The 81,716-nt window shown below is 63.2% G+C and carries 75 protein-coding genes, 1 tRNA gene, 1 pseudogene and 1 other annotated feature; of the genes and pseudogenes, 23 read left to right on the top strand and 54 right to left on the bottom strand.

The features are described from left to right. Position 1: 1 nt before the first annotated feature. The 3 genes from AC3WR3_RS18325 to AC3WR3_RS18315 all read right to left on the bottom strand — a co-directional run bounded on the left by AC3WR3_RS18325 (position 2) and on the right by AC3WR3_RS18315 (position 1,986). Positions 2 to 78 (bottom strand) — tRNA-Val (locus tag AC3WR3_RS18325). Between the two features lie 170 nt (positions 79 to 248). Continuing rightward, positions 249 to 1,628 carry an MATE family efflux transporter gene (locus AC3WR3_RS18320; protein WP_492292749.1) on the bottom strand — a complete coding sequence of 460 codons (1,380 nt, stop codon included), beginning with the start codon at positions 1,626 to 1,628 and terminating at the stop codon, positions 249 to 251. Between the two features lie 151 nt (positions 1,629 to 1,779). After that, entirely contained in the window at positions 1,780 to 1,986 is a 207-nt protein-coding gene (locus tag AC3WR3_RS18315) for a YaeP family protein (protein WP_005324956.1), read from the bottom strand. Between the two features lie 136 nt (positions 1,987 to 2,122). On the opposite strand from AC3WR3_RS18315, the gene AC3WR3_RS18310 reads away from it, so the two are divergent. Continuing rightward, positions 2,123 to 2,743: a riboflavin synthase subunit alpha gene (locus tag AC3WR3_RS18310; RefSeq protein ID WP_492292746.1), complete on the top strand. Its 621-nt coding sequence runs from the start codon at positions 2,123 to 2,125 to the stop codon at positions 2,741 to 2,743. Positions 2,744 to 3,237: 494 nt separating this feature from the next. Here AC3WR3_RS18310 and AC3WR3_RS18305 read toward each other — a convergent pair whose 3' ends face one another. From AC3WR3_RS18305 to AC3WR3_RS18285, 5 genes are all read right to left on the bottom strand, one after another. After that, the gene (locus AC3WR3_RS18305) at positions 3,238 to 3,441 is read right to left on the bottom strand and encodes a CPXCG motif-containing cysteine-rich protein (RefSeq protein ID WP_342058437.1); all 204 of its coding nucleotides are present in this window, start codon (positions 3,439 to 3,441) and stop codon (positions 3,238 to 3,240) included. Positions 3,442 to 3,724: 283 nt separating this feature from the next. Next, entirely contained in the window at positions 3,725 to 4,384 is a 660-nt protein-coding gene (gene hxpB / locus AC3WR3_RS18300) for a hexitol phosphatase HxpB (protein WP_404838418.1), read from the bottom strand. A 222-nt stretch (positions 4,385 to 4,606) separates the two neighbouring features. Next, on the bottom strand, positions 4,607 to 4,921 hold the full coding sequence (locus tag AC3WR3_RS18295; RefSeq protein WP_492292744.1) for a hypothetical protein: 315 nt from the start codon (positions 4,919 to 4,921) through the stop codon (positions 4,607 to 4,609). An 18-nt stretch (positions 4,922 to 4,939) separates the two neighbouring features. Continuing rightward, complete coding sequence (gene purT / locus AC3WR3_RS18290; protein WP_492292742.1) at positions 4,940 to 6,118, bottom strand: formate-dependent phosphoribosylglycinamide formyltransferase; 1,179 nt, start codon at positions 6,116 to 6,118, stop codon at positions 4,940 to 4,942. Positions 6,119 to 6,191: 73 nt separating this feature from the next. After that, complete coding sequence (locus AC3WR3_RS18285) at positions 6,192 to 7,082, bottom strand: DMT family transporter (protein WP_139438374.1); 891 nt, start codon at positions 7,080 to 7,082, stop codon at positions 6,192 to 6,194. A gap of 226 nt (positions 7,083 to 7,308) precedes the next feature. Here AC3WR3_RS18285 and AC3WR3_RS18280 point away from each other — a divergent pair, with 226 nt between their 5' ends. Beyond that, a complete protein-coding gene (locus tag AC3WR3_RS18280; protein ID WP_025326879.1) occupies positions 7,309 to 7,896 on the top strand; it encodes an FMN-dependent NADH-azoreductase in 588 nt (195 codons plus the stop codon). A gap of 85 nt (positions 7,897 to 7,981) precedes the next feature. On the opposite strand, the gene AC3WR3_RS18275 is transcribed toward AC3WR3_RS18280, so the two are convergent. The 4 genes from AC3WR3_RS18275 to AC3WR3_RS18260 form a co-directional block, all read right to left on the bottom strand. Then, entirely contained in the window at positions 7,982 to 8,158 is a 177-nt protein-coding gene (locus AC3WR3_RS18275) for a hypothetical protein (protein WP_492292739.1), read from the bottom strand. Between the two features lie 161 nt (positions 8,159 to 8,319). After that, a complete protein-coding gene (locus AC3WR3_RS18270) occupies positions 8,320 to 8,508 on the bottom strand; it encodes a DUF4250 domain-containing protein (RefSeq protein ID WP_492292737.1) in 189 nt (62 codons plus the stop codon). Next, positions 8,505 to 8,975 carry a MarR family winged helix-turn-helix transcriptional regulator gene (locus AC3WR3_RS18265; RefSeq protein ID WP_005331665.1) on the bottom strand — a complete coding sequence of 157 codons (471 nt, stop codon included), beginning with the start codon at positions 8,973 to 8,975 and terminating at the stop codon, positions 8,505 to 8,507. The genes AC3WR3_RS18270 and AC3WR3_RS18265 overlap by 4 nt, the downstream gene beginning before the upstream one ends. Before the next feature lie 150 nt (positions 8,976 to 9,125). Continuing rightward, complete coding sequence (locus AC3WR3_RS18260; protein WP_492292735.1) at positions 9,126 to 10,358, bottom strand: UPF0149 family protein; 1,233 nt, start codon at positions 10,356 to 10,358, stop codon at positions 9,126 to 9,128. 270 nt (positions 10,359 to 10,628) lie between these two features. On the opposite strand from AC3WR3_RS18260, the gene AC3WR3_RS18255 reads away from it, so the two are divergent. Both AC3WR3_RS18255 and AC3WR3_RS18250 read left to right on the top strand, forming a co-directional pair. Beyond that, positions 10,629 to 11,504, top strand: a complete 876-nt coding sequence (locus tag AC3WR3_RS18255; RefSeq protein ID WP_492292733.1) for a CvfB family protein — start codon at positions 10,629 to 10,631, stop codon at positions 11,502 to 11,504. A 1-nt stretch (position 11,505) separates the two neighbouring features. After that, entirely contained in the window at positions 11,506 to 11,817 is a 312-nt protein-coding gene (locus AC3WR3_RS18250) for a DUF1289 domain-containing protein (RefSeq protein WP_492292731.1), read from the top strand. A gap of 45 nt (positions 11,818 to 11,862) precedes the next feature. On the opposite strand, the gene AC3WR3_RS18245 is transcribed toward AC3WR3_RS18250, so the two are convergent. The 6 genes from AC3WR3_RS18245 to minC form a co-directional block, all read right to left on the bottom strand. Then, positions 11,863 to 12,186 carry an HI1450 family dsDNA-mimic protein gene (locus tag AC3WR3_RS18245; protein WP_005331685.1) on the bottom strand — a complete coding sequence of 108 codons (324 nt, stop codon included), beginning with the start codon at positions 12,184 to 12,186 and terminating at the stop codon, positions 11,863 to 11,865. A gap of 287 nt (positions 12,187 to 12,473) precedes the next feature. After that, a complete protein-coding gene (mtgA, locus tag AC3WR3_RS18240; protein WP_492292770.1) occupies positions 12,474 to 13,181 on the bottom strand; it encodes a monofunctional biosynthetic peptidoglycan transglycosylase in 708 nt (235 codons plus the stop codon). Between the two features lie 53 nt (positions 13,182 to 13,234). Continuing rightward, entirely contained in the window at positions 13,235 to 13,561 is a 327-nt protein-coding gene (locus AC3WR3_RS18235; protein WP_202045519.1) for an HI1450 family dsDNA-mimic protein, read from the bottom strand. Between the two features lie 177 nt (positions 13,562 to 13,738). Then, a complete protein-coding gene (gene minE, locus AC3WR3_RS18230) occupies positions 13,739 to 14,008 on the bottom strand; it encodes a cell division topological specificity factor MinE (protein WP_010674646.1) in 270 nt (89 codons plus the stop codon). A gap of 2 nt (positions 14,009 to 14,010) precedes the next feature. Next, positions 14,011 to 14,823 (bottom strand): septum site-determining protein MinD, encoded by an 813-nt coding sequence (gene minD / locus AC3WR3_RS18225; protein WP_005331693.1) that lies wholly within the window; start codon positions 14,821 to 14,823, stop codon positions 14,011 to 14,013. A gap of 18 nt (positions 14,824 to 14,841) precedes the next feature. After that, positions 14,842 to 15,561, bottom strand: coding sequence for a septum site-determining protein MinC (gene minC, locus AC3WR3_RS18220; RefSeq protein ID WP_492292728.1), 720 nt, complete (start codon positions 15,559 to 15,561; stop codon positions 14,842 to 14,844). A gap of 106 nt (positions 15,562 to 15,667) precedes the next feature. Between minC and AC3WR3_RS18215 the strand changes: the two genes are divergently transcribed. Next, positions 15,668 to 15,946 carry a YcgL domain-containing protein gene (locus AC3WR3_RS18215; RefSeq protein WP_139438357.1) on the top strand — a complete coding sequence of 93 codons (279 nt, stop codon included), beginning with the start codon at positions 15,668 to 15,670 and terminating at the stop codon, positions 15,944 to 15,946. After that, complete coding sequence (locus AC3WR3_RS18210; RefSeq protein ID WP_492292725.1) at positions 15,946 to 16,905, top strand: lytic murein transglycosylase; 960 nt, start codon at positions 15,946 to 15,948, stop codon at positions 16,903 to 16,905. Before AC3WR3_RS18215 ends, AC3WR3_RS18210 begins: the two co-directional genes overlap by 1 nt. Positions 16,906 to 17,172: 267 nt before the next feature. Here the strand turns inward: AC3WR3_RS18210 and AC3WR3_RS18205 are convergent, their stop codons facing one another. From AC3WR3_RS18205 to ppnP, 3 genes are all read right to left on the bottom strand, one after another. Next, positions 17,173 to 18,543, bottom strand: coding sequence for an L-serine ammonia-lyase (locus tag AC3WR3_RS18205; protein ID WP_025326890.1), 1,371 nt, complete (start codon positions 18,541 to 18,543; stop codon positions 17,173 to 17,175). Between the two features lie 286 nt (positions 18,544 to 18,829). Then, a complete protein-coding gene (locus tag AC3WR3_RS18200; RefSeq protein ID WP_319917539.1) occupies positions 18,830 to 20,212 on the bottom strand; it encodes an L-serine ammonia-lyase in 1,383 nt (460 codons plus the stop codon). A gap of 166 nt (positions 20,213 to 20,378) precedes the next feature. Further along, positions 20,379 to 20,663, bottom strand: a complete 285-nt coding sequence (gene ppnP / locus AC3WR3_RS18195) for a pyrimidine/purine nucleoside phosphorylase (protein WP_162519273.1) — start codon at positions 20,661 to 20,663, stop codon at positions 20,379 to 20,381. A gap of 269 nt (positions 20,664 to 20,932) precedes the next feature. Between ppnP and AC3WR3_RS18190 the strand changes: the two genes are divergently transcribed. Next, positions 20,933 to 22,177, top strand: a complete 1,245-nt coding sequence (locus tag AC3WR3_RS18190) for a dicarboxylate/amino acid:cation symporter (protein WP_202045526.1) — start codon at positions 20,933 to 20,935, stop codon at positions 22,175 to 22,177. 94 nt (positions 22,178 to 22,271) lie between these two features. Here AC3WR3_RS18190 and AC3WR3_RS18185 read toward each other — a convergent pair whose 3' ends face one another. Next, complete coding sequence (locus tag AC3WR3_RS18185) at positions 22,272 to 22,670, bottom strand: MerR family transcriptional regulator (RefSeq protein WP_005325128.1); 399 nt, start codon at positions 22,668 to 22,670, stop codon at positions 22,272 to 22,274. A 132-nt stretch (positions 22,671 to 22,802) separates the two neighbouring features. Here AC3WR3_RS18185 and AC3WR3_RS18180 point away from each other — a divergent pair, with 132 nt between their 5' ends. Then, entirely contained in the window at positions 22,803 to 23,966 is a 1,164-nt protein-coding gene (locus AC3WR3_RS18180; RefSeq protein ID WP_492292721.1) for a thiolase family protein, read from the top strand. Between the two features lie 100 nt (positions 23,967 to 24,066). Here AC3WR3_RS18180 and AC3WR3_RS18175 read toward each other — a convergent pair whose 3' ends face one another. From AC3WR3_RS18175 to AC3WR3_RS18120, 12 genes and pseudogenes are all read right to left on the bottom strand, one after another. After that, a complete protein-coding gene (locus tag AC3WR3_RS18175; RefSeq protein ID WP_492292719.1) occupies positions 24,067 to 25,290 on the bottom strand; it encodes an EAL and HDOD domain-containing protein in 1,224 nt (407 codons plus the stop codon). Positions 25,291 to 25,404: 114 nt separating this feature from the next. After that, positions 25,405 to 26,661, bottom strand: a complete 1,257-nt coding sequence (locus AC3WR3_RS18170; protein WP_492292717.1) for an OmpP1/FadL family transporter — start codon at positions 26,659 to 26,661, stop codon at positions 25,405 to 25,407. Between the two features lie 251 nt (positions 26,662 to 26,912). Continuing rightward, positions 26,913 to 28,199: an outer membrane protein transport protein gene (locus tag AC3WR3_RS18165; RefSeq protein WP_492292715.1), complete on the bottom strand. Its 1,287-nt coding sequence runs from the start codon at positions 28,197 to 28,199 to the stop codon at positions 26,913 to 26,915. Positions 28,200 to 28,608: 409 nt separating this feature from the next. Further along, positions 28,609 to 29,349, bottom strand: coding sequence for a DUF3379 domain-containing protein (locus tag AC3WR3_RS18160; protein WP_492292713.1), 741 nt, complete (start codon positions 29,347 to 29,349; stop codon positions 28,609 to 28,611). Then, positions 29,342 to 29,932: a sigma-70 family RNA polymerase sigma factor gene (locus tag AC3WR3_RS18155; RefSeq protein ID WP_139438325.1), complete on the bottom strand. Its 591-nt coding sequence runs from the start codon at positions 29,930 to 29,932 to the stop codon at positions 29,342 to 29,344. Before AC3WR3_RS18155 ends, AC3WR3_RS18160 begins: the two co-directional genes overlap by 8 nt. 39 nt (positions 29,933 to 29,971) lie before the next feature. Next, the gene (locus AC3WR3_RS18150; RefSeq protein WP_492292768.1) at positions 29,972 to 31,474 is read right to left on the bottom strand and encodes a BatD family protein; all 1,503 of its coding nucleotides are present in this window, start codon (positions 31,472 to 31,474) and stop codon (positions 29,972 to 29,974) included. A gap of 62 nt (positions 31,475 to 31,536) precedes the next feature. Then, on the bottom strand, positions 31,537 to 33,012 hold the full coding sequence (locus tag AC3WR3_RS18145) for a VWA domain-containing protein (protein WP_492292711.1): 1,476 nt from the start codon (positions 33,010 to 33,012) through the stop codon (positions 31,537 to 31,539). Between the two features lie 21 nt (positions 33,013 to 33,033). Then, entirely contained in the window at positions 33,034 to 34,011 is a 978-nt protein-coding gene (locus AC3WR3_RS18140) for a VWA domain-containing protein (RefSeq protein WP_492292709.1), read from the bottom strand. Further along, a complete protein-coding gene (locus AC3WR3_RS18135; protein WP_492292707.1) occupies positions 34,008 to 34,571 on the bottom strand; it encodes a DUF4381 family protein in 564 nt (187 codons plus the stop codon). Before AC3WR3_RS18135 ends, AC3WR3_RS18140 begins: the two co-directional genes overlap by 4 nt. After that, positions 34,556 to 35,446, bottom strand: coding sequence for a DUF58 domain-containing protein (locus AC3WR3_RS18130; protein ID WP_307765469.1), 891 nt, complete (start codon positions 35,444 to 35,446; stop codon positions 34,556 to 34,558). Before AC3WR3_RS18130 ends, AC3WR3_RS18135 begins: the two co-directional genes overlap by 16 nt. Before the next feature lie 153 nt (positions 35,447 to 35,599). Then, positions 35,600 to 35,695: pseudogene (locus AC3WR3_RS18125) on the bottom strand (AAA family ATPase); the annotation flags it as partial. Between the two features lie 15 nt (positions 35,696 to 35,710). Further along, entirely contained in the window at positions 35,711 to 36,661 is a 951-nt protein-coding gene (locus tag AC3WR3_RS18120) for an AAA family ATPase (protein ID WP_307765468.1), read from the bottom strand. 194 nt (positions 36,662 to 36,855) lie between these two features. On the opposite strand from AC3WR3_RS18120, the gene fadI reads away from it, so the two are divergent. From fadI to AC3WR3_RS18095, 5 genes are all read left to right on the top strand, one after another. Next, a complete protein-coding gene (fadI, locus tag AC3WR3_RS18115) occupies positions 36,856 to 38,166 on the top strand; it encodes an acetyl-CoA C-acyltransferase FadI (RefSeq protein ID WP_005325159.1) in 1,311 nt (436 codons plus the stop codon). Beyond that, positions 38,166 to 40,313, top strand: coding sequence for a fatty acid oxidation complex subunit alpha FadJ (gene fadJ / locus AC3WR3_RS18110; protein ID WP_492292704.1), 2,148 nt, complete (start codon positions 38,166 to 38,168; stop codon positions 40,311 to 40,313). Before fadI ends, fadJ begins: the two co-directional genes overlap by 1 nt. Before the next feature lie 273 nt (positions 40,314 to 40,586). After that, positions 40,587 to 40,727: a TIGR02808 family protein gene (locus AC3WR3_RS18105; RefSeq protein WP_081934454.1), complete on the top strand. Its 141-nt coding sequence runs from the start codon at positions 40,587 to 40,589 to the stop codon at positions 40,725 to 40,727. 188 nt (positions 40,728 to 40,915) lie between these two features. Beyond that, a complete protein-coding gene (locus AC3WR3_RS18100) occupies positions 40,916 to 41,473 on the top strand; it encodes a YaeQ family protein (protein WP_043129908.1) in 558 nt (185 codons plus the stop codon). 12 nt (positions 41,474 to 41,485) lie between these two features. Beyond that, a complete protein-coding gene (locus tag AC3WR3_RS18095; protein WP_492292701.1) occupies positions 41,486 to 42,370 on the top strand; it encodes an AEC family transporter in 885 nt (294 codons plus the stop codon). Between the two features lie 143 nt (positions 42,371 to 42,513). Here the strand turns inward: AC3WR3_RS18095 and AC3WR3_RS18090 are convergent, their stop codons facing one another. Further along, positions 42,514 to 43,308: a hypothetical protein gene (locus AC3WR3_RS18090; RefSeq protein WP_492292699.1), complete on the bottom strand. Its 795-nt coding sequence runs from the start codon at positions 43,306 to 43,308 to the stop codon at positions 42,514 to 42,516. Between the two features lie 337 nt (positions 43,309 to 43,645). Here AC3WR3_RS18090 and AC3WR3_RS18085 point away from each other — a divergent pair, with 337 nt between their 5' ends. Further along, entirely contained in the window at positions 43,646 to 43,819 is a 174-nt protein-coding gene (locus AC3WR3_RS18085; RefSeq protein WP_492292697.1) for a hypothetical protein, read from the top strand. A 152-nt stretch (positions 43,820 to 43,971) separates the two neighbouring features. On the opposite strand, the gene AC3WR3_RS18080 is transcribed toward AC3WR3_RS18085, so the two are convergent. The 4 genes from AC3WR3_RS18080 to AC3WR3_RS18065 form a co-directional block, all read right to left on the bottom strand. Next, complete coding sequence (locus AC3WR3_RS18080) at positions 43,972 to 45,201, bottom strand: MFS transporter (RefSeq protein WP_492292695.1); 1,230 nt, start codon at positions 45,199 to 45,201, stop codon at positions 43,972 to 43,974. Between the two features lie 64 nt (positions 45,202 to 45,265). After that, positions 45,266 to 46,033, bottom strand: coding sequence for an ABC transporter ATP-binding protein (locus AC3WR3_RS18075; RefSeq protein ID WP_492292693.1), 768 nt, complete (start codon positions 46,031 to 46,033; stop codon positions 45,266 to 45,268). After that, positions 46,026 to 47,078, bottom strand: a complete 1,053-nt coding sequence (locus tag AC3WR3_RS18070) for a FecCD family ABC transporter permease (protein ID WP_139746157.1) — start codon at positions 47,076 to 47,078, stop codon at positions 46,026 to 46,028. The genes AC3WR3_RS18075 and AC3WR3_RS18070 overlap by 8 nt, the downstream gene beginning before the upstream one ends. 119 nt (positions 47,079 to 47,197) lie before the next feature. Next, positions 47,198 to 48,304, bottom strand: coding sequence for an ABC transporter substrate-binding protein (locus AC3WR3_RS18065; protein WP_492292690.1), 1,107 nt, complete (start codon positions 48,302 to 48,304; stop codon positions 47,198 to 47,200). A gap of 650 nt (positions 48,305 to 48,954) precedes the next feature. On the opposite strand from AC3WR3_RS18065, the gene AC3WR3_RS18060 reads away from it, so the two are divergent. After that, a complete protein-coding gene (locus AC3WR3_RS18060; RefSeq protein WP_492292688.1) occupies positions 48,955 to 52,173 on the top strand; it encodes an ExeM/NucH family extracellular endonuclease in 3,219 nt (1,072 codons plus the stop codon). Positions 52,174 to 52,283: 110 nt separating this feature from the next. Here the strand turns inward: AC3WR3_RS18060 and AC3WR3_RS18055 are convergent, their stop codons facing one another. Next, a complete protein-coding gene (locus tag AC3WR3_RS18055) occupies positions 52,284 to 52,823 on the bottom strand; it encodes a glycine zipper 2TM domain-containing protein (RefSeq protein WP_139434607.1) in 540 nt (179 codons plus the stop codon). Between the two features lie 347 nt (positions 52,824 to 53,170). Between AC3WR3_RS18055 and AC3WR3_RS18050 the strand changes: the two genes are divergently transcribed. Beyond that, positions 53,171 to 54,793: an acyl-CoA synthetase gene (locus AC3WR3_RS18050; protein ID WP_492292686.1), complete on the top strand. Its 1,623-nt coding sequence runs from the start codon at positions 53,171 to 53,173 to the stop codon at positions 54,791 to 54,793. A gap of 147 nt (positions 54,794 to 54,940) precedes the next feature. Here AC3WR3_RS18050 and AC3WR3_RS18045 read toward each other — a convergent pair whose 3' ends face one another. From AC3WR3_RS18045 to hisG, 13 genes are all read right to left on the bottom strand, one after another. Next, on the bottom strand, positions 54,941 to 55,240 hold the full coding sequence (locus tag AC3WR3_RS18045; protein ID WP_492292684.1) for a hypothetical protein: 300 nt from the start codon (positions 55,238 to 55,240) through the stop codon (positions 54,941 to 54,943). A 107-nt stretch (positions 55,241 to 55,347) separates the two neighbouring features. Further along, positions 55,348 to 55,638, bottom strand: coding sequence for a hypothetical protein (locus tag AC3WR3_RS18040; RefSeq protein ID WP_492292682.1), 291 nt, complete (start codon positions 55,636 to 55,638; stop codon positions 55,348 to 55,350). A gap of 215 nt (positions 55,639 to 55,853) precedes the next feature. Further along, complete coding sequence (gene hisIE / locus AC3WR3_RS18035) at positions 55,854 to 56,489, bottom strand: bifunctional phosphoribosyl-AMP cyclohydrolase/phosphoribosyl-ATP diphosphatase HisIE (protein WP_319917559.1); 636 nt, start codon at positions 56,487 to 56,489, stop codon at positions 55,854 to 55,856. Continuing rightward, on the bottom strand, positions 56,482 to 57,255 hold the full coding sequence (gene hisF / locus AC3WR3_RS18030; RefSeq protein WP_139434599.1) for an imidazole glycerol phosphate synthase subunit HisF: 774 nt from the start codon (positions 57,253 to 57,255) through the stop codon (positions 56,482 to 56,484). Before hisF ends, hisIE begins: the two co-directional genes overlap by 8 nt. 176 nt (positions 57,256 to 57,431) lie before the next feature. After that, the gene (locus tag AC3WR3_RS18025; protein WP_492292679.1) at positions 57,432 to 61,400 is read right to left on the bottom strand and encodes a PAS domain S-box protein; all 3,969 of its coding nucleotides are present in this window, start codon (positions 61,398 to 61,400) and stop codon (positions 57,432 to 57,434) included. After that, entirely contained in the window at positions 61,397 to 63,553 is a 2,157-nt protein-coding gene (locus AC3WR3_RS18020; RefSeq protein WP_492292677.1) for a PAS domain-containing protein, read from the bottom strand. The genes AC3WR3_RS18025 and AC3WR3_RS18020 overlap by 4 nt, the downstream gene beginning before the upstream one ends. Next, positions 63,546 to 64,655, bottom strand: a complete 1,110-nt coding sequence (locus AC3WR3_RS18015) for a response regulator (protein WP_492292675.1) — start codon at positions 64,653 to 64,655, stop codon at positions 63,546 to 63,548. Before AC3WR3_RS18015 ends, AC3WR3_RS18020 begins: the two co-directional genes overlap by 8 nt. Positions 64,656 to 64,809: 154 nt before the next feature. After that, a complete protein-coding gene (hisA, locus tag AC3WR3_RS18010) occupies positions 64,810 to 65,544 on the bottom strand; it encodes a 1-(5-phosphoribosyl)-5-[(5-phosphoribosylamino)methylideneamino]imidazole-4-carboxamide isomerase (RefSeq protein ID WP_404838448.1) in 735 nt (244 codons plus the stop codon). Between the two features lie 5 nt (positions 65,545 to 65,549). Further along, positions 65,550 to 66,179 (bottom strand): imidazole glycerol phosphate synthase subunit HisH, encoded by a 630-nt coding sequence (gene hisH, locus AC3WR3_RS18005; RefSeq protein WP_492292673.1) that lies wholly within the window; start codon positions 66,177 to 66,179, stop codon positions 65,550 to 65,552. Further along, a complete protein-coding gene (hisB, locus tag AC3WR3_RS18000) occupies positions 66,179 to 67,330 on the bottom strand; it encodes a bifunctional histidinol-phosphatase/imidazoleglycerol-phosphate dehydratase HisB (RefSeq protein ID WP_202045575.1) in 1,152 nt (383 codons plus the stop codon). The genes hisH and hisB overlap by 1 nt, the downstream gene beginning before the upstream one ends. Before the next feature lie 12 nt (positions 67,331 to 67,342). Beyond that, positions 67,343 to 68,443: a histidinol-phosphate transaminase gene (gene hisC, locus AC3WR3_RS17995; protein ID WP_492292671.1), complete on the bottom strand. Its 1,101-nt coding sequence runs from the start codon at positions 68,441 to 68,443 to the stop codon at positions 67,343 to 67,345. Positions 68,444 to 68,537: 94 nt separating this feature from the next. Beyond that, positions 68,538 to 69,836, bottom strand: coding sequence for a histidinol dehydrogenase (gene hisD / locus AC3WR3_RS17990; RefSeq protein WP_492292669.1), 1,299 nt, complete (start codon positions 69,834 to 69,836; stop codon positions 68,538 to 68,540). A 12-nt stretch (positions 69,837 to 69,848) separates the two neighbouring features. Continuing rightward, positions 69,849 to 70,745 carry an ATP phosphoribosyltransferase gene (gene hisG, locus AC3WR3_RS17985; RefSeq protein ID WP_202045578.1) on the bottom strand — a complete coding sequence of 299 codons (897 nt, stop codon included), beginning with the start codon at positions 70,743 to 70,745 and terminating at the stop codon, positions 69,849 to 69,851. Between the two features lie 24 nt (positions 70,746 to 70,769). After that, positions 70,770 to 70,898 (bottom strand) — a sequence feature (His leader region). A 185-nt stretch (positions 70,899 to 71,083) separates the two neighbouring features. Here hisG and AC3WR3_RS17980 point away from each other — a divergent pair. From AC3WR3_RS17980 to rnd, 7 genes are all read left to right on the top strand, one after another. Then, positions 71,084 to 71,329: a hypothetical protein gene (locus AC3WR3_RS17980; RefSeq protein ID WP_265436712.1), complete on the top strand. Its 246-nt coding sequence runs from the start codon at positions 71,084 to 71,086 to the stop codon at positions 71,327 to 71,329. Between the two features lie 66 nt (positions 71,330 to 71,395). Further along, a complete protein-coding gene (gene yoaA, locus AC3WR3_RS17975; protein ID WP_492292666.1) occupies positions 71,396 to 73,306 on the top strand; it encodes a DNA repair helicase YoaA in 1,911 nt (636 codons plus the stop codon). 213 nt (positions 73,307 to 73,519) lie between these two features. Beyond that, positions 73,520 to 74,221, top strand: a complete 702-nt coding sequence (gene tsaB, locus AC3WR3_RS17970) for a tRNA (adenosine(37)-N6)-threonylcarbamoyltransferase complex dimerization subunit type 1 TsaB (RefSeq protein WP_162519130.1) — start codon at positions 73,520 to 73,522, stop codon at positions 74,219 to 74,221. A 67-nt stretch (positions 74,222 to 74,288) separates the two neighbouring features. Beyond that, positions 74,289 to 74,807, top strand: coding sequence for a Slp family lipoprotein (locus AC3WR3_RS17965; RefSeq protein WP_202045584.1), 519 nt, complete (start codon positions 74,289 to 74,291; stop codon positions 74,805 to 74,807). A gap of 2 nt (positions 74,808 to 74,809) precedes the next feature. Next, positions 74,810 to 75,649 carry an alpha/beta fold hydrolase gene (locus AC3WR3_RS17960; RefSeq protein ID WP_265436715.1) on the top strand — a complete coding sequence of 280 codons (840 nt, stop codon included), beginning with the start codon at positions 74,810 to 74,812 and terminating at the stop codon, positions 75,647 to 75,649. Between the two features lie 196 nt (positions 75,650 to 75,845). Next, on the top strand, positions 75,846 to 77,522 hold the full coding sequence (fadD, locus tag AC3WR3_RS17955) for a long-chain-fatty-acid--CoA ligase FadD (RefSeq protein WP_348773025.1): 1,677 nt from the start codon (positions 75,846 to 75,848) through the stop codon (positions 77,520 to 77,522). 100 nt (positions 77,523 to 77,622) lie between these two features. Continuing rightward, positions 77,623 to 78,735, top strand: a complete 1,113-nt coding sequence (rnd, locus tag AC3WR3_RS17950) for a ribonuclease D (protein ID WP_247626075.1) — start codon at positions 77,623 to 77,625, stop codon at positions 78,733 to 78,735. A gap of 83 nt (positions 78,736 to 78,818) precedes the next feature. Here rnd and AC3WR3_RS17945 read toward each other — a convergent pair. Continuing rightward, positions 78,819 to 81,716: beta strand repeat-containing protein (locus AC3WR3_RS17945; protein ID WP_492292662.1), on the bottom strand; the 2,898-nt coding region annotated here is incomplete at its 5' end.

The raw sequence follows: 81,716 nt of genomic DNA, 5'->3' as shown, positions 1-81,716 counted from the left end.
GTGGTGGGTTTAATTGGATTCGAACCAACGACCCCTACCATGTCAAGGTAGTGCTCTAACCAACTGAGCTATAAACCCGCTTTTCATCACGCAAGCGAACACGACGTCGCTTGCGTGGTCGGCATACTACCCATGCCCCCAAAGGCTGTCAACAAGGGACATGCACAAAGGAGACTGTTTGCCCAGTTCTTGCGCAGCCTGTTGATTTTGCAGGCGAGCCGCGCCATTGAGCGGCGTCGTGGCGCCCTTTATTGGGCCCGGGAAAGCGCGGTGCAGGCCTCCGGGCTCGCGAAGCGGCCATAGATGAGACGCAGCCGCGTCCCCAGCATGAGGGCGGCGCCGGTCAACCCGACGATGAAGCCGACCCAGAAGCCCTGGGGCCCCATGCGCGGCACCACCCAGTCGGTCAGTCCCAGGATCATGCCAGTGGGCAGCCCCATGCCCCAGTAGGCGACTATGGTGATGTAGAAGATCGCCTGGGTGTCCTTGTAGCCACGCAGGGCGGCGGCGGCCACCACCTGCACCGAGTCGGAGATCTGGTAAATGGCTGCGAAGAACAACAAGGTAGCAGCTAGGGTGATCACCTGGAGATCATCGGTGTAGATCCCCGCGATGGGCTCGCGCAGCAGCACGGTGAGGGCGGCGGTGGCGGCGGCCACCGCCATACCCAGCATCAGACCGGTGCGGGCGGCGACCCGGGCCTGATCCGGCTGGCCTTCCCCTATGCTGTGGCCGACCCTGATGGTCACGCCGACGCCAATGGAGAGGGGCAGCATAAACACCAGGCTGGAGAAGTTGAGCGCTATCTGGTGGCTCGCCACCGTCTCGGCGCCGAAGGGTGCCAGCATCAGGGCCACCACGGTAAACAGGGTCACCTCGCAGAAGATGGCCATGGCGATGGGGAAGCCCAGGCGAAACAGGCGCCAGATCCGGCTGCCGTTGGGGTGCGCCAGCTGGGCGAACAGGTTGATCTTCTTGAAGTGGGGGGAGAGCTTCACGTAGGCGATCATCGCCAGCAGCATGGCCCAGAGCACGATGGCGGTGGCCACGCCGCAGCCGACCCCGCCGAGTTTGGGCATGCCGAAGTGGCCGTGAATGAAGATGTAGTTCGCGGGGATGTTGACCGCCAGTCCCACGAAGCCAATCACCATGGTAGGCATGGTGTGGGAGAGCCCCTCGCTGAAGTTGCGCAGCACCTGGAACAGCACGAAGGCGGGCAGGCCCCACAGGATGGCGTGCAGGTAACCGGCGGTCTTCTCCGCCATCACGGGATCCACATCCATGAACTGCAGCGCCAGCGGGCTGAAGTAGAGTGCCAGCATGGCGATGGGGGTCACCATCAGCGCCAGCCAGAAGCCCTGGTGCACGGCCGGGCGGATCTCGTCCCGTTTGCGGGCCCCGTTGAGTTGGGAAACGATGGGGGTGAGCGCCATGATGATGCCCTGCACCAGCAAGATGATCGGCAGCCAGAAGCTGGAGGCCACCGACACGGCGGCGAGATCCACGGCGCTGACCTGACCCGCCATCACGGTATCGACGAAGTTCATGGCGATCTGGGCCACCTGGGCCACCAGTATGGGGCTGGCTAGACGAACGAGCTGCTTCGCCTCGGTCCAATAACGTTGCACTGACACCTCCGAGTGGATCAGATAAAAGAGAAAAGAACGGGTAAATGAGAGGGGCTTTTATCTCCTGCCGGGAGGAGACAAAACGCGGGGGTGTCATTCTAGCCTGAAAATCCGCCAACGGGGAAGGTTGGCGGTGCATTTCTACCCGGGATCAGGCGTCCTCGTGATCGCTGATCAGCAGGTTGGCGGCGGCGTAGGCGGCCTGCTCGCGCAGATCCGCAGGCACCCTGTCGTCGCTCGCCACGGCGTTGAGCGCCCGTATGCTGGCGGCGATGGCCTGGGGCACATAGCCCTGCTCGCCGGAGCCTATCTGGTTGTAGGCGATGCGAATGGCTTCACAGCATTGATATACCTGCATTTTTGTTTCCTCTTTAAGCCTGGATTGAATGGGGTCACTATAACGATCGGGGCCCACCTTGTCAGCCGGCACCCTTGTCTTGCATTGTGGCCGGGGGTAACCTGCCGACAATTTTATTACAGCGTGGAGACGAGACATGTTCACCGGCATAGTACAGGGAACCGCCGAACTGGTGGCCATCGAAGAGCTGCCCAACTTTCGCACCCATGTGATCCGCATGCCGAGCCCGGCCTGGGGCGAGGAGGGGCTGGCGCTCGGCGCCTCCGTGGCCCACAACGGTTGCTGCCTGACGGTCACCCGCATCGAGGGGGAGCTGGTCAGCTTCGATCTGATGCAGGAGACCCTGCGCCTGACCAACCTCGGTGCCCTTGCGGTCGGGGACAAGGTCAACGTGGAGCGGGCCGCCCGCTTTGGCGACGAGATCGGCGGTCACGCCATGTCCGGCCACATCATGGGCACGGCCGAGGTGATCTCTGTCATCGACACCCCCAACAATCGCCAGGTGTGGTACCGCCTCGCCCCCGGGCTGATGAAATACGTGCTGACCAAGGGCTACATCGGCATCGACGGCATCAGCCTGACCATAGGCGAGGTGCGCGGCAGCGAGTTTTGCGTCAACCTCATTCCCGAGACCCTGGCCCGCACCAACCTGGGCTGGGTTAAAGCCGGCTGGCACACCAACATCGAGATCGATCCCCAGACCCAGGCCATCGTCGACACCGTGGAGCGGGTGCTGGCGGCGCGCCAGCCGGCCTGAGCCATCCAGGCTCGCCATCTCAAGCCAGGCCAGCAGCAGTGGGCCCTGTTTTCTCCCGTGAATACAAGGCGGGGCTTAGGGCAAGAGTCCATGCCGTCATGGGCCAGTGCCCCGCATCTTCCTGCGGCTGAGCCAAAAAGACGCCCGTCGAGATGACGGGCTCAACGGCATGCGAGGATAAACGCCTTCCCCAGTGTGGTAGCCAACTCCTTGGCCTGCCGTGGCTGACGGAGCCCGAGCGTCAGAGGTTCGCCGAAGGATGAAACCGGGCCTACACTTCCTGTGTCTGGCACATCCATGAGCCGACAACCATCACATAAGCGACAAGGCCCCTTGGCGAACTTCAGGATGATTTGAGGTTCTCCGAGGGGCTTTTCTTTATGGGGGAATGTGGCGCGCAGTTAAGGGACTCAGGCATCTGGGAAGAGGCAAGCAGGGAGGGGCGGCATGGCGTCGCTCCAGTCCCCCTCGCTTGCCTGGTCAGCGAAAGGCAATCAAAACATCTGCTCGTCGTCCGCATCCACAAACAGCTGCAGACAGTCGCGTGCTTCGTCCTTATGCAGCCTCAGGTGAATGGGGTTGCAACAGGCCATGCAGTCCTCGTAGAACTCCTGATCCCCCTGGCTGGCATCCAGCTCGACCCGGGTGTGGTGGCCGCAGTGGGGGCAGACGATGCGCTTGCTGGTGTACTCGATCATGGTGACCTCCTCGGGCCCTTGGGCCGCCTCTGTTCCCTGATTCTAGTCGGCAAGAGGCGGCGCAACCGCGAGCGGGCGCACGTTTATGACAGGGATCAGGGTTTGCGCCGAGCCCTGAAGGTCTGACCCGGCGTACCCCTGGTCCCTGTGGAATCAAGCCACCCAGCGGGCCAGCATGTCGGCATCCAGCTCGACCAAGGAGGCGAGCTGGTGATCGGCGATGGCCAGACGGGGGTCGCCGGCCAGGGCAGGGCGCATGGAACGATAAGCGCCCCTTGGTAGACTACTTGACCCAGCGGGCCAGCATGTCGGCATCCAGCTCGGCGAGTGAACGCAGCTGGTGATCGGCGATGGCCAGACGAGGGTCGCCGACCAGGGCCGGGTCCGGCACTATCAGCGCCTGCATGGACGCCGCCTTGGCTGCCAGCAGACCGGTGAAGCTGTCCTCGATGGCCAGACAGTGCACAGGTTCGACCCCTAGCTTCTCGGCGGCGTGGATATAGACATCCGGGTGGGGCTTGCCAAAGCGCTCTACCTCGGCGGAGTGGACCGCCATGAAGCGATCCTGGATGCCGAGCTTGCCGAGCACCGCCTCCACCATGGTGAAGGGGGAGGAGGTAGCGAGCCCGATCTTGAGCCCTTGTGCCTCGATGAGGTCGAGGGCTTCCAGCACGCCAGCCTTGGGCTGACCCTCCTGCAGGATGAGCGCTATCACCTGATCCAGGATGCGCTGCACCACCTCTTCCTGGGTCGGGCCGCTCCAGGGACGCAGGCGATACCAGTGGGCCACCAGCTGATCGATGCGCACTCCTATGGTGGAGTTGCAGTCTTCCTCGGTGTGGAAGTGGCCCAGCTCGGAGAAGACGGCCATCTGGGCCCGTTGCCAAAAGGGTTCCGAGTCGATCAGAACACCATCCATATCGAAGATCACGGCAGTTAACATCTTGTACTCCTGACATAGGTGAAGGGGGATTATAAGCCCGGCGCTTCAATGGAAAAGGGGCAGTCGCCTGCCCCTTGCGCCGGATCACGCAGATAAACTTTTGTTTTTGCGTGATAAAGCGAACTAGCTTAGAACGCACCACTAACTAAAGGACGAACGAAACGAGCCATAGTGAGTCACGCATTTTGTGGCCGTAACGAATTTGAGTGGCTTGTTATGTGTCTAGCAGTCCGTGAGGTTTATTGAATCGCGGTGTCCCCACAATCCCTCATTCTTACCAGTTGAAAGTTTAATTTCTTGGCTTTTACTGCACAAATATTGAACCCTCTCTTCGGTAAGGTTGGTCCAACTGGCAATTGTCCTAGTGCTACGCCATTTACCGCCTGTTGAATTTTCTTTAAGCCAAGTATTAACTCTACGCATTTCACAGGCTTCACGAACCTTTTCATGGAGATATTGAACCCCGTAGACAGTGAGACCTGCAATCGCACCACCAGACCCACCAACTACAATACCTTCCCAGATACTATTTCCCATGTTTAATACCTATTTGGTTCATAACAGCACATTGACCTTGGCGGCCACGGCCTTGGCTTTTTCCACCGCATCCAGGCAATCCTGCCCACGGGCCAGCGCCACCCCGAGACGGCGGCGACCGGCGATCTCGGGCTTGCCAAAGAGACGCAGCTGGGCGCCCGGCACCAGGGCCAGCGCCTCGCCAATCCCCTGATAGCGGATGTTCTGGCTGTGGCCTTCCCGCAGCACCACGGCGGAGGCGCTCGGCCCGTACTGGGTGATGGTGCCGACCGGCAGCCCCAGGATGGCGCGCACGTGCAGGGCGAACTCGGAGAGATCCTGAGAGATCAGGGTCACCATGCCGGTGTCATGGGGGCGGGGAGAGACCTCGCTGAACCACACCTCGTCACCCCTGATGAAGAGCTCCACCCCGAACAGGCCATGGCCACCCAGGGCCTCGACCACCTTGGCCGCCACCTCTCTGGCGCGGGCCAGGGCCAGCTCGCTCATGGCCTGGGGCTGCCAGGATTCGCGGTAGTCACCCTCTTCCTGACGATGGCCTATGGGATCGCAGAAGTGGATGCCGTCCACGGCGCGCACCGTGAGCAGCGTTATCTCGTACTCGAAGGGGACGAAGCCTTCGACTATCACCTTGCCACGGCCGGCGCGGCCCCCCTCCTGGGCATAGGTCCAGCTCTCGTCCAGCCTGGCAAGGTCGCGCAACAGGCTCTGGCCCTTGCCGGAGGAGCTCATCACCGGTTTCACCACGCAGGGCAGGCCGATGGCCTCGACGGCGGCGACAAACTCCTCCTTGCTCTGGGCGAAGCGGTAGGAGGAGGTGGGAAGGCCCAGCTCTTCGGCGGCGAGGCGGCGGATCCCCTCCCGGTTCATGGTGAGCTGGGTGGCGCGGGCGTTGGGCACGACCCTGACCCCTTCCTGCTCAAGCTCTGCCAGGGTATCGGTGGCGATGGCTTCGATCTCGGGGATGATGAGGTCGGGCTTGACCTCGACCACCAGGGCGCGCAGGGCGGCCCCATCGAGCATGTCCAGCACGTGGGCTTTGTGGGCGACCTGCATGGCAGGGGCATTGGCGTAGCGGTCGGCGGCGATCACTTCTATGCCAAGGCGTTGCAGCTCGATGGCGACTTCCTTGCCGAGTTCGCCTGAGCCGAGCAGCAGGGCACGGGTGGCAGCGGGGCGGGTGGCGGTTCCAAACATCTGATCTCTCCTGATGTCCATGGTCAGGGTTGCTGACCCGAGTGAGTAAAAAAAGAGGCACGCATGGCGTACCTCAGGAAACGGATTTGTGGGCGCGCTGCTCCAGATGGGTCAGCAGCGTGATGGCGCCTATGATGATGGCGGCGCCGAGCCACAATCGGCCGGGAGGCGCCCAGCCAAACACCAGCCAGCCCGCGAGCACGTTCATGGGCAGCTTGGCAAAATCGAAAGGTTGCACGAAGGAGGCCTCGGCCACGCTGTAGGCGCGGGCGATGGACATCTGGGCCAGGGCCGACAGCACCCCGGAGGCCGCCACCAGCAGCCACTGGGTCTCGCTTGGCCACTGCCATTCCGGCAGGGCCAGCATGGCGTTGAAGGGGGTGCTGAAGATGAGCAGGTAGACCACTATGGTGTGGGACGATTCGCTCGCCGCCTGATAGCGCACCAGCAGGGAGTAACCGGCCCAGAACAGGGCGGCCGCCACCGGCAGCAGGGAGGCCCAGCTGAAGTCATCGGTCCAGGGGGCCAGGATCAGCATGGCCCCGACAAAGCCCGCCAGGGTGGCCAGGATGCGCGCCCGGCTCACCTGCTCCTTGAGCAGCAAGGCGGAGCCGAGGGTGGCGAACAGGGGGGAGGTCATCAGCAGCGCTATGCCCTGCCAGATGGGCACGGGCACCGCCAGCGCCCAGAGCCAGAACTGGATGCCGATGACCGCCAGGGCGACCCGCAGCAGGTGCAGCCGCAGCTGGTTGGTCATCAGGGATTGGCGCAGGCCGTGGCGGATGAGCCAGGGCAGCAGGCAGATCAGGGCGACCAGGTACTGGTGAAAGGCGACCTGGGTCGAGGGGAGGCCGAGCTTGAAGCTGACAAACTGGCTCAGGCTGTTGACGGCGGCAAAGCAGAGGCCTGCCACCATCATCCAGACTGCACCGGCAAAGGGGGAGTGCCTGCGGGAGGGTGCCATGGGATCCGGGTCACTTAAAAAAAGTGCGGCGGATCATAACGGCAATCGTTTGTTCTGCCAAGGCCGGGGTGCTTGGTGAGTACCTCGCTGGCGACTAAGTGCGCAAGCATCAAAATATTTGAATAACTTGAGCATCTATTTTCGCTATCCGCCTTGAACCTCAATCTTTATAGTGACCTCCATCGACAGCACAGCTGTTCAACCGACAACCAAATGGAGTTTCACCATGGCCAATATCCTCGTTCTCAAGTCCAGCATCCTGGGCCAGTATTCCCAATCCAACGCCCTGATCGACGGCTACCTGGCAGAGCGCCAGGGTGACAGCGTCACTGTGCGTGATCTGGCCACCCTGAACCTGCCGGTGCTCGACGGCGAGCTGGCCATGGGCCTGCGCGGCGGTGAAAACCTCAACGAGCGTCAGCTGGCCGTGCTGGCCCAGTCCGACGAGCTGGTGGCCGAGCTCAAGGCGAGCGATCTGGTGATCATCGCGGCTCCCATGTACAACTTCAACATCCCGACCCAGCTGAAGAACTGGATCGATCTGGTGGCCCGTGCCGGCGTCACCTTCCGCTACACCGAGACCGGCCCGGTCGGCCTGGTGGAGAACACCCGTGCCCTGGTGGTCAGCCCCCGCGGCGGCCTGCACCTGGGTAACCCCACCGATCTGGTGACCCCCTACATGCGCACCGTGCTGGGCTTCATCGGCATCAACGAGGTGGACTTCATCTACGCCGAGGGCATGGGCATGGGTCCCGAGGCGCAGGCCAAGGGCATAGAGCAGGCCAAGGAGCAGCTGGAAACCCTGGCATACTGATGCCGCCTGCCTGCTCAGGCAGCGCCAGAAACAACAACGCAGCCATCGGGCTGCGTTGTTGTTTTCAGATGGTGGGCACCACTCTTCAATCCCAGATGAAGCGGCGACAGCCGCTGCCGACCAGCAGACAGACCACCACCAGGGCTCCCAGCAGCAGGCTGCTGAGCCACTGCTCGGTACTCTGGGGCAGATGGGGGGAGAAGAGGCTGATCGTGAAGAGGGCGCTGATGATGATCAGGCTGGTCTGTCGGGTCAGGATCATGGTGTCGTCCTTGGCTGAGGGTGAGCAAATTAAGGCTAACCGCCGTCTGTGACAGCCTGATGTATCCATACCTCAGGCTCATGGTCCAGCGCGGTTGCCTCTCACCTTAGCAGTTTTTGCCGCCACGGCCAGCGCCACGAGACAGCTTGTGATCCGGATCCCTATCTGAACTGCTTTTGATCAGGCTGGTAGTGGAAATCGCCGCCAGCCAGCCGCGCGATCAGGGCCTCCTTGTCGAGATCCTGCGCCCGGCAGAGATCGTCCAGATCAGCGTAATGATCACGCAGCTGCATGTTGACCATGCTCAGCAGCATGTTGACGTCCATGGTGGCAAAGCGGGTGAGTGTCATGATTGTTGCTCGCTGTCCAGCAGGTGGAGTTGTTCGATGGCGTCACTCACGCTTTGCAGGTGCAGCCGTATGCTTTGGCGCGCCTCGGCGGGCAGATAGTCGGTGAGGGTGTGCTGCCAGCTGCCCGCTTCGGTCTTGAGCTGCTGGAACAGGGTGAGCCCCGCCGGGGTGAAGGAGACCAGGCTGATGCGCTTGTCCTGGGCGCTGCTCTCGGTGAACAGGATGCCCTTCTCCACCAGACGGTGGATCTCGCGGGAGATCCGCACCTTGTCCATCCCGCTTGCCTCCACCAGCTCTTTCTGGCTGATGGGGTAGTGGGGGCCAAGCACCATCATCAGGCGCCATTGAGGCACCGTCAGCTGGTACCGCTGCTGGTAAAACTGTTCAAAGGTATCGCGCACCATTTCAGCGGCATGGACCAGCTGATAGGGGGGATAGTGCGCGAGCAGCTCTATGATCTTCGACATATGACATCCTGCTGTGGCGGCTGCATCGGGTGCAGTTTCTCTTGATACTTTGACCTTGATGATACGTAACACAAGGGCATTTGTCTGAACGGGCACCAGAAAAATGTGCGTTTGCGCACGTGTTGCGTCACGGATCCGGCAGCCTGGGTCTCAACTGGCCTTGTTGTTTACACTTTTACGCAGCCAGATCAAGGCATTATGAGCAAGCCAGGCCTCGCGACTCTGGAGCGCATAGAGCGCGGCCTCGTCGCGACTTCCCCCCTGCCAGTGACGGGGCTCCTGCTTGGGCAGCCTGCGCTGACCCAGCAGGGTGGCGGGCACATGGGGGTTGGCGTCAAGGGCGGCGGCCAGATGGGGCTGCGCCGCCTGCTCGCCTTGGGTGGCAAACACCATCAGCGCCTTGTTGTAGCGCAGCCAGCAGGAGGCTTCATTGAAGCGCACCAGCAGGCCCTGCAGGGCGGCCCAATCCCCTTGCCAGGCATAGAGGCTGGAGAGGGGATGACGACAACCGGGCTCGTCGGCCTGACAAAGCTCGAGCAGGGCCAGGTATGCGTGGCGCGCCTGCTCCTGCTGCCCCAGTCGCAGCAGGCAATCGGCCCGGCCCGCCTGGGCCGCGATCAGCGGACGGGCCTCGGGCGCGTGCCAGCCGCGGCCTGCGTGCTGCTGCCAGAAGGCCTCGTCGAACAGGGCGCTGGCATCGGCAATGATGCGGTCAAACCAGGAGAGGCGGGCGAGGGGATCGCGGCACTGGGCCGCCTGCTCGAACCACTGTTGCCACTGGCGGGTCTGTTCGTTGTCGAGAAGCGGTTCTTCTTCATGCTGCGCCCCATCCTGATCCAGGGTCAGCAGGAGGTTGAGGGCCGTCTTCATCTGCTGGCGCTGCCGCTTGCAAAAATCGAGGAAGGGCAGCTCGCTGGCCGCGGCCTGGTGCAGCATCTGGGCCATGGGTCTGTCACGGAACAGGCAGAGCTCGGCCACCAGGCTGAAGCGGTAGCGGGTGGCGGGATCGTTCAGATCCGTCGGCGTGGGCCAGCGGGCCACCCCCTGACTGAAGCCGTAGCTCCATTGGCCGAGGGGGTGGCTCTGCTCGAAGACCTGCTCCGGGGTCTCGCTAGAGAGGCGGCACTGGCTCGGCAGGGCCAGCTGGGCGTCGTCGGCCTGGGCCTCCAGCTCGGCGATCAGGTGATGCAGCGCCTCGGCACTCTTCTCGTCCAGGGCTGTGTCATGGGGCAGCAGACCGGCCAGCGGATCTTGCCAGTCAGGAGCGGTCGGCCCCGTCAGGCGGGCGCAGAGGAAGCCGTGCAGGGCCGGGTAACTCATGTCCTGCTGGCTGTGGCTCTGGATCCATTGATTGAGTTGACGGGTACGAGTGGCTGGGTTCATCGACGCTTCCTCTGGATTGGACGGCCGCGAAGTCTACCTAAAAGTGGGGTTATTTGCAGCCAAGGGGCGACCGAGTGCTGCTATTATCGCCAGTATGGGGGCGCCCGGAAGTGAAAATCCTGCGCGGGAACGGGCAAGGGACTAGGTCCTGTCACGGCTCTGGGGTAACATGCGCGCCTGCATGAAAAACCTGAACCCTTGTCCTCCCTCAGCCGGCGACAGGGGCGATGCGCACTATTACGGGCCATGAACTGCAGGCCCATCCGGATATTGAAAGAAGAGATCACCATGTTACAGATTGGCAAGATGAACACCCTCACCATCGTTGAGCTCGAAGACAGAGGCGCCTGGCTGGCCGCGGGGGAATATGGCGAGCTGCTGTTGCCCAGGCGCCAGCTGCCGGAAGGCGTCGCCGAAGATGGCGAGGTGTCCGTCTTTCTCTATCTGGACGCGGATTGCGAGCCGGTGATCACCACCGACAAGCCCTTTGCCATGGTGGGTGACATCGTCGGCCTCAAGGTGGTCAACGCCAACAAGATCGGTGCCTTCCTCGACTGGGGCATGAAAAAGGATCTGTTCGTGCCAAGCCGCGAGCAGAACAAGCCGATGCAGGTGGGTCATGTCTACCTGGTGCACCTGATGCTGGACAACGAGGGGCGCATGGTGGGCACCAGCCGCCTGGAGCGCTTCCTGCGCGTCGATCCCCCCTTCAAGGCCGGTGACGAGGTGACTGCGCTGCCGGGGGAACATACCCCCCTCGGCATCAAGGCCGTGGTCAATGGCCAGTACTCCGGCATGCTGTTCAAGAACGAGGTGTTCGGCCGCCTGATGACGGGCCGACCGCTGACCGCCTGGGTCAAGCAGGTCCGTGAGGATGGCAAGCTGGATCTGACCCTGCAAAAACCGGGGCAGGATCGGATGGATGATGCCGGCGGCCGTATTCTCACCCGCCTGCAGAAGCAGGGCGGCAGCCTGGCGGTGGGGGACAAGAGCGAACCCGAGCTCATCTACAAGATGTTCAACATGAGCAAGGGCACCTTCAAGAAGGCCATCGGCGGGCTCTACAAGCAGGGCAAGATCGTCATCGAAGACAACTGCATCACCCTGGTCGCCGCACAGACCGGCACGGCGCAGGACGGCGAATAAGGTGCCGAGTCCCTGCATCGGCGACTGCCGGGCCAAGGACGGGCTCTGTCTCGGTTGCGGCCGCACCCTGACCGAGATAGGCCAGTGGTCCGCCATGGACAGCGAGGCCCAGCTGGCCCGCATGGCCGAGCTGGATGGCACGCGCCGAACCCACCAGTGCCCGGGATGCGGCGAGCCGGCGTTTTGCGCCGTCTCCGCCGGTGAACCCATAGCGCGTTGCTGGTGCAGCCAGCTGCCCGCGCTGCCCATGAGCGAGGCGAGCGCCTGCTGGTGCCGTCGCTGTCTGGCCAATGCCATCGCGGCTCGCCCCTGAAGGGATGAACCGCAGAGACGAAAAAGGCGCCAGGGGCGCCTTTTCTTATGCCTGTTGCTGGCGGTGCCAGCGAACATGGACCTCGTGTTCGCTCTGATCCCGCGGCAGCAGGAAGGTGGCGTAGATCACCTCGAACTCCTCCTGATGATCCAGCAAGCCGACCCACACCTCGGCCCAACGCTCCATGTCGACCGGCACGCCGAGCTCGGTCGACCAGTCGGCGTTGGGCAGGGTCGCCTCGACGGCGCCACGCTGCTCGAATTCGAGGGTGATGTCGACGATTTGTTCGGGGGCCAGCATGTCGGCGGCCTGCTCCAGAAACTGATCATAGGCCCACTCGACCAGCTGATCCGGGCTACGTTGTTCCATGAAATCACTCCAGATACGTCCAGGTTCGCCACTTTACCAATTATTGGGGATGGCGGCCAGCGCGTGAGGCCAGCAATCCCGTGCTGTCAAATGGCCGAAACAGGGGATAAGGTTAACAGAGCCGCCGCCATCGGGCGGCATCAAGAGGCATGTGGACAGCATGAAGCGACGACAGCACAGGCGGCAGATCAAGCGGCGACGGGAGACCTGGTGGTGGCATTATCTGCCGCTGCACAGGGAGGTCGTTGGCGGCCATCTGGGGCCGGCCTCCGATCCCGTCGACGAACCTAATCGGCCTCGTGTACCCGGTTCAGGGTGATCTGACCGAGTTGTCCCATCTGACGGCGGATCCAGGCCGAGCGCTGCTGCACATAGGGCGAGGGGGGCTTGACCCGGTAGCGCCAGGGATTGGGCAGGGCGGCGGCCAGCAAGGAGGCCTCGTAGCGGGTCAGGCGCGCCGCCGGCTTGCCGAAGTAGTGCCTGGCGGCGGCCTCTGCGCCATAGATGCCGGGCCCGAACTCCACTATGTTCAGATACACCTCGAGGATACGGGACTTGTCCCAGCCCAGCTCCATCAGCAGGGTGAACCAGGCCTCTATCCCCTTGCGCAGGAAGCTGCGATCGCTCCACATGAAGAGGTTCTTCGCCGTCTGCTGGCTCAGGGTGCTGGCGCCGCGCACCCGCTGGCTCTGCTGGTTGTGCTTGAGGGCCGAGCTGATGGCGTCCATGTCGAAGCCGTTGTGATCGGCGAAGCGCTGATCCTCGGCGGCGATCACCGCCAGCTGCAACTCCCGCGAAATGCGCTCGAGCGGCACCCAGTCGTGCTTGACCTGGGCCACCTTGGCGGGCGGAAACAGGGCCCGCTCGAGGCGCCAGGTCCACATGGGGGGATCGATGAAGCGCAGCAGCGCCACCGAGACGATGGAGCTGACCAGCGCCGCCAGCAGCAGTTTGCCGAGCCAGCCCAGCAGGCGGCGCCAGCGCGTCGGTCTCACGGGCTCAGGCTCTGAGTCCCACTCATAGTGACCGGGATCGTCGGGATCCGGAATTATTGGGGCAGCCATTCGATGTGGCAGAACTTCTCGTCGACACGGCGGGAGAGCAGCATGCGGGCGAACAGGTGCTCATACTCCTGCTCGGCATTGCCAAGGCCAACCCAGATCTCGGCGTACTCGGCATCGCTCACGGCAAACCCCACGTCCGCTTCCCAGTCATCGGCGGGGTCGGTCTCCGCCAGCAGACCGCGGTCGTTGAACGCCTGGTTGAACAGGGCTATCTCCTGCTCGGGCAGGTTGTCCGAGGCCAGCTCCATGAAGAGTTCGAGGGCGGTATCGAGCAGTTCCTCGACGCTGTGCATTTCGTCATTCAAAGGCATAAGAGCTGTGTTCCAGATGAGAGGGAGAGGTCCCGTCGGCAGGGCCGAGGGGCGGGCAGTATTCTAGCTGGCCCCGCTCGCCTTGGCGAGATGCCTCTGCGCCAGGCAATAAAAAACCGGATCCTGACAAAGGATCCGGTCTTCACTGGGGAAAAGGGTCACGCATGGGGCGTCAGCTCATCCCTTCTTCTGGTCGTCGGCGAAGGTGATGTTGAGCTCCAGCACCGACAGCTCGTCACTCTTCTGATCGAGCTGGACGGTGATCTTGTCCGGATCGATCTGCACATATTTACGGATCACGTCGAGGATATCCTGCTTGAGCTGGGGCAGGTAATCCGGCCCCCCTCTGGATGAACGCTCGTGAGCAACGATGATCTGCAACCGCTCTTTGGCCAGTTGTGCGGTGTTCTGTTTCTTGTTGGAACGAAAATAATCCAATAATGACATGTTTAACTCCCGAACAGTCGGCTAAAGAAGCCCTTCTTCTCTTCTTCCAGAAAACGAAAATCCTTGGTATCGCCCAGCAGGCGTGCGACGGCGTCCTCATAGGCCTGACCGGCATCGGACTCCTTGTCCAGAATGACCGGCTCCCCCGAGTTGGAGGCGCGCAGCACCGCCTGGGACTCCGGGATCACCCCGAGCAGTTTGATGGCCAGGATCTCCTGCACGTCCTGCACGCTCAGCATGTCGCCACGGCTGACGCGGGTCGGGCAGTAGCGGGTCAGCAACAGGTGCTCCTTGATGGGGTCTTCCCCGCGCTCGGCGCGACGGGACTTGGAGGCCAGGATGCCGAGGATGCGGTCGGAGTCGCGCACGGAAGAGACTTCCGGGTTGGTGGTGACGATGGCCTCGTCGGCGAAGTAGAGCGCCATCAGGGCGCCAGACTCGATGCCGGCGGGGGAGTCGCAGACGATGTAGTCAAACTTCATCTCCGCCAGCTGATCCAGGATCTTCTCGACCCCTTCACGGGTCAGGGCGTCCTTGTCCCGGGTCTGGGAGGCGGGCAGGATGAAGAGGTTTTCCGAGCGCTTGTCCTTGATGAGGGCCTGGTTGAGGTTGGCCTCACCGTTGATCACGTTGACGAAGTCATACACCACGCGCCGCTCGCAGCCCATGATGAGATCCAGGTTTCGCAGGCCAATGTCAAAATCGATGACCACTGTCTTGTGGCCACGCTGGGCCAAGCCGGTGCTCAGGGCCGCGCTGGTTGTGGTCTTGCCAACGCCACCTTTGCCCGATGTAACGACTATGATTCGCGCCATTCTCGCTTCCTTGTAACTCTATTTGATGCGGTCTATTCGGAGTTGTTCGTTGTCCAGCCGGATATGGACTGGCTCTTGTATCAGGCCTGCCGGCAGTGCATCGCTGAGCTGGAAGGTGCCCGCGATGGAGAGCAGCTCGGCCTGCAATTGCTGGCAGTAAATGCGGGCAAGGGGATTGCCCTTGGCCCCCGCGATGGCTCGGCCACGCAGGGCGCCATAAATATGGATGCTGTCGTCGGCGATGACTTCGGCGCCAGGACTCACCGAGCCCAGCACCACCAGGGAGGTGCCGGCAGCATAGATCTGCTGGCCGGAGCGCACCGGCCCGACGTGGACCTTGCTCGGCTCCAGGGGAGCCTGAACCGGGGTGACCGGTGCCACCTCAACGGGTTCAGGCGCTGGCGCCACAGGTTCGGGGTCGGCCTTGCGGCTCTTGCCCGACACCATGACGGCCAGCCCGGCCGCCTTGGCCGCCGTCTTCATCACCTCATCCCGCGCCCCCGTGATGCCGACCAGCACGAAATCTTCCGACTCGACCAGCTCCCTGAGCTGCTCGAAATCGGGGATCTCGCTGAGGCGTTCCACATTGAGGACGAGGGGGGCACAATTAAAAAACTGGGGCGCCTGCGCGACCTTGGCCTCCAGCAGTTGTCGGATCCGGTCCGGATTGCCATCGCTGAGATGCAACACAGAAATAGTGAAGGTGGTCCCTTTCAATTCGTTATCGCGTTCAACCATGAATCTTCCCCGAACCGAGACGGTAATACGTTATTGTTATTCAATTCCTGATGTTATAGTTTGCCACCACCAGAGGCAATGAACCCGTCGGATTATATCAATTTCCATGTTGTGTGCAGTCTATAAAAGTCGCAAAAAAGCCGAGACCTATCTCTTTATTGAAAGAAGAGAGGACTTTTCCCGCGTGCCAGAGGCACTGATGAGTACCTTCGGACGCCCCGAGCTGGTCTTGATGACCAAGCTGGACCCGGCCAAGCCCCTGGGGATCGCCTCCACCGAGCGGGTGATGGCGGCCTTGCAGAGCCAGGGCTTCTACCTGCAGGTGCCCCCGCCGCCGGAAAATCTGCTGGAGCAGCACAAGGCACAAATAAAGGGCACCCGCTGATGCAGGGTCGGCTGGCACTGTTATTGTTGAGCGCACTATTAAGTGCGCCCCTGCAGGCTGGCGTCGATTTTGACCATTATGTGACGAGTCTCAAACAGCAGGCTTTGGCGGCCGGCATCCAGCCTGCGACGGTAACGGCCGCCTTTGCCGATATTCGCCTCATAGAGGCGGCCATCAAGCACGACAAAAATCAGCCGGAATTCAAACTGACCCTGGATTCCTATATTCCCCGCGCCGTGCCCCAATGGAAAGTCAAGCAAGCCCGGGCCTTATATCGCCAGCATCTGCCGTTGCTCACGAAAATAGGTGATGAATATGGGGTGCAGCCCCGTTTTATTGTCGCCTTGTGGGGCATAGAAACCAATTTCGGCAAACTCACCGGTAATTTCCCGCTGATCTCCTCACTGGCGACCCTGGCCTGGGAAGGACGAAGGGAAGCCTTCTTCAAGGAGCAGCTGTTCGATGCCCTGCGCATCATAGAGCAGGGGCACGTGAGCCCCGCCGCCTTCAAAGGCTCCTGGGCGGGTGCCATGGGGCAGGTGCAGTTCATGCCCTCGTCCTTCCTCAAATACGCGGTCGATCAGGACGGAGATGGCAGGAAGGATCTGTGGGGCAATCTCGCGGATGTGTTTGGATCGGCAGCCAATTATCTGCACCAGAACGGTTGGCGCGAGGATCAGACCTGGGGACGGCGGGTGAGGGTGCCTGAGGCCCTCAATCCTGCCCTGTTCGGGCTGGAGCAGCGCAAGCCGCTGTCGGTCTGGCAAGCGCTCGGGGTGCGGCAACTGGATGGCTCGCCGCTGCCCAACGCCGACATGCAGGCCTCCCTCATCCGCCCCGACGACGTCCATGGCCGCAGTTACCTTGCCTATGACAATTATCGGGTGCTGCGCCACTGGAACCGCTCCCCCTATTTCGTGGTGGCGGTCGGCACCCTGGCGGATCGGATAGTGGAATAAAAGCGGAATAAAAGCGGAATAAAAGTGGAATAAAAGCGAAGTCAGAGCGGGAAAGGAGCGAAACAGGATGGCGGGTCAGGTCGCCGAACAAGATAGCAAAATTATCCCTTCAAGCTATGACATCCTGACGGATGAGCCGATCCCATCCGAGTGAATTGCCCGCTTATCTCTTTTATTCTTTATGCCAGTGCGTCTGCCCTTGAGAAAATTCACAGACAAAAAAAGGCGGGAATCTCTCCCGCCTTGCTTGTATCTGCTGTCTGCCGCTTATTCGCAGGCAACCTGCATCACCTTGATGGCCAGGCCACCGCGGGAGGTCTCACGGTACTTGGAGTCCATGTCCTTGCCGGTGATGTACATGGTCTCGATGACCTTGTCCAGGGAGACACGGGGCTTGGAGGTACGACGCAGGGCCATGCGCGAGGAGTTGACCGCCTTCATGGCGGCGATGGCGTTGCGCTCGATGCAGGGCACCTGTACCTGGCCGGCGACCGGATCGCAGGTCAGACCCAGGTTGTGCTCCATGCCGATCTCGGCCGCTTCACACACCTGCTCCGGGCTGCCGCCCATGAGCTCGGTCAAGCCGGCGGCGGCCATGGAGCAGGAGACACCCACTTCACCCTGGCAACCCACTTCGGCACCGGAGATGGAAGCGTTCATCTTGTAGAGCATGCCGACGGCGGCGGCGGCCAGGTAGAAGCGGGTGTATTCGTCGCGGCCGACCGGCTGGATGAACTTGTCGTAGTAGGCCAGCACGGCCGGGATGATGCCCGCGGCGCCATTGGTCGGAGCCGTGACGACGCGGCCACCGGCGGCGTTCTCTTCACTCACCGCCAGGGCGAACATGTTGACCCAGTCAACGATGCTCATGGGGTCGTTGGAGAGATGCTCGTTGGTGGTCAGCTGACGGTAGAGGGGAGCGGCACGGCGCGGCACCCGCAGCGGACCGGCCAGGACACCCTCGGTTCGGCAGCCGCGCTCTATCCCTTCACGCATGGTGGTCCAGATCTTGCCGAGCTTCTTGTAGATCTCTTCCGGGGTGTTGAAGCACTTCTCGTTCTCCAGCATCAGGGCGGAGATGGAGAGGCCGGTCTGGCCGCAGTGGGCGAGCAGCTCGGCGGCGCTCTTGAAGGGGTAGTTGACGGTCATGTCGCCGCTGTCGGCCTTGCCGAAGCTCTCTTCGTCGACGATGAAGCCGCCGCCGATGGAGTAATAGGTCTTGCTGTAGATGGCCTCGTCTTCGATGAAGGCGGTCAGCTTCATGCCGTTCTCGTGCAGGGGCAGGGCCTCGTCATGGAACACCATGGCGCCTTTCGGGAAGCTGACGGTGTGGCAGTGCAGGCCGATGGGCAGGCGACCGGTCTGCTCGACCCGGGAGATGAATTCAGGAATGCCGTCGATGTCGACATTTTCCGGCAGGTTACCCGCCAGCCCCATGATGATGGCGGTGTCGGTGTGGTGGCCTTTGCCGGTCCAGGAGAGGGAGCCATAGACGTCAACCTGGATCCGGGTGATGTCACGGATCTTGCCGCTAGCACGCAGATCATCCACGAACTGTTTGGCTGCTTTCATCGGGCCGACAGTGTGGGAAGAGGAGGGGCCAACACCGATTTTGAAGATATCAAAAACGCTGATCATGTAACAATTACCTCAGGGTAGAAGGGGGCGCCATGCCCGCTCGCAGAAAGGGTGATCCATGGGACGGGTCTGTCGTCACAAAGGCCAGGAAACCAGATAACCGCAGTGTAACGGCTTCCTACCTAAAAAAAGTTGAAATAGATCTATTTTTGTTGAATTGACGGCGCGAGTATAAAATTTATTTTGATGGTTATCCATTTTGTTAAGCGCAAGGCAAACGTTTTGCGAAAAAATACCCGGCCAGGCCGGGTATCTGAGGGTCATCTGAGATCGTTTTTACCCAGGCTTAACATTCAGTGATGTTGACGGCGAGGCCGCCGCGGGCTGTCTCCTTGTACTTGGTCTTCATGTCGTTGCCGGTTTCCCACATGGTCCTGATCACCTTGTCCAGCGACACCTTGTGCTCGCCTGTGCCACGCAGGGCGAGGCGGGCGGCATTGATCGCCTTGACCGCTCCCATGGCGTTGCGCTCGATGCAGGGCACCTGCACCAGGCCGCCGATGGGATCGCAGGTTAGCCCCAGGTTGTGCTCCATGCCGATCTCGGCGGCGTTCTCGACCACGGCCGGGCTGCCGCCCAGCAGTTCGGCCAGGGCACCGGCGGCCATGGAGCAGGCGACCCCCACTTCTCCCTGGCAACCCACCTCGGCCCCCGACAGGGAGGCGTTCTTCTTGTACAAGATGCCGATGGCGGCGGCGGTGAGGAAGTACTGCATCAGCAGCTCGTCATCCACCTTGCGCACGAAGCGATCGTAATAATGCAGCACGGCGGGGATGATGCCGGCGGCGCCGTTGGTGGGGGCGGTCACCACCCGGCCACCGGCGGCATTCTCCTCGTTGACGGCCAGGGCAAACAGGTCCACCCACTCCATCACCATCAGGGGATCCTTGTTGAAGTTGGTCTCGCCGCAGAGCTGGCGATAGAGGGCCGGGGCGCGGCGCTTCACCTTGAGCCCCCCCGGCAGCACCCCCTCGCTCCTGCAACCGCGCTCGACGCAGCCCTGCATCGCCTGCCAGATCTTGCGCAGGCCCGCCTTTATCTCGGCTTCGCTGCGAAACACCTTCTCATTGGCCAGCATCAGCCCCGAGATGGAGAGGCCGCTCTCCTGGCAGTGGGCCAGCAGCTGGGCCCCGCTCTCGAAGGGGTAGGGGACGGGGTGGGCGGCATCGAAGCGGGCGGCCTCTTCCCGGGCGTTGGCGAAGTGGCTCTCCTCGATGATGAAGCCGCCCCCGATGGAGTAGTAGGTCTGCTCGAACAGCAGGGTGTCGCCCTCATAGGCGCGCAGCGTCATGCCGTTGGAGTGGGCGGGCAGGGTCTTGCGCCGATTGAAGAGGATGGCGCCGACGCGGGGGAACTGGCTCGGTTGCTCTCCCCCCAGACGCAGGGTCTGGCTGTGCTCCACCTGAGCGAGGAAGGCAGGGATGGCCTCGATGTCCACGGATTCGGGTTCGAAGCCCGCCAGCCCCAGGATGATGGCCTTGCCGGTGCCATGACCCTTGCCGGTCTGGCCGAGGGAGCCGTAGCACTCGACCACGACGCGCCCGGTGCGGGAGAGGAGTGCGCTCTGCTTGAGGGTGTGCACGAAGGCGCAGGCTGCCCGCATCGGCCCCACTGTGTGGGAGGAGGAGGGACCAATCCCGATGGAAAACAGGTCGAAGACACTGATCATGACGTACTCCGATTATGGATTTCGTCTAAACATTGTAAATTTTTTGTAGTCGATGAAAAGGGGGGAAGCGACAGCCTGTGATGGCGGTGTGGAAATGGGGCAAAACAGGGGGATCAGGGGCGCCAGGAGGAGCGGATCGGCAGCTCATGGCACCCCTGCGGGGTTATCAGTCGAGGAACTCGCACAGGTAGGCGGTGGCTGTCTTCACTTCCAGTTTGAAGGAGGAGTGACCGGCCACGTCGAAGGACTCGCCCTGATGGTAGCTGTGCCATTCGTCTTCATCGGCCAGCTGGATGCGAAGGACACCCTTGACCACCGTCATCCGCTCCGGGGCGGCGGTGTTGAACTGGTACTCGCCCGCTTCCATCACGCCGACCGTGGCTTTCTCGCCTTTTTGCTCGAAACCGATAGATTTAACATTTCCGTCAAAATATTCGTTAACTTTCAGCATCTTTTCTTCCCTGTATGCACGTTTGCAGAGCCAAAGTAGCACATTATTTTGGCCATTGTCATGGTGAAACAGGGAAAAAACAGTGAGTTTCTTGTGGGTCTCAACTTTGTGAAAAACCATAAAAATTCGTTTCGTTCAGGGATCCCGATGTTAAACGGGTAATAAATATGAGATAAAGCGCGCCGCCAGAGCAATGGAGAGGATTTGACGCTCTGGGTGGTCATTTACGCTGCAAAAGTGTGAGTAATTGCTTAATAAAGGAACATTCTGTGTTGACAAAAGGATTAATTAAAAATATCGGCTTCCAGGTCGTGGTCGCCATGATCCTGGGGGCGCTGGTGGGTGCCCTCATGGGTGAGCAGGCGACCGTCTTCGCTCCCCTGGGGACGCTCTTCATCCAGCTGATCAAGATGCTGGTGATCCCGCTGGTGGCGGTCGCCATCCTGTCCGGGGCCGCCAATCTGGGGGCCAGTCCGGCCGCGGGCAAGATAGGGGTGACCACGCTCGCCTTCTTCCTCGGTACCTCCGCCCTGGCGGTGCTGCTGGCACTGGTGATGGGTCAAGTCTTCAAGCCCGGTGTCGGGGTTGATTTCGGCTCCACGGCCGCCATGTTCTCCGGTGACTACGCCGACAAGGGCGCCCTGCCGGATGCCGTGGCTACCCTGCTTGGGATGATCCCGACCAATGTGTTCAGCGCCCTGAACGAGGCGAACATACTGCAGATCCTGGTGTTCTGCATGTTCCTCGGCATCGCGCTGGCCAAGCAGCCCCGCGAGCGCGCCAAGCCGCTGGTGGATGGCCTCAACACCCTGGTGGACGCCTTCGTCTGGATGATCAACAAGGTGATGCTGATAGCCCCCATCGGGGTCTTCGGCCTGATGGCCGATGCCATCGGCACCTATGGCTTCGACGTGCTGACCCTGGTGCTCAAGCTGTTCGTGGTCTATGTCGCCGCCATCCTCATCTTCGGCTTCGTGGTCTACCCGATGCTGATCGCCTTCTTCTCCAACACGCCGGTACGCAAGTACTTCTCGGCGATGAAGAAGCCGCAGATCGTGGCCTTCTCCACCGCCTCGTCCATGGCGACCCTGCCGGTCAACATGGAGACCTGCGAGCACGATCTGAAGGTGACCAACGCCACCGCCTCCTTCGTGCTGCCGCTGGGTGCCACCATCAACATGAGCGGCAACGCCATCTATTACGGTCTGGTGGCCATCTTCTTCGCCCAGGTCTACAACATCGATCTCACCATGGGCGCCTGGGCGGCCATCATAGTCACCTCGACCCTGGGTGCCATCGGTCAGGCCGGCGTGCCGGGCCCGAGCTTCCTGGTGGTGGCCGTGCTGCTGGCGGCCGGCATTCCCATCGAGGGGCTGCCGCTGTTGTTCGCGCTGGATCGCCTGTTCGACATGATCCGTACCGCCCTCAACATCACCGGCGATGCGGCTTGCGCCATCATAGTCGATCGCTACAGCCCGGATTACGATCCGAACCGCTGGAGCAAGGAAGCCTGAGACCAGGCCCACTGCCATGAATGACAAGAGGGAGGCGCAAGCCTCCCTCTTTTTATTTGCCTCGGACCGGAATGGTCGTCCCTTCCTTGCCGACTCAGGGGGTCAGCTGACCCAGCGCCTGCCGGCAGCGCTGCTCGGCGGCCTCCAGCTCCAGCAAGACCATCTGGATGTCTTCCAGCTGCTGTTGCAGCGTCTCCCGCTTGTCGGCCACCAGCCCCAGCATGGTCTGCAACTGGGAGCGGCTGCTCTTGTCCGCGTCATAGAGATCGAACAGCTCCCGAATGTCCGCGAGGCTGAAGCCCAGCCGTTTGCCACGCAGGGTCAGCTTGAGGCGCACCCTGTCCTGGCGGCTGTAGATCCGGGTCTGTCCCTGGCGCGTCGGGTTCAGCAGGCCCTGATCCTCGTAGAAGCGGATACTGCGGGTGGTCACATCGAATTCACGGGCCAGCTCGCTGATGCTGAAGGTCCGGGCGTCATCCTTGGATTTGGTCATAGGGCTGTCTTGGCTGTCATCTGGTTGTCAATGCAGGCTGGCACCTTACCCAAACGTCAACTTCCCCGCAAGTCTTGTTCCGGGGACGGCGGCGGCATATGTTATCCCAATGTAACAAGGAGAGTGCGATTGATGGATATAGTGATTGTGGCGGCCAAACGTACCCCCATGGGGGCCTTTCAGGGGGCCTTGAGCGCCTTGAGTGCACCCGAGCTCGGCGCCTGCGCCATCCGCGCCGCCCTGGCGGCGACCGGAATAGACCCAGCCCGGGTCGATGAGGTCTATCTGGGCAATGTGCTGAGCGCCGGGGTCGGGCAGGCACCGGCCCGCCAGGCGGCACTCAAGGCCGGGCTGCCGGACAGCGTGCCCTGCACCACCGTCAACAAGGTGTGCGGCTCCGGCATGAAGGCGGTGATGCTGGCGGCAGACGGGCTGCGGCTGGGGGAGATGGATGTGGTGGTGGCGGGCGGCATGGAGAGCATGAGCCGGGCCCCCTATCTGCTGGACAAGGCGCGCAGCGGTTTTCGCATGGGCCACCAGAGCGTGCTGGATCACATGTTCCTCGACGGCTTGCAGGATGCCTACGAGGGCCACCTGATGGGCCACTACGCCCAGCTGAGCGCGGACAGGGCCGGGCTGACCCGGGCCGGCATGGATGCCTTCGCCATCGCCTCCCTGGAGCGTGCCCTGGCGGCGCAGCGAAGCGGCGCCTTCGGGGCCGAGCTGGCGCCCGTGATGGCCGGGGACACCCTGCTGCTGGCCGACGACGAGCAACCGGGGAAGGCCAGGCCCGACAAGATACCGACCCTGAAACCTGCCTTCAGCAAGACGGGCACCATCACGGCGGCCAATGCCAGCTCCATCTCGGACGGGGCGGCGGCACTGGTGCTGATGCGGGCTGAGACCGCCGAGCGCCTGGGCTTGCCCGTGCTGGCAAGGGTGGTTGGCTACCAGAGCCATGCCGCTCTGCCGGCGGAGTTTACCAGCGCCCCCGTGGGGGCCATCGACAAGCTGCTGGCCCGGGTGGGCTGGTCGGTGGAGGAGGTGGATCTGTTCGAGGTGAACGAGGCCTTTGCCATGGTGAGCATGCTGGCCATGGCGGGGTGCCAGATCCCCCATCACAAGCTGAACGTGAACGGAGGCGCCTGCGCCCTGGGTCATCCCCTGGGGGCGAGCGGCGCCCGCATCCTGGTCACCCTGATCCATGCCCTGCAGGCGCGGGGCCTGCGGCGAGGGGTGGCGAGCCTGTGCATCGGCGGCGGGGAGGCGACCGCCATGGCCATCGAACTGGGCTGAAAAGTTTCCCCCGACGGCGCTTGCCGATAAACGCACAACGTCCCTCTTGCGGGGACGTTGTCATTTTCGGGGAATAGGTGAACGCGGGGAGAGCCTGGGTTCAGTCCGTTCCTTCCATGGCCTGGAGCTGCTGATTGACCCAGGTGGTGGCGGCCAGATAGAGGTGGCTGACCTTCTCTTCATTGAGCCCCAGGCGGGCTGTGCTGGCGGCGATCCGCTGCCAGTTGGCCTTCTCGTACTCTTCACAGAACGCGAGATAGAACCCCAGATTGCCCTTGCGCTCCAGCAGGGCGGCGCGGATCTCGGCGGTCAGGGGTATGGTGCCGAGCAGCTGATCCAGCGGTTGCCCCATCAGCACGTCCAGCAGGGAGAAGAGTCCGGTGATGAAGGCTTGCTGCGCCTGCTGGGTGGGGGCATGGGTCTGTGCCAGCAGCTCGCAGAAGCGGGCCCGGATGAGGGACATCTGGTAGAGCTCGGCACTCTTGTCGTGACCGGCGCTGGTGGCGGCGATCAGGGCCACGAAGCGCTTGAGCTGGGCGTGCCCCAGGGAGCTGGCGGCCTGGCGAAACGAGGCGATGGGCTGGGGAAAGCGCTTGAGGTGGTTGACGTAGCGCAGCAGCTTGAGGGAGAGGGAGAGATCCTGGTTGAGCAGCTGCTCTATCTTGTCCAGATCCGGCTCGGCCTGATTGACCACCTTCAGCAGCTGCATCACCACCAGCTGGGTCGGGGGCATGGTGGTTTGCTGCACCATCTGGGGCCGACTGAAGAAGAAGCCCTGGAACAGCGACACTCCCAGTGCCTTCATCCGTTCAAACTCGTCCTTGTCCTCCACCTTTTCGGCGAGGTAGGTGAGCGGCAGGTGCTTATGGGTCCGCATGAACCGCTCGATGCTGGCGAGCGGTGTGGCCCGCAGATCGAACTTGATGATGTGGATGTAGGGCAGGAACCTGTCCCAGGCCGGGACCAGGGTGAAATCGTCCAGCGCCAGCCGATAGCCCAGCCCGTGGAGCTGGATCACCTTGTCCAGCAAGGCATCGTCGGGCTCGGCATCTTCCAGTATCTCGATCACCACCTTGTCCTGGGGCAGGCACTCGGCCAGGCCGTCCAGCAGCAGGGAGTGAGGAAAGTTGATGAAGCAGGGGTGGCCGCCAAGCAACTGATCGATGTTCTGTTGCAGGAACTGCTCCGTCACCAGTCGGGAGGTGGCCAGTTGGGCGGAGATGGGGGGAAACACATTATCCAGGCTGTCGCGAAACAGCAGCTCATAGGCATGGGTCTTCAATTCCCGATCCAGGATGGGCTGCCTTGCTACATAGGAATACATGCATTTCTCCAGCATGGGTGAAGGCTTGATTCTATGGTGAAGCGGATCACTATGCCAGTGCCGACCGGGTCGAAAGGGTCAGCAACTGGCATAGTGTTGCCAGGGGGGGCGGGATCAGAAGAGGTAGTTGAGCTGCAGGCCGGCCAGCCAGGCGTCCCCTTCCGAGGTGCCCTGGAAGCTGGACGTGGTTTGCGCTATCCCGGGTTTGAGCTGCATGGTTTCGTTCACCTCGACCTTCTTGCCGTCGATCAGGGTCAGCCCCAGATCCAGCGACAGGTTGCGGTCTATCTGGTAACCCACCCCGGCGCTGTACCACACCCGATCCGAATCCGGGATGGAGATGGTGCGGCGATCGGCGGGAACCGGGCTGCGATCATAGGCCAGGCCGGAGCGAAGCTGCCACTTCGGATCCAGGCGATAGGTCAGGCCGAGGGCGTAGCGCCAGCTGTCTTCCCAGTGCTCGTCCTTGATGTGCATGGTGCCATGGTGATCGAGCTCGGACTCGAGCTGGACGAACTTGCTCCAGTTGGTCCAGTTGATGCTTGAATGGATCGCCAGGGTCGGGGTCAGCTGATGGAACAGGGCCAGCTCCGCGGTGGCGGGCAGGGGCAGATCCAGGGTGCCGGTGTCGGTGAAGGTACGGCCCAGCAGATCGGTGCCGACGGCATCCCCGGAGAGGGTCAGGTTGACGTCATGGCGATAGGAGAGGCCGAGGCGGGTGGCAGGGGACAGCTCCAGCAGGGTGCCGAGATGCCAGCCAAGGGCCCAGCCATCCCCCTTGAGGTGCTTGGCAATCTTGTTGTTGGAGGGGAAGGTGCCGCCCACTTCCCCTTCGCCCTGAATGGCGGAGAGGCCGGCGCCGACCGACCAGTGCTGGTTGATGCGATAGGCCAGGGAGGCGCCGAGATCCACCGTCTTGATGTCGGAGACGTTGCCGAAGTGACCGGCGTTGTAGTTGTCCGGCATCTGGACGCCGAGGCCATAGTAGGAGGTCGCCGCCAGCCCCAGCCACCATTGATCATTCAGGGGCAGGATGAGATAGGCGTTGGGCACCCAGGCACCGTCCGCGATGTTGTTGGCGCTCGCATCCAGGGTCACCGGGCCCCGGGTGGTGGGGACCCGGGTCACCCCCTCGATGTTGACGTCAGGCTGGATATGGATGACGCCGCCGGAGAAGGCGGTGCGCTCGAAACGGGTCATGGCGGCCGCATTGCGGGCGAGCACGCTGGCGTTGTCGGCGATGGCTGCCTCCCCGGCGAAGGCACGGCCCATGCCGGTGGCCGATTGTTCCGCCAGCTGGAAACCGGCCGCCAGGACCTGGCCAGGCAGCAAGATCAGGGCGATGAGGGAGGGCTTGATGGTCGACTGCATTGCTTTTCCTCGGGATGAACTGAGGGTTCATTCTGTGATTCGGTTGGGGGCGGGATTTTATATGGTATGACCAGTAAGGCAACGGGGGCGGGGGCCGAGCGGGCAAAACGGGATTAAATGCTGGGGCGGTTGCTTATAACAGTTTGATAAAAAACAAAAAGAGTACAGCTGTTTGCTACAGCTGTGCGCCGAAATGGGGATGTCGCATAAAAAAAGAGCGCCCGGAGGCGCTCTGTTTGATCGCGATGAAATCAGAATTTCATGTTGAACTGGGCGGAAGCCAGGAAGGCGTTGCCGTGGGAGGTGCCCTTCCAGCGTACCGGATCGGTATGGCTGGTCAGACCTTCGTTCACGTCCACTTCCTTGCCGTCCAGATAGGCCATGCCGAAATCGACGCTCATGTCCTGATCGATGTGGTAGGTGGCGCCGGCGCTGTACCAGACACGGTCGGAGTCAGGAATGCTCAGGCTGCGGTATTCCGGCTCGATCGGGCTGTTGTCGTAGGCGAAGCCGATGCGGGCTTCCCAGGACGGGTTGACGTACCAGGTACCACCGATGGCGTAGCGGGCGGAATCCTTGAACTTCTCGTCTTTTTGCAGGCAGACCCCACCGGCACAGGCGTTGCTGGTGGCCTTGAGCTCCTGGAAGGCGCTCCAGTCGGTCCAGTTGACGGAGTAGTGCACCGCGAACTGCTGGTTCAGACGGTGGTAACCGGCGAACTCGGCCTGGGCAGGCAGATCCAGCTTCAGGTTGCCATCGACGGTCCGGTAACCGGAGGTCAGCCCCTTGAAGTCGCCGTCAAAGCTCAGATCTACCTGGGAGCGGTAGGTCAGGGCCAGGCGGTTGCTGTCGTTGATCTCGTACAGGGCGCCGACGTTCCAGCCAAAGCCCCAGGTATCACCCTTGAGGTGGGCGATGGCGGTGTCGCTGTTGTGAACGATACCGGTTCTGGCGGTCAGGCCCGGAGCCAGGGCACCGGCATAGCGGTTCAACTCGGCCTGGGCATAGACGGCATTGACACCGGCACCCACGCTGAAGTTGGAGTTGATGCGGTAGGCGATGTTGGGGTTGATGTTGAAGGTCAACAGCTCGGTATCACCGGCACCGGCACCGGCCGGGAAGGTCTTGGAGTACTCGGTGGAGAGGCCGTAGTTGGAGAAGAGGCCAATCCCCCAGGCCCACTGATCGTTCAGGGGCTGGATGAAGTAGGTGGCAGGCACGAAGGCATCGGGGGCGATGTCGCTCTCGCTGGCCGATGCCAGCTTGGCCGGACCGGCATAGATGTCACCCGCGACATCCACGTCGGGCTTGATGTAGGTACCGGAAACAGACAATGCCATCTTGTCGAAGGTGGTCATGGCGGCCGGGTTGCGGGACAGCACGGACGCGTTGTCGGCGATGGCTGCTTCACCGGCATAGGCGCGGCCCAGACCGGAGGCCGAGTGTTCGTTCAACTGGAACGCGGCGGCGAAGGTCTGAGTGCTGGCCAGGGTGACGGCCGCGGCGATCAGGCTTTTCTTGAAAAAGGCAGTTGTCATAGTGTTCTCTCTTTGTAAGCAGATTTTCTGTCGATATCAGGGCTCTTTGGCCGCTATAGACGACAAGATCTGTTGTTATGTCAGCTTCTTCCCATTCACTTCTGGCGTGATTCTATGGATCTGGTAGGAGGTAAGAAATCAGACCAGTGACAGCAGAATACATAAAAGTTTCCATTGTGTTAATCATTTGTTTTAACTTGCCGTTTAAATAGTCTGTTTTATCCATTATCGGATGAATAACATACAATAAGTTCCTTTTGAATCGTTCAAAAAAAAGTGTAAAAATGTGACTTCAGGTGGGTATCAAGCGGGAAGTTGTCGGGATTCTGAGATGAACAGGCAGACAACAGACGGTGTCTGCCTGTGATATGGAGGGGACGGGGGCCCGGTCAGCCCCAGTCAAGATCTGTTAAATGGACCAGTGCAAACGGGACTCAAGCTGCTGGGCAACCGGGGCCAGTGACTCCTGCATGTCTCCAATCAACACCATGTTTGCCCCCTTGAGCGGGAGTATCTCCCCCTTGAGGGTACCGTCTGCAAAATCGGGCTGGATCCTGAGCGGCACATGCTTGGGCACCAGGAACAGGGTGACCGGTCCCATCTTGCCCTGGATCACCATGTGCAGGGCCGACCCCTGGTAAAAGGCACAGTGATTGACATAGGTGATCTTCATGTCGGACATGTCCATCAGGGTGGCGCCATATTTCTCCATCTTGGCGTTGATGGTCTGCAGGCTCACCTTCTCATCCACCCCCTGGATGAAGGGCTCCTCTCCATAGACGTGGGCCATGGCCACCTGGGCCAGCGACAGCGGCTCCGATGCCGGTGGCCAGCTGATCCAGCGGGTACTCATGCCGAGCAGGAAGGCAACCGAGGCCGCCATGGCGAGGGGGCGCCAGCCTCTGCCTTTGGCCGGGGAGGGCAGTGGCACCACTTCGTCGTCCGCTTCCATCGCCTGGCGGAGCAGGATCCGCTCGGCGAGACCGGCGGGCACCTCCACCTCCAGGGTGCGGCGCAGTTTGCTGTCCAGCTGCTTCATCTCGTCCAGATGCTTGCGATTGGCGGAAGACGCCTCTGCCGCGGCGAGGAAGGCAGGATCCCTGTCCGTGGGATGGGTGATGGCCCGGCGGCGAAATTCAAGCTCATCCATTGGTGTGACCTCTCTGTTGCTGCGCAGCCTCCATGGCCTCTTTGATCTGGTTGCGAGCCCGGAACAGCCGCGTCATGACGGTGTTCTTGTTCAGGCCGAGCTGGGCGGCGATCTCTTCGCCGCTGAACCCCCCCAGCACCTGCAGCAGCAGGGGTTCCTGATACTCGTCGGGCAGGCGGGCGATGTGGCGCCTAAGCCACTCGTGCTCCATCTCCTGTTCGCTGTGCAGCGCATCCTGATCGCTTTGGGGATGCTCGTCGAGATCGACGAGATCGAACTGCTTGCGCTCGAAGCGCCGGGCATTTTCCCGCCGCAATATGGTGATGAGCCAGGCCTTGGCGGCCTTGTCATCGACCAGGGAGTCGAGCGCCTTCCAGGCTCGCAGGAAGGTCTCCTGCACCAGATCCTCGGCGACTTGGGGATCCCGGCACAGCCAGTAGGCGTAGCGGTAGATGTCCCCGTGCAGGGCGTGCACCAGGGCCTCGTATTTCGTTTGTTTGTCTGCCATATCCCCATAGACCGGGGTGGCCGAGGGATCCTTTCCCGTTCCTGCCTTTTTTTTTCTAAAAAAACCTAACGTCATGAATGCGATTCCTTTTTCATGAGTGGTTTGCCGCAGGCGTCAGGGACGTGCCCACGCCAGTTTTCTGAGGACATAGGCTATCGCAAAAGTCTCCCTGGCGCACAGCGCCCGGGCCAGCCCCTGCCAGTCGACCCCCTGGCTTGCAGCACCAGGGGCGGCGAAACAGGCCCTGTCCAGATCATCGAGTCGCGGGCCCATGGCGGGATCGCCATGCCAAGGCAGGCTGGCCAGGTGCTGGCAAGGCTGCCCCAGGCGCAGCGCTGCCCAGGCCAGCAAGGCCCCTCTGGCCAAGTCAGGCTCCCGGGTCGCCAGGGCCCGTTGCAGCCGATAGAAGGCGAGCCAGCGCGGCCCGCCTTGGCACAGGGCGCGCAGCAGCAGCGCCCACAGCACCCAGAGGAGGCTCTCTGTGCCGGGCGCCCTGGCGGGATCGGAGGGGGCGGCGTCGCCCTCGATGTGCAGGGTCTGCGCCGGCAGGCGGGCCTGCTCGATGCGCCCGGTCCGGGTGTTGAACCAGGAGAGGGTCACGGCGGGCAGGGTATAGCTGCCTGGGGCTTGTGCGGTCAGGGCCTGGCGCCACTGGCGTTCGAAGCGCAGCGCCCCCTTGGCCACGAAACGCTCCTGCTGCTGCTCGCCGTCCGGTTTCATCGAAAGACCCTGTGGCAATGCCGGGGCCGGGAGCTGTGGCAGGCGGTTGCCATCTCCTCCCTCCATCACCAGGGTGAGGGTGCGGATCACCGGCTCCCCGACGCTGGATCCCCTGGCCGGACTGAACTGCTGGCGCAGGATCAGGCTGCTCGCCACCGGCTCCAGGGGCGCCTTGTCCACCTTGACGAAGAGGGTGGCCGCCCTGGCGGAGAGCAGATCCCCTGCGTCGTTTTGCGCGGCAATGTCCGGGTCCTGGGGCAATCGCCCCTGGAAACGGGGGGACTCCAGGGGATGCAGCCCGGGCTCCCTGGCCTGGAGCAGCCACTTGCGGATCAGGCGCCCTGGCATGCCGGGGCTGGCGGGGGACTCCCAGCGATCGTCGCCGAGGCGGCGTATGGTGAAGCCTTGACCGAGGGGCTCGCCGAGGTTGGGGGCCTCCATGTTGGCGGGCAGCCAGAGGCTCAGCTCATAGATGAAGGGTTGCCCCGGGTAGAGGGGACCCTGATGCAGCACCCTGGCCTGCAGCTCCACGGGGGAGGGACGTGCCTCGGGCGGCGGCATCAGGGTGCCCGTCCGGGGGCGCGCCGGAATGGGCAGCGCGGGCGTCTGCTCGGCGCCGAGGGACAGGGGCGGCACCTGGCGGGGACTGGTCTCCAGCAGGTGAAGCGGGATCTGCCAGCGGATCAGGCTGCTCACCTCGGTATTGACGCGACTGATGCTGACCCGGCCTACCGCAAACTGGCGCAGCAGGGGGAGCAGGCTGAGCTCGTCGCCCTTGAGCTCCCCGTCGGCTTCGATGACGAGCAGCCAGTCGCGCTCGCTCTCCCCCGCCAGCAGCTCGGCGCGAGGGGGGGCCGCCTGCACTGGCGCGATCTGTACCTGGGCGGCCAGCAGCATGGCGAGCAGCCAGCAGCCGCTTGGCACCCGAATCAACCGGATGAGTGAACGCAGCCAGGGGATCACCAGGGCTCCTCCACCTTGATAAGGGGGCGGCGCTCGGCCTCCTTGCGCAGCCGCTGCTCCAGCAAGAGCACGGGGGGCGCCGGGGGGCGGGGGTTGTCCGGGGCGGCAGAGGGCTCGGGGGGCTCGCCGCTCTCGGGGGCCTGGGCAGAAGGGGTCGCCTGGGGGGGGTTGGCCCGCAGCAGCGCCAGGTTATGGAGGGCATCCTGGTGCCCGGGCTCTCGCTTGAGGGCGGTCAGGTAGGCCAGCTCGGCCCCCTTGAGATCCCCGAGCCAGACCAGCGCATTGCCCCTGTTGTAGTGGGCGGTGGCCGTGTCGGCTCGGCCATAGGCGGCGACGGCCCTGGCATAGTCACCGGCCCTGTACCAGGCATTGCCCTGCCAGACGGGATCCTGGAAGGCGCGGGCCGCCTCCTGATAGCGCCCCTGGGAGAAGGCGTGCCAGCCGGGCGCCTCCTGGGCGGGCCACCAGGGGGCGGGCGCCGCCTGCAGGGTGGGCGGGGGGCTGAACACCACCATGAGCAGCATCAACCAGTGGGCCCCTATGCGGGCCAGCAGCGCCAGGGGCAGCAGAGGAAGCAGCAACCAGGGGCCGAGATCGAGGGACCTGGCCCCGGTCTGGGTCTGGCTCATGGGCAGGGGGGCAAAGGAGGGGAGCCCGGCCTGCAGCCATTGCAGCCTTCCCTCTGTGCTGGCCGCGAGATCCGCCATGGCGGCGCCGTCCGGTGCCGGCAGAGTCTGCCCCAGGGCGCTGCCGAGTCGCCACCCCTCGGCGGGGGGCGGGGGCAGCGCAGCGCTCTCGCCGGCATTGGCCAGCAGGATGTCGAGTCGGGGGGACGGTGACTGTGGGCAGAAGAGGGTATCCAGACAGGGCCAGAGATCGGCGATGCGCGTCATCTGGCTCTGTGATAGGCCGTCGGTGATGAGCAGCAGGCGCGCCTGCTGGCCCGGGGGGATCTGCGCCAGGGCCAGTGCCACGGCCCGCTCCGGTGCGCTGCCCTGAAGCGGCATGATGGCCGGGCGCAAGTCCGGCAGCAGCAGCGAGATGGCCTGATGATCCCGGGTAGGGGGCATGGCGAGGTAGGCATCCCCGGCAAACAGGATGAGTCCGAGGGGATGGGGCGCCTGCCGGGCCGCCGCCTCGGCCAGCATGTCCTGAAGCAGCAGCCGCACCCGGGTCGCCCGATCCGGGGGCAGATCCTTGGCCTGCATGGAGCTTGAGAGATCCAGCAACCAGAGATCCAGGGCCGGGCTGCTGACGGTCTGGCTCTGTTGGCGCAGGGCGGGGCCCGCGAGCGCCAGGATCACCGGCAGGGTGGCCAGCCAGAGCCAGGGGATGGCCCGGCCCCGGGTCGGCAACAGATAGGCCTGCATGGCGGGGGCCAGCAGGGGGCGCTGCCGACGACGGCGCCACCCCTGCCACAGCCAGGGCAGCAGGGCCAGCAGCCAGAGCGGGCGCAGCAGCATCAGCTCCATATAGACGCTCCTTCAAGCCACTCATTCATGGGGCGGCTCCGGCGCGTCTCTGCTCGTTCGCCGCCCCGACCAGCGCAGTCGGGTCGGCCACACCAGCAGCAGCCAGGCCAGCGCCAGGGGCCAGGGGTAGAGCTCATGGTGGGGACGATAGAGGGTCTGCGGGCGGGCGGCTGGCTCCAGGGTGTCTATGGCCTGATTGATGGCCGAGAGATCGGCCTGGCTGCGGGCGCGAAAATAGCGGCCATGGCCAAGCTCGGCCAGTTGCCGCAACAAGGGTTCATCCAGCTCGGCGCTGGGATCGGCCCCTCCCAGGGGGGAGGCGAAGGTGTCGGGATCGGCCCCCACCCCCAGGGTATAGAGGCGGATGCCTGCGGCGGCGGCCCGCCTGGCCTCGGTCAGGGGCTCTGCGTTGCCCGCGGTGTTGCGCCCGTCCGTCACCAGCAGCAGGGCGGTGGGGCGGGCGGGGTCGGCGTGCTGGCGGGCCAGCAGTATGGCCTCGCCGAGCGCCGTGGTGCGCCCCACCAGATCGAAATCGAGCTCGCGGGTCAGTGCCAGCAGGGCCCGGGTCTCCTGGGTCAGGGGGGAGAGCAGGTAGGCGTGATCCGCAAAGACGATGAGGGCGATGCGATCGCCGGGGCGCTCGCTGATGAGCTGCGCTATCTGCTGGCGTACCGCAGAGAGGCGATCGCGCTGCTCCCCCTCATCCAGCATGTCCTGAGTGCGCATGCTGTCGGAGAGATCCACCGCCAGGATGAGATCCCGGCTGGCCTGATAGTGGATGAGGGGGGGCTCCTGCCACTGGGGGCGGCACAGGGCCAGCACCAGGGCACACCAGCACAGGGCCATGCGCCACAGGGGTTGCCCGGCCTGGGGCAGCAGCAGGGGGAAGCCGGCATGGGCCAGCCTGGCGCGGCCGGTGCGGGAGAGCGGGGGCAGCCCGAAGCGCACCAGCAGCGGCAGCGCCAGGGCGAGGGCAAACCAGGGCCAGGCGAGGATCATCTGGCCCCTCCGCTGCGCCTGCGGCGCCACAGCACAGGGCGCGCCATCCAGCGCGGAGCACTGACGCAGCGGCGCCCCCAGCTGAGGTAGGCAAGGCGCAGCCGCGCCCGCTGCCCCCCGTCCGGCGCGTCCGAGCCATAGAGCCAGCCCGGCCACTGGCTGGCGAACTCGCCAAAATGGCAGCTCCCCTGGCGGTCGAGCCAGGCGAGCCACTCCTCCCCTTGCAGGGAACGCGCCTCCGGCCAGCGGGCGATGGCCGCCTCTCTCAGCGCGGCGTGCAGGCCAGGCACCAGATCGGCGGCCTGCCAGTCTATCTGGCGTGCCCAGCGGCGCTGACGCCACAGGGTGTTTATGGTGGCCCCGATCAGCAAGGCGGCGAGCACTGCGATCAGCAGCCAGCCCCAGGCCAGCAGACGGGGATCGCTCGCGCTCTCCAGGGGCGGGCCCGGATGGATGTCGCGAAGCTGCCCCTGGATCTCCTGAAGCCGCGTCAGCGAGGCGGTCTCCCCAGGCGGGTGCTGGAGGGGGGGAGTTTGGGGGGAGCTCAGAACAGACGGCATCCAGCCTCCTGCCACTGGCGTTGCAGGGGCAAGCCGTTGTCGAGGCGGTAGAGGCGCTGTACCAGGGGCAACAGCTGTTGTTGGCAGGCGTCGGCCTGCTGCCTTGCCGCCTCCTGGTAGCGCCAGCGAAAGAGGGGTTGTCCGGCATCGAGCCAGCCGCTGCGTTTGCCCGATTGCACCGCCAGTTGCCCCTGCTCGGGCAGGGCCGCTTCCAGGGGATCCCGGATCTGCCAATAGTGGATGTCGTGGCGCTGGCCGAGGCGTTGCAACTGCTGGCTGAGCCCCTGATCAAGGGGCTGATGGTGGCTGATCAGTGTCAGTCTGGCGCCATGGGGCAGGCTGAGGCGCGCCAGGGTCTGGGCCAGGGAGCTGGCCAGGGGGGCGCGATCCAGTCCCGCCTCATAGTGGTGACAGAGTGCCTCCAGCAGGGGGATCAGGGAGTCACGCTGAGTTTCGTGCCGGGTCTCGATCCCGTGGCAGACCAGGGTGTTTGCCTGCTTCTCCCCCTGCCAGAGCAGGGCGGCGGCCAGCTCGCAGCCGAGGCGGGCCTTGAGCTGGGGGCCCGAGCCGAAATACATGGCGGGGGAGAGGTCCAGCAGCAGCCAGTGGGCCTGCTCCTGCTCCTCGGCATACAGCCGGGTGTGGGGGCGCCCGAGGCGGGCGGTGACCCGCCAGTCGATGTGGCGCACCTCGTCCCCGGCCTGATAGAGGCGCAGCTCACGAAAATTCAGGCCCGGCTGTCGCCCGAGCCGTCCTTGACGTGCCTGGTGAATGCGCGCCCGCTGACTCTGTCTCGCCCACAGCCGGATGGCCAGCAACTGGGCCAGGGGCAGGGCGATGTCGGGATGGGCGCGAGGATCAGCGGATCTGGTCATGGGCGCCGATCATCAGGGGCATGGCACAGGGCAGGCGCGCTGTCAGGGACATGGAATGGCATCCAGCAGACGGGCGATCAGGGTGTCGTTGTCGAGGTTGCCCGCCAGGGCCTGATAGCTGGGGATGAAGCGGTGGCGATGAACGGCGGGTTGTCAGGGACATGGAATAAGATCCAGCAGGCGGGCGATCAGGGTGTCGTTGTCGAGATTGTCCGCCAGGGCCTGATAGCTGGGGATTAAGCGGTGGCGCTGGGCGTCGGACGGTCAGGGGCATGGGATAAGATCCAGCAGACGGGCGATCAGGGTGTCGTTGTCGAGGTTGTCCGCCAGGGCCTGATAACTGGGAATGAGGCGATGACGCAGTATGGCCGGGGCCAGTTGCTGGATATCCTCCGGCAGCACGAAATCCCGTCCGGCGAGCCAGGCCCGGGCGCGGGCGGCGCGGGCCAGCCCTATGCTGGCCCTGGGGCTGGCGCCCACCGCAATGAGGGGTTCCAGCTCGGGGCAGAGGCCGCTGCCGGGGCGGGTGGCACAGATCAGTTGCACCAGATAGTGTTCGAGCCGGCTCTGCATCTGCACCGCCTGCACCGCGCTGCGGGCCGAGATCAAGGCGGCCTGGCTCAGGGTCACGGGGGGCGGCGGCAGCTGTTCGCCCCCGGCGTTGAGCTGCAAGATGGCGAGCTCCATGGCGGGGCTCGGGTAATCCACCATCAGTTTGAGCAGGAAGCGATCGAGCTGGGCCTCCGGCAGGGGATAGGTGCCCTCCTGCTCTATGGGGTTCTGGGTCGCCGCCACCATAAAGAGCGGCGGCAGGCGCCAGCTCTTCTTGCCCACGGTGATCTGGTGCTCGGCCATGGCCTCCAGCAGGGCGGACTGCACCTTGGCCGGGGCCCGGTTGATCTCGTCCGCCAGCACCAGGTGGTTGAACAGGGGGCCGGGCTGGAACACGAAGCTGGCATCCTGGGGGTGAAACACCTCGCTGCCGGTGAGATCGGCAGGGAGCAGGTCGGGGGTGAACTGGATGCGGGCGAAGCGCCCCTCGACGGCGCCGGCCAGCGCCTTGACGGCCCGGGTCTTGGCAAGGCCGGGGGCGCCCTCGATCAACACATGTCCTTCACATAGCAAGGCGATCAGCAACCCCTCGATGAGGGAGCCCTGTCCCAGGATCTGACTGTCAAGATAGTCCCCAAGCGCTCTGAATTCGGCCGCTGCCATGTAATGAACCCGTTGTTTTCATAGAAGTTGATCTTTTTATACTCCAGTTGGCCCCCAAGGGCGAGGGAGGGTGGCAAGATGGCGGCAATTTAGTTTCAATCAGCTGTATGAAAGTTGTGAGTGGATTGTTAAGATGTGGCGCAATGAGGTCAGACCTCTTCCTTTTAATCTTCTCGTTTAACCAAGGAGCCAGGATGAAACAGCCATTGAAACTGACGACTCGCCAGGGCGAACGGATTGCCGTCGTGGCGGGTCTGCGAACCCCCTTTGCCAAGCAGGCCACGGCCTTCCACGGCGTGCCCGCGGTGGATCTCGGCAAACTGGTGGTGAGCGAGATGCTCGCCCGCACCGATCTCGACCCCAAGCTCATCGACCAGCTGGTGTTCGGCCAGGTGGTCCAGATGCCCGAAGCGCCCAACATAGCCCGCGAGATAGTGCTCGGCACCGGCATGAGCGTCAGCACAGATGCCTATAGTGTCTCCCGTGCCTGCGCCACCAGTTTCCAGGCGGTGGCCAACGTCACCGAATCCATCATGGCCGGCACTGTCGACATCGCCATCGCAGGCGGCGCCGACTCCTCTTCCGTGCTCCCCATAGGGGTGAGCAAGACCCTGGCCCGCGCCCTGGTAGATCTCAACAAGGCGCGCAATCTGCAGCAGCGCTTCAATATTCTGCGTCGTCTGCGCTTGAAAGACTTGATGCCGGTGCCGCCCGCGGTGGCCGAGTATTCCACCGGCCTCTCCATGGGGCAGACCGCCGAGCAGATGGCCAAGAGCCACCAGATCAGCCGCGAGGCGCAGGACGCCCTGGCCCACCGCTCCCACACCCTGGCGGCGCAGGCCTGGGCCGAGGGCAAGCTCAGTGGCGAGGTGTTCACCGCCCACGTGCCCCCCTACAAGTCGCCGCTGGAGCGGGACAACAACATCCGTGAAAGCTCCGATCTGGCGAGCTACGCCAAACTCAAGCCGGTGTTTGACCGGCTGCATGGCTCCGTCACTGCCGCCAACGCCACCCCGCTCACCGACGGCGCCGCCGCCGTGCTGCTGATGCGCGAAGGGCGAGCGAAAGAGTTGGGGTTGGAGCCGCTGGGTTACATCCGCAGCTTCGCGTTTTCCGCCATCGATGTCTGGCAGGACATGCTGATGGGCCCCTCCTATGCCACGCCGCTGGCGCTGGACCGCGCCGGCATCACGCTAGCCGATCTGACCCTCATCGACATGCACGAAGCCTTTGCCGCCCAGACCCTGGCCAACCTCAAGATGTTTGCCAGTGCCGAATTTGCCCGAGACAAACTGGGTCGGGATCAGGCCATTGGCGAGGTGGACATGGACAAGTTCAACGTCCTCGGTGGCTCCCTGGCCTATGGCCACCCCTTTGCCGCCACAGGGGCGCGCATGATCACCCAGACCCTGCACGAGCTGCGGCGTCGGGGTGGGGGACTGGGGCTCAACACCGCCTGTGCGGCGGGTGGGCTGGGTGTGGCCATGGTGCTGGAGGTTGAATGATGAGCGCTAAGACTTTTTCACTGGATATTCGCAAAGACGGCATCGGCATCCTCACCATGGATGTGCCCGGTGAGAGCATGAACACCCTGAAGGCCGCCTTCGCAGACGAGATCCGCTCCGTGCTGGCCGAGATAAAAGGGAACCGCGATCTGATCGGTCTGGTGATCGCCTCCGGCAAGAAGGACTCCTTCATCGCCGGGGCCGACATCAGCATGCTGGCCGCCTGCACCAGTGCCCGTGACGCCGAGACGCTGTCGCGGGAGGGGCAGGTGGTCTTCGCCGAGATCGAGGCGCTGAGCATCCCTGTGATCGCCGCCATTCACGGCCCCTGCCTGGGTGGCGGGCTGGAGCTGGCGCTCGCCTGCCATGGCCGGGTGGTGACCGAACACAGCAAGACGGTGCTGGGCCTGCCGGAAGTGCAGCTCGGCCTGCTGCCGGGCTCCGGCGGTACCCAGCGTCTGCCGCGCCTCATCGGGGTGGCCAAGGCGCTGGATCTGATGCTGACCGGCAAGCAGGTCAGGGCCAAGCAGGCCAAAAAACTGGGACTGGTGGACGATGTGGTGCCCCCCTCCATACTGCTGGAGGCCGCCATCAAGTTGGCGAAGAAGGGCAAGCCCCGCCATCAGCTGAAGCGGGATCTGCAAGCCAAGGTGCTGGAGACCAATGCCCTGGGTCGCAAGGTGCTGTTCGATCAGGCCCGCAAGGGAGTCAAAGCCAAGACCCGTGGCAACTACCCGGCCCCTGAGCGGATCCTCGAGGTGGTGCGCATCGGCGTGGAGGAGGGGATGCAGGCCGGCCTCGCCGCCGAGTCCCGCCACTTCGGCGAGCTGGTGATGACGGCGGAATCCGCCGCCCTGCGCTCAATTTTCTTCGCCACCACAGAGATGAAGAAAGAGGTCAGCTATCAGGGGGCCGAGCCGCGCAAGGTGGCCCATGCCGCCGTGCTGGGCGGTGGCCTGATGGGGGGCGGCATCGCCTTCGTCACCGCCACCAAGGCCGGGGTACCGGTGCGGATCAAGGACGTAGGGAGCGCTGGCATCGGTAACGCCATGCGCTACAGCTATGATCTGCTGGCCAAGAAGCTCAAGCGCCGCCAACTGCTGCGCAGCGAGCTGGAGAAGCAGATGAGCCTGCTCACCGGCACCCTGGACTACGCCGGCTTCCACCGGGTGGACATGGTGGTGGAGGCGGTATTCGAGGATCTCGCCCTCAAGCACCAGATGGTGGCGGACGTGGAGCGCGAGTGCGGTGAACACACCGTCTTTGCCTCCAACACCTCCTCCCTGCCCATCCACCAGATAGCGGCCAATGCTGCCCATCCGGAGCGGGTGGTGGGGCTGCACTACTTCAGCCCGGTGGACAAGATGCCGCTGGCCGAGATCATCCCCCACGCTGGCACCAGCCCCGAGACGGTGGCCACCACCCTGGCGTTTGCCCGTGCCCAGGGCAAGACCCCGATCGTGGTCAAAGACGAGGCCGGTTTCTACGTGAACCGCATCCTGGCTCCCTACATGAACGAGGCGGCGCGCCTGGTGCTGGAAGGGGAGCCGGTGGAGGTGCTGGACAGTGCCCTGCTGGACTTCGGCTTCCCGGTCGGCCCCATCACCTTGCTCGATGAGGTCGGTATCGACGTGGGGGCCAAGATCTCCCCTATCCTCGAGAAAGAGCTCGGCGGTGAGCAGTTCCAGGCCCCCAAGGCCTTCGACAAGCTGCTGCAAGACGATCGCAAGGGGCGCAAGAACGGCAAGGGCTTCTACCTCTACGGCAAGGCGGCGCCGCGCAACCGCCTCACCGGCAAGGAGGGCAAGAAGACGGTGGACGAGAGCGTCTATGCCGTGCTCGGGGTCAAGGTATCGCCCAAGCTGGCCCGTCAGGAGATCGCCGAGCGCTGCGTGCTGCTGATGCTCAACGAAGCGGCCATGGCGCTCGACAGCGGCGTGGTGGCCTCGGCCCGTGACGGCGACATCGGCGCCATCTTCGGCATCGGCTTCCCGCCCTTCCTCGGCGGCCCCTTCCGCTACATGGACAGCCTCGGCATCGATCATTTGGTGGGGCGCCTCGAGCACTACCAGAAGCGTCACGGCGATAGGTTCGCCCCCTGTGCACGCCTCAAGGCGATGGCGGCGGAGCAGCAGCGCTTCTACTGATCCCAGGCGACATGCACAGGATGTACGCGAGGCGACCCCGGGGTCGCCTCGCTTTTTTGTCTGACCGTGAGCAGGGAAGGGGGGAACGCTCGCCCCATGGGCAAAAAAGCGGCACATCAGGGGCCAAATCATTGATCTGGCGCAAACTGGTGCCCCATTTATTACTTTGGTGGCATAGGACTCAGGCGCCGGTTGAGGTCAAATAGCCTTATCAGGAACGGGGACTACTCCGTCACGCAAGGGACACCCATTTCACTGGATGAAGGACACACTATGAGTCTGCTTGAACAAACCATCTGGAACATATTGGGATACGGGGCCATGCCCTTTATCTTCCTGAGCGGCTTCGTGGCCGTGGCAGTGATCTGCTGCCTGCTGCTCAATGCCTTCGGGGTCAAGTCCGCCGAGAAGTGAGTCACTCTCGTTCATGCCGCCAAATGCCAGTCTCACGACTGGCATTTGTTTTATGTGTCTTTTAAGGCACTTATCCAGGCCCAAGTGGGGAAACTGTGGTCAATATGGTCGAACCCGGCGGCCATTTTGATTACACTGGCGCCCGGCATGTCCGCCCTTTTCTCTTTTATCAGGTGTTCACGATTTCTATGGCGCTCAAGGCAACCATCTTCAAGGCCCAGATCAGCTTGTCTGACATGGATCGCAATCTCTATCAGGACTTCTCCCTCACCCTGGCCCGTCACCCCTCCGAGACCGACGAGCGGATGATGATCCGGCTGGCGGCCTTTGCCTGGCACGCCGCCGAGCGGCTGGAGTTCACCAAGGGACTCTCGGCGGACGACGAGCCCGAGCTCTGGCGCAAGAACTACTCAGACGAGATCGAGCTCTGGATTGAACTCGGCCAGCCCGACGAGAAGCGCCTCAAGAAGGCGTGCAACCGCTCCCGCCAGGTGGTGCTCTATCTCTACGGTGGCCGCGGCACCAGCGTCTGGTGGAAGCAGAACCAGGGCAAGCTCGGCCTGCACGACAACCTCACCGTGATCGAGCTCTCCGACAGCCAGACCCTGCCCCTGACCGCCATGGTGGAGCGCACCATGCAGCTCACCTGCACCATCTCGGACGGCCAGCTCTGGGTCAGCAACGGCACCCTGGAGGTCACCCTGGATCCCGTGGTGCTGATGGGACGCCCCGCCCGCGAACTCTAAGACGGACTCCCCATGCTCAGTGCCCTGCTCGATATCGTCATCCCGGTGTTTGCGGTGGCGGGCCTCGGCGCCCTCTACGGGCGGCTGCGCGGGGGAGCCGAACTCGGTTACATCAACCGGGCCAACATAGAGCTCTTCACCCCGGCGCTGGTCTTCTCGGCGCTGGTGAAATACCCCCTGGATCTGGCGGCCCACCTGCCGCTGATCGCGGCCGGGGCCCTGGTGATCCTGCTGCCTGGCCTGCTGCTCTCCCTGCTCAGACTCAAGGGCATAGAGAGAGCGGCGCTGATCCTGCCCGCCATGTTTCGCAACACCGGCAACCTCGGCATCCCGCTGATGGTACTGGCCTTTGGCGAGCAGCAGCTCGGCGCCATCGTCATCCTCTTCGTGCTCTCCAACCTGCTCCACTTCTCGGTGGGCATGTTTATCCTCTCCGCGAGCAGCTCCCGCTGGGGCTGGCTGAAAAGCCCCGTGCTCTGGGCTGCCTTCGCCGGCTTGCTGGTGGCCAACCTGCAGATCCCGCTGCCGGACTACCTGGTGACCAGCGCCTCCCTGCTCGGCCAGATAGCGGTGCCCCTGATGCTGTTTGCCTTAGGCATCCGCCTGATGGAGGGGGAGCTGGGCCACCTGGGGCTCGCGCTCAAATGCAACCTGCTCTATCTGCTGGCAGGGGGCATCTCCCTTGGCATCGCCGTCTGGCTGCTGCCCCTGGATCCTGACTGGATACCGCTCCTGATGCTCTCGGTGGCGCTGCCCCCGGCGGTGCTCAACTACATGTTGTGCGAGCAGTACCAGTGCCAGCCCGACAAGGTGGCCAGCATAGTGCTCGGCGGCAATGCGCTCTCTGTGGTGGTGATCCCCCTGGCGGTCTGGTTGGCGCTGCATCTGGGGAGTTGACCCAGTTTTTTTCAAGGACGCCTGATGGCGTCCTTTTTATTGCTATCGCGAAAGTCCGATTACGCTTCGCTAATCGAACCTACTGCCCTGCTTATCAACTTTTTTACTTGGCCTAGTTCGGTTTTTAGTTAGTATTGATATATTTAGCTTTTACCCATAGGAACTTTGGTTTTCCCATTAAGCTGCTTCCCATAAGCTTTAACCATCAGGTCGGTAAGTTCTGGTATGTCAAAAACATGAATAAATGGTACTGATATGTGATTCTGGCTTTTTCTTATTACACCTGGCTGTACGCTTAATGAGGACTTCAGCCCAGGTTTGAAAATCTCAATAAAAAAGCCTTCAAAGATGAAGCAGTATGAAATTTGACCATAAAGGGATGGTTTTATTCTTGTAAAAGGTGAGACAATAAATTCCTTGAGATTAGTTAGGCTAAAACCACCTTGTGAGGTCCTATCAATTAATCTGGATAATTTAACGCTGATTTGACACGTTGGTATTTGAGAGTCACTTATTAGAGCTTGACGTAACTTTTCCTTTGCTAAAGGTTCGATATACACTCCTTTATACTGAGGATGACTTGAACATGCCATTCGCCAAAGTATAGAGATAAAATACATGTTCATTTTATGCAGGTTTATATTTGAAAAACGCACGCCATTCTCTGTGATGATGCAATCACCCACCTTTGCCCTTAATACCCCCAAACCATATTGTTCATATTTTTCATTCAGTAGTGTTTCACATTCCTTACATAGCTGTTTTTCTGCCCAGCTATCACTGCTGTACTGATTTATTCTTTCTTCATCATTTGAAATGGAAATTGTTTTTCCTGAGTATTTTCGAGATATTTTTTTGAAAACGGCATTCCCAATTGCGTGATATACTTGTAATTCAGATTTTCTTTTGCATAGCCTACAAATTTCTTTGCTGTTCATATCAAGTACCACACTCAATGATTATAGTCTTGGCTTTTCATTGTAATAATTATACGAAAGCCATTGTTATCAATAACTAGGATTTTTAAGATAGTAAAATTTGAGTCTTAAACATGTACTAACCCACCATAAACACCATCGCTTTACATGCCACCGTACTATAGTGGTATGAACATATGCAAGACCCTATATTAACCACATCTTCTGGCCATCTTCCATGTCAGTATCGTCAGCGGGGAGCTGTTGGTGGTGAACGATGTGCAATTAACCTCCATAGCGATGATACCAGCTATTGCCGGTCGGCCCCTTCAAAGTTCGTGACGGTAGTCCGTTTGATATGACGAATGGCTATTGGCAACCGTATGGGCTGATCGCTTCTTCCTTGATTGCATGTGTCAAAGCGCTTGGGCAAGACATCCTGACCGACTATGGCCACCAGAGTTTCAAGACCGACCAGAGCGGCAAGAAAGCTTCTATAGCCGGTTGTTACAACAGCGATGAAATTGAGTAGTGCGAGGTGCTGGATACCAATTTGACGACACTGTCGCAAGCTCTAGGCACCTAACCAGGCTTCTGGTTTGATAGATAATTTTAAATCAGGGAAGAGAGATAACAGGAGATAAAAACCGGGCGGCCACACCAAGTAATGCATGGCCGCCCGGTTTATTTATTGATGGCCGCTTGCTCGTGGCTGCTTTTGCGCAGTTGGGTATAGAGGCCAACCCCCGCCAGCAGGCCGGCGAGGGCCAGCAGCAGCCAGATGGCGGTGGCGGGGCGGCTGCCTGCATCCCCCAGCATAAAACCGATCAGCAGGTTGCCAAAGAGTGCCATGCAGCCCCCGGCGCTGGCATAGAAGCCGTAGTAGCTGGCGAGCTGGTCGGGGGGCGCGTAGCGGGGCAACTGGGCGGCAAAGAGCGGGAAGCAGAGGATGGAGCCCAAGGAGAGCAGGGCCACCTGCGCCAATACCCCCGCCGTCGGCCAGGGGGCCAGCAGCGGCAGGGCCAGATAGCTCAGGCCCATCAGCCCTATGCCGAGCCCCATGGCGAGCGGCACTCCCAGGCGGCGCTCCACCAGGCGCGATGCCGGCAGCTGGAGCATGACGCCGATCACCGCCGAGAGGGTGAAGACGCCGCCGAGCAGCTGGGTGGCGTCCGGCAGGCTCTGGATATGGGCAGGCAGGGCCAGATAGAGTTGGTGGAACAGAATCTGATAGCTGCCCGCCAGCAGGGTGAACATCATAAAGGGGCGCTGGCGCAAAATGGTGCCCCACTGGCGCAAAATGGCGCCGCGCGGGGTCTGGTTGCTCACCGGGCGTTTGGGCAGCACCCGATACTGCAACACCCCCAGCAGGGCGAACAGGCTAGCCGCCAGAATACCCGTCAGGGCATAGCTCTGCTGGGTCAAGGTGAGGCCGACCAGGGGGCCGAGCAGCATGCCCGCCTGGCTGGCGAGATTGTGCAGGGCGAAGGCGCGCTGACGCTGGCTCGGGGTGCCGCATTCGCTTGCCAGATAGGCCTGGGCACAGGGGGTGAAGAGGGCCCCGGCAAAGCCGGTCAGGGCCGCCGCCAGCAGCAGTATGGGTAGGGATTCGGCCCAGCCCAGCAGCAGGAAGCCGACCGATCGCACCAGGCAACCCCAGACGATGGCGGTGTGATAGCCGATGCGATCACCGAGCGTCCCCCCCAGCAGGAAAAGCCCCTGCTGGCTGAAGACCCGCATCCCCATGACTAGGCCGCAGGCCCAACCGGCGAGGCCAAGACCGCTGCCCATGTGCTGGGCGAGGAAGGGCAGCATCATGTAGAAGCCGAGGTTGAACGCCAGGCCATTGATGATGAGTAGGCGGGCGGCCGGGCTCATGCCCTGCCAGTCCCGCCAGTAGGAGGCGCCGTTCATCTTGCGCGCACCCGGGTGCCTGTTGCGGGCCAGGTCGAAGGCGGCGTTATGGGAAGTCTCGTCATCATGATCTTCGCAGGGTACGAAGGAAGGGGATGCCGCTCTGATCGTGGCTGATCTGCACCGGCACCTGATAAAGGCGCTCGATGAGATCGGCGTCGAGCACCTGGGCGGGGGGGCCGAAGGCTTGCAGATCGCCCCCTGCCAGCACGATCAGCTGATCGGCAAACTGGGCCGCCAGGTTGAGATCGTGCAGCACCACCAGGGTGATCCACTGCTGCTCCCGGGTCTGCTGGCAGAGGTGCTCCATCAGTTGCATCTGGTGATGCAGGTCGAGGGCGCTGACCGGCTCGTCCAGCATCATGATTCGGGGGTCGCGCAGCAGCACCTGGGCAAACAGCACCATCTGCCGCTGGCCGCCGCTTAAGGAGTAGAGGGGGCGATCCGCCAGATGGGCGATGCCAAGGGCCTGCAAGGCGCGGCCAGCCGCCAGTATGTCCTCGTCCGCCAGGCGCATGGAGAGGCTGTCTAGGCGCCCCAGCACCACCACTTCGATGACGCTCAAGTCCAGCTCCAGCTGGATATTCTGGGGCATGTAGCCAAATTGCTGGCGCCACCTGGCCTGGGTCATCTGGCGGGCACTCTGGCCCCCCAGGCGGATGTCGCCAGCGGCCGGGGTCAATTCCCCAAAGAGGGCGCGCAGCAGCGAGGTCTTGCCGGTCCCGTTCGGGCCGATGATCACATGGACCTGACCCGGGTTCAGGGTGAGGTCGAGCTCCCGCAGCAGGGTCTGCTGGCCGAGGGAGAGGGAGAGTCGGGATATTTCAAGCACGTTTACGCCCTCTGCCGAGGATCAGCCAGATGAAGAAGGGCACGCCAATGAGCGCAGTGACTATGCCGATGGGAAAGAGGGCGCCCGGAATGATGGACTTGGAGAGCACAGAGGCTGCCGACAGCATGCAGGCGCCGCACAGGGCGGAGAGCGGGATCAGGAAGCGCTGATCTTCCCCCACCAGCATGCGGGCGATGTGGGGGGCCACCAGGCCGACGAAGCCGATAATGCCGACGAAGCTGGTGGCGGTGGCGGTGAGCAGGGCGACCAGGATCAGGGTCTTCATGCGCAGCCTGTCCACGTTGACCCCCAGGCTGCGGGCCCTGGCTTCCCCCAGACGCAGGCTGGTGAGGGCCCAGGCGTCCCGGTAGATGAGCAGGGTGCAGATCAGGGTGACGGCGGCCGTGATGATCAGGGCATCCCAGGTGGTGCGCATCAGGCTGCCAAACAGCCAGAACATGATCTGCTGGTTGAGCTCGGGAGAGGAGAGAAACTGCAGCAGGGAGAGCAGGGACTGGAACAGGAACAGCAGGGCGATGCCCGCGAGGATCAGGGTCTGGCTGCTGATGTTGCGCATCATGGCCAGACCAAACAAGAGGCTGGCGGCAAACATGCACAGGATGAAGGCACCTGCCGGAATGGCAATCAGGGGAGGCAGCCCAAGACCGCCGGTATAGAGCGCCAGTGCGGCGCCAAGCCCGGCCGCGGCCGCGAGCCCCAGGGTGTAGGGGCTGGCCAGGGGGTTGTCCAGCAGGGTCTGCATCTGGACGCCGCCAAGGCCGAGGGAGGCGCCGACCACCAGGGCCATCAGGGCGATGGGCAGGCGCATGTCAAAGACTATGGTGCGAGTCATGGAATCCGCCTGGGCGGGGGAGAGCAGGGCATCGATCACTTCGCCAAGGGGCAGCAAGGAGGGGCCTGTGGCGATGTCGAGCACTAGCGTGATGCACAGCACCAGGGTGAGCAGCGCCAGCCAGTGCCAGCGACGGCGCTCCCGTTGTCGCTGGCGGGTGAGGGTCTGCTGCAGGGCAGCCAAATCATTCATGATAACCATCCTGAAACGGGCACTCTCAAGGAGCGCCCGCAAGGGGTGAAGAGGGATGACGAAGAGGGACTTTCCCGACTCGGGTCGGAAAAGTCCGGCCCGTCAGGTTCAACCTGCCATTACTTGATACCCAGCATAAAGGTGCCCTGGGGACGAATGGGCAGATAGCTGCGGTAGAAGCCCTGATAGGTGGCCAGGGGATCTAGATCCTCGAACAGGTCGGGGTAGAGCGCCTTGGCCATGAACTCGATGAGGGCGGCATCCATGATGCTGCGGGTGGCGCCGTGATAGACCGCATAGAGGCGACCCTGCTGCACGGCGGGCAACTCGCTCCAGCCCGGACGGGCGGCAAAGCCCTGCAGACGCTGGCGCACCGTCTCGGCCGAGACGTCCTGACCGACCTGCATCGCCTCTGCGCTGCTCACGCTCTCGTAGCCCGCCATCAGGATCACCTCGGGTTTGCTCGCCAGCAGTTGCTCAGGGTGGATGGGGCCCCAGCGTTCGACGAAGGGGGCCGCGACGTTGTCACCCCCGGCCAGCAGGGCCATGGCGCCCCACATGTCCTTGCCATAGGTGTAGCTGTACTCGGCCGGGCCCTTGTCCCCCAGCTCGATGTAGACCCGGGGCGGCTGGCGCTTCGCCTGGGCAACCCGGGAAGTGATGGTCTCAATTTTGGCCTTGTATTCGTCGGCCATCTTCTGGGCACGGGCCTCCTGGCCGGTCACCTTGCCAAGCAGCAGGGTGCTCGCCATGTGTCGGGCCAGGGTCTGGGCGTTGTAGTCCACCACCACCACCGGTATGCCTGCCTGTTCGAGGCGCGGCAGATCCGGGGCCAGGGCCTCGTATTGCCACTGGGCCAGGATCACCAGATCGGGTTTGACCGCCAGGGTCTTCTCGATGGAGAAGCTCTGATCCTGCACGTTGCCAAGGTCGGGCACCTTGGCCAGCTGCGGCAGGCTGGCCACATAGAGGGACCAGATGGCGGGGCGGGACTTGACGAACCAGCCACGGGACATGCCCACCAGGCGATCGGCGCCCCCTTCACCGGCCACGGCCAGGTAATCCTCGGGATAGAAACCGAGCACGATGCGGCTCGCAGGCAGGCTCAGGGAGACCTTGCGGCCCATCACATCTTCCACTTCAACGGGGGCGGCGGCCTGTGCCATCCAGCTCATCAGGGTGAGCTGACCAAGCAGCAGCAACTTTGCCAGGGGGTGTCGAAACATCTTGTGAAACCTCGGGGGGATAGGGCCTAAAAAAAGAAGTGAGAACTATTGCCATTCAAGAGGTAAAAAGCAATGGCCGTCTGCATGCTCCCTCCTCTTTTTTAGGGCCTGACCGTCTTGCCCCAGTCAGTCAGGATAAAATCCTGTTTCATTTGGCATCGTTTTCACTGTGACCATGGGATTTGCCTGCCGACGAGGGGGAATATTGGCTCGCCAACCTTGCGGCGATTTCTCCCGGCGTTTCTCCCCGCTTGCCGTTATTCCCCCAGCCTTGTACCGACCGGCTTGCCAAGGCCGCCGTGCCCCCATGGCCGCCCTCGGCCGCACCCTGCCAAGATGCGGATTGGTATTCCTGTGTCAGAGTCTGTCATCCCCTTGTGCGCCGAGACGACACAGAGGCGGCAGAACATATCGGCAGACCCGTCGCCCCGCCTTTTGGAGCGAAATAACCTGCCCATACGGGTATTGCTCGTCACCTGCATGCAACAATTTGTTGGCATTGTTAGCCAGCTCCCAGCGACTCCGCCGCTAAGGGGGCAGAGTAGGCGCGATCTTGGCCGCTGGCCGAGTTCGACAGTAACAAGGTGCTGCGGCCCGCCTTGCGCGGGGCGCCAATAACATAATCTGCCCATAAAAAAAGGAAACTGACCATGTCAGGAAGACACTCTCTGGTGGCGCTCGCGGTCGGGCTGGCGCTCTCAGGACAGGCACAGGCGCAACTGCTGATCAGCGAATACCTGGAAGGCTCTGGCAACAACAAGGCGGTGGAGCTGAGCAACCTCGGCTCGGATCCCGTCGATCTTTCCCAATACCGGCTGGCGCTCTATGCCAACGGCAAACCCCTCACCGATGCCCCCACCAACAGCCTGGCGCTGCAAGGCACCCTGGCCCCCGGGGCCAGTCTGGTGCTGGCCAATCCCTCCGCCAACGCCGAGATCCTGGCCAAGGCCAATCAGACCAGCGGCAACCTGGTGTTCAACGGCGACGACGCCCTGGTGCTCTATCGCGGCAGCGAGATAGTGGACAGCGTCGGCCAGGTCGGTGTGGATCCGGGCACGGCCTGGGTGTCCGGCAGCGTCTCGACCCTGGACATGACCCTGCGCCGCAAGGCCACCGTCAGCACGGGCCGGGTCGATGCGACCGGCCCCTTCGATCCTGCGCTGGAATACCTGGCTGCTCCGAAGGATGACGCCAGCGGTCTCGGCTGCAGCGGCGATGCCCCCTGCGATGGCAGCCAGCCGCCCGCCTTCGTCTGCCCGGTAGATACTCTTGTGCCGGTGCCCGCCATCCAGGGCCCGGGCAGCAGCAGCCCCCTGGTGCCGGCCGGCAAGTTCGAGTCCGAGCAGGCCTATGCCACCCGTGGCGTGGTGACCCAGGTGGTGAGCGGCCTCTACAAGGGCTTCTTCATTCAGGACGCGCAGGGGGACGGGGATCCTGCCACCTCAGACGGCCTCTTCATCCACAGCACCCAGACCAACGGCGCCCTGGTGCCGGGGGCCGAGGTGTGCGTCTCGGGCAAGGTCAAAGAGTATTTCAACCAGACCCAGCTCAGCGCCGATCAGCTGGTGGTGACCCAGCCGGCAGGGGCCTTGCTGCCAGCGGTGGATCTGGTGCCGGTGGGAGGCGAGAGCCTGAGCCAGCTGCTGGAGCGCCACGAGGGGATGCAGGTGCGGCTGGTGCCGGAGTCCAGCCTGGTGGTGACCCGCAACTTCAGCTTCGATTACGACGGCAAGCGCAACAACCTGGTGCTTTCTTATGGCGCGCCCCTCATCAAGTCGACCCAGAAGTTTACCGCCATGAGCCAGGAGGCGAGCGACTGGGCCCTTCGCAACCAGCAGAACCAGCTGGTGGTGGAGACGGACGCCAAGGCGCCGGACGGCGTGCTGCCCTGGTTCCCCGGCTTCAACGCCGAGGACGGTTATCTTCGCATCGGCGACAAGCTCAACGGGCTGGAGGGGGCGCTCGGCTACTCCTACAACCTGTTCCGGCTGGTGGCCAGCAACCGCATCGACGCAAGCCAGATCGATCACAGCGGTTGGGACAGGGTGCAGATGCCCGAGCTCGCCGAGGCGGGGGATCTGCGGGTCGCGAGCTTCAACGTGCTCAACTTCTTCACCACTGTCGTGGGGGGCGATGCCAACCCCACCGGCAGCAACAGGGGCGCCCTGACGGTGCCTGAGTTCGAGCTGCAGCGCACCAAGATCGTCAGCGCCATCACCCGTCTCAATGCCGACGTGGTGGGGCTGATGGAGATAGAGAACAACGGCTACGGCGACAACTCCGCCATCGCCAACCTGGTGGCGGCCCTCAACGCCGCCCAGCCGGACGAAGCGGATCACTACGCCTGGGTGGCGTCACCCGATGGCCAGCCCATCGGCACCGACGCCATCACGGTAGGGCTCATCTACCGGCCCGCCAGCGTGACCCCGCAAGGGGCCGCGAGCCTGATCGCGCTGCCGGTGCAGCAGGCCGAGGCGCAGGACGCCAGCGGCAAGCCGGTGAGCATCAACCAGGGGATGCGCGAGTCGCTGGTGCAGCGTTTCAGCTCCCCCAAGGGGGATGCGCCTTTGACCCTGGTGGTCAACCACCTCAAGTCCAAGGGCTCCGCCTGCTTCGAGGATTATCCCGACTACGCCAGCGCCGATCCCCTGGACGGCCAGGGTCACTGCAACGCGCTGCGGGTCTCCGCCGCCAAGGTGCTGGGGGAGACCCTCAAGGGGGTGAGCGGGGATCTGCTGCTCATCGGCGATCTGAACGCCTACGGCATGGAGGATCCCATCCGGGTGCTGACCGACTATGATCCGGCCGCCCAGGCGCGCCAGATCATGAGCGCTTCCTTCACCACCCTGGCGGGTCAGCCCTTCGAGGAGAGCGGCAGCGCCCTTGGCAAGGGGTATGGCCTGGTCAACCTCAACACCCGCTTCCACGGCACCGACACCTACTCCTACAGCTATGAAGGGGAGCTCGGCAACCTGGATCACGCCCTGGCAAGCCCTGGCCTCGCGGCCAAGGTGATCGGCATCGAGGATTGGCACATCAACTCCGCCGAGAGCAACTTCTTCGAGTACGGCAGCAAGTACAGCGGCCAGCTGGCGAAATCCGAGGGGCCCTTCAGCGCCTCGGATCACGATCCCGTGCTGGTAGCCATCCAGTATCCGCTGCCCCCCGCCGGCGTCTTGAGCCTGGAGAGCGCCGCCGCCAGCGTGGAGGAGGGCAAGACCCTGGCCTTGAGCGTGGCGCGCCGCGACGGCAGCCATGGGGAGGCCAGCGTCAGCTACCGCATCGCCTTTGGCAGCGCCGATGCCAGCGACGTGGCGCCCCTCACCGGTACCCTGCATTGGGCCACCGGCCAGAGCGACAGCCAGAGCATCAGCATCCCGGTGAAGAGCGACACCCTGCACGAGGGGGACGAGACCTTTACCCTGGAGCTCTATGATGCAAACGGCGCGACCCTGGGGGAGCAGCACCAGACCCTGGTGACCATCAAGGACAAGCTGGCGCCCTCCACCATCTCCCTGGCGCACGCCAGCCTGACGGTGAACGAGGGGCAGTGGTTTGCGGAGATCCCGGTAGTGCGCAGCGGCGATCTGAGCAAGCCGGCCCGTGCCACTCTGGGCCTTGAGGGGATCACCGCGCGCTGGGGGCTGGATTTCCTGCCCTGGTTCGGCCAGACGGTGAGCTGGGCCGCAGGCGAGGGGGGCAGCAAGTCGGTCAAGGTGCTGATCCTGGATGACTGGTTCGTGGAGTCCACCGAGCAGTTCAGCGTCAACCTCGAGAAGCTGAAAGGGGCCCAGCCGGGTACAGTGCAGCAGACCCGGGTCGACATTCAGGACAACGACAAGCCCTGGTGGCCCTTCGGCCGCCACTAAAGGTGAAAGCGAGATAGAAAGGGGCCTGCGGGCCCCTTTTTGTTGCGGACATGAAAAAGGCCCACCGATGTGGTGGGCCTTCTCCATGGCGGGGCGCTCCTAACGGAGTATCAACCCTGCGCGTTGCTCAGTACCAGCTTGCCATCCTTGACGGGGATGGTGGTGCCGGGTTTTTGTTCCATGCGCACTACCCCTTCCTGACCGGCGAGTCGGTAGGTGACGTCATAACCCAGGGTGCGGGTGCTGCTGTCCTGTACCGTCTTGCAGCGCTGTTCCGTGGTGGTGTAGGTGTCCCCCGCCTGCATGTTGCCCTGCACCTGGTTGCCGGCGTAGCCGCCTGCGACGGCCCCCGCGGCGGTGGCGACCTTCTTGCCGCTGCCGCCACCGAACTGGTGGCCCACCACGCCCCCCAGGGCCGCACCGACCACAGTTCCCAGGATCTTGTGCTCATCCTGCACCGGCTTGCGGTGGGTGACGGTGACGTTGCGGCACTCCTGGCGCGGCGTCTTGATGGTCTCGGTCACCGGCTTGCTGGCCAGCACCTCGGCAAACTGGGGCTCTGAGGTAAACAGGGATCCGCTGGCTGCCGCCGACAATGCCAGCGCAGAGGCAATACCGATCCCGACACCTGCCAACATGGATTTGTTCATCGCTCTTCTCCTCGTACTTGTACCCGTTGAGGGCTTGGGACCATTCTTGGCATTTTGCGCGTCAGGCTCAAGGCAAGCGCCTCGGGATCGCGACAGAGGCTGACTGCGCAAAAAACGACCGCGCCAAAATAGCGTCTGTGTTTGGCGACAAAGGGTGAGGATCAGTGGAAGTCACAGAGGCAGATCAGCCGGCGTGGGGTCCCACCAACCTAAGACGTTTTGCTAATACCTGCCCCCAGAGCCCCTTGATACCCTTGCATTTCGTACCAGAAAGCCGCCGCCGGCACGATGCCAGGGCGCGTTCACGGCTGCACCGCCGCTTTGTACCCCGACGAGGAAGGAACCCGATGACAAGCCAGAACATCTACGAGAGAGGCCTCGATAAAAATGGCGCCAATTTCGAGGCCCTGACCCCCTTGAGCTTCCTGGCCCGGGCGGCCAGTGTCTACCCCGACTACCCGGCCCTGATCCACGGCCCCCTGCGCCAGAGCTGGGCCCAGACCGAGCGCCGCTGTCGCCGGCTCGCCTCTGCCCTGCGCCGCCGCGGCATTGGCGAGGGGGATACGGTCTCCATCGTCGCCCCCAATGTGCCGGCCATGTTCGAGGCCCACTTCGGGGTGCCCATGAGCGGCGCCGTGCTCAACACCATCAACACCCGGCTCGATGCCGATGCCATGGCCTTCATCTTCCAGCATGCCCAGAGCAGGGTGGTGCTGGTGGACAGGGAGTTTGGCGCCGTGGTGCGCAAGGCGCTTTCTCTCATCGACAGCCAGCCTCTGGTGATCGCCATCGACGATCCCCTCTACCGGGAAGGGGAGCTGGTCGGCGAGTTGACCTACGAGGCCTTCGTCGCCACGGGGGATGAGCAGGAGCCCGGCTGGCTGCTGGCGGACGAGTGGCAGGCTATTTCCCTGAACTACACCTCGGGCACCACGGGCAACCCCAAGGGGGTGGTCTACCACCATCGCGGCGCCCACCTGAACGCGGTCAACAACGCGCTCTCCTGGGAGCTGCCCAAGCACCCCGTCTATCTGTGGACCCTGCCGATGTTCCACTGCAACGGCTGGTGTTTCCCCTGGACCCTGGCGGCGACCGCCGGGGTGAGCGTCTGCCTGCGCCACGTGCAGGCGGGCGCCATCTATGAGGCGCTGCACGAGCACAAGGTGAGCCATTTCTGCGCCGCCCCCATCGTCCTCAACATGCTGAACAACGCCGATCCGGCCCTGAAACTGGGGCTTGACCATCCCATCAAGGCGATGACGGCGGGGGCGGCGCCACCCGCCACCGTGATCGCCGGCATGGAGGCCATGGGGATCGCCGTGACCCATGTCTATGGCCTGACCGAAACCTATGGCCCCTGCGTGGTGTGCGAGCCCCAGCGAAGCTGGCAGGGGCAGGATGCCACGGCGCTCTCCCGGCTCAAGGCGCGCCAGGGGGTGGCCTCACCGCTGCAGGGGGAGATGCGGGTGGCCAACCCCGTCAGCGGCGAGCCTGTGCCCCGGGATGGCAAGACCCTGGGGGAGATCTTCCTGCGTGGCAACATCGTCATGAAGGGCTACCTCAAGAACCCGGCGGCGAGCGAAGAGGCGATGGCGGACGGCTGGTTTCGAAGCGGGGATCTGGCGGTCTGGCACCCGGACGGCTACGTGGAGATCAAGGACAGATCCAAGGACATCATCATCTCCGGCGGGGAGAACATCTCCAGCCTGGAGGTGGAGGACGTACTCTATCGCCACCCGGACGTGGACGAGGCCGCGGTGATCGCCATGCCGGACGAGAAGTGGGGGGAGGTGCCCTGCGCCTTTGTGAAGCTCAAGGAGGGTCGGGTGCTCAGTCAGGCGGAGCTGATTGCGTTCTGCCGCGAGCAGATGGCCCACTTCAAGGCCCCCAAGCGCATCATCTTCACCCCCCTGCCCAAGACCTCCACCGGCAAGGTGCAAAAGTTCATGTTGCGCAAGCAGCTGGAGTGACTCAGGTGAGGGCGTCATCCAATCAACGGGCCTGTGGGCCCGTTCTTTATCATCCAGAGAGCGCCTGCTGCGAAGCGTGCCTGGTGCAAGGTCGACCGTCCCTCTGCTTGACGGGGACGCGCTGGCGACCAGCTATCCTGGCGCCTCTCAGCGGGGCGGGTTGGCGCCCTTGATGCGCTTGTGCAGCGCCTGCCACAGGCCGGTGATGAAGTAGTAAAGTCCCCCTGCTTCACTGGCCTTGGTGTACTCCGCGAGGGGCTCTATCATGCCGCTCTTGAACTTGTCGAGCGCCTCTTTCTCGTTGGCTGCGTCGATATAATCCCCCACCACTTCGAAGCCCTGCTCCAGCAGCTGTGACTTTTCAGGCAAGAATGAGGGGGACGACATCGGCAAAAAGGTGACGCTGGCAGGATCCTGTCCCTGACGGAAGAACTGGTATTTGCTCATAGGGCCTCTGGGGGTGGATTGTGTCCCCACATTATCCATGGGAGCTTTGGCGCCGGACAGGCCCCATTTGCGACATCCAAAGGGGCCTCCATTCAGGTCGGCTTCAGTCAGCCTCTTGGCGGTTTCTCCTTGCCAAACAGCCTGGGTGCATGGAGCAACATGGTTCTAAAGAGGCCTATGGTGTCGGGGCCGCCATAGGGGCGGCTGGGATCGGCCATGTTGAGCTGATGGGATTCGGCCGCAGCGCGGGCATCAGGGGCCAGTATGGGTTCGCCTATGACCTCGAACCCCTGTGCCAGCAAAACGGCCTTGTCTGCCAGGAAGCTGGCCGACGCCATGTCGAGCAAGGTGAAGGCGGCGGGCGCCTCCGGGGTGGAGAAAACCTGAAATTTGTTCATCGCGCCTGGGGAGGTGAGGGTGGTGCGCCATTATCACCGCCGCCCCTGGGATGCGCGACTCCCTGTTCAGGGGGGCCGCCAGCCTGGGTATCTCCGATCCTGTCAGGGGTACAGCGTCCTTGACGCGCCCTGACAGTGGCAACTCCCGCGAAGAGGGCGCCAGCGCACGAAAAACGGGCCCCTGAGGGCCCGTTTTGTCGAGATGAGTTCAACGATTACTTGGTATGGCGCTCATACAGCCGCTGCACCACATCCTTCAAACCCAAGCCTTCGTTTTGCAGCAAGACGGTCAGGTGATAGAGCAGGTCAGCGGATTCGTTGATGAGCTCTTCCCTGTCTTTCGCCATGGCGGCCAGGGCCACTTCCACCCCCTCTTCACCCACCTTCTGGGCGATGCGCTTGGTGCCCTTGCCATAGAGGCTGGCGGTGTAGCTGGTGGCGGGGTCTGCCCCCTTGCGTGATGCCAGGATCTGCTCGAGCTCGGCGAGAAAACCGAGCGGCGGCAGCGGGTGGCCGTCGAAGCAGGAGGGGTTGCCAAGATGGCAGGTCGGGCCCACCGGGTCGGCGGCGATCAGCAGGGAGTCCTGATCGCAGTCGGTGGTGATGGCGACCAGTTTGAGCACATGACCCGAGCTTTCGCCCTTGGTCCAGAGGCGCTGCTTGCTGCGGCTGAAGAAGGTGACCTGGCCGGTGGCCTGGGTCTTTTCCAGGGCCTCGCGGGTCATGAAGCCCTGCATCAGCACCTCGCCGCTTAGCGAATGCTGGACGATGGCGGGGATCATGCCGTCACACTTGTCCCAGTCCAGGCGCTCGGCCAGGGGCAATGCATTGTCTACTGCTTGATTATTCACGGATGGCGACTCCTTCGTTTTTCAGCCAGCGTTTCAATTCGGGAATGGGGATAAGGCCCTTGTGGAACACGGACGCCGCCAGGGCGCCGTCCACGTCGGCCAGGGTGAAGGCATCGCGAAAGTGTTCCATGGCACCGGCGCCGCCGGAGGCAATCAGCGGCACCTTGCAGACGGCCCGCACCAGCCTGAGCTGCTCGAGATCATAGCCCTGGCGCATGCCGTCCTGGTTCATCACGTTCAGCACGATTTCGCCGGCGCCGCGCTTTTGCACCTCCTTGACCCACTCCAGGGTGGTCCAGCTGGTGGTGCGGGTACGGCTCTCGTCGCCGGTGAACTGTTTGACCTGATACTGGCCGCTCGGGGCATCGAAGTAGGAGTCGATGCCCACCACCACGCACTGCACGCCGAAACGCTCCGCCAGCCGGGTGATCAGGGTGGGATCGGCCAGGGCCGGGGAGTTGATGGAGACCTTGTCGGCTCCGAACTCCAGGATCTGGCGGGCATCCTCGACGCTCTTGATGCCGCCGGCGACGCAGAAGGGGATGTCGATGACCTCGGCCACCCGGCTCACCCAGCTCTTGTCCACCACCCGGGCGTCGCTCGAGGCGGTGATGTCATAGAACACCAGCTCGTCGGCACCCTCGGCGGCGTAGCGGCGGGCGAGATCGACGATGCCGCCCATCACCTCGTGGTTGCGAAACTGCACGCCCTTGACCACAACGCCATCTTTGACGTCGAGGCAGGGGATAATACGCTTTGACAACATGCTCATTGCTCCATGTAAAGCACAGTTAAAAAATCATCGTTCTGCCGGTGACGCAGGATCAGGCGGCGGACGGAAAAGCGGTTGGCATGCTTTCACTGCTGGATCCTGAGCGGGAAACGGCGCGCTCATCGGGCGGCGCGGCCCCGGGGGAACCAACACTATATGCATGACTTTATTCAGTGATTCAACCCTTTGTCTCCCTTCGGCTGGCCCGGGGGCGGCGAAGCGCCATCGGGGAGAGGGGGCATGACCTCAGTGGGGGGCTCATCTGCTTGCGCGCATTGGTGCAAGGTGAGCAGGGCGCCGTCAAAGTCAAAGCTCTTCAACTGCCTGGCCAGGGTCTCGCTGCGGGGCCCGAGCATGAGCCGCAGGGGGGCGGCATACTGCTCGAACAGCGGGATCACGGCGGTGTCGCTTTGCAGCAACAACGCCTCCATCTGCTGGCGCAGATCCCGTTGCCACTGGCTGCCAAGGGGGATGAGCTGCGGCGCCTGGACGGGTACCTCTTCCCCCAGCCGGTCGTGCAAGGCCGCCAGCTCCCCGGCAATGACCGTCATCAGGGCGGTCGGCTCGGGGCCATCCCCCGCGAGTGTCTGCTCCAGCTGCAGGCATTGGCGCGCGAGTTCCACCATGCCAAGGGTGCTCGCGACCCCGCGCAGGGTGTGAACCAGCCGGGTGGCGCTCGTGCTATCCCCGGTTTGCAGATGGTGGTGGAGCAGGACCATGTCCTGGCCATGCTCGTTGGCGAAGTGGCGCAGCAAGGCAAGGTATTTGTCCTGCTTGCCCTGCAGTGTTGCCAACCCCTGCTGCAGATCCAGCCCGGGGACGCCATGCAGGCGGGCGAGGGGGCCTGCCAGGGGGGCGCGGGACAGATCCTGCTCACCGGGCTCCACCATTCCCTTGCTCGGCAGCCAGCGCTGCAGCGCCTCAAACAGCTTGGCGGGGGTGACGGGCTTGGCGATGAAGTCGTTCATGCCGGCGGATTCACAGGCCTTCCTGTCCTCCTCGAAGGCGCTCGCCGTCAGGGCGAGGATGGGAAGCCGCGCCAGGCCGGGCAGGGCGCGGATGGCGCGGGTGGCGTCGTAGCCATCCATCACCGGCATCTGTATGTCCATCAGGATGAGATCGTAGGGATGCTGGCGGACAAGGGCCAGCGCCTCCTGACCATTGACGGCGGTCTCGATGACGAGGCCGCTGTTGCAAAGCAGCTCCAGCACCACCTCCCGGTTGATGGCGTTGTCCTCCACCAGCAGCACCCGGGCAGTGTGGGGGAAGACGGTCTGCGCCAGGCTCTGCTGCGGCGGGAGCGGGTGGGGCGCCTCTCCCTGACCCGCCGAGAGGGCGGCGGTGAACCAGAAGCAGCTCCCCTGGCCGAGGGTGCTGTTGACGCCGGCCTCTCCCCCCATCAGGGTGGCGAGCCGGCTGGTGATCGCAAGCCCGAGGCCAGTGCCGCCGTATTTGCGGGTGGTGGAGACGTCGGCCTGCTCGAAGGCCTGGAACAGCTTCTCGCACTGCTCCGGGCTGATGCCGATGCCGGTGTCTTCCACCTCGAAGCGCAGCAGGTAGCCGTCGGCAAGCGGACGAGCCACCCGTACCCGCAGGGTGACCGCACCTTGCTCGGTAAACTTGATGGCATTGGCGGCGTAGTTGAGCAGTGCCTGGCGCAGGCGGGTGATGTCGCCATGGACCCAGGTGGGCGAGTCTCCCATGTCGACCATGAGGGAGAGGCCCTTGGCGCGGGCCTGCTCGCTCATCAGGGCGCTGACGTTGTCCAGCATGGCGGTGAGGGAGAAGTCGCTCTGCTCCAGCGCCATCTTGCCCGCATCTATCTTGGAGAGATCCAGGATGTCATTGATGATGGTGAGCAGGTGCTGGGCGGCATTGTCGATCTTCTCCAGCCGCTCGTGCTGGGTGCTGTCCGGGGTGTCGCGCTTGAGCAGATAGGTGAGCCCCAGGATGGCGTTCATGGGCGTGCGGATCTCGTGGCTCATGTTGGCCAGGAAGGCGCTCTTGGCACGGTTGGCACTCTCGGCGCGCTGGTGGGCCTGGGCCAGTTGCAGGGTGCGCTCATCGACCATCTCTTCCAGGTGGTAACGGTACTGATCCAGCTCCTCGCCGAGCTGTTTCTTCTCGGTGATGTCGGCCTGTACCGCCACATAGTGGGTCACCAGCCCGTTCTCCTGGCGAATGGGGGAGATGGCCGCCAGCACCTGATAGTGTGAGCCGTCCTTGCGCCGGTTGACGAACTCGCCGTGCCAGCGCTGGCCACGCTTGATGGCGTCCCACAGGGCGACATAGGTGGCTCTGGGGGTGAGGCCGGAGCGCAGCAGGGAGGGGGTCTGGCCGATGATCTCCTCCTGCTGGTAGCCGCTGATGGTCAGGAAGGCCGCGTTGACATATTCGATGCGGGCCCGAGTGTCCGTGATGAAGACGCCGTCCGGGCTCTGCTCCAGTGCCAGGGAGAGCTGCCTCAGCTGTTGCTCGGCCTGCTTGCGCTCCGTGATGTCAAGATGGATGCCGAGCAGACGCAGGGGGCGCTGCCAGGCATCCCGATAGACGCTGCCCTTGCTCACCAGCCAGCATAGGTCGCCGTTTGGCAGCAGGATCCTGAACTCGATTTCGAAGGGCTTGTCGCTGACCGAGAGCTCGGCCAGCAAGGCGTCGATACGGGGCTTGTCGTCCGGGTGCAGGCAGGCCTGCCAGGCGTGAAAGGTGGTAAGTTGCCCGGCGTCGCGGCCATAGAGGCGGGCGCATTCCGGGGAGAAGAAGAGGTGATCATTGACCATGTCCCACTCCCAGATCCCGACGTGGGCGCCCTCCTGAGCCATCAGCAGCCGCTGCTCGCTCTCGCGCAGGGCGCTGCTGATGGATTCGGCCCGTACCCGGGCACTGATGGCATCGTCCATCAGGTTCAGTGCCGCCAGGCGGGCGCGGCGCTGGGTATCGAGCGCCGCCTGCTGATTGTGCAGCAACTGCTGCTCGGCCAGCTTGCGCTCCGTGATGTCCTGCACAGTGCCATAGAGCTCGACGACATGGCCGTTTCCGTCCCGCAAGGCAGCCCCACGGGCGATGACCCAGACCGGGTGTCCCTGCTCGTTGATGACGCCGGCATCACATTCATAGGGCAGCCCATCGCGCAGACAGTGCTCGACGGCCTGGGCTATGGTGTGCCAGCCCTCCTGGGTGAAGTACTTTTTCACCTCGGGATAGACGGCAGGGGGGAGGGCGGGATCACGGCCATAGATGCGGTAGATCTCCGGTGACCAGAAGTGGTTGCCGTCGCTGACACGCCAGCGCCAGTTGCCGATCTTGGCCAGTCGCTGGGATTCCCGCAGGATCCCCTCGTTGCGGCGCAGGGCCTCCTCCGTCTCCTTGTTCTGCTGATTGTCCTCGATGATGGAGATGAAGTAATCGGGCTCCCCCTCGCTATCCCTCACCAGGGCCACCGTCAGTGTCGTCCAGATGGCCTCGCCCCCCTTGTGCAGATAGCGCTTCTCCAGGGTGTAGTGGGGCAGCTCGCCCGCCAGCATCCGGTCGACGTAGTGCTGATCGATGAAGAGATCGTCCGGGTGGGTGATCTGCTGGAAGCTCATGCCCATGAGCTCACCGGCGCGATAGCCCAGCATGTCGCATAGCCGCCGATTGACCCGCAGCCAACCACCATCGGGGGCGACCAGGGCGATGCCGACCGCCGCCTGCTCGAAGGTGGCCTGGAAGCGGTTCTCGCTCTGTTGCAGGCGGGACTGGGTGTTCATCAGCTCCTGCCAGCGCTGGATCTCCCGGGCGCGGGAGCTGTGGATGGCGGCACTGAGGAGGCTGACGAGCACGCCGTTGGCAACCAAGAGCCCCCACTGCACCAGATCCTGGCCGGTCGCCACGGTCAGCTCATGGATCGGGGGCAGCAGGAAGTAGGTGGTGACCAGGGCGCTGATCAGGGTGCAGAGCAGGCCTGGCAGCAAGCCCCCCAGCAGGGCACAGAGGATGATGGGCAGCATGAAGAGCACCAGCAACGGCCGCTCGCCAAAGGCGATGGGCAGCTGGACCCGGATCTGCAGCATCAGGACGGGCAGCAGCAGGGCCAGCAGGCAGACGCCCCAGCGCTGGGTGGCTGGGCGGACGTGCCACAGTTGCGGTCGGTGCATCATGGGTGCTCCTCCGGCGGCATGGGGGCCTGGGGGTAGGGCGGCGGCAGCCCGAGCTGGTGTGAGAGCGCATTGATCTGGTGCTTGAGGGTCAGCATGGCGAGCTCCCTGTCCACCATCACCTTGTTGAAACGCTCCAGCTCCTCGTTTTGCTGGCGCAGCTCCATGGCCTGGCGGGTCAGGGCCTGCTCGACCTGCTCCCGCTCGGTGACATCGAGCAAGAGCCCGAGCACGGCGGGCTGGCCGCGATAGTCGACGCGCCGCCCGTACAGCTCCACCTCCAGGGGCTGGTTGTCGTGGTGCAGGGCGCTGAAGCGGGCATGGATGTCGCCACCCTCCTGCTCGCATCGCTGCACCAGCTCGGCCACCCGGTCGCTGTCCTTCGGGCTTGCCAGGGCGTGCAGGGGACCGACGCCGAGCAGGACGCCGGGGGAGTCGTAGCCAAACAGGTGGGCAAAACAGGGGTTGATGTAGCAGAGCCTGCCCTGCTGGATGATGTAGATGCCGGCGAGGGATTGCTCCACCAGGGCGCGAAACAGTCCCTCCCGTTCTCGCAAATCAGCCTCGGTACGCTTGAAGTCCGTGATGTCGCGGGAAATGCCGAAGATGCCGATCACCTCACCATCGTTGTCCTGCAGCGGACCCTTGGTGGCGAGGAACACCCGATCGCCACCTGGCAGGGTCAGGTACTCCTCCTCGGTTTGCACCCGGTTGTTCTCGATCACCCGGCGGCCTGCCTCCATCAGCATCCGGGCCTGATCGGGGGGGAAGATGGCCAGGTCATCCTGACCCAGCATCTCGGCGGCGGGTCTGCCCACGAACTGGCTGGCGGCGCGGTTGAACAGTATGTATTTGCCCTCCCTGTCCTTGGCGAAGATGGCATCTTCCGAGCTGTCGGCGATGGCGGAGAGCAGTTGCAACGCCTGCAGCCGCTGTGCCTGGGAGTGGCGCACCTGCTCTGCCATCAACAGCCGGGTGTGCTGGCGCAGCAAGATGATGCCGGCGTTGGTGACGAAGAGCACCAGCAGGGCGATGAGGCCAATCCAGATGCTCTCCTTGAAGCTGGCCTGGTTGAGCTCGGCCTTGTCTATCTTGGTCAGCAGGTACCAATCCGTGTCCGCAACCGGATAGACGACGCCAAAGGCCGCGATGTCGCGATAATCCATGCCGGACAGCACCCTTGACCTTCGCTGCCCGCCGTCCAGCCGCAGATACTGGGCCGCCAGCAGGGTGTCGTGATGAAGTGGAAGGTGCAGGCGCAGGGCCGAGTCGGGGCGATAGCGCGGGTCGTTCAGATACTGCACCTGATCTGCGCGCTGGCGAAACAGCATGGCTTCCCCGCTGCTGTCGGGGATGGGCCAGGGTGCGAGGATCTGGTTTATCCAGTGACTGCCGCTTATCTGCAGCACCATGACGGGGGCTGGCCCCGCCGCCTTGGTCAGGGGGGCCAGGAAGTCGAGCCTGGGTTGACCTCGCTCATCCAGATAGGGGCCGACCCTGAGCACCTTGCCCGCCTCCACCCGGGTCAGGGCATCGCGCAGGGTGGCATTCATGATGCCGGCCCCCGGGGTCTGCCACAGGGCCTGGCCGGCGGGGTCGAAGAGGGCCGCGCCATCGAATCCCCGCCCCGAGATGAACTCGACCAGATGTGTCAGTTGCTGTGCCTGTTCATCGGAGGGTCTCTGAGGCTCGGCGGGAGAGAGTGCCCCGTCGCGGGAGTTGCCGACGATCTGGCGCAGATCCTGCTCCCGGTTGCCCAGCCACTCGGTGATGCGCCTGCTCTTGAGATCGGCGATGGTCTCGAGGCGTGCCACCTCCTTGTCCCGGGTCAGGCCGATGTTCTGGGCGATGGCCATGGCGGTCAGGGCCAGAATGAGACCGTTTAGCAGCAGGATGGGCAGCCACTGACGCCCGGAGAGGCGGGGGCTGGCGGTGGTCTGATTGATGCGACGGCGCAGCATGGCATAGAGCATGAGCGCGGTAATGAGGATAAACAGCCACCCCTTGATGGTGCTGGCCAGGGCGAACTGGGCCGGGGTGTGGAAGAGCCACTCCACCGCCTTGTCCGAGAGCAAGATCCACAGGCTCGCCACCGCGGCATAGGTGAGCACCACGTTGAGCACCTGGGCCCGGGTCAGGGGAGGCTGCTCAGCCATGGATTGCCTCGGCGACATCCTGGTAACGTTTGGCGATGAGGACGAACTGCTCGAAATGGCTGTCGAAGGCTGCCACCACGTCCGGGTCAAAGTGTTGACCGCTGCCGGAGAGGATCAGGGCGCGGGCCTCGTCATAGGACATGGCCGGTTTGTAGACCCGGGCGCTGATGAGGGCGTCAAACACATCCGCCAGCGCCATCAACCTGGCCGAGAGGGGAATGGCATCGCCGCAGAGGCCGTCCGGGTAGCCGCTGCCGTCCCACTTCTCGTGGTGCCAGTGGGCTATCTCCTTGGCCAGGGTGAGGAAGGCCAATGGCTGCTCCATATCCCGCTCGGCCTCCTCGATGGCGTCACTACCGAGCTTGGCGTGGGTGCGCATGATCTGCCACTCCTCCGGGATCAGCTTGCCCGGTTTGAGCAGGATATGATCGGGAATGCCGACCTTGCCGATGTCGTGCAAGGGGGCGGAGCGGCTCAGCAGATCGATGTAACCCGGCGACAGGGTCCCGGCAAAGCGGGGGTGACCGGCAAGGGCGCTCGCCAGCAACCGCACGTAGCCCTGGGTGCGCAGGATGTGATTGCCGGTCTCGGGATCGCGGATCTCCGCCAGATGGGCCAGCGCCCGGATGGAGACCTGCTGGATCAGATCGTTTTCGGCCATCCGGCGAGCGACCTCGGCCTCCAGGGCCGCATTCTGATCGTGCAGACCATCCCGGGCCTGTTTGGCCTCCAGCTGGGTGCGTACCCGCGCCTGGACGATGACGGGCTTGATGGGCTTGGTGATATAGTCGGCGGCCCCGAGGGACAGGCCCTGCTCTTCGCTCTGGGGATCGGCGAGGGCGGTGAGCAGTACCACTGGGATGCGGTGGGTGTCGGGGTTGGTGCGAAGTTGCTTGAGTACCTGATAGCCGTCCATGCCGGGCATCATCACATCCAGCAGAATGAGATCGGGTTTCGTCTTGCCACTGGCGATGCGCAGGCACTTCTCCCCGCTCTGGGCGGCGAGTACCCGGTAACTGGGTGAGAGCAGCTCGGTCAGCACCATCAGGTTCTCGGGAGAGTCATCGACGATGAGGATGGTGGCACAGTGAGATCTGAACATAAGCCTTCCGTGACATTATCTCGATGAGTCCGAGTATAGAGCCAATTGTTCCCAGATTATAAGGGCTTGCCGCTGCACCCTCAGAAGATAGAGGTGCCTGTTCCGGCGCTGATGGCCGGACAGGCACCTTGGGGAGCCGCGGGTGATCCCGTGGTCACTCACCCCAGCAGGCGATGGCCTGCTGTACGTCGAACTTGCCCTCCAGCAGGGCGCGGCCGAGGATGACTCCCTTGACGCCTGTGTCCTTGAGCGCCTCTATGTCCGCCAGGCCGCCGATGCCGCCGGAGGCCTGAAACGCCACGCTGGGGTAGCGGGCACAGAGATCCCGGTAGAGCTCGACGTTGCTGCCCGAGAGCGTCCCGTCCCGGCTGATGTCGGTGCAGAGCACGTGCTTGAGTCCGGCGGGGAGGAAGCGCTCGATCAGCGCCTCCAGGCTCACACCGCTGTTCTCCTGCCAGCCTGCCACCGCGATCTGGCGATTCCCCTCTGCATCTATATTGACATCCAGCGCCAGCACGATGCGCTCGGGGCCATATTTCTCCATCCAGCTAGCCACCAGATCCGGGGACTTGACGGCGGTGGAGCCGACCACCACCCGGTTGGCGCCGGCGGCCAGCAGATCCGCCACATCTTGCTCGCTGCGCACGCCGCCGCCCACCTGCACCGGCGCCCTGGTGGCCGCCAGCAGGGTGGTGATGAGGGCGAGCTGGCGCGCTTTTGCATCCTTGGCGCCGTCCAGATCCACCAGGTGCAGCTGCTCTGCCCCCTGGGCGACATAGTCGTCGAAGCGGGCCTGGGGGCTGCTGCTGTATGCGGTCTTCTGGCCGTAGTCCCCCTGATAGAGTCGGACTACCTGACCGTTAATCAAATCAATGGCGGGAATGATCATCCTTGTTACAGCTCCAGAAAGTTTTGCAGTAAACGGGCACCGGCTGCGCCGGATCGCTCCGGGTGGAATTGGGCGCCGAAGAAGTTGTCGCGCCCTACGATGGCGGTAAAGGGCTGGCCATAGTCGCAGGTTGCCAGCGTCGCGTCTGTCACCTCCAGGGCGTAGGAGTGGACGAAGTAGAAGTAGCTGCCGCTCGGGATCCCCTTGAGCAGGGGATGGGTCTCATCGTGCTCGATCTGGTTCCAGCCCATGTGGGGAAGGCGCAGATTGCCCACCTCCATCAGCCGGATCCTGCCTGGCACTATGCCGAGGCAGTCGATGAGCTGGCCTGAGTCACCATCGGCGCTCATGTTCTCCTCGGAGGCCTGTGCCAGCATCTGCATGCCGAGGCAAAAGCCCAGCAGCGGCTGTCTGGCGGCGCGAATGAGCGGCACCAGGTTACGTTCATTGAGATTCTTCATGGCGGCCACCGCAGTGCCCACCCCGGGCAGGATCAGCTTGTCTGCCCCCTCGATATCGGCCGCCTTGCTGGAAACCAGCGGCTGCACGCCGAGACGCTCGAACGCCATGCGCACCGAGGCGAGGTTCGCACAGCCGGTGTCGATGATGACCAGCTTCTGCTTGCTCACATCCATCACAGCACCCCCTTGCTGGAGGGGAGTTCGCTCCCTTCCACCCGGATGGCCTGGCGCAGGGCGCGGCCAAAGCCCTTGAACAGCGCCTCCACCTGGTGGTGGGTGTTGCCGCTGCCGACCTTCATCTGCAATGTGATGGCCATGGCGTCCGAGAGGGAGCGGAAGAAGTGGGGCACCATCTCGGTGGCCATCTCGCCCACGCTGTCGCGGCCAAAGCCGCTCGGGCAGTCGAACACGAAGTAGGGGCGGCCGCTCAAATCCAGCGCCGTAGCCACGTCCAGCTCGGTCAGGGAGGGGGCCTGGGCACTGTCGTTCGTGCCTTCAACCAGGCGAGGGCGACCGTCGATCACCGCCTGCACCTCGTCCATCGCCAGCACGAAGCCGAAGCGACCGATGCCGCGCTTGTTGCCAAGGGCCTGGCGCAGGGCCTGACCGAGAGCCAGCCCGACGTCTTCCACCGTGTGGTGATCGTCGATGTGCAGATCGCCGCTGACCTTCAGCTTGAGGCGAAAGCCCGCGTGGGTGGCTATCTGATCCAGCATGTGATCGAAGAAGCCGATGCCGGTGGCAATCTGGTTGCCGCCGCTCTTGTCCAGGTCCACCGCCACCTGGATGCGGGTCTCCTTGGTGTAGCGTTCCACCTCGGCCACGCGCCCCTTGGAGAGCAGCTGATCACGGATGGCGAGCCAGTCGTGATCCTGCGGGTGGTAGCGAATGCCGCGAATGCCCATGTTTTCGGCGAGTTGCAGGTCGGTCTGGCGGTCGCCAATGACGAAGGAGTTGGCAAAGTCGATGCGACCGGACGCGAGGTACTCCTTCACCAGGCCGAGGTGGGGCTTGCGGCAGCTGCAGCCGTCGGTGGGGAAGTGGGGGCAGATCAGCACCTGCTCCCAGTTCACTCCTTGGGATTCAAAGAGGTGCATCATCAGATCGTGAGGGGGCTGGAAGTTCTCCAGCGGCAGGCTGGCGGTCCCCAGCCCATCCTGGTTGGTCACCATCACCAGCACGTAACCGGCGGCCTGCAGCTCGCGCAGCACCGGGATCACCATGGGCTCGAAGCGCAGCTTGGCGAGGCTGTCCACCTGCTTGTCGGTCACCGGCTCCTCTATCAGAGTGCCGTCACGGTCGATAAACAAAAACGGGGTCTTCATCTGGCTACTTCCTTATACGCTGGCGGCAGACGGGTTGCTGGCTGAGGGGGTGCTGTTCGATAGATCGCGCAGCACGGTGAGGACGGCGTCCATCTCTCCCTGATAGCCGATGGTGATGCGGATGCTGTTGTCCAGGCCCGGCTTGCTGGAGAAGTCCCGCAAGATGATGCCGGCGGCCTTCATGGCGGCAAAGACGGCGGCACCATCGGTGAAGCGCACCAGCACGAAGTTGCCCTTGTCCTCGAACACCTCTTTCACGCAGGCAAGCCGCAGCAGCTCGGCCTTGATGAGGGCCTTCTGCTTGTTGAGCTCCTGCACCCGCTCCTGCATCAGCGCCAGCCCCATGGGGGAGAGGGCCTGGGTCGCAATCTGGGCGATGGGCTCGGGGATGGGGTAGGGGGCTATCACCTTGGCCAGCATGGCGATGAGCTCCGGGTCCCCTAAGGTGAAGCCGCAGCGGATCCCCGCCAGGGCGAAGGCCTTGGAGAGGGTGCGGGTCACCACCAGATTGGGGTACTGGGCCAGCAGATCCACCACTGAGCTTTCCGGGCAGAACTCGATATAGGCTTCGTCCACCACCACGATGGCACGCTCCCGGGCCTTCTCCAGCAGGGCGATGAGCCCCTTGCGGCCCACCAGATCCCCGGTGGGGTTGTTGGGGGAGCAGAGGAACACCAGTTTCACGTCGGAGAGACGATCCGCGATGGCGGGCCAGTCCGGCTGACGGCTGGCGGTGAGCGGCTGCTCTACGATGCCGACGCCGCAGGTCTCGGCGCTGATGGCGTACATGCCGTAGGTGGGGGGGCAGATGAGGATCTGATCCTCCCCCGCCTCGCAGAAGGTGCGGATCAGCAGCTCGATGGCCTCGTCGGCGCCGCGGCTCACCAGCACCTGATCTGGATTGACCCCGGCGTAGGCGGCGTAGCCGCTCACCACCTCGGCCGGCTGGCACTCGGGGTAGCGGTTGAGACGGTTGCCCTCGATGGTGAAGGGGTAGGCCAGGGGCGCCTCGTTGGCGTTGAGCCAGACGTGACCCTGACCGCCAATGCGACGGGCGGATTGATAGGGGGTGAGGGCCCGCACCACGCGGCGAGCCAGATTGGCGATGCTCATGACAAATCCTTCTGCTGCTGGTCTGAAAGTGCGTTCAATCCGAGGGTGACGGCATTATTGATGAGGGCATGGCGCCCTCTCGGTGCGGTGATCGTCATGTCCGCTCCTCTTGCAGTGCATTCAATCTCAGCGTCACGGCATTCTTGTGGGCATCGAGCCCTTCCGCATCGGCGATACGCTGGACTATGGGGCCAAGGCCCCGGATCCCCTCGATGCTCAGCTCCTGCACAGTGTAGCGACGCTGGTAATCAGCGAGCCCCAGGCTCGAGCAGGTGCGGGCATAGCCGTAGGTGGGCAGGGTGTGGTTGGTGCCGCTGGCGTAATCCCCGACCGACTCCGGGGTCCATGCCCCAAGGAAGATAGATCCGGCGTTCTCGAGTTTATCCAGCAGATCGCGGGGGGCGCGGGTCTGCACGATGAGGTGCTCCGGCGCATAGGCGTTGGAGATGGCACAGGCCTCGTCCAGATCGTCGCAGAGGATCACCAGGCTGCTGCCGAGCGCCTGGGCGGCGATATCCCGGCGGCTAAGCTTGGCCAGCTGGCCCTTGATCTCGCTGGCGATGGCATCGGCCAAGAGCGGCGAGGTGGTTACCAGCACCACCTGGCTGTCGGGACCGTGCTCGGCCTGGGAGAGTAGATCCGCGGCCACGAAGGCCGGGCTTGCGCTCTCGTCGGCAATCACCAGTACCTCGGAGGGGCCGGCGGGCATGTCGATGGCGGCGCCGCGCCAGTCCCGGGAGACCTGGCCCTTGGCTTCGGTCACATAGGCGTTGCCCGGGCCGAAGATCTTGTCCACCTTGGGAATGCTCTGGGTGCCATAAGCCATGGCGGCGATGGCCTGGGCGCCGCCGATGGCGAACACCTTCTCGACACCACAGGCGCGGGCGGCAAACAGGATCTCGTCGCTGGCCGGCGACGGGGTGCAGAGCACCACCTCACGGCAACCGGCGATGGCAGCTGGAATGGCCAGCATCATCACGGTGGAGGGGAGTGGCGCGCTGCCCCCCGGCACATAGAGGCCGACCCGGCTGATGGGCTGGGTGCGCAGCTCGCACACCACGCCGGGCTGGGTCTCCACTCGCACCACGGGCTGCACCTGGGCGGCGTGGAAGGTGCGAATGTTGGCAATCGCCGCCTCGATGGCTCCCTTGATGCCGTCATCCAGCCGTGCACAGGCGGCCTCGATTTCGTCCTCACTGACGCGCAACTGCTCACGGGGGGCGCGCTCGAAGCGCAGGCCGAGCTCCCGCAGGGCGTCGTCGCCCCGGCTGCGCACCGCGCCGATGATCTCCTTGACCACGGCACCTATGTCCGCCTCGTCATTGAGGGCAGGCCGGGTCAGCACGTCGGCCTGCTGGGCGGGGGAGAGGGTCTTCCAGATCAGGGTCTGCATGATATCCCTTCCTTATTCCATCATTTTTTCGATGGGCAGTACCAGAATGGAGCTGGCGCCGAGGGCCTTGAGCTGCTCCATGGTCTCCCAGAACAGAGTCTCGCTGGAGACGACATGCAGGGCCACCTGGTTGGTGTCTCCGGCCAGCTGCATGATGGTGGGGCGCTCGGCACCCGGCAGCAGATCTGTGATGGCATCGAGCTTGTCTTTGGGGGCGTGCAGCATGATGTACTTGCTCTCGCGGGCCTGCTGCATCCCCTGGATGCGGGGCAGCAGCTTGTCGATGAGCTTCTGCTTGGCCTCATTCAAGGGGTTGGGAGCCTGCACCAGCACCGCCTTGGAGCGGTAGATCACCTCCACCTCTTTGAGGCCGTTGGCCTCCAGGGTCGCGCCGGTGGAGACCAGATCGCAGATGGCGTCGGCCAGACCCGCGCGCGGCGCCACTTCCACCGAGCCGCCCAGCATCACGCTCTTGAAGCCAAGACCCTTCTCGTCGAAGAAGCGCTTGAGCAGCCCGGGGTAGGAGGTGGCGATGCGCTTGCCCGCCAGACTTTGCGGCCCTGTGTAGGTCACATCTTCCGGCACCGCCAGGGAGAGGCGGCAGCCACCGAAGTCGAGCTGCTTGAGGGTTTTGACCTCGAAGGGCAGACCCTGTGAGGCGCGGATGAGCTGCACCTCTTCCAGCACGTTCTCGCCTATGATGCCAAGGTCGACCACCCCTTCCATCACCAGCCCCGGGATATCGTCATCGCGCACCCGCAGTATGTCGATGGGCATGTTCTCCACGTGGGCGATGAGGCGCTGTTCCCGTAAGTTAATTTTGAGGCCGCAGCTCTTGAACAGGGCCTGGGAGTCCTGGCTCAGGCGACCGGACTTTTGCATGGCGATGCGCAGACGTTGTGTTTCCATTGCTCGATTTCCTTCTAGTCAAAAACGAAAAAACCCTCGGAAGTGTGTGCTTCCGAGGGTTCATGAATCTTGCGGTCCTTTTGGAAGTCACCAGTTAAGTGTCTTCCAGCAGTCAACCTCCTGAAAGACTAGTCGGGATGATGATGGTGATGATGAGTCTTCAGGGTGGTGAACTTCATGTAATCAATCCTTTACAAATAAGATGTCGTAGTTGACGCCTGATTTAAACTACCTGCCTTGACAGAAAATGCAACCTGAAATTGTGATTTGCCCGATTAAAGTGGAGAAAACGGTTTTCTGGTCGATAACTAATCAAGATAGCCTGAGGAGTGATCACCATGCCCAGCCAGGACCTGTTATTCCCCATCTTGCCGCGCGCGCCGTCGACCCCGAGCCCCGACGACATCAAGCGGGAGGTGACCCAGATCAGCCAGAAGCATCAGCTGCGCAAGATTGGCACTGACAACGGCGGCGGCGCCCAGCAGCACCAGCAGGGGTATCAGCCGACCAGGCGTGATCAGCCAAAGGCGCAGGAAGATGATCACAAGCCGGATCCGGACCATCAGATCGATCTCTTCGTCTGAACGCATTATCAGTCCCGCTTTCGCCGCGCTTTTGGCATAATGGCCGCTTTTGCGCGGGACGCTCCTTTGACCATCCAGACCCTGTTCAAGCCAGATGGCCCTCTGGCCAGCCATATCGAGGGCTTCAAGGCCCGAGCGCCGCAACTGGAGATGGCCGAAGCGGTGGCGCGCGCCATCAAGAGTGGCGGCCGCCTGCTGGTGGAGGCGGGCACCGGCACCGGCAAGACTTACGCCTACCTGGTGCCGGCGCTGGAATCCGGCAAGCGGGTGGTGATAAGCACAGGCTCCAAGAACCTGCAGGAGCAGCTCTTCTACCGGGATCTTCCCACCATCACGGGGGCGCTCTCCTACACCCCGCCGGTGGCCCTGCTCAAGGGACGCAGCAACTATCTCTGCATCGAGCGGATGAACCGCCTCCTGAGCGAATCCCACCTGCAAAAGCCCGAGATCCTCAGCGATCTGGTGAAGGTGAAGTCCTGGTCCACCGCCACCGACAACGGCGATGTGGGAGACATTCCGGGGCTGCAGGAGAACGCCGAGATCCTCGCCCACGTCACCAGCACCAATGACAACTGTCTCGGTCGCGACTGCCCCTATTACGACGACTGCCATCTGGTGGTGGCCCGGCGCCGGGCCATGGATGCCCAGGTGGTGGTGATCAATCATCACCTCTTCTTCGCCGATATGGCGGTGAAAGACACCGGATTTGGCGAGCTGGTGCCCGAAGCGCAAGTCTATGTGTTCGACGAGGCGCATCAGTTGCCGGAGATCGCCACCAACTACTTCGGCAAGTCGGTGGGCAGTCGCACCATCCTGGATCTGGCGCAGGACATCCAGCTTGCCTATCGCGCCGAGGCCCACGACATGGGACAGCTTGGCAAGGCGGCGGACAGGCTCTCCATCGCGAGCCAGGACTTGCGCCTCGCCTTCGGGATAGACGGGGGGCGCGGCAATACCCGCGATCTCCTGCGCCAGCCGCTCTGGGGCCAGACCCTGGCCCGTCTCAACGACGCCATCGGGCTCTGCTACGAAGTGTTGAAACTGGCGCTCGGGCGCGGCGAGCAGCTGGATCACGCCTTCGAGCGAGTCTGCGAGCTGCGCACTCGCCTCGGGGAGGTGCTGGCGGTCAACCAGACAGGTTTCTCCTACTGGTATGACTGTTCCCGGCTGCACTTCTCCCTCAATCTCACCCCGCTGTCGGTGGCCGAGCGATTTGGCGCCGAGGTGCAAAAGCCCGAGGTGGCCTGGATCTTTACCTCAGCCACCCTGACGGTGGACAACCGTTTCGATCACTTCAAGGCGGAGCTGGGGCTGGCGGGTAGCGCCGAGCTTATTCTCGACAGCCCCTTCGACTACGCCGAGCAGGCGCGGCTCTGTGTGCCCCGCTATTTGCCGGAGCCCAACGCCTTCGGGCGCGGCGAGCAGCTGGCCAATCTGATGATCCCCCTCATCAACAAGACGCCGGGGGGTTGCTTCTTCCTCTGCACCAGCCATCAGGTGATGCGGCAGGTGGCCGAGGTGCTGCGCCGGGAGATCGGCCGCACCGTGCTGTTGCAGGGGGAGGACAACAAGCAGCGGCTGCTCAAGACCTTCGTGGAGAACGGGCGCGCCGTGCTGGTGGCCACCAGCAGTTTCTGGGAGGGGATAGACGTGCGAGGGGCGGCATTGTCCTGTGTTATCATCGACAAGCTGCCCTTTGCGAGCCCGGACGACCCGCTGCTCAAGGCGCGGGTGGATGACTGCAAGCTCAAGGGGGGCGATCCCTTCGCCGAGCTGCAGCTGCCCAAGGCGGTGATTGCCTTGAAACAGGGTGTGGGGCGGCTCATTCGTGATCGCAGTGATCACGGCGTACTGGTGATCTGTGATCCACGCATGGTCAACAAGCCCTATGGCGCCACCTTCATCAAGAGTCTGCCCGCCATCCCTCGCACCCGGGAGCTAGAGTCCCTGGGGCGTTTCTTTGATCGGGGCGACTGAGTCTGCCGGTTATTTCCCAGAGCGGCTGGCGAGCCTGGGACGCTGTGTCGAGCGGGATGCTCGGGCCTGGGCCGTGTACCCGGCGCGCTATGCATTCGACCTGAGATGCTGGCGGGTGGCTAGCGATTGACGGATTTGCCATGTTAAGAAAACGGGTGAGCACTGCTCGCTTGCACGTTATGTAATTGACTGATTTTATAGAGATTGTAACCCATGACCGAGTTGAAGATCCTGGCCGTTGATACCGCCACCGAAGCCTGCTCCGCCGCCCTGCTGGTGGGCGACAAGCTGTTCTCCCGTTGGGAAGAGGCGCCGCGGGATCACACCCAAAAAATCCTGCCCATGGTTCAGGCTGTGTTAGACGAGGCCGGGCTATCGTTGGCTGAGCTCGACGCCATCGCCTTCGGGCGCGGGCCCGGCTCTTTTACCGGCGTGCGCATCGGGATCAGCGTGGCCCAGGGGCTCGCCTTTGGCGCCGGCGTGCCACTCATCGGCATCTCGACCCTGGCTGCCATGGCCCAGGGGGCTTATCGTCTGGAGGGGGCAACGCGGGTGCTGACCGCCATCGATGCGCGGATGAACGAGGTCTATTTTGGCCACTACGAGCTGCTTGATGGCCGCATGCAGCTGGTGGGGGAGGAGGTGGTGAGCGATCCCGCCGCCCTGATTGACGCGCGCGGCAAGCTGGCGGGCAGCCTGAGCTGCGTCGGGACCGGCTTTGAAACCTATGGCGAGACGCTCAATGCGCTGGCCGACGAGCTGGCGGTGAGCCAGGTGCGTTTCCCGGCGGCGGTCGACATGCTGCCCCTGGCACGCAGTGCCTGGCTGGCGGGGGAGGCGGTGGCTGTGGAGCAGGCAACCCCCGTCTATCTGCGCGACAAGGTGACCTGGAAGAAACTGCCGGGTCGCGAGTGACATCCAACGGCGAGCCGCGACTCGACGCCAGTGTGTGAAGGCGGGCGTCGCGGACAAGGAGAGGCAAATGATGAAACGCGTGATCATGCTGGGCCTGACGGGGCTGCTGCTCGGCGGCTGCAGCACTGTGCCCAAGGAGCTGGCCTATGAGCCGGAAAGCCAGCTGGTGGCCTATCAACCTGCCCTGCAGGGGATGGAGGGCAAGCCTGCGCGCTGGAGCGGCGTCATCTCGGCGGTGCACAACGAGCAGGATCAGAGCGTCATCGAGGTGGTCTACCTGCCGCTCAAAGCCAACGGCGTACCGACCCAGACGGAGCAGAGCCCGGGGCGTTTTCTGGCCGTCATGAAGGGGTTTGTGGATCCGACGCTCTATGCCAAGGGGCGCAGCCTGACGGTGCTCGGCACCCTGGACAAGCCGGTGGACAGCCAGATAGGCAATCACAAGTATCGCTTCTCCGTGCTCAAGGTCACCGCCAGCAAGCTGTGGCCGCCGGTGAAGGAGGTGGAGATCCGCTACATGGACCCCTACTTCTACGACCCCTTCTATGATCCCTTCTGGCCAAGACGCCACTACTCCCGCTGGTGATCATGGAAGAGCGCTTCCTCACCCTGGCCGATGGACGGCGCATCGCCCTGCTGGATAACGGCCGGCAGGGCAAGCCCCTGATCATTGCCCTGCACGGCTGGCTCGACAACGGCGCCAGCTTCCTGCCCCTTGCCCCCCATCTCGCTGAGTGCCACCTCGTCTGCGTCGATCTGCCGGGTCACGGCCATTCGGATCACAAACCGACCCCCTATGTCTTCGTCGACTGGCTCGACGATCTGCACCAGATTGCCCAGGCTGCGGGCTGGCAGCGTTTCACCCTGCTCGGCCATTCGCTGGGGGCCCTGATCGCCAGCGCCTATGCCGGGGTCTTCCCCGAGCAGATAGTGCGGCTCATCCTGCTGGAGGGGCTAGGGCCGCTGAGCCAACCCGATGAGGAGGTGCCTGCCCAGTTGCGGCGGGCCATCCTCAATCGCAGCCGCACTCGTGAGCGAGCGTCCGGTGGCTTTGTCTCCCTCGACGAGGCGGTGGCGGCCCGCTGCAAGGTGGCTGACATCTCCCCGGCGGCGGCGCGCCTTATCTGCGAGCGTCAGCTGGAGGCGCGGGAAGGGCGCTGGCACTGGCGCAGCGATCCCCGTCTGCGGGATCTCTCGCCCATGCGCATGAGCGAGGGCCAGGCCCAGGCGCTGATCCGGGCCATCGCCTGCCCTGTGCTCTTCATCCGGGGCGAGCAGGGGTTCCAGAGTCTGCTGGCGCAGTGGCAGCTGCGGGGGCCGGCCTTTGGCCAGATTGAAATGGTACAGGTGGCGGGAAATCATCACTTCCATATGGAAAATTCGGCCAAAACCGCCGTTTATATCGAAAACTTCTGTCAGATCCGGTAGGATCGCCGGCTTTGGATCATGTCAGGTTTGCTTTCTCCCTCACACTTCTCGTTGTTAATTCGCTGTTAATCGATGTTGCCTTATGTAACTATGTGCGGCATTAGAGCTGTAGCTTAAAACAACTGATTGAAATGGATGTGACAGGGACGGAGGCAACACAGTGAGCGCACAGGTGCTAGTTATGCAGGAGAAGTTCGTGGAAAGAGTCTGGCTGAAGCGTTATCCAGAAGGGGTGCCCGCCGAGATCAATCCAGACCAATACGGCTCCCTGGTCGAGATGTTTGAAGAGTCGGTGGCCCAGTTTGCTGACCAGCCCGCCTTCGTCAACATGGGGCAGACCATTACCTATCGCCGGCTGGAAGAGCAGTCCCGTGCCTTTGCCGCCTACCTGCAAAACGAGCTCAAGCTCGGCAAGGGCGACAGGGTGGCGGTGATGATGCCGAACCTGCTGCAATACCCCATCGCCGTGTTCGGCATACTGCGGGCCGGCATGACGGTGGTCAACGTCAACCCCCTCTATACGCCGCGCGAGCTGGAGCACCAGCTCAAAGACTCCGGCGCCAAGGCCATCGTCATCGTCTCCAATTTCGCCCATACCCTGGAGAAGGTGGTCTACGACACCCCGGTCAAGCACGTGATCCTGACCCGCATGGGGGACAACCTCGGCCTGGCCAAGGGCACCCTGGTCAACTTCGTGGTCAAGTACGTCAAGAAGCTGGTGCCCAAATACAACCTCCCGCACGCCAGCACCATGCGCCAGGCCCTGGCCAAGGGGCGCTACCTGCAGTACATCAAGCCGGAGATCAGCAACCAGGACATCGCCTTCCTGCAATACACAGGCGGCACCACGGGTCTCTCCAAGGGGGCCATGCTGACTCACCGCAACATGATTGCGAACGTCGAGCAGTGCCTCGGTGTCTATGGTCCCGTGCTGGAGCGGGGCAAGGAGTTCGTGGTCACGGCGCTGCCGCTCTACCACGTCTTCGCCCTGACGGTGAACTGCCTGCTGTTCATGCGCCTGGGTGGCTACAACCTGCTCATCAGCAACCCCCGCGACATCCCGGGCTTTGTCAAAGAGATCAAGAAGTACCCCTTCACCTGCATCACAGGGGTCAACACCCTGTTCAACGCCCTGGTCAACAACGGCGAGTTCCAGGGCATGGACTTCTCCCGCCTCAAGCTCACCATAGGCGGCGGCATGGCGGTGCAGCGTGCGGTGGCCGAGCAGTGGAAGGCGCTGACCCGGACCCCGCTGCTGGAAGGCTATGGCCTGACCGAGTGTTCACCCCTGGTGAGCGTCTGCCCCTACGATCTGGTGGATTACAACGGCTCCATCGGTCTGCCGGTCTGCTCCACCGAGATCCGGCTGGTGGATGACAAGGGGTTGGTTATCACCGAGCTGGGTGCCCCCGGCGAGATGCAGGTGCGCGGCCCCCAGGTGATGACGGGCTACTGGCAGCGTCCCGAGGCGACCGCCGAGGTGATGCAGGATGGCTGGCTCTGCACCGGCGACATCGCCGTGTGCGACCAGCAGGGCTTCTTCAAGATCGTCGATCGCAAGAAGGACATGATCCTGGTCTCCGGCTTCAACGTCTATCCGAACGAGATTGAAGACGTGGTGGCGCTCCATCCCAAGGTGCTGGAAGTGGCTGCCGTCGGCGTGCCTAACCCGGTTTCCGGCGAGCTGGTGAAAATCTTCGTGGTCAAGAAAGATGCAAAGCTGACAGAGGACGAGATAATTGCCCACTGCCGCAAACATCTGACTGCCTATAAGGTGCCGAAACTGGTAGAATTTCGCGACGAACTTCCCAAGACCAATGTGGGCAAGATCCTGCGGCGCGTGTTGCGCGACGAGGAGATTGCCAAGCAGTAACCGGCATGCACTGCTCTGCAGTCAAGCGCTGTCGTTATGCAAAACCGTGGGTCATGCCACGGTTTTTTCTTTCTGGGTCCCGACCAACGTGCAGGCAAAGATGCAATATCAACTCATTTCACAGCAAGCCGAACTGGAGCAGTATCTCGCTTCCCTGGCCGACGTTCCCCTGGCCATAGATACCGAATTCGTTCGCACCCGTACCTACTACCCCCAGCTCGGTCTGTTCCAGATCTATGACGGCGAACGCCTCGCCCTGCTGGATCCCCTGACCCTGGATCTCTCCGGCCTGTGGCAGCGGCTCGGCCGGGCAGGGCAGATCGCCATACTGCACGCCTCCGGTGAAGATCTGGAGCTCATCCAGCATCAGGCGGGCCACCTGCCCAACCAGATGCACGACACCCAGCTCGCGACGGCATTTCTGGGGTACGGCGTCTCGGTGGGCTTCGGCGCCCTGGTCAACGAGTTCCTCGGGGTGACCCTGGAAAAGGATCAGGCCCGCACCGACTGGCTGGCCCGTCCCCTGACCGCGCGCCAGCTCGAGTACGCGGCGGCGGATGTCTTCTACCTGATGCCCCTCTACGAGAAGGTGATGGCCAGGCTGCATGAAAGCGGCAAGTTTGCCTGGTTCGAGCAGGAGTGCCAGAACCACTCCGCCCGCAAGACCCAGGGCAGCGATCCCCGTCAGGCCTACCTTGAGATCATCAACGCCTGGCAACTGGGTCGGCGCGAACTGGCCATTCTGCGCGAGCTCGCCGCCTGGCGTCAGCAAGAGGCGGTGCGCCGGGATCTGGCCCTGAACTTCGTGGTCAAGGAGCTGCACCTGTTCAAGGTGGCGGAGCGCCGACCCACTTCATTGCGGGATCTCAACGAGCTGGGGCTGGCCCCCATCGAGATCAAGATCCACGGCAAGCGGATGCTGGACATCGTCGCCTCTGCCCAGCAGAGCGATCCTGACAGCTGGCCAGAGCCCATTCGCCGGCTGGTGGACTTCCCCCAATACAAGGCCGAGCTCAAGCGCATCAAGGCCATGGTGGAAGAGAAGGCCAAGGCCAGCAACATCCCGCCGGAGCTGGTGGCCAGCAAGAAGATCATCCACCAGTACTTCACCTGGAGCTGGCGGATGAGCGCCGAGGAACGGGCACGCGCCGACAAGCCCATGCTGCTGCAAGGCTGGCGTCATGAGCTGGTGGGCCATCTGCTGGCCCAGTAGCGGGCCTCTGATGCCCTTATGACGAAAGCCCTGGCCGCGTGTGCGGCCAGGGCTTTTGCTTATTCGGATGGCGTGAACCGGTTTTATCCGTGGGTCAGCAGGTTGCCTTGCTGCTGCAACTCGTCGAGATGCAGGCCTGTGGTGCCCTGCAGCAGAACCAGATCCTGGAAGCCTGCATCCCCCGTTGTGCCATCCCTGTCCACGCTGAGGATGGTGCTGCCATTTTCCTCCCGCACCGCCAGATAGTCGGACAGGTCACCGCCCGTCGTATCCTGGAACAGATCTCGCAGATCCAACACGTCTCCCCCCTGTATCAGGTTGGCACTATTGAAGTCGGTTATGGTATCGAGTCCCCCTTCGCGGCCGAAGATGAAGGTATCGCTTCCTTCCCCGCCGACTAAAACATCATTGCCAACCCGCCCGTTCAGGGTGTCGTTGCCATCGCTGCCCACCAGGCCGTCATCGCTATCTGTCCCCGTCAGTATTTGATCTGCCAGTATCGCGTGGTAGCGGATCGTGGTGCTGGCATCCTCCCCTTGTATCATCTGGAAACCGGCCGTCGTATAGGTGCCCTGCAACTGGATTTCGCTGCGGTGGGTTCCATCGTTGATGGTCAGCACACCGCCACTCGCGGTGGCGTTGCTGACATAGCCGATCGTTGCGTTGCCAACGTCGACCAGCTCGAACTTATCTCCTGCGTTGAAACCAGAGACGGTGCCGGTGAAGTCGGCGGCATGTGCCAGCCTTAGGATCCCATCCCCCTCGAGGGCAAAAGCGGTGTCCATGTTCGACGCAGCAGCGTAAGCCAGCGTAGCCATGCCGCTGATCAAGGCGCTGCCGGTACCGCTGACAGCTGCGTTCAAGGTCACATTGCCGCCATTGGCCCACAGCAGGCCGCTGTTGTCGAGTCCGCTGTCGATGATCAGACCACCGGCCCCGGTCGCTGCCAGCATGCCGGAGTTGATGATGACCTCATTGCCTGTGTCGATCACCAGGGCATGACTGCCATCGGCGAGGATGCTGCCTGCGTTGTTCAATATCAGTTGCCCGGCACCGAGTTGGCCTGCACCACGGATGCTGTTGTCGATGTTGAACAGCACGGTATCGGCGCTGCCACCGAACAGTGCATTGTGGTCGCTGTCGGAGAGCACCAGTTGTCCGCCGCCACTCAGGCTGGCACCGCGGAACAGGATCTCCAGGCTGGCGCCGCTGTCGAGGCCACCAAGGGCAATCATCCCTTCGTTGATGAGGCTGCCACCAAACGGCATGATGGCCCCGTCACTTATGGTGAGGATACCGCCGTTGCGGGTCACCGGATCGATGTTGAACTCGAAGTTCGCCTCGCCGAGCATAGACCCATCGATCCCTTTGATTGTGATGCTCTGGCCCTCGCCAATGCTGATCACCGCATTGCCATCGACGTCATTGCCTATTTGCACGTTTGCCATGCTGGTGACGCCGGCAAAGCCGATCAGATCCAGCCTGTCGTTGGTCACGTCGAAGTTGTAGACGACGTTATTGCCGATGGGTTGGGCGAACACGAACTGATCCGCACCGGATGAGCCGGTTAGGTTGTCGTCTTGCGACAGGGCGAAGATGGGGGAGCCTGGGGCATAGGCTTCGACATTATCGGCGATATAGGCGCTGCCCATGCTGCCGTCGACGTTGGTCCAGCTCATGTTGACAGCCAGGATTACGGCCCCGACAAAGTCAGCCGGGGTGGTGACGGTGAGGCTGCTTGGATCCTCGGTCATTAGGCTCCAGGTGCCGTCGCCATTGTCGTTGCCGCCGTTTATGGTCCAACCCGAGGGAACGCCGGATATCTTCATCGAGATCAGGCCAATAAGCCCCTCGGGGGCTTCCAGGGCCAGGTGGATCGGTTCGCCGGCAATACCAGCGGGTGCTAGAGATGCAATCTGTGGTGTGCCGAAGGAAGTTGATGTGGCGACATTGCCATTGCTGTCGATCACATTGTTACCCGCATTCAGGTTTAGCCCTAGAGTGTTACCTCGGTCGCCATTGGCTGGCTGTCGACCATCGTAGGCAACTGTCACCGTCCAGGTCGAGCCGGAGCCTGAGACGCCCGTGATACTGGGGAAGGGCGAAACGCTGGTAGCACTGCCGAACAGGGTGAAGTCTTCGGCGCTGACCCCGTTGACCTGTTCGGAGAAGGTGACGGTGAAGGTCGCGGTGCCGGAGTTGCCGCTACGCGAACTGATGCCCGTGATGGAGAGTACGGTCGGTGCGACCTCGTCGAGGTTGTTGACCGCGAGGGTGACGGCCTGCTCGGTGGCAGGGTTGACACCGTCGCTGGCCAGGACGCTGAAGCTGTAGCTGGACTGGGTCTCGTGATCGGGGTTGCCGAGCAAGGTGACAGCGCCGGTGGTGGCGTTGATGGTGAACTTGTTGGCATCGGTACCGGCGAGGCTGAAGGTCACGCCGGCGCTGATGTCGGCGCTGTCGTCGGCGGTGGCGGTGTAGACGACCTGGCCGGCGCCGCTGTTTTCATTGAGAGCGGCCGCAGTGCCGCCGGAGGTGATGGTCGGTGCGATCTCGTCGAGGTTGTTGACCGCGAGGGTGACGGCCTGCTCGGTGGCAGGGTTGACACCGTCGCTGGCCAGGACGCTGAAGCTGTAGCTGGACTGGGTCTCGTGATCGGGGTTGCCGAGCAAGGTGACCGCGCCGGTGGTGGCGTTGATGGTGAACTTGTTGGCATCGGTACCGGCGAGGCTGAAGGTCACGCCGGCGCTGATGTCGGCGCTGTCGTCGGCGGTGGCGGTGTAGACCACCTGGCCGGCGCCGCTGTTTTCATTGAGAGCGGCCGCAGTGCCGCCGGAGGTGATGGTCGGTGCGATCTCGTCGAGGTTGTTGACCGCGAGGGTGACGGCCTGCTCGGTGGCAGGGTTGACACCGTCGCTGGCCAGGACGCTGAAGCTGTAGCTGGACTGGGTCTCGTGATCGGGGTTGCCGAGCAAGGTGAC

The sequence above is a fragment of the Aeromonas sp. EU05-FHT14A05 genome (assembly GCF_058791175.1).
The sequence above is the reverse complement of the archived record's forward strand: the minus strand, read 5'-3'. Positions and strand labels throughout refer to the sequence as shown.

Coding starts and splice junctions, on each gene's coding strand:
- AC3WR3_RS18200 (WP_319917539.1), bottom strand. CDS start 20,212: ATGATCAGTGTCTTCGACCTGTTTTCCATCGGGATTGGTCCCTCCTCC.
- hisG (WP_202045578.1), bottom strand. CDS start 70,745: ATGGAAACACAACGTCTGCGCATCGCCATGCAAAAGTCCGGTCGCCTG.
- AC3WR3_RS17960 (WP_265436715.1), top strand. CDS start 74,810: ATGGAAGAGCGCTTCCTCACCCTGGCCGATGGACGGCGCATCGCCCTG.
- hisD (WP_492292669.1), bottom strand. CDS start 69,836: ATGCAGACCCTGATCTGGAAGACCCTCTCCCCCGCCCAGCAGGCCGAC.
- fadI (WP_005325159.1), top strand. CDS start 36,856: ATGAAACAGCCATTGAAACTGACGACTCGCCAGGGCGAACGGATTGCC.
- AC3WR3_RS18185 (WP_005325128.1), bottom strand. CDS start 22,670: ATGACCAAATCCAAGGATGACGCCCGGACCTTCAGCATCAGCGAGCTG.
- tsaB (WP_162519130.1), top strand. CDS start 73,520: ATGACCGAGTTGAAGATCCTGGCCGTTGATACCGCCACCGAAGCCTGC.
- AC3WR3_RS18315 (WP_005324956.1), bottom strand. CDS start 1,986: ATGCAGGTATATCAATGCTGTGAAGCCATTCGCATCGCCTACAACCAG.
- minE (WP_010674646.1), bottom strand. CDS start 14,008: ATGTCATTATTGGATTATTTTCGTTCCAACAAGAAACAGAACACCGCA.
- AC3WR3_RS17965 (WP_202045584.1), top strand. CDS start 74,289: ATGATGAAACGCGTGATCATGCTGGGCCTGACGGGGCTGCTGCTCGGC.
- AC3WR3_RS18180 (WP_492292721.1), top strand. CDS start 22,803: ATGGATATAGTGATTGTGGCGGCCAAACGTACCCCCATGGGGGCCTTT.
- purT (WP_492292742.1), bottom strand. CDS start 6,118: ATGTTTGGAACCGCCACCCGCCCCGCTGCCACCCGTGCCCTGCTGCTC.
- AC3WR3_RS18015 (WP_492292675.1), bottom strand. CDS start 64,655: ATGTTCAGATCTCACTGTGCCACCATCCTCATCGTCGATGACTCTCCC.
- AC3WR3_RS18135 (WP_492292707.1), bottom strand. CDS start 34,571: ATGCCGTCTGTTCTGAGCTCCCCCCAAACTCCCCCCCTCCAGCACCCG.
- AC3WR3_RS18305 (WP_342058437.1), bottom strand. CDS start 3,441: ATGATCGAGTACACCAGCAAGCGCATCGTCTGCCCCCACTGCGGCCAC.
- AC3WR3_RS18130 (WP_307765469.1), bottom strand. CDS start 35,446: ATGACCAGATCCGCTGATCCTCGCGCCCATCCCGACATCGCCCTGCCC.
- minC (WP_492292728.1), bottom strand. CDS start 15,561: ATGGTTGAACGCGATAACGAATTGAAAGGGACCACCTTCACTATTTCT.
- AC3WR3_RS18100 (WP_043129908.1), top strand. CDS start 40,916: ATGGCGCTCAAGGCAACCATCTTCAAGGCCCAGATCAGCTTGTCTGAC.
- rnd (WP_247626075.1), top strand. CDS start 77,623: ATGCAATATCAACTCATTTCACAGCAAGCCGAACTGGAGCAGTATCTC.
- hisA (WP_404838448.1), bottom strand. CDS start 65,544: ATGATCATTCCCGCCATTGATTTGATTAACGGTCAGGTAGTCCGACTC.
- AC3WR3_RS18020 (WP_492292677.1), bottom strand. CDS start 63,553: ATGGCTGAGCAGCCTCCCCTGACCCGGGCCCAGGTGCTCAACGTGGTG.
- AC3WR3_RS18090 (WP_492292699.1), bottom strand. CDS start 43,308: ATGAACAGCAAAGAAATTTGTAGGCTATGCAAAAGAAAATCTGAATTA.
- AC3WR3_RS18210 (WP_492292725.1), top strand. CDS start 15,946: ATGCAGGGTCGGCTGGCACTGTTATTGTTGAGCGCACTATTAAGTGCG.
- AC3WR3_RS18050 (WP_492292686.1), top strand. CDS start 53,171: ATGACAAGCCAGAACATCTACGAGAGAGGCCTCGATAAAAATGGCGCC.
- AC3WR3_RS18245 (WP_005331685.1), bottom strand. CDS start 12,186: ATGGAACAACGTAGCCCGGATCAGCTGGTCGAGTGGGCCTATGATCAG.
- AC3WR3_RS18280 (WP_025326879.1), top strand. CDS start 7,309: ATGGCCAATATCCTCGTTCTCAAGTCCAGCATCCTGGGCCAGTATTCC.
- AC3WR3_RS18215 (WP_139438357.1), top strand. CDS start 15,668: ATGTTGTGTGCAGTCTATAAAAGTCGCAAAAAAGCCGAGACCTATCTC.
- AC3WR3_RS18165 (WP_492292715.1), bottom strand. CDS start 28,199: ATGACAACTGCCTTTTTCAAGAAAAGCCTGATCGCCGCGGCCGTCACC.
- AC3WR3_RS18040 (WP_492292682.1), bottom strand. CDS start 55,638: ATGAACAAATTTCAGGTTTTCTCCACCCCGGAGGCGCCCGCCGCCTTC.
- hxpB (WP_404838418.1), bottom strand. CDS start 4,384: ATGTTAACTGCCGTGATCTTCGATATGGATGGTGTTCTGATCGACTCG.
- AC3WR3_RS18140 (WP_492292709.1), bottom strand. CDS start 34,011: ATGATCCTCGCCTGGCCCTGGTTTGCCCTCGCCCTGGCGCTGCCGCTG.
- AC3WR3_RS18105 (WP_081934454.1), top strand. CDS start 40,587: ATGAGTCTGCTTGAACAAACCATCTGGAACATATTGGGATACGGGGCC.
- fadJ (WP_492292704.1), top strand. CDS start 38,166: ATGAGCGCTAAGACTTTTTCACTGGATATTCGCAAAGACGGCATCGGC.
- AC3WR3_RS18265 (WP_005331665.1), bottom strand. CDS start 8,975: ATGTCGAAGATCATAGAGCTGCTCGCGCACTATCCCCCCTATCAGCTG.
- AC3WR3_RS18155 (WP_139438325.1), bottom strand. CDS start 29,932: ATGACGTTAGGTTTTTTTAGAAAAAAAAAGGCAGGAACGGGAAAGGAT.
- AC3WR3_RS18275 (WP_492292739.1), bottom strand. CDS start 8,158: ATGATCCTGACCCGACAGACCAGCCTGATCATCATCAGCGCCCTCTTC.
- AC3WR3_RS18070 (WP_139746157.1), bottom strand. CDS start 47,078: ATGAATGATTTGGCTGCCCTGCAGCAGACCCTCACCCGCCAGCGACAA.
- AC3WR3_RS18095 (WP_492292701.1), top strand. CDS start 41,486: ATGCTCAGTGCCCTGCTCGATATCGTCATCCCGGTGTTTGCGGTGGCG.
- hisC (WP_492292671.1), bottom strand. CDS start 68,443: ATGAGCATCGCCAATCTGGCTCGCCGCGTGGTGCGGGCCCTCACCCCC.
- AC3WR3_RS18270 (WP_492292737.1), bottom strand. CDS start 8,508: ATGACACTCACCCGCTTTGCCACCATGGACGTCAACATGCTGCTGAGC.
- AC3WR3_RS18160 (WP_492292713.1), bottom strand. CDS start 29,349: ATGGATGAGCTTGAATTTCGCCGCCGGGCCATCACCCATCCCACGGAC.
- AC3WR3_RS18055 (WP_139434607.1), bottom strand. CDS start 52,823: ATGAACAAATCCATGTTGGCAGGTGTCGGGATCGGTATTGCCTCTGCG.
- AC3WR3_RS18260 (WP_492292735.1), bottom strand. CDS start 10,358: ATGAACCCAGCCACTCGTACCCGTCAACTCAATCAATGGATCCAGAGC.
- AC3WR3_RS18145 (WP_492292711.1), bottom strand. CDS start 33,012: ATGGAGCTGATGCTGCTGCGCCCGCTCTGGCTGCTGGCCCTGCTGCCC.
- AC3WR3_RS18045 (WP_492292684.1), bottom strand. CDS start 55,240: ATGAGCAAATACCAGTTCTTCCGTCAGGGACAGGATCCTGCCAGCGTC.
- hisB (WP_202045575.1), bottom strand. CDS start 67,330: ATGAAGACCCCGTTTTTGTTTATCGACCGTGACGGCACTCTGATAGAG.
- AC3WR3_RS18170 (WP_492292717.1), bottom strand. CDS start 26,661: ATGCAGTCGACCATCAAGCCCTCCCTCATCGCCCTGATCTTGCTGCCT.
- AC3WR3_RS18295 (WP_492292744.1), bottom strand. CDS start 4,921: ATGGGAAATAGTATCTGGGAAGGTATTGTAGTTGGTGGGTCTGGTGGT.
- AC3WR3_RS18120 (WP_307765468.1), bottom strand. CDS start 36,661: ATGGCAGCGGCCGAATTCAGAGCGCTTGGGGACTATCTTGACAGTCAG.
- AC3WR3_RS18175 (WP_492292719.1), bottom strand. CDS start 25,290: ATGTATTCCTATGTAGCAAGGCAGCCCATCCTGGATCGGGAATTGAAG.
- hisH (WP_492292673.1), bottom strand. CDS start 66,179: ATGGATGTGAGCAAGCAGAAGCTGGTCATCATCGACACCGGCTGTGCG.
- AC3WR3_RS18150 (WP_492292768.1), bottom strand. CDS start 31,474: ATGCTGCTGGCCGCCCAGGTACAGATCGCGCCAGTGCAGGCGGCCCCC.
- AC3WR3_RS18235 (WP_202045519.1), bottom strand. CDS start 13,561: ATGCCTTTGAATGACGAAATGCACAGCGTCGAGGAACTGCTCGATACC.
- minD (WP_005331693.1), bottom strand. CDS start 14,823: ATGGCGCGAATCATAGTCGTTACATCGGGCAAAGGTGGCGTTGGCAAG.
- AC3WR3_RS18285 (WP_139438374.1), bottom strand. CDS start 7,082: ATGGCACCCTCCCGCAGGCACTCCCCCTTTGCCGGTGCAGTCTGGATG.
- AC3WR3_RS18065 (WP_492292690.1), bottom strand. CDS start 48,304: ATGTTTCGACACCCCCTGGCAAAGTTGCTGCTGCTTGGTCAGCTCACC.
- AC3WR3_RS18085 (WP_492292697.1), top strand. CDS start 43,646: ATGACGAATGGCTATTGGCAACCGTATGGGCTGATCGCTTCTTCCTTG.
- hisF (WP_139434599.1), bottom strand. CDS start 57,255: ATGTTGTCAAAGCGTATTATCCCCTGCCTCGACGTCAAAGATGGCGTT.
- ppnP (WP_162519273.1), bottom strand. CDS start 20,663: ATGCTGAAAGTTAACGAATATTTTGACGGAAATGTTAAATCTATCGGT.
- AC3WR3_RS18310 (WP_492292746.1), top strand. CDS start 2,123: ATGTTCACCGGCATAGTACAGGGAACCGCCGAACTGGTGGCCATCGAA.
- AC3WR3_RS18060 (WP_492292688.1), top strand. CDS start 48,955: ATGTCAGGAAGACACTCTCTGGTGGCGCTCGCGGTCGGGCTGGCGCTC.
- AC3WR3_RS18025 (WP_492292679.1), bottom strand. CDS start 61,400: ATGATGCACCGACCGCAACTGTGGCACGTCCGCCCAGCCACCCAGCGC.
- AC3WR3_RS18080 (WP_492292695.1), bottom strand. CDS start 45,201: ATGAACGGCGCCTCCTACTGGCGGGACTGGCAGGGCATGAGCCCGGCC.
- AC3WR3_RS18205 (WP_025326890.1), bottom strand. CDS start 18,543: ATGATCAGCGTTTTTGATATCTTCAAAATCGGTGTTGGCCCCTCCTCT.
- AC3WR3_RS17980 (WP_265436712.1), top strand. CDS start 71,084: ATGCCCAGCCAGGACCTGTTATTCCCCATCTTGCCGCGCGCGCCGTCG.